Annotated in this window: 102 protein-coding genes, 3 tRNA genes and 2 pseudogenes (2 of these 107 only partly in view); 25 read left to right on the top strand and 82 right to left on the bottom strand. The window is 68.7% G+C overall.

Annotated features, from left to right (window positions below):
* Both ACT3UN_RS00780 and ACT3UN_RS00775 read right to left on the bottom strand, forming a co-directional pair.
* Positions 1-1,182: the 5' portion of a cholesterol oxidase substrate-binding domain-containing protein gene (locus tag ACT3UN_RS00780; protein ID WP_301444067.1), read on the bottom strand. 504 nt of this gene lie to the left of the window's left edge; 1,182 of the gene's 1,686 nt are visible here — the first part of the coding sequence; its start codon is at positions 1,180-1,182; the stop codon falls past the left edge of the window.
* Positions 1,183-1,288: 106 nt separating this feature from the next.
* Positions 1,289-1,708 (bottom strand): hypothetical protein, encoded by a 420-nt coding sequence (locus ACT3UN_RS00775; protein ID WP_441578707.1) that lies wholly within the window; start codon positions 1,706-1,708, stop codon positions 1,289-1,291.
* 435 nt (positions 1,709-2,143) lie between these two features.
* On the opposite strand from ACT3UN_RS00775, the gene ACT3UN_RS00770 reads away from it, so the two are divergent.
* Positions 2,144-3,085, top strand: coding sequence for an ornithine cyclodeaminase family protein (locus tag ACT3UN_RS00770; protein WP_441578706.1), 942 nt, complete (start codon positions 2,144-2,146; stop codon positions 3,083-3,085).
* A 63-nt stretch (positions 3,086-3,148) separates the two neighbouring features.
* On the opposite strand, the gene ACT3UN_RS00765 is transcribed toward ACT3UN_RS00770, so the two are convergent.
* From ACT3UN_RS00765 to ACT3UN_RS00745, 5 genes are all read right to left on the bottom strand, one after another.
* Positions 3,149-4,240 (bottom strand): YeiH family protein, encoded by a 1,092-nt coding sequence (locus ACT3UN_RS00765; RefSeq protein ID WP_441578756.1) that lies wholly within the window; start codon positions 4,238-4,240, stop codon positions 3,149-3,151.
* A 47-nt stretch (positions 4,241-4,287) separates the two neighbouring features.
* Complete coding sequence (locus tag ACT3UN_RS00760) at positions 4,288-4,473, bottom strand: hypothetical protein (RefSeq protein WP_301443604.1); 186 nt, start codon at positions 4,471-4,473, stop codon at positions 4,288-4,290.
* A 218-nt stretch (positions 4,474-4,691) separates the two neighbouring features.
* A complete protein-coding gene (locus ACT3UN_RS00755; protein ID WP_301443605.1) occupies positions 4,692-5,399 on the bottom strand; it encodes an aspartate/glutamate racemase family protein in 708 nt (235 codons plus the stop codon).
* Positions 5,396-6,877 (bottom strand): aminotransferase-like domain-containing protein, encoded by a 1,482-nt coding sequence (locus ACT3UN_RS00750; RefSeq protein WP_301443606.1) that lies wholly within the window; start codon positions 6,875-6,877, stop codon positions 5,396-5,398. The genes ACT3UN_RS00755 and ACT3UN_RS00750 overlap by 4 nt, the downstream gene beginning before the upstream one ends.
* Before the next feature lie 4 nt (positions 6,878-6,881).
* Positions 6,882-7,604, bottom strand: coding sequence for a sulfite exporter TauE/SafE family protein (locus tag ACT3UN_RS00745; protein WP_301443607.1), 723 nt, complete (start codon positions 7,602-7,604; stop codon positions 6,882-6,884).
* A gap of 348 nt (positions 7,605-7,952) precedes the next feature.
* On the opposite strand from ACT3UN_RS00745, the gene ACT3UN_RS00740 reads away from it, so the two are divergent.
* A complete protein-coding gene (locus tag ACT3UN_RS00740) occupies positions 7,953-8,948 on the top strand; it encodes an alpha/beta hydrolase family esterase (RefSeq protein WP_444655763.1) in 996 nt (331 codons plus the stop codon).
* Positions 8,949-9,104: 156 nt separating this feature from the next.
* On the opposite strand, the gene xylB is transcribed toward ACT3UN_RS00740, so the two are convergent.
* A complete protein-coding gene (xylB, locus tag ACT3UN_RS00735; RefSeq protein WP_301443786.1) occupies positions 9,105-10,526 on the bottom strand; it encodes a xylulokinase in 1,422 nt (473 codons plus the stop codon).
* Position 10,527: 1 nt separating this feature from the next.
* Complete coding sequence (locus ACT3UN_RS00730; RefSeq protein ID WP_301443785.1) at positions 10,528-11,373, bottom strand: DeoR/GlpR family DNA-binding transcription regulator; 846 nt, start codon at positions 11,371-11,373, stop codon at positions 10,528-10,530.
* Positions 11,374-11,530: 157 nt separating this feature from the next.
* Here ACT3UN_RS00730 and ACT3UN_RS00725 point away from each other — a divergent pair, with 157 nt between their 5' ends.
* The 3 genes from ACT3UN_RS00725 (at position 11,531) to ACT3UN_RS00715 (ending at position 15,712) form a co-directional block, all read left to right on the top strand.
* Positions 11,531-12,886, top strand: coding sequence for an MFS transporter (locus tag ACT3UN_RS00725; RefSeq protein WP_444655761.1), 1,356 nt, complete (start codon positions 11,531-11,533; stop codon positions 12,884-12,886).
* Positions 12,887-12,933: 47 nt separating this feature from the next.
* The gene (locus ACT3UN_RS00720) at positions 12,934-14,445 is read left to right on the top strand and encodes a mannitol dehydrogenase family protein (protein ID WP_301444028.1); all 1,512 of its coding nucleotides are present in this window, start codon (positions 12,934-12,936) and stop codon (positions 14,443-14,445) included.
* Between the two features lie 235 nt (positions 14,446-14,680).
* Positions 14,681-15,712 carry an ABC transporter substrate-binding protein gene (locus ACT3UN_RS00715; RefSeq protein WP_301444029.1) on the top strand — a complete coding sequence of 344 codons (1,032 nt, stop codon included), beginning with the start codon at positions 14,681-14,683 and terminating at the stop codon, positions 15,710-15,712.
* 120 nt (positions 15,713-15,832) lie between these two features.
* Here ACT3UN_RS00715 and ACT3UN_RS00710 read toward each other — a convergent pair whose 3' ends face one another.
* Complete coding sequence (locus ACT3UN_RS00710; RefSeq protein ID WP_441582270.1) at positions 15,833-16,900, bottom strand: hypothetical protein; 1,068 nt, start codon at positions 16,898-16,900, stop codon at positions 15,833-15,835.
* A gap of 61 nt (positions 16,901-16,961) precedes the next feature.
* Between ACT3UN_RS00710 and ACT3UN_RS00705 the strand changes: the two genes are divergently transcribed.
* The gene (locus tag ACT3UN_RS00705) at positions 16,962-17,165 is read left to right on the top strand and encodes a hypothetical protein (protein ID WP_441582271.1); all 204 of its coding nucleotides are present in this window, start codon (positions 16,962-16,964) and stop codon (positions 17,163-17,165) included.
* A gap of 369 nt (positions 17,166-17,534) precedes the next feature.
* Here ACT3UN_RS00705 and ACT3UN_RS00700 read toward each other — a convergent pair whose 3' ends face one another.
* The 7 genes from ACT3UN_RS00700 to dxr all read right to left on the bottom strand — a co-directional run bounded on the left by ACT3UN_RS00700 (position 17,535) and on the right by dxr (position 25,708).
* Positions 17,535-18,305 (bottom strand): hypothetical protein, encoded by a 771-nt coding sequence (locus ACT3UN_RS00700; protein ID WP_444655759.1) that lies wholly within the window; start codon positions 18,303-18,305, stop codon positions 17,535-17,537.
* Positions 18,306-18,494: 189 nt separating this feature from the next.
* Positions 18,495-19,094 carry a carboxymuconolactone decarboxylase family protein gene (locus ACT3UN_RS00695; RefSeq protein ID WP_444655757.1) on the bottom strand — a complete coding sequence of 200 codons (600 nt, stop codon included), beginning with the start codon at positions 19,092-19,094 and terminating at the stop codon, positions 18,495-18,497.
* A gap of 84 nt (positions 19,095-19,178) precedes the next feature.
* The gene (gene map, locus ACT3UN_RS00690; RefSeq protein WP_301443292.1) at positions 19,179-20,063 is read right to left on the bottom strand and encodes a type I methionyl aminopeptidase; all 885 of its coding nucleotides are present in this window, start codon (positions 20,061-20,063) and stop codon (positions 19,179-19,181) included.
* An 11-nt stretch (positions 20,064-20,074) separates the two neighbouring features.
* Entirely contained in the window at positions 20,075-21,979 is a 1,905-nt protein-coding gene (locus ACT3UN_RS00685; protein ID WP_444655755.1) for a penicillin-binding transpeptidase domain-containing protein, read from the bottom strand.
* A gap of 89 nt (positions 21,980-22,068) precedes the next feature.
* On the bottom strand, positions 22,069-23,241 hold the full coding sequence (ispG, locus tag ACT3UN_RS00680; protein WP_301443290.1) for a flavodoxin-dependent (E)-4-hydroxy-3-methylbut-2-enyl-diphosphate synthase: 1,173 nt from the start codon (positions 23,239-23,241) through the stop codon (positions 22,069-22,071).
* Between the two features lie 68 nt (positions 23,242-23,309).
* Positions 23,310-24,527: a M50 family metallopeptidase gene (locus ACT3UN_RS00675; RefSeq protein WP_301443289.1), complete on the bottom strand. Its 1,218-nt coding sequence runs from the start codon at positions 24,525-24,527 to the stop codon at positions 23,310-23,312.
* Positions 24,524-25,708 (bottom strand): 1-deoxy-D-xylulose-5-phosphate reductoisomerase, encoded by a 1,185-nt coding sequence (gene dxr / locus ACT3UN_RS00670; protein WP_301443288.1) that lies wholly within the window; start codon positions 25,706-25,708, stop codon positions 24,524-24,526. The genes ACT3UN_RS00675 and dxr overlap by 4 nt, the downstream gene beginning before the upstream one ends.
* A gap of 255 nt (positions 25,709-25,963) precedes the next feature.
* Here dxr and ACT3UN_RS00665 point away from each other — a divergent pair, with 255 nt between their 5' ends.
* Positions 25,964-26,428, top strand: a complete 465-nt coding sequence (locus ACT3UN_RS00665; RefSeq protein WP_444655753.1) for a DUF2631 domain-containing protein — start codon at positions 25,964-25,966, stop codon at positions 26,426-26,428.
* A gap of 116 nt (positions 26,429-26,544) precedes the next feature.
* On the opposite strand, the gene rlmN is transcribed toward ACT3UN_RS00665, so the two are convergent.
* A complete protein-coding gene (rlmN, locus tag ACT3UN_RS00660; RefSeq protein WP_301443540.1) occupies positions 26,545-27,657 on the bottom strand; it encodes a 23S rRNA (adenine(2503)-C(2))-methyltransferase RlmN in 1,113 nt (370 codons plus the stop codon).
* 68 nt (positions 27,658-27,725) lie between these two features.
* On the opposite strand from rlmN, the gene ACT3UN_RS00655 reads away from it, so the two are divergent.
* Positions 27,726-28,175, top strand: coding sequence for a LapA family protein (locus tag ACT3UN_RS00655; protein ID WP_301443539.1), 450 nt, complete (start codon positions 27,726-27,728; stop codon positions 28,173-28,175).
* Between the two features lie 27 nt (positions 28,176-28,202).
* Here the strand turns inward: ACT3UN_RS00655 and ACT3UN_RS00650 are convergent, their stop codons facing one another.
* The 5 genes from ACT3UN_RS00650 to rpsB all read right to left on the bottom strand — a co-directional run bounded on the left by ACT3UN_RS00650 (position 28,203) and on the right by rpsB (position 32,610).
* The gene (locus ACT3UN_RS00650) at positions 28,203-29,057 is read right to left on the bottom strand and encodes a phosphatidate cytidylyltransferase (protein WP_301443543.1); all 855 of its coding nucleotides are present in this window, start codon (positions 29,055-29,057) and stop codon (positions 28,203-28,205) included.
* 119 nt (positions 29,058-29,176) lie between these two features.
* On the bottom strand, positions 29,177-29,734 hold the full coding sequence (gene frr, locus ACT3UN_RS00645; RefSeq protein WP_301443538.1) for a ribosome recycling factor: 558 nt from the start codon (positions 29,732-29,734) through the stop codon (positions 29,177-29,179).
* Positions 29,735-29,915: 181 nt separating this feature from the next.
* Complete coding sequence (gene pyrH, locus ACT3UN_RS00640; protein WP_301443542.1) at positions 29,916-30,611, bottom strand: UMP kinase; 696 nt, start codon at positions 30,609-30,611, stop codon at positions 29,916-29,918.
* Positions 30,612-30,867: 256 nt separating this feature from the next.
* A complete protein-coding gene (tsf, locus tag ACT3UN_RS00635) occupies positions 30,868-31,686 on the bottom strand; it encodes a translation elongation factor Ts (protein ID WP_301443537.1) in 819 nt (272 codons plus the stop codon).
* 69 nt (positions 31,687-31,755) lie between these two features.
* Complete coding sequence (rpsB, locus tag ACT3UN_RS00630) at positions 31,756-32,610, bottom strand: 30S ribosomal protein S2 (RefSeq protein ID WP_444614763.1); 855 nt, start codon at positions 32,608-32,610, stop codon at positions 31,756-31,758.
* Positions 32,611-33,158: 548 nt separating this feature from the next.
* Here rpsB and ACT3UN_RS00625 point away from each other — a divergent pair.
* Positions 33,159-33,776: a M23 family metallopeptidase gene (locus ACT3UN_RS00625; protein WP_444655751.1), complete on the top strand. Its 618-nt coding sequence runs from the start codon at positions 33,159-33,161 to the stop codon at positions 33,774-33,776.
* A gap of 16 nt (positions 33,777-33,792) precedes the next feature.
* Here the strand turns inward: ACT3UN_RS00625 and ACT3UN_RS00620 are convergent, their stop codons facing one another.
* The 7 genes from ACT3UN_RS00620 to lepB all read right to left on the bottom strand — a co-directional run bounded on the left by ACT3UN_RS00620 (position 33,793) and on the right by lepB (position 40,262).
* Entirely contained in the window at positions 33,793-34,779 is a 987-nt protein-coding gene (locus ACT3UN_RS00620) for a tyrosine recombinase XerC (protein ID WP_301443768.1), read from the bottom strand.
* Positions 34,780-34,790: 11 nt separating this feature from the next.
* Positions 34,791-36,116 carry a DNA-processing protein DprA gene (gene dprA, locus ACT3UN_RS00615; protein WP_444655749.1) on the bottom strand — a complete coding sequence of 442 codons (1,326 nt, stop codon included), beginning with the start codon at positions 36,114-36,116 and terminating at the stop codon, positions 34,791-34,793.
* A 65-nt stretch (positions 36,117-36,181) separates the two neighbouring features.
* A complete protein-coding gene (locus tag ACT3UN_RS00610; protein WP_444655747.1) occupies positions 36,182-37,834 on the bottom strand; it encodes a YifB family Mg chelatase-like AAA ATPase in 1,653 nt (550 codons plus the stop codon).
* The gene (locus ACT3UN_RS00605) at positions 37,828-38,262 is read right to left on the bottom strand and encodes a YraN family protein (RefSeq protein WP_301444091.1); all 435 of its coding nucleotides are present in this window, start codon (positions 38,260-38,262) and stop codon (positions 37,828-37,830) included. Before ACT3UN_RS00605 ends, ACT3UN_RS00610 begins: the two co-directional genes overlap by 7 nt.
* Before the next feature lie 124 nt (positions 38,263-38,386).
* Positions 38,387-38,692: a DUF2469 domain-containing protein gene (locus ACT3UN_RS00600; RefSeq protein WP_038548047.1), complete on the bottom strand. Its 306-nt coding sequence runs from the start codon at positions 38,690-38,692 to the stop codon at positions 38,387-38,389.
* Complete coding sequence (locus ACT3UN_RS00595; protein WP_301444093.1) at positions 38,689-39,351, bottom strand: ribonuclease HII; 663 nt, start codon at positions 39,349-39,351, stop codon at positions 38,689-38,691. Before ACT3UN_RS00595 ends, ACT3UN_RS00600 begins: the two co-directional genes overlap by 4 nt.
* Before the next feature lie 20 nt (positions 39,352-39,371).
* Positions 39,372-40,262, bottom strand: coding sequence for a signal peptidase I (lepB, locus tag ACT3UN_RS00590; protein ID WP_301444092.1), 891 nt, complete (start codon positions 40,260-40,262; stop codon positions 39,372-39,374).
* Positions 40,263-40,654: 392 nt separating this feature from the next.
* On the opposite strand from lepB, the gene ACT3UN_RS00585 reads away from it, so the two are divergent.
* The gene (locus tag ACT3UN_RS00585; RefSeq protein WP_301443647.1) at positions 40,655-41,293 is read left to right on the top strand and encodes a DUF4352 domain-containing protein; all 639 of its coding nucleotides are present in this window, start codon (positions 40,655-40,657) and stop codon (positions 41,291-41,293) included.
* Between the two features lie 21 nt (positions 41,294-41,314).
* Here the strand turns inward: ACT3UN_RS00585 and ACT3UN_RS00580 are convergent, their stop codons facing one another.
* The gene (locus ACT3UN_RS00580) at positions 41,315-42,304 is read right to left on the bottom strand and encodes a LacI family DNA-binding transcriptional regulator (RefSeq protein WP_301443648.1); all 990 of its coding nucleotides are present in this window, start codon (positions 42,302-42,304) and stop codon (positions 41,315-41,317) included.
* Between the two features lie 6 nt (positions 42,305-42,310).
* Positions 42,311-43,807 carry an anion permease gene (locus tag ACT3UN_RS00575; protein WP_301443649.1) on the bottom strand — a complete coding sequence of 499 codons (1,497 nt, stop codon included), beginning with the start codon at positions 43,805-43,807 and terminating at the stop codon, positions 42,311-42,313.
* Between the two features lie 317 nt (positions 43,808-44,124).
* On the opposite strand from ACT3UN_RS00575, the gene ACT3UN_RS00570 reads away from it, so the two are divergent.
* Positions 44,125-45,213, top strand: a complete 1,089-nt coding sequence (locus ACT3UN_RS00570) for a type I restriction enzyme HsdR N-terminal domain-containing protein (RefSeq protein WP_444655745.1) — start codon at positions 44,125-44,127, stop codon at positions 45,211-45,213.
* An 18-nt stretch (positions 45,214-45,231) separates the two neighbouring features.
* A complete protein-coding gene (locus ACT3UN_RS00565; protein ID WP_301443651.1) occupies positions 45,232-45,540 on the top strand; it encodes a hypothetical protein in 309 nt (102 codons plus the stop codon).
* Positions 45,541-45,619: 79 nt separating this feature from the next.
* Here the strand turns inward: ACT3UN_RS00565 and ACT3UN_RS00560 are convergent, their stop codons facing one another.
* The 19 genes and pseudogenes from ACT3UN_RS00560 to ACT3UN_RS00470 form a co-directional block, all read right to left on the bottom strand.
* Positions 45,620-45,808, bottom strand: a complete 189-nt coding sequence (locus tag ACT3UN_RS00560) for a hypothetical protein (RefSeq protein WP_444626843.1) — start codon at positions 45,806-45,808, stop codon at positions 45,620-45,622.
* A 640-nt stretch (positions 45,809-46,448) separates the two neighbouring features.
* Positions 46,449-46,790, bottom strand: a complete 342-nt coding sequence (rplS, locus tag ACT3UN_RS00555; protein ID WP_301443798.1) for a 50S ribosomal protein L19 — start codon at positions 46,788-46,790, stop codon at positions 46,449-46,451.
* 156 nt (positions 46,791-46,946) lie between these two features.
* Positions 46,947-49,400, bottom strand: a complete 2,454-nt coding sequence (locus tag ACT3UN_RS00550) for a Tex family protein (protein ID WP_441579531.1) — start codon at positions 49,398-49,400, stop codon at positions 46,947-46,949.
* The gene (locus tag ACT3UN_RS00545) at positions 49,397-49,762 is read right to left on the bottom strand and encodes a hypothetical protein (RefSeq protein WP_301443800.1); all 366 of its coding nucleotides are present in this window, start codon (positions 49,760-49,762) and stop codon (positions 49,397-49,399) included. Before ACT3UN_RS00545 ends, ACT3UN_RS00550 begins: the two co-directional genes overlap by 4 nt.
* A gap of 24 nt (positions 49,763-49,786) precedes the next feature.
* Positions 49,787-50,506: a hypothetical protein gene (locus tag ACT3UN_RS00540; protein ID WP_444655743.1), complete on the bottom strand. Its 720-nt coding sequence runs from the start codon at positions 50,504-50,506 to the stop codon at positions 49,787-49,789.
* A gap of 135 nt (positions 50,507-50,641) precedes the next feature.
* Positions 50,642-51,508 carry a tRNA (guanosine(37)-N1)-methyltransferase TrmD gene (trmD, locus tag ACT3UN_RS00535; RefSeq protein WP_441579530.1) on the bottom strand — a complete coding sequence of 289 codons (867 nt, stop codon included), beginning with the start codon at positions 51,506-51,508 and terminating at the stop codon, positions 50,642-50,644.
* A gap of 11 nt (positions 51,509-51,519) precedes the next feature.
* Positions 51,520-52,113: a ribosome maturation factor RimM gene (locus ACT3UN_RS00530; RefSeq protein ID WP_301444166.1), complete on the bottom strand. Its 594-nt coding sequence runs from the start codon at positions 52,111-52,113 to the stop codon at positions 51,520-51,522.
* Positions 52,114-52,177: 64 nt separating this feature from the next.
* The gene (gene gdhA / locus ACT3UN_RS00525) at positions 52,178-53,521 is read right to left on the bottom strand and encodes an NADP-specific glutamate dehydrogenase (RefSeq protein WP_444655741.1); all 1,344 of its coding nucleotides are present in this window, start codon (positions 53,519-53,521) and stop codon (positions 52,178-52,180) included.
* A gap of 376 nt (positions 53,522-53,897) precedes the next feature.
* Positions 53,898-54,392, bottom strand: a complete 495-nt coding sequence (rpsP, locus tag ACT3UN_RS00520) for a 30S ribosomal protein S16 (RefSeq protein WP_441579528.1) — start codon at positions 54,390-54,392, stop codon at positions 53,898-53,900.
* 264 nt (positions 54,393-54,656) lie between these two features.
* On the bottom strand, positions 54,657-56,267 hold the full coding sequence (ffh, locus tag ACT3UN_RS00515; RefSeq protein WP_301441837.1) for a signal recognition particle protein: 1,611 nt from the start codon (positions 56,265-56,267) through the stop codon (positions 54,657-54,659).
* 159 nt (positions 56,268-56,426) lie between these two features.
* A complete protein-coding gene (locus ACT3UN_RS00510) occupies positions 56,427-57,836 on the bottom strand; it encodes an ammonium transporter (protein ID WP_301441838.1) in 1,410 nt (469 codons plus the stop codon).
* A 178-nt stretch (positions 57,837-58,014) separates the two neighbouring features.
* Positions 58,015-59,565 carry a signal recognition particle-docking protein FtsY gene (gene ftsY, locus ACT3UN_RS00505; RefSeq protein WP_444655739.1) on the bottom strand — a complete coding sequence of 517 codons (1,551 nt, stop codon included), beginning with the start codon at positions 59,563-59,565 and terminating at the stop codon, positions 58,015-58,017.
* A 196-nt stretch (positions 59,566-59,761) separates the two neighbouring features.
* Positions 59,762-63,391: a hypothetical protein gene (locus tag ACT3UN_RS00500; RefSeq protein WP_301441840.1), complete on the bottom strand. Its 3,630-nt coding sequence runs from the start codon at positions 63,389-63,391 to the stop codon at positions 59,762-59,764.
* Between the two features lie 11 nt (positions 63,392-63,402).
* Positions 63,403-66,945, bottom strand: coding sequence for a chromosome segregation protein SMC (smc, locus tag ACT3UN_RS00495; protein ID WP_301441841.1), 3,543 nt, complete (start codon positions 66,943-66,945; stop codon positions 63,403-63,405).
* Between the two features lie 16 nt (positions 66,946-66,961).
* Positions 66,962-67,255, bottom strand: coding sequence for an acylphosphatase (locus ACT3UN_RS00490; protein ID WP_301441842.1), 294 nt, complete (start codon positions 67,253-67,255; stop codon positions 66,962-66,964).
* 36 nt (positions 67,256-67,291) lie between these two features.
* Positions 67,292-68,770, bottom strand: a complete 1,479-nt coding sequence (locus ACT3UN_RS00485) for an alanine/glycine:cation symporter family protein (RefSeq protein WP_444655737.1) — start codon at positions 68,768-68,770, stop codon at positions 67,292-67,294.
* Between the two features lie 110 nt (positions 68,771-68,880).
* Positions 68,881-69,984 carry an SGNH/GDSL hydrolase family protein gene (locus tag ACT3UN_RS00480; protein ID WP_444655735.1) on the bottom strand — a complete coding sequence of 368 codons (1,104 nt, stop codon included), beginning with the start codon at positions 69,982-69,984 and terminating at the stop codon, positions 68,881-68,883.
* A 166-nt stretch (positions 69,985-70,150) separates the two neighbouring features.
* Entirely contained in the window at positions 70,151-70,861 is a 711-nt protein-coding gene (locus ACT3UN_RS00475) for an SGNH/GDSL hydrolase family protein (RefSeq protein ID WP_444655733.1), read from the bottom strand.
* 505 nt (positions 70,862-71,366) lie between these two features.
* Positions 71,367-71,456: pseudogene (locus ACT3UN_RS00470) on the bottom strand (GyrI-like domain-containing protein); the annotation flags it as partial.
* A gap of 236 nt (positions 71,457-71,692) precedes the next feature.
* Here ACT3UN_RS00470 and ACT3UN_RS00465 point away from each other — a divergent pair.
* Entirely contained in the window at positions 71,693-72,880 is a 1,188-nt protein-coding gene (locus ACT3UN_RS00465) for a winged helix DNA-binding domain-containing protein (RefSeq protein ID WP_444655731.1), read from the top strand.
* A 96-nt stretch (positions 72,881-72,976) separates the two neighbouring features.
* Here the strand turns inward: ACT3UN_RS00465 and ACT3UN_RS00460 are convergent.
* The 13 genes and pseudogenes from ACT3UN_RS00460 to ACT3UN_RS00400 form a co-directional block, all read right to left on the bottom strand.
* Positions 72,977-73,782: pseudogene (locus ACT3UN_RS00460) on the bottom strand (IS3 family transposase); the annotation flags it as partial.
* A gap of 158 nt (positions 73,783-73,940) precedes the next feature.
* A complete protein-coding gene (locus ACT3UN_RS00455) occupies positions 73,941-74,312 on the bottom strand; it encodes a VOC family protein (RefSeq protein ID WP_301441847.1) in 372 nt (123 codons plus the stop codon).
* Between the two features lie 271 nt (positions 74,313-74,583).
* On the bottom strand, positions 74,584-75,417 hold the full coding sequence (mutM, locus tag ACT3UN_RS00450; RefSeq protein ID WP_301441848.1) for a bifunctional DNA-formamidopyrimidine glycosylase/DNA-(apurinic or apyrimidinic site) lyase: 834 nt from the start codon (positions 75,415-75,417) through the stop codon (positions 74,584-74,586).
* Positions 75,418-75,431: 14 nt separating this feature from the next.
* Positions 75,432-76,163 (bottom strand): ribonuclease III, encoded by a 732-nt coding sequence (gene rnc / locus ACT3UN_RS00445; protein WP_301441849.1) that lies wholly within the window; start codon positions 76,161-76,163, stop codon positions 75,432-75,434.
* The gene (locus tag ACT3UN_RS00440; RefSeq protein WP_444655730.1) at positions 76,163-76,729 is read right to left on the bottom strand and encodes a YceD family protein; all 567 of its coding nucleotides are present in this window, start codon (positions 76,727-76,729) and stop codon (positions 76,163-76,165) included. Before ACT3UN_RS00440 ends, rnc begins: the two co-directional genes overlap by 1 nt.
* A 37-nt stretch (positions 76,730-76,766) precedes the next feature.
* A complete protein-coding gene (locus tag ACT3UN_RS00435) occupies positions 76,767-77,573 on the bottom strand; it encodes an ATP synthase F0 subunit B (RefSeq protein ID WP_301441851.1) in 807 nt (268 codons plus the stop codon).
* Between the two features lie 94 nt (positions 77,574-77,667).
* Positions 77,668-78,156 carry a pantetheine-phosphate adenylyltransferase gene (gene coaD, locus ACT3UN_RS00430; RefSeq protein WP_301441852.1) on the bottom strand — a complete coding sequence of 163 codons (489 nt, stop codon included), beginning with the start codon at positions 78,154-78,156 and terminating at the stop codon, positions 77,668-77,670.
* A 53-nt stretch (positions 78,157-78,209) separates the two neighbouring features.
* Positions 78,210-78,782, bottom strand: a complete 573-nt coding sequence (locus ACT3UN_RS00425; RefSeq protein ID WP_301441853.1) for an RsmD family RNA methyltransferase — start codon at positions 78,780-78,782, stop codon at positions 78,210-78,212.
* 6 nt (positions 78,783-78,788) lie between these two features.
* The gene (locus tag ACT3UN_RS00420; RefSeq protein WP_301441854.1) at positions 78,789-79,001 is read right to left on the bottom strand and encodes a biotin/lipoyl-containing protein; all 213 of its coding nucleotides are present in this window, start codon (positions 78,999-79,001) and stop codon (positions 78,789-78,791) included.
* A gap of 105 nt (positions 79,002-79,106) precedes the next feature.
* Positions 79,107-81,404, bottom strand: coding sequence for an ATP-dependent DNA helicase RecG (locus tag ACT3UN_RS00415; protein ID WP_444655728.1), 2,298 nt, complete (start codon positions 81,402-81,404; stop codon positions 79,107-79,109).
* Positions 81,405-83,033, bottom strand: a complete 1,629-nt coding sequence (locus tag ACT3UN_RS00410; protein ID WP_444655726.1) for a DAK2 domain-containing protein — start codon at positions 83,031-83,033, stop codon at positions 81,405-81,407.
* A complete protein-coding gene (locus tag ACT3UN_RS00405; protein ID WP_444655724.1) occupies positions 83,027-83,776 on the bottom strand; it encodes a uracil-DNA glycosylase in 750 nt (249 codons plus the stop codon). Before ACT3UN_RS00405 ends, ACT3UN_RS00410 begins: the two co-directional genes overlap by 7 nt.
* Positions 83,769-84,761, bottom strand: coding sequence for a thiamine-phosphate kinase (locus tag ACT3UN_RS00400; protein WP_444655722.1), 993 nt, complete (start codon positions 84,759-84,761; stop codon positions 83,769-83,771). Before ACT3UN_RS00400 ends, ACT3UN_RS00405 begins: the two co-directional genes overlap by 8 nt.
* Positions 84,762-84,865: 104 nt before the next feature.
* Here ACT3UN_RS00400 and ACT3UN_RS00395 point away from each other — a divergent pair, with 104 nt between their 5' ends.
* Positions 84,866-85,843 (top strand): DUF3515 domain-containing protein, encoded by a 978-nt coding sequence (locus ACT3UN_RS00395; protein ID WP_301441859.1) that lies wholly within the window; start codon positions 84,866-84,868, stop codon positions 85,841-85,843.
* Between the two features lie 176 nt (positions 85,844-86,019).
* On the opposite strand, the gene ACT3UN_RS00390 is transcribed toward ACT3UN_RS00395, so the two are convergent.
* On the bottom strand, positions 86,020-87,117 hold the full coding sequence (locus tag ACT3UN_RS00390) for a D-alanine--D-alanine ligase family protein (RefSeq protein ID WP_441582071.1): 1,098 nt from the start codon (positions 87,115-87,117) through the stop codon (positions 86,020-86,022).
* 36 nt (positions 87,118-87,153) lie between these two features.
* Positions 87,154-88,191: an NAD(P)H-dependent glycerol-3-phosphate dehydrogenase gene (locus ACT3UN_RS00385; RefSeq protein WP_301444183.1), complete on the bottom strand. Its 1,038-nt coding sequence runs from the start codon at positions 88,189-88,191 to the stop codon at positions 87,154-87,156.
* Between the two features lie 217 nt (positions 88,192-88,408).
* Between ACT3UN_RS00385 and ACT3UN_RS00380 the strand changes: the two genes are divergently transcribed.
* Positions 88,409-89,476 carry an NUDIX hydrolase gene (locus tag ACT3UN_RS00380; protein ID WP_441578848.1) on the top strand — a complete coding sequence of 356 codons (1,068 nt, stop codon included), beginning with the start codon at positions 88,409-88,411 and terminating at the stop codon, positions 89,474-89,476.
* A gap of 22 nt (positions 89,477-89,498) precedes the next feature.
* Here ACT3UN_RS00380 and ACT3UN_RS00375 read toward each other — a convergent pair whose 3' ends face one another.
* From ACT3UN_RS00375 to leuC, 3 genes are read right to left on the bottom strand one after another with little or no spacing between them, the layout of a single operon-like run.
* Positions 89,499-90,407 carry a VOC family protein gene (locus tag ACT3UN_RS00375; protein WP_301443717.1) on the bottom strand — a complete coding sequence of 303 codons (909 nt, stop codon included), beginning with the start codon at positions 90,405-90,407 and terminating at the stop codon, positions 89,499-89,501.
* Positions 90,408-90,428: 21 nt separating this feature from the next.
* On the bottom strand, positions 90,429-91,016 hold the full coding sequence (gene leuD, locus ACT3UN_RS00370; RefSeq protein ID WP_301443718.1) for a 3-isopropylmalate dehydratase small subunit: 588 nt from the start codon (positions 91,014-91,016) through the stop codon (positions 90,429-90,431).
* Between the two features lie 7 nt (positions 91,017-91,023).
* A complete protein-coding gene (gene leuC, locus ACT3UN_RS00365) occupies positions 91,024-92,526 on the bottom strand; it encodes a 3-isopropylmalate dehydratase large subunit (RefSeq protein WP_444655720.1) in 1,503 nt (500 codons plus the stop codon).
* A 113-nt stretch (positions 92,527-92,639) separates the two neighbouring features.
* Here leuC and ACT3UN_RS00360 point away from each other — a divergent pair, with 113 nt between their 5' ends.
* Together ACT3UN_RS00360 and ACT3UN_RS00355 are read left to right on the top strand one after the other, a co-directional pair.
* Positions 92,640-93,392 (top strand): IclR family transcriptional regulator, encoded by a 753-nt coding sequence (locus ACT3UN_RS00360; RefSeq protein ID WP_444655718.1) that lies wholly within the window; start codon positions 92,640-92,642, stop codon positions 93,390-93,392.
* Positions 93,393-93,511: 119 nt separating this feature from the next.
* A complete protein-coding gene (locus tag ACT3UN_RS00355; protein WP_301443720.1) occupies positions 93,512-93,655 on the top strand; it encodes a hypothetical protein in 144 nt (47 codons plus the stop codon).
* 141 nt (positions 93,656-93,796) lie between these two features.
* Here ACT3UN_RS00355 and ACT3UN_RS00350 read toward each other — a convergent pair.
* Positions 93,797-93,869: transfer RNA gene (locus tag ACT3UN_RS00350), tRNA-Glu, on the bottom strand.
* A 117-nt stretch (positions 93,870-93,986) separates the two neighbouring features.
* Here ACT3UN_RS00350 and ACT3UN_RS00345 point away from each other — a divergent pair.
* Positions 93,987-95,006 (top strand): winged helix DNA-binding domain-containing protein, encoded by a 1,020-nt coding sequence (locus ACT3UN_RS00345; protein ID WP_301444085.1) that lies wholly within the window; start codon positions 93,987-93,989, stop codon positions 95,004-95,006.
* A gap of 37 nt (positions 95,007-95,043) precedes the next feature.
* Here the strand turns inward: ACT3UN_RS00345 and ACT3UN_RS00340 are convergent, their stop codons facing one another.
* The 5 genes from ACT3UN_RS00340 to ACT3UN_RS00320 form a co-directional block, all read right to left on the bottom strand.
* Positions 95,044-95,856, bottom strand: a complete 813-nt coding sequence (locus ACT3UN_RS00340; RefSeq protein ID WP_301444086.1) for a histidine phosphatase family protein — start codon at positions 95,854-95,856, stop codon at positions 95,044-95,046.
* A 129-nt stretch (positions 95,857-95,985) separates the two neighbouring features.
* Positions 95,986-96,058: transfer RNA gene (locus tag ACT3UN_RS00335), tRNA-Glu, on the bottom strand.
* Between the two features lie 36 nt (positions 96,059-96,094).
* A tRNA-Gln gene (locus ACT3UN_RS00330) sits at positions 96,095-96,166 on the bottom strand.
* A gap of 151 nt (positions 96,167-96,317) precedes the next feature.
* A complete protein-coding gene (gltX, locus tag ACT3UN_RS00325) occupies positions 96,318-97,817 on the bottom strand; it encodes a glutamate--tRNA ligase (RefSeq protein ID WP_441582068.1) in 1,500 nt (499 codons plus the stop codon).
* Between the two features lie 11 nt (positions 97,818-97,828).
* Complete coding sequence (locus ACT3UN_RS00320) at positions 97,829-98,575, bottom strand: TIM barrel protein (RefSeq protein WP_301443923.1); 747 nt, start codon at positions 98,573-98,575, stop codon at positions 97,829-97,831.
* A gap of 75 nt (positions 98,576-98,650) precedes the next feature.
* Between ACT3UN_RS00320 and ACT3UN_RS00315 the strand changes: the two genes are divergently transcribed.
* Both ACT3UN_RS00315 and ACT3UN_RS00310 read left to right on the top strand, forming a co-directional pair.
* On the top strand, positions 98,651-99,424 hold the full coding sequence (locus tag ACT3UN_RS00315; protein WP_301443924.1) for an SDR family oxidoreductase: 774 nt from the start codon (positions 98,651-98,653) through the stop codon (positions 99,422-99,424).
* 56 nt (positions 99,425-99,480) lie between these two features.
* Positions 99,481-100,620: an isochorismate synthase gene (locus tag ACT3UN_RS00310; protein ID WP_301443926.1), complete on the top strand. Its 1,140-nt coding sequence runs from the start codon at positions 99,481-99,483 to the stop codon at positions 100,618-100,620.
* Positions 100,621-100,652: 32 nt separating this feature from the next.
* Here the strand turns inward: ACT3UN_RS00310 and ACT3UN_RS00305 are convergent, their stop codons facing one another.
* The 3 genes from ACT3UN_RS00305 to ACT3UN_RS00295 are packed head-to-tail and all read right to left on the bottom strand — an operon-like array spanning position 100,653 to position 104,191.
* Positions 100,653-101,459 carry a fumarylacetoacetate hydrolase family protein gene (locus ACT3UN_RS00305; RefSeq protein ID WP_441578844.1) on the bottom strand — a complete coding sequence of 269 codons (807 nt, stop codon included), beginning with the start codon at positions 101,457-101,459 and terminating at the stop codon, positions 100,653-100,655.
* A gap of 60 nt (positions 101,460-101,519) precedes the next feature.
* Positions 101,520-102,191: an exonuclease domain-containing protein gene (locus tag ACT3UN_RS00300; RefSeq protein ID WP_301443890.1), complete on the bottom strand. Its 672-nt coding sequence runs from the start codon at positions 102,189-102,191 to the stop codon at positions 101,520-101,522.
* Between the two features lie 2 nt (positions 102,192-102,193).
* Positions 102,194-104,191: a putative nucleotidyltransferase substrate binding domain-containing protein gene (locus tag ACT3UN_RS00295; protein WP_301443891.1), complete on the bottom strand. Its 1,998-nt coding sequence runs from the start codon at positions 104,189-104,191 to the stop codon at positions 102,194-102,196.
* 134 nt (positions 104,192-104,325) lie between these two features.
* Here ACT3UN_RS00295 and ACT3UN_RS00290 point away from each other — a divergent pair, with 134 nt between their 5' ends.
* The 3 genes from ACT3UN_RS00290 to ACT3UN_RS00280 all read left to right on the top strand — a co-directional run bounded on the left by ACT3UN_RS00290 (position 104,326) and on the right by ACT3UN_RS00280 (position 108,618).
* On the top strand, positions 104,326-104,952 hold the full coding sequence (locus tag ACT3UN_RS00290; protein ID WP_444655716.1) for a PadR family transcriptional regulator: 627 nt from the start codon (positions 104,326-104,328) through the stop codon (positions 104,950-104,952).
* Positions 104,949-107,012 (top strand): oxidoreductase, encoded by a 2,064-nt coding sequence (locus ACT3UN_RS00285; protein WP_444626419.1) that lies wholly within the window; start codon positions 104,949-104,951, stop codon positions 107,010-107,012. The genes ACT3UN_RS00290 and ACT3UN_RS00285 overlap by 4 nt, the downstream gene beginning before the upstream one ends.
* 64 nt (positions 107,013-107,076) lie before the next feature.
* Entirely contained in the window at positions 107,077-108,618 is a 1,542-nt protein-coding gene (locus ACT3UN_RS00280) for a hypothetical protein (protein ID WP_444655714.1), read from the top strand.
* A gap of 125 nt (positions 108,619-108,743) precedes the next feature.
* Here ACT3UN_RS00280 and ACT3UN_RS00275 read toward each other — a convergent pair whose 3' ends face one another.
* From ACT3UN_RS00275 to ACT3UN_RS00265, 3 genes are read right to left on the bottom strand one after another with little or no spacing between them, the layout of a single operon-like run.
* The gene (locus tag ACT3UN_RS00275; RefSeq protein WP_444655712.1) at positions 108,744-109,229 is read right to left on the bottom strand and encodes a hypothetical protein; all 486 of its coding nucleotides are present in this window, start codon (positions 109,227-109,229) and stop codon (positions 108,744-108,746) included.
* A gap of 7 nt (positions 109,230-109,236) precedes the next feature.
* Positions 109,237-110,580, bottom strand: a complete 1,344-nt coding sequence (locus ACT3UN_RS00270) for a hypothetical protein (RefSeq protein ID WP_444655710.1) — start codon at positions 110,578-110,580, stop codon at positions 109,237-109,239.
* Entirely contained in the window at positions 110,577-111,269 is a 693-nt protein-coding gene (locus ACT3UN_RS00265; RefSeq protein ID WP_444655708.1) for an ABC transporter ATP-binding protein, read from the bottom strand. Before ACT3UN_RS00265 ends, ACT3UN_RS00270 begins: the two co-directional genes overlap by 4 nt.
* Before the next feature lie 384 nt (positions 111,270-111,653).
* Here ACT3UN_RS00265 and ACT3UN_RS00260 point away from each other — a divergent pair, with 384 nt between their 5' ends.
* Entirely contained in the window at positions 111,654-112,655 is a 1,002-nt protein-coding gene (locus tag ACT3UN_RS00260; protein WP_441582066.1) for a sensor histidine kinase, read from the top strand.
* Positions 112,652-113,299 (top strand): response regulator transcription factor, encoded by a 648-nt coding sequence (locus tag ACT3UN_RS00255; RefSeq protein WP_301443844.1) that lies wholly within the window; start codon positions 112,652-112,654, stop codon positions 113,297-113,299. Before ACT3UN_RS00260 ends, ACT3UN_RS00255 begins: the two co-directional genes overlap by 4 nt.
* Positions 113,300-113,456: 157 nt before the next feature.
* Here the strand turns inward: ACT3UN_RS00255 and ACT3UN_RS00250 are convergent, their stop codons facing one another.
* Positions 113,457-113,980: the 3' portion of a 3-isopropylmalate dehydrogenase gene (locus ACT3UN_RS00250; RefSeq protein WP_301443863.1), read on the bottom strand. The gene runs 532 nt beyond the window's last position; the window shows 524 of its 1,056 coding nt (coding positions 533-1,056); its start codon lies beyond the right edge, outside the window — the gene reads right to left on this strand; it ends in the stop codon at positions 113,457-113,459.

The raw sequence follows: 113,980 nt of genomic DNA, 5'->3' as shown, positions 1-113,980 counted from the left end.
GACGGCACCGATGCTGCTGGCCGCGACCTTCAGCGTGGTCGGCCGCACGAAGTGGACGAAGCACTTGTTCGGCCCCCACATGTTGCGCGCCCCCGTCGCCGTCAGCCCGGCCTTGGTGGCGGACAACATGAAGCTCCCGAAGGCCGGTGCGAGCCGGTCCTGCCCGGAGACGATCTTCTCCAGGGTGTTCGCGGCGACGTCCGGGAGGGTGTCGGCGAAGGGGTAGTTGTACGGCCCGGTGACCCACCTGGCCCCGGCGGGGCGTTGGTCCGCCCGCCGCCAGATCTGCACCCAGGGTGTCCTGGTGAAGCAGTACCAGATGAACCCGACCCGTCCGTTGACCTCGAGCAGGGAGGTCAACGAGTTCTCCCCCGCGTCCTCCGGTGCTGCCAGGATGTCGTCGATGTCGATGTCGGTCCTGTTGATGCAGTGGACGTTGACGTCCGGGGTGGTCTGCAGCGTCACGCTGATGATGAAGCATGACCCCAGGCAGGTCAGTAGCGCCGCGCATCGGGGATCGTCCCTGTTCACCGTGGTCGCCCGGTAGGTCCCGGTGTCGTGGTCCCACTCGAGGAACCTCAGTTGCGTGATCAGGTTGCTCATGGTGGACAGCGTCCGGCCGTCGGTGTGGGGCTCGTCGACGGTGGAGAGTCCCGTGCCGTGGCCGTTGACCGCCACCGCACCCACCACGGTGATGTCCCCCGGGGCGGGGACGGAGAGCAGCGTCCTTCCGACCCCGTGGATCCGTTCCAGGAGGTCGTCCATCCTGGTCCCGCACCACGCGGTGACCGTGGAGTCCGTCGTCGCGGTGACGCCGGCGAGTTCGCGCACGTCGACGAGGACGGTCCGCGGGTGCGGACGTCCGACGGTCGCCACCGGCGACCAGCTGTGCTGGTACCCGAACGGACGCAGGTTCACGCCGCTCGCCGCGGCCCAGTTGGCCAGCGCGAGGACGTCGTCCTCACTCCCGGGCACCGCGGTCCACATCTTGCCGGTGACGATGGTGTTGTCCCAGTTGCTGAACACCGCCTGGGTGAGCTTGATCCCCTCGGGGAAGTTCGACATGAGTTCCGGGTCGCGGGTCACCGCCGCGGCACGGCCCATGGGCGAGAAGATGACTGTGGCGGCCGCGAGGGCCGAGAGCTTCCCGAAGTTCCTTCGTGTGACGTCGTAGTCTGACATGTCCTGTCCTTCTTCTGGAGGTTGAAACACCCCGAGACCCGGCCGTGCGGCCGTGCTCGGGGTGTCGACAACAGGTGGGTTGGTCCCGGGGGATCGTCCTACGGTCCTACGAACCGCTGATCGACCCGGAGGTGATGGGGCGGGCGGACGAGCAGTAGGACAGGATGTCCCCGATCGTGGTGGGCAGGTGGAACAGGGTGTCCTGGATCGCGTACACCGGGATCTGGACGAGGAGCCTGATCGGCAGGCCGATCAGCTCGGCGAGACTGTTCGGCGACAGCGACTCGCGGATGTCGGCACCGTGGTCACGGAAATTGGCCAGCAGCCATTCCCACGACGCTGCCGGACCGCTGCACACGTTCCAGTTCCGGAGGTCCTCGTCGTGGCTCGGGTTCCAGATGATTCCTTCGGCGGACCCGATGGTGGGTGTCGAGACGTCGTCGGCGGCCGCGGTCGCGACTCCGCCGGCCATGACGGTCATGGTCAGGCACGCCGAAACGGCGAACTTCTTGGTGGTGGTGCTCATGGTGGTGGTCATTGCCAGTCCCCTCAGCTTCCGATGATTCCGATGATTGCCGCCGGAATGACACCAATGACAATGGTGGCCAAGCCAAGGGCTAGATTGATTAGAACGACAGCCAGTTCCAGAATTGCGTCGAGCATTTCCTCTCCTTTCGGACCTCCCCAGTGTTGAGGAGTGGACCGAATATAGATCACCAGGTTCGCAATGTGGAGACTTATATGCATAGTGAATCAAACTAGCTACCAGGATAAACACCGTTCGAAAGTTAGCGATAAACGTTAATTGTTCCCCCATTTACGACCGCTCATTTATTGCAATTGTAGGTTCCGGATAATTGTTATGTTTGCCCCTCGACGTAAAACTCCCCCGCCAACCGCGCCGGCATTCTCCTGCGGCCGGCCGCCACGTGGACGGCGGGCGGATGGTTGACTGGGCGGCATGCCGCTACCGTTCATCACCGCCGACGAGGTCCGTCAGCGCGTCCCCATGCTCTCCGCCGTCGACGCGATCGAGCAGACCCTGCGCGACGGCCTCGACCCCGCGGGCACACCCGCCCGCAGCAGCGTCCCGCTCGACCACGGCAGCTTCCTGCTGATGCCCGCGCAGACCCGTGGTTCCGCCGGGGTGAAGGTCGCCAGCGTGGCACCCGACAACCCCGCGGCCGGACTGCCGAAGATCCAGGGCCTCTACCTGCTGTTCAACGCCACCACCCTGGAGCCGAGCGCGGTCCTGGAGGGCAGTTCACTGACCGAGATCCGCACCCCAGCGCTCTCCGCGGTCGGTGTGCGCCACCTCGCCCCCGGGCGTGGGCGCACCGGTGACGGGGTGGACGTCGTCCTGTTCGGCACGGGCCCGCAGGCCTACAACCACGTCCACGCCACCGCCGCGGTGCGACCGATCAACTCCGTCACGGTCCTGGGTCGCCGCCAGAGCAAGGTCGACGAGCTGGTCGCCCGACTCACGCAGGACGGTGTCAGCGCCGTCGCCGGCACCGATCCGGCCGACCATGTCCCGCAGGCCGACCTGGTGCTGTGCTGCACCAGTGCCAGGGCGCCGCTCTTCGACGGTTCCCTGGTGCGTGACGACGCCCTGGTGGTCGCGATGGGATCCCACGAGCCGGACGCCCGGGAGACCGACGACGTCCTGCTGTCACGGGCCACGGTGTACGTCGAGGACGTGGACACTGCGATGCGCGAGGCCGGTGATGTGCGCATCGCCGTCGACAACACCACGATCAGCACCGATGACCTGCACACGCTCAGCGAGCTGGTCAACGACGGACCCGTGGACGCCCCCGGCCCGGTGCTCCTCAAGACCGTGGGCATGGGTTGGCAGGACCTCGCCGTGGCCGAGGTCGCCTACAGCACCGAGGAACGCTGACACGGCGGAGGTCGAAGGTGCATAGGCGGGATCACGCCCCGTGGATCAACCGCGGACGCTCGCTCACACCTCGAAGCTGCCGAACAGCACCGTGGCCAGCAGCAGGCCGAGCACGAGGTTGAACACGGTGGCCAGTCCGAACACCGCCACCGGGCGGGCCCCCGCCTCCTTCAGGGTGCGTGCCTCGAACTCCAGGCCGATGGAGACGAACGCCAGGATCAGGAAGTAGTCGCGGAAGCCCTTCACGGTGGCGTCCACACCCTCCATCGTCGCCTCGTCGAGGAACTCCGCGGCCACCGTGACGATCACCGACGCCGCCACGAAGCCGATCACGAACTTGGGGAAACGGTGCCAGAAGTCGATGGCACGCAACCTCGGGGCGCCCTCTCCCCGATCAACCTTCACCGCGAACCACGCGGTCAGAGCCACGGCGACGAATCCGATGAGTGCGTTCTGGGTGAGCTTCACGATCGAGGCGATCTGCAGGGCGTCCTCCCCCGCCAACGCACCGGCCGCGCTCACCGCGGCGGTGGTGTCGATGTTGCCGCCGATCCAGGCACCCGCCACCGCGTCCGGCAACCCCAGTACCTGCGCCAACCAGGGGAGAAGAAAGATCGACGGCAGGGCGAACACGATGACCAGTGTCGCCGTGTACGCCAGGTGCTCCTTCTTCGCCTTCACCGCCCCGGCCGCGGCGATCGCCGCGCTGACCCCGCAGATCGACACCGCCGAAGCCAGCAGCGCACGAAGGTGATCGTCCACCCCCAGCCTGCCCGCGACCCACCAGGTGAAGAAGAACACCCCGGTGATCAGCACCAGTGCCTGGAGCACCGCCGGCCCTGCGGCCCGCAGGATCACCGACAGCACCACGGTGCCGCCGAGCAACACCAGCCCGGTCTTGATGAAGAACTCGGTGCGGAACCCCGCGGCGAGGCGCCCCCGCACCCCCAGGGCGGACAGCACCGCGTTGAGCGACAGCCCGATCAGGATCGCGTAGACGGGGAACTCGACCGCCCCGCCGAGCTTCGCCACCGCCGTGCCCTCGGACCATTCGGGGACGTTCTCGGTGAGGTAGCGGGTCAGCGCCCCGCCGCCGAGGACCACGACGAGCCCGGCGACGGCCCAGCGCCACTCGAGACGCCGACCGTCCTGCAGGTTTGCCCGCTCGATGCTGCCTTCACCGACGCCACCGACCGTGGCGGTCACAGGACCAGCCAACTCTCGGTGATCACGCCGGCCAGCACGAGGACCAGGATCCCCAGCCCAGCGACCACGGCAGCCCAGTCCTCCGACAGGGCGAACCTGGCGACCTGCCTGACGGCCTCGTTCGACTCGTCTGACTCGCCGGGTCCGCTGTTCGCCGTGTCCTCGCTGGTGTGTGTCGTCATGCACCGAAGATAGACAACTCAGTCTACCTGGTGGAAGCGTTCCATTCCCCCTGAATCAACCGCGCCGCCACGACGGTCAAGCCCTGGGAGGTGGTGGCTCCAACACCTCTGCTGCCCGGCGCAATCCCGGCATTTCGGTCCGGTCGCTGTCAGAGATCGGACCGAAATGCAGGGATTGCGCCGGTGGCGTGCGGACGTCGGAGACACATAGGCGGGGATCACGCCCCGCGGATCAACCGCGCCGCCGCGACGACCGGTTCCACGATCACTCCCGGGTAGGTCGACTCCAGCTCCGCGGCCACGTCGCTGAGCGGACCGCCGCCGATCACCACACGGTCGGCCCCCTTCGTCACCGCGCGCTCCACCGCCACCGCCAGCTCACACCGGCTGGCCTGTGGCGAGGTCGCCAGCACCAACGGGTCGGTGCGTGTGAGCTCCAGTCCCGTGTACGACTCCGCCACCCCCACCCGTGCCACCAGCTCTGCCAACGACCCCGCCAGCTCGCCGGTGGTCGTCGCGATGGCGAAACGTCCTCCCGCGGCCGTGGCGGCGAGCAGGGCGGCCTCGCCGATGCCGGTGACGAGCACCCCGTCCAACGCCGGCAGGTGGCGCAGCTCCCGCACACCCGGGTCGCCGAAGGCGCCGACCAGCACCGCGTCGAAACTCGATCCGTCCTGCGAACCGTCCTGTGCAGCATCCTGCAGCGCACCACGCACGGCGTCGACCACATGCCCCGCGGCGTCCTGCAGCGCGTCCGGCGTGGTGATCATCGCCGGGCCGCGCGCAGCGGTCACGGCGGTCACCACGCAGCCGGGAGCCTCGGCGAGCGCAGCGTCCGGCCCGAGGGCGGCGCGCAGCCGCCGCGCCATCATCGCGGTGGTGGATTGGTTGGTGTTCGGGTTGACCAGCAGGATGCGTCGGGTCACCGCAGACCCCCGCGCGCCGCGGCCAACTCGCGCACGCCCGTGGCGATGCGCACCTCCGAGATCGAGGCCAGGCCCACGCGCACCTCGTCGCGGCGCACCACCGCACCCGGCGCGTAGTACAGCTCACCGGGACTGACCAGCACTCCCCTGCCGCGGGCACGCACCGACCAGTCGGCCGTGTCCGCCCCCTGCGGGTCGTGCATCCACATGTTCATCTGCGGCACCACCAGCTGCCCGGCCATGTCCGGCAGGTAGGTGCCCACCGCCTCGCGGAACTGCTCGTACTTCGACCGCACCCGCAGCCGGTAGCTGCGCAGCTGGCGGGCGTAGTCACCGGAGCGCACGAACAACGCCAGGCTGCGCTGCAGCATCGGCGAGGGCGTCTTCGTGGAGAAGTGCCGGAAGCGTCGCAACGCGGCGATCAGCTCCGGGGCGGCGACCACGTAGCCCATGCGCAGCCCCGGCGCGAGGTACTTCGAGAACGTGCCCAGGTACACCACGCGCCCGGAACGGTCGATGGACTTCATCGGCGCCAGGGGTGGACCCTGCAGGCGGATCTCGGCGTCGTAGTCGTCCTCCACGACCACCGCGTCGGACGACTCGGCGAGCGCCAGGAACCTGCGGCGACGCTCCGGGCTCAGCGCCACGGACGTCGGGTGGTGGCTGCTGGGCGTGAGGTAGACCAGGTGCGCACCCGCGGCGTCGTGGGCCACCGCGCCCTCCCGGTCCACGCGCATGTGCTGCATGCGCGCCCCACTGGCGGCGAAGACCTGGTACGCGTCGACGTAGCCGGGGTTCTCGAAGGCGACACGCACGCCGGGGCCGACCAGCGCCAGCGACAACAACGACAGCGACTGCTGCGTGCCCGCGGTGATCATCACCTCGTCCGGGCCGGCACGCACCCCACGCGGGGCGAGCACCTCCTCGACCAGGGCGTTGACCAGCATCGGGTCGTCGCCCTCGCGGGGATCGCCGAGTGCCACGTGCAGGTTGCGTCCCGACATCGCCGCATTCACCGCCTTGAGCCACGAGCGGGTGGGGAACGTGTTCTCCTCCACCTGCCCGCTCATGAACGGGAACGGGTAGCGCCGCTGGTCCGGCACCACGATCCGGGTGACCGGCGGGGCGTCACGGTAGAACAGTTCGTCCCAGTCCACGCAGGACGCTGCGGGGGCGGTTGCGGGGTCGTCCGCGGCTGCGCGCCCCGGCGCGGGCGGTGGCAGGGTGGGCGCGGTGGCCGGGTACATGCCGCTGCGCGGCTTCGCCGTGATCAGCCGGTCGTCCACCAGGCGCTCCAACGCGGTCTGCACCGTGGTGCGCGAGACCCCCAGCTGCTCGGCGAGCTGACGCGACGACGGCAGGGCGCGGTTCAGCGGGTAGTCGCCCCGCGAGAGCCCCTGGCGCAGGAACGCGCCCACCCGCGCGTGCAGCGGGGTGACGTGGGCCAGGGCCGCCCAGTCGTCGGTGAAGCTGTGCACCGGGTCAGCATAACCCCGACACCAGAAGCAGACATGCCGCCACGAAGGCCACCACCCGCCCGAGCATCGTCACCAGCCCCATCGGCGCACGCCTGGCCAGCACCACGCCGAGCACCGAACCGATCACGATGCCGACGACGAACGTGCCGATACCGTCCCACCCGTCCGGGGCCAGTCCCGTCGTCGGGGCCAGCACCACCAGCCCACACACCGAGGCGACCAGGAACATCACCGCCAGACCCTCGCGGTACCTGCGGGCGTCCGGCGCCTGGTAGACCATCAGCAACGGCGGGCCGGGCAACGCCACCGTCGCCGTCATCGTGCCCGCCACGAACCCGCCCACACCCATGCGCGTGGGAGAGGTCGTGATCACCCTGCCGAGCAACGGCGGCAGCAACGCCACGATCACCCCCAGGGCCACCACCACGTTCACCGCCTTCTGGTGCTCCCCGATCCACGCCAGGAACGGCACACTGACCACCGTTCCCACGATGATGCCCACCCCGGCGGGGAGGAGCAGGCGGGCGTCCTTGCGCAGGTTCGCCCGCTTCGACGTGGCCACCGAGATGATCATCAGCACCGTGGTGATCGTGAGCAACGGCCCGGGCAGCAGGTTCGGCGCGACGAGCACGACCAGGGGCGCGGCGACCAGGGCGAACCCCGAGCCGGTGACGGCCTGGATCACCGCGGCCACGATGCCGACGGTGAGCAGCAGTGCGGTGCACATGCTCAGCACCCCCGGTCCGTGAGATGTGCGGGGTGTGCGCGGGAGGCGCGGGGTGCGCGCTGCTGGTGTGCCATGGGGATCCTGGCCTCTCGTCGTCGGGCGGCGGGGGCGCGGAGGGTCACTCCGGCGCGCCGCCCCAGTTGTGCGGGACTCCCCCAGCCTGCTGTGCCGACGACTGGACCTGAATATCCACGGGACGGGCAGTACGGGCGGTCCAGTTGAAACATGCCAGAAACATTGAGTCCGGCGGGTTACCCGGGGTGCTCCGGGTGCTCGGTGCGCCACCGCGTCCCCGCCAAGCTCGGCATACTGGGGCCCATGACCCGCCGACGAGTGACCCTTCGCGCCGTGACAGCGAGTGTCGGCACCGTTGTCGGCTCGTGCGCCCTGCTGCTCACGTCCTGCACGACACCGCAGGCCTCCTCCGACGGTGGCTACAGCTCCCACGCCGCCACGCTCGACGGGGTCAACCGCACCTGGGACGTCTACACGCCGGAGAGCGGTGGATCCGGTCGATCAGACGAGGCCCCGCTGCCGGTGGTGCTGGTCATCCACGGCACCGGCGACACCGGCGCGGGCATCCGTTCGGGGATCGGGCGGGACCTGGAGCGTCTCGCCGATCGCGACGGGTTCATCGTGGCCTACGTCGACGGGTATGCCAACAACTGGAACGAGTGCCGCGCGGCCGGCGACTGGCCCGCCAAGCAGCAGGATCTCGACGACGTAGGCCTGATGCGTCACGTGGTCGAGACGATCCACGGGGATTCAGGCGACTCCGGCGACTCCGATGCCTCCGATGTCGCTGCCCCCGTGTACGCCATCGGGTACTCCAGCGGCGCGCACATGGCCCAGCGCCTGGCCTACGAGGCGCCCGACCTGGTCAGCGCCGTGGCCTCAGTGAACGGCAACGTACCCACAGACGACAACTTCACCTGCAGCGATGAGCACCAGCCGGTGTCGATACTGTTCCTGCAGGGCCGCGAAGACCCGATCAACCCCTTCGACGGTGGCGAGGTGGTGCTCGGATCCGGTGCCAACGCCGTGAGCCGTGGGAACGTCCGCTCCGCCGAGGACAGTGCCGAATGGTTCGCCCAGCGCAACGGCATCGCGGACACCGGCTCACCCACCACCGTGCAGGACGGAGACGCCAAGGTAACGACCTGGGGCGACGCCTCAGGTATCACTCCCGGTGGCTCTCCCGACGACAGCACTGTCCGGCTGATCGCCGTGGACCACAGCGGGCACTCCTTCCCCACCTCCACCGGCAACTGGGGCAACTCCGGCGGTGCCCGCTACGACGGCCCCGGCGCGATCTGGGACTTCTTCAAGTCCGCAACCTCCTAGCAGCCGCTCCCCGACCGCGCCTGGACCACGCCACAGACTCACCCGTCGAAATTGTCGCCCTCCCAGGTAGGCAAAGGGCCCGAAACGCTACCTGGGAGGGTGATCGGGCTGCATCGCGCTGGAAAAGGTGGCGGTAGAGGTCACCAACCCCACCGCCTAGTCCAGCCCCCAGTTCCAGTCCTTCGTGGCGGTGCGCAGGTGCGCGTAGGAGCGCACGGTGCGTCCGTTGAAGGCGGCTGAGGCCGGCGAGGTGCCCGCCACCGTCCACTCCGGCGGGTTCTCGGCACCGGACAGGGCCCACGCTGCCTGGCGGGCCGCACCCAGGGCCACGTATTCCGCGGGGTCCGGGACCAGCACGTCCACCCCGAAGATGGACGGGGCGACCGCGCGCACCGCGGCCGAGCGTGCGCCGCCGCCGATGAGCAGCACGCGGGTGGCCTCCACACCGGTGGCGCCCACGAGCGCCTCCACGGCGTCCTTCATGGAGCACAGCAGTCCCTCCACGGTGGCGCGGGCGAAGTCCTCGCGGGTGGTGGCGGTGGTGATGCCCTGCAGGATGCCGGTGGCGTTGGGACGGTTGGGGGTGCGCTCGCCGTCGAGGTAGGGCTGCAGCACCAGGCCGCCGGCGCCGGGGTCGGACGCCAGGGCCAGGTTCTCGAACTCCTCCCAGTCCACGCCGAGCAGGCGGCGTCCCATGTCCAGCACGCGCGCGGCGTTGAGCGTGCAGACCAGCGGGAGGTAGCGTCCTGAGGCGTCGGCGAAGCCGGTGACCATGCCCGCGGAGTCGTGCACGCTGTCGGGGACCACGGCGGAGGCCACCCCGGAGGTGCCGATGGACACGCTCACGTCGCCGGGCTGCAGCGCCAGGCCCAAGGCCGCGCCCTGGTTGTCGCCGGTGCCCGCGCCGATGACGGTGCCACGCTCGGCCGCAGCGGCGTTCACCGATGCGGCGACGACCCCGACCCGCTCATTCGGCCCGGCCAGACGCGGCAGTTCGACGTCGTGGCCCAGGGCGCGCTCGGCGAGCTCGGGCAGCCAGCGTCGTTCGCGGGTGCTGTAGTAGCCGGTGCCGGACGCCTCGCCGTGGTCGGTGACCTTCTCGCCGCGTTCGGAGAGGTGCCAGGTGAGGTAGTCGTGCGGGAGCAGCACGCTGGCGGTGCGCGCGGCGTTCTCCGGCTCATGGTCGCGCATCCAGCGCAGCTTCGAGGCGGTGATCGAGGCGACGTAGCGGCTGCCGGTCAGGTCCACGCAGGCCGCGGGGCCGCCGAGTTCGTCGATGAGTTGCTCGGCGGCGCGTGCCGAGCGGGTGTCGTTCCACAGCAGGGCGTCGCGCACGACCTCCCCGTCGGCGTCGAGGGCGACCATGCCGTGCTGCTGGCCGGCGACGGACACCGCGTCGGCGCGGTCCAGCAACCCGGCGGTCGCCTGCTCCATGGCGTCCACCCAGGCCCGCGGGTCGACCTCGGTACCGTCGGGGTGCGTGGCGCGTCCCTCGTCGACGACCTCCCCGGTCGCCGCGTCCACCAGCAGTGCCTTGCAGGACTGGGTGGAACTGTCGATTCCCAGCACGAGTGCCATATCAGTTGTCTCCTTCGATCTCTCCGAGCACGTGGAGGGTCGCTCCCGTGTTCTCCAGCAGGGCGCGGTCGGCGTCACTGATCTCATTGTCCACGACGACGTGGTCGAACTCCGTAACGTCGGCGATCTTGAACACCCCGGGGGCACCGAACTTCGTGGAGTCCACGACCAGCACCTTCACCGGGGCGGTGTCGAGCAGGGCCCGTTTGGTCTCGGCGGCCTCGGTGTCCGGGTGGAAGATCGCCGGCCCGCCACCGGCGGAAGGACGCACCGCGGTGGTCGAGACGAAGACCACGTCCGCCGACAGCCGCCGCAGCTGCTCGGACGTGACCGCCCCCAGGAAGGAGTCGGTCTCCGGGATGTACTGGCCCCCGCAGCCGATCAGGCGGATGTTGCCCGCCCCCGTGCGCTGCCGGTGCAGGCTCATCGCCGCCAGCGAGTGGGTGATCAGCGCCGAGGGGCTGCGCTGCGGCAGCAGGGTGACCAGGGACTCCAGGGTGGTGGAGTCGTCGACGGAGACCACCGCCCCGTCCTCGACGAGTTCGGCGGCCAGGGCGCACAGTCCGCTCTTGACGTCGCGGTGCAGTTGGCGGCGCTGGCCAACCCCCAGCTCGCTCATCGAGGGGCTGACCGAGCGGGCGCCGCCACGGACCCGTTCCAGCAGGTTCTCGGCGGCGAGGTGGTCGAGGTCGCGGTGCACGGTCATCGGTGAGACCTCGAAGTGGCGGGCGAGGTCCTCGACGCGGGCGGTGCCGTGGCGGGTGACGTAGGCCACGATGTTCTCGCGGCGTTTGTCGGGGCGCTTGTCGGCTCCCGTCGCAGGTGCGGGCTGTGACGTTGGGGGCATGGGCGCAACATTAGCACGGGGGCGATGTGAAGTAACCCCCGTTTTCAACATTTTTTTGTTGTAAGTGGTGACTTTCTAACATAATGGCGGTAGGTTGATCGCATCGGGCCACCAGGTGTGACCCACATCCCTCCCGCCTGACGCTTCAGGAGCACAGATGACTTCCAGCACCACACAGCCGGACACACCCCGGCTGCTCGAACGCCTCGGCATCCCCCAGGCACTGATCTGGGGCTTCGTGGGCCTCACCATCTTCATGATCGGCGACGGCGTCGAGACCAACATCCTCGAGCCCTTCCTGCGCGACGACCACGGGTTCTCCACCTCGCGGGTGGGCACCCTGGTCACCGTCTACGGCATCTCCGTCGCCATCGCCGCCTTCTTCGCCGCCGCCCTGTCGGACCTCTGGGGCCCGCGCCGGGTGATGATCCTGGGCGTGAGCGTCTGGGTCACCCTGGAGCTGGTGTTCCTGTGCCTGGCACTGCCGACGTCCAACCCGTGGCTGATCTTCATCACCTACGGACTCAGAGGCTTCGGCTACCCGCTGTTCGCCTACGGGTTCCTGGTGTGGATCACCGCGGTGGCCCCCGCCGAGGACCGGGCCACCGGCGTGGGCTGGTTCTACGTGAGCTTCTCCGCCGGCCTGCCCACCCTCGGCGCACTGACCGCGACCGTCTCACTGTCCCTGCTGAACCTGGACTTCTACCAGACGCTCTGGCTGTCGCTCTCCCTGGTCATCGTCGGCGCGTGCATCGCCCTGTTCGGCGTGCGCGAGCAGGTCGGACGCAAGCCCCTGGTCGACAACCCCGAGGAGGTCAGCGCCACCCTCTCGCGTGGCTTCAAGCTGCTGGCCCGGGACAAGCGCGCCCGCCGGGTGACCTACATCCGTACGATCAACTCGGTGCCGACCTACGCCATGGCCGTGTACTTCCCCGCCTACTTCACCGACGAACTCGGCTGGAAGCTCGGCTGGTTCCTCATCCTCACCACGGTGATCTACGCGGTAAACCTCCCGTTCAACCCGCTCTACGGACGCATCGGCGACCGCTTCGGCTGGGCCACCACCATGTTCTGGGCCGGTGCGGTCGCCTGCGCCGTCACCCTGGCCGCGGTGTACTTCACCCCGCTGATCGGACGCTCCCTCGGCCTGCCCGACCCGCTCGTCTACGGCGTGACACTGGCCTTCGGCGCCCTGTTCGGCGTCTCCCTGGCCGGCTACGTCCCGCTCTCGGCGATCGCCGTGGCGATCGACCCGGAGCACCCGGGTGCGGCGATGTCGACCTACAACCTCGGCGTCGGCGCCGCGGTGGCCGTCGGCCCGCTGCTGGTCGCGGTGTTCCTCCCGCTGGTCGGCGCCACCGGCCTGACGCTGATCATGATCGGCCTCTACCTCTTCGCCGCCTACCTGTCGCTGACCCTGCGCGGCAACCAGCCCGGCTTCGACGGCGTGCCCGACAACGTCCCTGAACCCCTCGCGGAGAAGGCTGCCGAAGAAGCAGCCCGCCAGAACTGACCCACTCCACTCCACAGCACACACCCACAGCAAGGAGAACTCCCGTCATGCCCACCCTCAGCACCTCCCTCCTCCCCGACGTCCCTGAGATCACCGCGCACACCGGCAACCCCACCGCCGTGCCGTCCTACGACCGCTCGCAGGTCACCCCGGGCATCGTGCACATCGGCGTCGGCGGTTTCCACCGCGCCCACCAGGCCATGTACCTCGACCGTCTGATGAACCAGGGCGAGGCGCTGGACTGGGGCATCGTCGGACTCGGCGTGATGCCGTCCGACGTGCGCATGCGCGACGCCCTCGCCGGCCAGGACCACCTCTACACCCTCACCACCAAGGCGCCGGACGGTTCGGAGGACGCCCGCGTCATCGGCAGCATCGTCGACTACGTCTTCGCCCCGGACGACCCGGCGGCCGCCGTGGCGATGCTCGCCGACCCGCAGATCCGCATCGTGAGCCTCACCGTCACCGAGGGCGGCTACAACATCGACCACGTCACCGGGGAGTTCGTGGAGGACGCCGAGCTCATCGCCGCCGACCGCGCGGCCCTGCGCTCCGGCGACCACGCCTCGCTCAAGAGCTTCTTCGGTCTGGTCACCGCCGCACTCGACGAGCGCCGCCGCGCCGGCGTCGCGCCGTTCACGATCATGAGCTGCGACAACATCCAGGGCAACGGCGAGGTCGCCCACGCCACCTTCGTCGCCTTCGCCACCAGCGTGGACGCCGAGCTCGGCGCCTGGATGGACGCGTCCGTGGCCATCCCCAACTCCATGGTCGACCGCATCACCCCGGAGACCACCGACGCCGACCGCGAGGACGTCGCCGCGCGCGGCTACACCGACGCCTGGCCCGTCGTCGCCGAGGACTTCACCCAGTGGGTGCTGGAGGACAAGTTCACGGCCGGACGTCCGCCCTACCAGGACGCCGGGGTCCAGCTCGTCGACGACGTGGTCCCCTACGAGCTGATGAAGCTGCGCCTGCTCAACGCCTCCCACCAGGGCCTGTGCTACTTCGGCCACCTCGCCGGGCACCGCATGGTCCACGACGTGATGGCGGACCCGCGCTTCGGCGACTTCCTGCTGGCCTACATGACCGACGAGGCGACCCCCACCCTGCGACCGCTGCCGGGCGTGGACCTGGACGACTACCGTCGCACCCTGATCCAGCGCTTCGGCAACACCGCGGTCAAGGACACCGTGGCCCGGCTGTGCGCCGAGAGCTCCGACCGCATCCCCAAGTGGCTGCTGCCGGTGGTGCGCGAGAACCTCGCCGCCGGACGCCCCGTCCGCCTCTCCGCGGCGATCGTGGCGTCCTGGGCACGCTACGCCGAAGGCGTGGACGAGGACGGTGCACCGATCACCGTCGTCGACCGGATGGCCGACCGACTCAAGGAGTCCGCCTCGCACAACCGGGAGGACGCCCTGTCGTTCCTGCGTGACCGGGAGGTGTTCGGCGACCTGGTGGACTCCCCCGAGTTCACCGCCGATTACACCCGGGTGCTGGAGTCGCTGCACACGGTCGGCGCCGAGGCCACGCTGGACATGCTGCTCGCCGAGCGCTGATCCTCCTCCCACCCCGTCCCTCCGACGGGGGTGATCTGTATGGCAGGTGGGGCGGGGGTGGACCGGTACCCGCACGGGCTCTTGTCGCGGTTGTTTCCTCTGTAGTAAGTTCGGTACGGCCCGCTACAGTTAAACGTAGCCTACGGTTAGAGACGTTTCACCAACACCACCGCCCGGCGAACTGCTCTCCACGGCATTCCCACCCCGTCGCCGGGCCAGGAGAGGATCCCCCTTCATGCTGCACACCGCCCGCCGCTCCACCGGACGTACCGTCCGCCGGACCCTGACCGCCACCGTGCTCGCCGGTGGCCTCGTTCTCGCCGGCTGCTCCACCGATGACTCGGACAGCAGCTCGGACGACACCAACTCCTCCGACAGCGCCGAGGGTGGCGCCGAGGAGTCCGAGGTCACCATCGACAACATGTACGGTGAGGCGACCTACAACACGAACCCGGAGACCGTCGTCGCGATCGGTACCGCCGTGGACAACCTGCTCGCCCTCGGCATCACCCCGGACGTGATCGTGGAGCGTGGCGATGACGCCAACGCGGACTGGAAGAACCCGGACCTCGAGGGCGTCGAGCGCATTGCCGTCTCGGAGGACTTCCCGCTCGAGGAGGTCGCCGCCAAGGATCCCGACTTGGTCGTCGGCGACACCTACCGCATCGACGAGGACACCTACAACGAGCTGTCCAAGGTCACCGACGTGCTGCCCGGCATGGACGAGGACGCCAACTGGGAGCCGCAGCTGCAGGCCCTGGGCGAGATCTACGGCCTGGAGGACAAGGCCCAGGAGGTCATCGACGCCGACGAGGAGGCCTTCGCCTCCGCACGTGAGGAGTTCCCCGGCCTCGAGGGCAAGACCGCCCTGACGGTGCAGGACCGCGCCGGTCAGTTCGGCGTGATCGCCGACCCGGAGAACATCGCCAACAAGTTCTACTCCCGCCTGGGCATGACGCTGCCGGCCTCCTTCACGGACGGCTCCCTGAACGTCGACGCCGATCGCGCGCAGATCTCCTACGAGCGCGTGTCCGACCTGGCCGCGAACTTCATGGGCATGTACGCCACCGAGGGCATGGACAAGATCCGTGCCATCGCCGGCTACAGCCAGCTGCCGCAGGTCGAGTCCGGCGCCGTGGTCGAGGATGACAAGGCGGTCATGGCCGCGCTGAACATCCCGTCCTCGCTGTCCAACGCGTGGCTGCTCGAGCAGCTGCAGGACCAGCTGCAGATCGTCTCCGACGAGGACGCCGTCGACGCCGAGTAGTTGATTCGACAGTAAATGTAGTGGGGAGATACTCTCCCACTACAGAATGAGGGCCCGGGATCAGATTCTGATCCCGGGCCTTCTCATTGTCTGCAGGCCTTCACTGCCGTCCGTCGAGGGTCAGCGGATGACCTTTCGCACGGTGGTCTCCTTGTCGCCGAGGTACTCGCGGCGGAAGTAGCTGTCGAGCAGCGAGCTGCCGAGGGACTTCTTGCCGCGCTGACGTGACGTTCCCTGGCCCGTCTTCCCGAACAGGGCACCTGGGCTCTTGCCCTTGCCCGCCCGGCCGGCGGCGCCCTTCTGCCCTGCTGCACCGGCGGCTCCCGCCGCTCCTGCCCCGGCTGCCATTCCATTACCGCCGGCACGTTGTCCGGCGGCGTTGTTGCTACCGGACACAGGGGCCGCCCCGCCTGCCGCCGGGACTCCTCCCCTGGCACCAGCGCCTCCGTGTGCGGCGCCCGCCCCCGGACTGGACGAGCCACCGGCTCCGGCGAGAGGCATGGCACCGGGACTGCGGGGTGTTGCGGTGCTGACGCCTCTGGGGAGAAGGGGTTGGGCCACGGACCCTGGCACGCCTCCGCGCAAACCGGTGGTGGTCCCTGGGGCCGCCGTCCCCGGGGTGACGGTCGGTGTCCCGCGTCCGCCGACTGCTCCGAGGGCCTGGTTCTGCCCGGCGACCATGGATGTCGGCGAGCCTGCCTGCGCGCCACCGGGTGCGCCGTAGGCACCGCCTGTGGGCCCCATCGGCGATTGCCCGACGGGTGCTGCCTGGTTCGCCGCCGCTGGGGCCGCCCCGATCTGGCTGGCTTGCTGTGCGACGGCGTTGGGCTGCGCGGCGGCCTGGGTAGCAGCTGGTGTCGCTGCGCCACCGGCGACCTGGGTGATGGCTTCTTCAGCTGCCATGGTCGCTGCCCCCGCGGAGGTCAGCGCCCCACCACCGGTGTGACTGGTCACCGGTACCGAGAGGTTGGTGACGAGCGGCCGGGCGGTGTCGAGCGCGGGCTGGAGGTAGCCGGCGACGAATGCTGCGACCTGTGCCTGGGATTTCGCGGCGATGGCCGCGGCCCCGGCACCTCCGGTGGCTGCTCCGGCCGCGGTTGCCTCTGCAGCCAACTCGAGCTCCATGGCGACGAGTTGGGTGTGCGCGGCCGCCCGGATCGGCGGCAGCTGCAGCATGGAGGTCGCCATCGCCGTGGAGTTGGCCGAGACGACAGCGCACTGTTCCGCGATCGTCGATATCCCCGCGTAGATGTTCGTGAAGACTTCACCTTCCGTGGTGGAAGCAAGTGAGCTGGCGGCACTGCGAAGCAGTTCCGAAGCAACGATCATTTTTCCGGCCGACTTCGACCACGAATTTGCCGCCGACACGATCCCGCTATCGTCACCGGCGAACATGACTGTCAGTGCCTTCAGGGGTGTCACCGCCTCCACGGCCGCAATTGGGGGAACATAGCCGAGGTCCAGTATACGAGTCTCGACGCGCGAAGGGAGGATATAATTCTCAAACTCCTCCATGGACTCATCGAACTCCAACATCATCTTGAAGGCGCCCTCCGACGCGATCTCCTGAGCGCGCAAGGACTTCGCCAGCGGAACCAGAGAATCATACAGCCACCCAACATTCGAGATCGCAGCCGTCGTTGCAACCGCAAGGGAACCCGGATGACCGAGAAGATAGGATGCATACTGAGTGGATACGGCAGTCAGGGAAGGTGAAGTAGTAAACAAAGATGTCACAGCATCATGGAGTCCAATGCCATTCAACTCCCTATTAGCAAAGTCGACCCCCTGAGCAACTCGCCGTAGACTATCATAGTCATACTTAAACATAGAATCCCCCACCTAAGATATTCTTGAACAATTGAAGCACCGAAACCGAACGCTGACATTCCACATTTGCAGCACTATCTGCACTTCCCGAAAACGCGCTATACCTCCCCACCGCTACCTGATCAACAGCAATGCAGCCTACCGCCAACTCCGCCGACCCCGCCCCCAGCCTGAGATATCCATGTAGAGGATCAAGATCGTCCTGATCAATCTTGGAAAACGCACGATAGTCCTCGACGAATCCAATATCAAAAGTACGAATTCCGGAATTGATACTGTCGGCTGCAACCAAGCCACAAAAGGCTATTCCCAAGCCATCATCCGGAGAAACGTCGACATCGAGTCCGATTTGCCCAATTCTATTGTCAATTTCGGGATGACAGGGTTCAGGCATGTCCTCCCACTGCGGCATCATCGCCCTCTCCCCGAGCAGCTCCAGGACGACAGGTTGCCCCACGAATCGTTGGGACTTGTACACCAGGTTATCCATTGGATCCAACGGCCTGGTCTCGAACCAGAGGCCGGTGTGTCCCGCAGGCTGAATCATCCGGCCGTCGTCCGTCACCTCGGGTTCCGCGATCATGCCATCAAGCGCAGCTTCCCCCTCCCCCGCGCCGTCCCCGGAATGCTCGGCCGCGGCGACGTCCACCCCATCCCCGGCCTCACCGTCAGCAGGCGAGCACGCCGTCACCATCATCACCATCACCAGAACGACGACCACGCACGGCAGCCACAACAGCCGATGCGAACCGTCGTCTCCCACGCTCTCCCGATGGACCATAGGCCCCACCCCGCCTCTTCGACTCAATTATCGCCGTCCCACCAGGGACGACATCCAGACAGCCGCTGTTCCCCACGACCCCCACCCGAACCCCCGACGGGCCGGACCACCACAGGGTAACCCACATTCACGAGCGTGTCCAGGGGTAAAACTATCCTTCTGTAGACCGGCTCAGGACGTCCGTTTCCGGTCCACCGGCGTCCCCAGCACGGACAGTGCCGTCGCCAGGCCGGCGTAGTTCGTCACCAGCATCACCAACGCCACCAGCTCCCGGTCGGAGAGGTACGTCGCCAACGCCGACCACGTCGGCTCGTCCACCTCCCCGTGCGCCACGATCTGGTCCACGGCGTCCAGGATCACGCCCCAACGCCTCGTCTGACCATGCGACTCCCCTTCCATCGCCTGAATCTGCTCATTCTTCAGCCCCGCCGACGCCGCCAGCTTCCTGTGGTGCGCCGCCTCATACTCGGATCTCTGCAGATGTGCGACGCGCAGGATCACCAGCTCGGTCTCCCTGCGCGACAGATAACCGAACGGCATCATCATCGCCGAGTACACCAGCCACGGCTTGAACAGCCGACGGGCCCTACCGATCGTGGAGAACACCCCCATGGTCTCCGTCCCCTGCACCTTCGCGCCGATTCGCGCGATCAGGTGGTTGAGCACCCCCAGCTCGCGGACGCCGGGGACCTTCTCACCGGGGCGGGTGATCCGCGCCGAACCCTCGGGTGATGCCTGTGTGGACAGTGACTCCGGGCCAGATATGTTCATACCCCAACACGCTACCCGGCCCGAAGCCGCCACGGGGCCGGCCCGGCAAAAATCCGCCCACAAGACCGCGACGGCACCACCGGTCTACTTGACCGTCTGGTCCTTCTCGTCCTCACGCAGGGTCAGCACGTCCACACCGGTCTCGGTGACGACCATCGTGTGCTCGAACTGCGCGGACCACTTGCCGTCCCGGTTCTGCACCGTCCAGCCGTCGTCCCAGATGTCGTAGGGCAGCTCGCCCAGGTTCAGCATCGGCTCGATCGTCAGCGTCATGCCCGGCTCCAGCACCGTGTTGTACGCCGGCTCGTCGTGGTGCAGCACCACCAGACCGTTGTGGAACGTGGGCCCCACCCCGTGGCCGGTGAAGTCACGGACCACCGAGTAGCCGAAACGCTTGGCGTAGGCCTCGATGACCCGGCCGATCACGTTGATCTCCCGGCCCGGCTTCACAGCCTTGATGCCGCGCCACATGGCGGCGTACGTGCGCTCCACCAGCAGGCGGTGCTCCTCGGAGACATCGCCGGCCAGGTAGGTGGCGTTCGTGTCACCGTGCACACCGTTCTTGTAGGCGGTGACGTCGATGTTCACGATGTCCCCGTCCTGCACCACCGTGGAGTCCGGGATGCCGTGGCACACGATCTCGTTCAGGCTCACGCAGGCGGCCTTGGTGAAACCACGGTAGCCCAGGCAGGACGGGTAGGCGCCGTGGTCGCACATGTACTCGTGGGCGACCCGGTCGATCTCGTCGGTGGTCACGCCCGGAGCCACCACGGCACCGGCCGCGGCCAGGGCGCCGGCGGCGATCCAGGAGGACTCGCGCATCGCCTCGACGACCTCGGGTGTCTGCACCCAGGGCTCACCGACGTTCTCCTGCACCTCGTCCCGCCACGCGTACTCCGGACGTTCGATGGAGTCCGGAACCTTCCGGATCGGGGTGGGGTTACCGGGTGTCAGAAGCGCTCTACTCATGACGCCCCAGCCTACTCCCCGTCCAGGTTGTCGAAGAACTGCTGGGTCACCGCCACGGAGTGCTCCGACCCGCCGCCCAGCACGATCATCGTGGCGAACGCCAGGTCGCCGCGGTATCCCATGAACCAGGCGTGCGAGCCCTCGTTGATCTCCGCCTCACCGGTCTTGCCGTACACCTCGCCGGCACCGGAGATCGCCGAACCCGAACCGCTGGTCACCACCGCGCGCATCATGTCGCGCAGGTTGCCCAGCATGCCGGGGTCCAGGGGCTCGCCCTCCACCGCGTCATTGCCGTCGGTGTCCAGGGTGTGCACCCCGTCGGTGTTGATGAGGTTCGGCACCGGGGTACGTCCGTTCGCCGCGGTGGCTGCCACCAGCGCCATGCCGAAGGGGCTGGCCAGGTCCAGGCCCTGCCCGTAGCCGGCCTCCGTGCGGTCCAGCATCACCTCGCCCTCGGGCACCTGGCCGGTCATCGTGGTCAGCCCCGGGATGTCGTAGTCACGGCCCAGGCCGAACTTCGCTGCCTCCTCCTTCAACTCCCCCGGCTCCAGGTCCGTGGAGATCCGGGCGAACGTGGTGTTGCAGGACTGGGCGAAGGCGTTGCGCATCGAGGTGTTGCCCAACGAGAAGGAGTTGTAGTTCGTCACGATACGACCGCCGATGTCCTGCGTCGCCGGGCACGCCACCGAGGAGTCGGCGTTCAGCCCCTCCTTCTCCACCCCGGCCGAGGCGGTGATCACCTTGAACGTCGATCCCGGCGGGTACTGGCCGGACAGCGCCACGTCGCCCTGCTTGTCCGCCTCCTCGGTCTGCGCCACCGCCAGCACCTCACCGGTGGACGGGCGCATCACCACCATCATCGCCTCGTCGTTGGGACGGGTGTCCACCGCCTGCTGCGCGGCCTCCTGCACCGCGCGCGACAGGCTGACCTTCACCGCCGGCGCGGGGGCGGGTTCGGCGCGTTCCAGGGTGCGCACCACCGAGGCGTTCTGGTTGACCGCCACGACCTCCCAGCCGGCCTCGCCCTCGAGCTCGGGTTCCACCAAGTCGGTGACCCGGGACATGATGTCGGGGGCGAAACCCGGGTCAGGACGCACCATCGCCGGTTCCTCGTTGAGCCGGACCCCGTCGATCGCCTCCAGCTCCTCGCGTAGCTGGTCGCCGAACTGGCCGGGGATCATCGTCACCGAGTAGGTGCCCGAGGCGTCCGATGCGGCGGACCACACGGCCGCCTCGTCGATCGTCGGGATGGCTTCCTCACCGGCGTGCGCAGCGGTGAGCACACGTCCGATGCGTCCCACCGCGCCCTGCACCCCACCGGACGTACGTGCCTCGTCGAGGTCCAGCACCACCCGCCAGGTGGTGCCCGGGGTGGCGAGCACCGCACCGTCGGAGCCGACGATGTCGGCGACCTGCGCGTCCATCCGACGCAGCTCCAGGTGCTGGTCGGCGCCCAGGTCCGGGTGCAGCACCGAGGAACGCCACCGCACCGTCCACTCCCCGCCGGTACGCGTGGCGGTGAGGGTGGCGTCGTAGCTGAACTCGCGTTCGCCGGGCAGGTCCCAGGTCATGGTGTAGTCCGCGGTGGCGACGTTGTCGTCGGTGCGCACGCCCTCCACGTCGACCTGCAGGCCGTCGGCCTGCAGGGAGTCCCAGGACTGCTCCAGGGCGTCGGACGCCACGGCGTCGTCGTCGGTGAGCCGGGCGGCGGCCTCGACGTCGCGTGACGAGACCGCGTCGAGGAAGTCACCGACCACGTCGTCGGCGACGTCCGGACGCGGGGTGCAGGCGGAGACCGTGACCAGTACGACGCTGAGCACCAGGCTCAGTACGCCGGCTACGGACGACACACCGGCGCGTGTGGTGGTGGTGCGTCTCGGGGGCCGAGCGCCGGGCGCCCCCAGAATCTGGGTCATGCCGGTCACGCTAGCAGCGCAGCGCGCTGGTTCCCCGGACAAACACGAACCGCTTTCACCCGGCCCCCTGCCAGGTGTGGCCCCGCGGTCTAGGTGGTGACCTTGACCTGGGGGGAGCCGGTGACGCCGGCGGCGGCGAGCTCCTCGGGGTCCATCTCGTCGGCGATCTTCATCGCCTCCTCGATGAGCACCTCGACGATCTCGTCCTCCGGCACGGTGCGGATGACCTCACCCTTGACGAAGATCTGGCCCTTGCCGTTGCCCGAGGCCACGCCCAGGTCGGCGTCGCGTGCCTCACCCGGACCGTTGACCACGCAGCCCATCACGGCCACGCGCAGCGGAATCTCCATGCCGTCCAGCCCGGCGGTGACCCGCTCGGCGAGGCTGTACACGTCCACCTGCGCACGCCCGCAGGACGGGCAGGACACGATCTCCAGCTTGCGCGGACGCAGGTTCAGCGACTGCAGGATCTGGTCGCCGACCTTGATCTCCTCCACCGGGTCCGCCGACAGGGAGGTACGGATCGTGTCGCCGATCCCCTCCGCCAGCAGGGCGCCGAAGGCCACCGCGGACTTGATGGTGCCCTGGAAGGCCGGACCGGCCTCGGTGACACCGAGGTGCAGCGGGTAGTCGCTCTGCGCGGCGAGCTGACGGTAGGCCTCGACCATGATCACCGGGTCGTTGTGCTTCACCGAGATCTTCAGGTCGCCGAAACCGTGCTCCTCGAACAGGCTCGCCTCCCACAGCGCGGACTCCACGAGGGCCTCCGGGGTGGCCTTGCCGTACTTCTCCATGATCCGCTTGTCCAGCGAACCGGCGTTCACGCCGATACGGATCGGGATACCCGCCTCACCGGCGGCCTTGGCGACCTCCTTGACCCGGCCGTCGAACTCCTTGATGTTGCCCGGGTTCACGCGCACCGCGGCACAGCCGGCGTCGATGGCGGCGAAGATGTACTTGGGCTGGAAGTGGATGTCGGCGATCACCGGGATCGGCGACTTCTTCGCGATCGCCGGCAGCGCCTCGGCGTCGACGGTCTTCGGGCACGCGACCCGGACCATGTCGCAGCCGGTGGCGGTGAGCTGGGCGATCTGCTGGAGGGTGGCGTTGACGTCGTGCGTCTTCGTCGTCGTCATCGACTGGACGCTGACAGGGTAGTCACTTCCGACGCCGACGTTGCCGACCATGAGCTGGCGGGTCTTGCGACGGGGAGCCAGCACCGGCGGCGGAGCGTCGGGCAAACCGAGGGAAATTCCGGTCATCGTGTTGTCTAGTCCTTACTTTTCGTGTGGATCTACGGGCACAGTCTACGCCCGGGCGTCCTGACGGGCTAAAACAGTTGGAGTGGGTTGACGACGTCGGCGACGATCACGGTCAGACCGAACACCAGCAGGATCGCCGTGGCCACGTAGGTCACCGGCATCACCTTGACGTAGTCGACCGGGCCGCCGGGCTCGAGGCCGCGCATCCTGCGCAACCGGTCACGCAGCTTCTCGTAGATGACGATGACCGCATGGCCACCGTCCAGGGGCGGCAACGGCACGAGGTTGAACACCGCGAGGAAGAAGTTGAGGTTCGCCAGCAACAGCAGGAAGCTCATCCACTGGCTCTGCTCCACCATCTGCCCACCGATGTGGGAGGCGCCGACCACGCTGACCGGGCTGTCCATCTGACGCTCGGCGCCGAAGATGGACTGCACGACCGGCCAGTAGCGCTGCGGCAGGTCGACCAGCGCCTTCACGGTCTCCTTGCCCAGGTAGTAGGTGTAGTCGGCGGTACCGCCGACCGCGGTGACCGGGTTGTAGTCCACCATCTCCGCGCGCCCGTCGAACTGCACGCCGATCGCGCCGACGGTCTGACCCTCGCGCTCCACGAGCTGCACCTGCAGGTCCAGGTCCACGTCCCGCCCGTCGCGCTGGACCGTCGCCGGCACGGTGACGGTGTCGCCGACGGCCGAGCCGTCCTGCCCCGCGGTGCGTCCGACCTCCTGGACGCCCGAGATGACCTCGGGGATGCTCCCGACATCCTCGCCGTCGACACTCACGAAGGTGTCGCCGACGGCGACGCCGGACGCCGCGGCGGAACCCTCACCGGAACAGGTAACGTCCTGTGTGGCGTCGGTTTCCGGCGAGCACACCAGCTCGACGGCCTTCGGTGCAGGCGCCTCGGTGGACGGCAGTCCGAAGCTCACCGCCACGCTGAAGATGATCAGCGTGCCGAGCACGATGTTCACGATGATGCCCGCCATCATCACGAAGACCCGCTTCCACGCGGGCCTGTTGATCATCAGGTACGGCTCTTCCTCCTCCGTCCACGGGTCGTTGACGGTCATGCCGGCGATGTCGCAGAAACCGCCCAGCGGGACGGCCTTGAGGCCGTACTCCGTGTGGCCGCGCGTGGTCGACCACACCGTCGGCCCGAAGCCGATGAAGTAGCGGCGCACGCGCATGCCGCACACCCGGGCGGCGACCATGTGGCCGGCCTCGTGCAGGGCGATCGTCACCCCGATCCCCAGGGCGAAGAGGATCACGCCAAGAGCGAAACTCACCGGCCCATCCTCTCGTGGGCCCGCGCACGGGCCTCGCGCTCGGCGGCGAGGACGTCGTCGATGTCACGCGGACGCTGCACCAGCGACGCGCAGTCCCCCATCACCTCGGCGATGGTGTCGACGATGCGCGGGAACGCCAGGGTGCCGGCGAGGAACTCCACCGCGGCCTCCTCGTTCGCCGCGTTGTATACCGCGGGCATGCACCCGCCGGCCGTCACGGCCTCGCGTGCGAGCCGGACGGCGGGGAACACCTCGTCGTCCAGGGGCTCGAAGTCCCACGTGGACGCCGTGGCGAAGTCCAGCGACGTCTGGGCGCCGGGGACGCGCCCCGGCCAGCCCAGCGCCAGGCTGATCGGCAGCTTCATCGACGGCGGGGACGCCTGGGCGATCGTCGCGCCGTCGCGGAAGGTGACCATGGAGTGCACGATGGACTGCGGGTGCACCGTCACCGCGATCTGTTCCGCCGGGACGCCGAACAGTAGGGACGCCTCGATGAGCTCCAGCCCCTTGTTCACCATCGACGAGGAGTTCAGCGTGTTCATCTGCCCCATCGACCAGGTCGGGTGGTTCGCCGCCTGCAGCGGCGTGACGTCCTGCAGCGCCTCGCGCGTCCACCCGCGGAACGGCCCGCCGGACGCCGTGAGCACCAGCTCCGCGACGTCCTCGTGACGTCCCGACCACAGGCACTGCGCCATCGCCGAGTGCTCCGAGTCCACCGGGACCAGCTGGCCCTCGGACGCGGCGTCCAGCACCAGCCCGCCGCCGGCGACGAGCGACTCCTTGTTCGCCAACGCCAGACGCGCCTCGCCGGTCAACGTCGCCAGGGTGGCGTCCAGTCCCAACGACCCGACCAGGGCGTTGAGGACGACGTCCTCACTGCCCAGGCCCAGGTCCCCGGTGGTGCGCTCCACGAGCTGACGGGCCGAGTCCGCCCCGCGGACCACGTGGCCGTCCAGCTCCCGCTCGATCTCGTCGGCACTGCGGTCGCTGGCGACCGCCACCTGCCCGGCGCCCAGGCCGAAGGAGCGCACCTGCTGAAGCAGCAGCTCCGGTTTCGTCCCGTGCGCGGAGATGCCCACCAGCTCGAAACGCTCCGGGTTGTCCGCGATGATCTCGAGCGCCTGCGTACCGATTGAACCGGTACTACCCAGCACCACTACTCGTCTCTTCACCCGGCCCATTGTTCCACGGGCCCGCGGCGCCACGGTAGCCGGGACGCCACCTCCCCGCGCTCCCCCAGCAGACCTCCAGGCTGCCCCCAGCCGCCGGTCAGGTGAGGGGCCTGCCTGCAGGGTCTGTGTGCGGGGTGAGCGGCGGGGTCACTGGCGGGGGAACCCGCGGCGGGGCGGAAGTTCACCGCGCGCGGCGGATGTGCAAGAATGGAGGCGATAATTCGGCAGGTGACCACTGCCGTCCTAGTTCAGGAGGATATCGACGTGGCCGATCACGCAAATCATGGCACGAAGGTGGCAGTGTACAACGGCGTCTCCACCGAGGATGAGCCGTCCGCAGCCTGGGGCTGGCACCAGTTCCCCCGGAAGACGACGATCGTCGTCGGCTACCTCGGTGGCCTGTCCATGTTCGGCATGCTGTTCGGTAACCACCCCGGCCACGTCGAGAACATCTGGCTCGTCTGCATCGGCGTGCTGCTGATCGTGGGCACCACGCTCTACGCACGCCACTCCTCGCCGAACTGGAAGCCGAAGCCCGCGCGCGCCACGGTGACCTCGCACAACAAGCCGGCCGGCCACCAGGAGCCCGACTGGGCCGCCGACCAGCGCAACCTCACCGGCGTCTACGCCAACATGACGACCGCCGAGCTGCGTTCCTGGAACCTGCCGGGTGTCGGCTCCGACGGTGTCGAGAGCATCGAGACCCCGAAGCACGTGCTGCACCACTAGGGTCCGCACAGGGTCCGCACGGAGAAAGCCCCCTTCCCTCCCCAGTCACCTGGGTCGGGGCGGGGGCTTTTCTTTGTCCCCACCTGCCCTGGGGCAGGCGGACAACAGCAAGGAGCCTAGCGCTCCTCGGCGGCGAGCTGGCCGCAGGCTGCGGCGATCTCCTGGCCGCGGGTGTCGCGCACCGTGCAGGCCACGCCCTGGGCCGCGACCCGGCGGACGAACTCGTCCTGCACGGGCTTCGGCGAGGCGTCCCACTTCGAACCCGGGGTGGGGTTCAGCGGGATCAGGTTGACGTGCACCTGGTTGCCCAGCGCGCCGCGCAGCTTCTTGCCGAGCAGGTCGGCACGCCACGGGTGGTCGTTGATGTCGCGGATCAGCGCGTACTCGATGGACACGCGACGGCCGGACTTGTCGGCGTAGTAACGCGCGGCATCGAGGACCTCGTCCACCGACCACCGGTTGTTGACGGGCACGAGGGTGTCGCGCAGTTCATCGTCCGGGCAGTGCAGGCTCACGGCCAGGCGCATGTGCATGCCCTCGTCGGCGAGCTTGCGGATCGCCGGGGCCAGGCCCACGGTCGACACCGTCACGTTGCGCGCGGAGATGCCGAAGCCCTCCGGTGCCGGCGCGGTGATCCGACGGATCGCCTTGACCACGCGCTTGTAGTTGGCGAGCGGCTCGCCCATGCCCATGAAGACGATGTTGGACAGACGACCCTCGCCGCCCTCGACCTCACCGTCGCGCATGGACTTCGCCGCGGCGCGGACCTGCTCGACGATCTCGGCGGTCGACAGGTTGCGGTCCAGCCCGCCCTGGCCGGTGGCGCAGAACGGGCAGGCCATGCCGCAACCGGCCTGCGAGGAGATGCACAGCGTCGCGCGGTCGGGGTAGCGCATCAGGACGGACTCGAGCATGGTCGCGTCGTGCAACTTCCAGAGCGTCTTGCGCGTCTGGCCCTCGTCACAGGAGATGTTGCGGACCGACTCCATCAACGTGGGGAACAGGGCGTCCTTCACGGTGGTGCGCAGACCTTCGGGCAGGTCGGTCATCTGGGAGGGCTCGCCCTCGAGACGTCCGTAGTACTGCTTGGCGATCTGGTTGGCACGGAAGCCGGGAAGTCCGGCGTCGGTGACCGCGGCCTTGACCTCGTCGTCGGTGAGGTCGGCCAGGTGGGTGGGTGGCATGCCCCTGGTGGGGGCACGGAACTGCAGTTGAACCGGTGTAGTCATGGTGTCGGCAATTATTGCACGTCGTGGGAGGTGGGGGCACATCGTGCAATACCACTACACTTGGCGGCATGGCTAAGAGACCAGAGAATGAACGCTCAGACGACCTGACCGTCCCGACCACCGACACCGCCGAGCTGCCCGACGCCGGCGGCTTCGCCGACACGTCCGACGCCGCATCCACCGAGGTGGAGACGTCGGAGGCCCCCGCCCCGGAGGGCACCGCCGCCGACTCGTCGGCGAAGCCCTCCGTCGCCGGCTCGATCGCCGGGTCCACGTGGGTGGGCCTGAGCGTCGGCGCGGTGATCCTGATCCTGCTGCTGATCTTCATCCTGCAGAACCAGGACTCCGTGCAGCTGAAGATGTTCGTCTGGGAGTGGAACTTCCCCATCGGTGTGGGGATGCTCATCGCCGCCATCGCCGGCGCCCTGGTGATGTCGTGCGTGGGCGCGGTGCGCATCCTGCAGCTGCGCCGTCAAATCAACCACCCCGACAACGGCGGCAAGAAGAAGCGCAAATAGCGTGACCTGCGGGCTGGCCGACCGGGGTCAGCCCGCGACGGCGGTCATCACGATCCACGTGAGCATCGCCGCCGGCAGCATGCCGTCCAATCGGTCCATGATGCCGCCGTGGCCGGGGATCATCGCCGACATGTCCTTGATCTTCAGGTCGCGCTTGAACTGCGACTCGACCAGGTCGCCGACGGTGGCGCACACCGCCAGCCCGGCGCCCAGCGATATGCCGAGCACGTAGTGCATCGGCTCACGCAGGTCGAGCAGGAACAGCACCGACAGCATGCCGATGACGGCGGCGAACACCACCGAGCCGATGAAACCCTCCCAGGACTTCTTCGGGCTGATCGCCGGCACCATGGGGTGGCTGCCGAAGAACACGCCGGAGGCGTAACCGCCGACGTCCGAGGCGATGACGCACAGCATGAAGGTGAGCACCAGGCTCCACCACGGCACGTCACGGTAGGTCAGCTGCGAGAGCATGCCGGCGAAGGCACCGCACATCGGGATCCACACCAGCACGAACAGTGAGATGCCGATGTCGCGCAACCAGTTCGTCGGAGGCGACGTCCTGCCGTTGTGGAACAGGCGGGCGACCACGGCCGCGACGGCCGTCAACGCGAACGCGGAGACCAGCCCCGTGGTCCCGTAGGGCCACGACAACCAGATCATCGCCTGCCCGCCGATGAGCAGCACCGGCAGGTTCAGCGAGTACCCGTTCTCCTTGAGGCGCGAGTGCACTTCGTAGGTCGCCAGCCCCATCGCCGCGGCGACCAGGGGGTACCACACGTAAGGGATCGCGAGGCCGGCGACGACCAGCAGGCCGAGGACCAGCGCGCTGGTGATGGCGACCGGGAGGTTGCGTCCGGCGGAGTTCTTCGGCTGCGGCAGGCGGTAGCCGTCGCGTCCAGTGCTCTTACCTGCCCTATCTGCGCTATCTGCGCTGCCTGCGTTCGCAGGGTTCCCGGTGTTCACGGCGTCGCCTGTCCCTGATGGTTGTCCAGCAGTCACTAGACCTCCATCAACTCCTTCTCCTTGGACTCAACGACCGCATCGACCTGGCCGGTGTACTGGTGCGTGACCTTGTCCAGCTCCTTCTCCGCGGCCTTGACCTCGTCCTCGCCGGCGTCGCCGTCCTTCTGGATCTTCGCCAACGCGTCCATGCCCTTACGGCGGATGTTACGGATCGCGATCTTGGCGTCCTCCCCCTTGGACTTGGCGACCTTCACCAGCTGCTGACGACGCTCCTCGGTCAGCTGCGGGACGGTGACACGCAGGACGTGCCCGTCGTTGGTGGGGTTGACGCCCAGGTCCGAGTTGCGGATCGCGTTCTCGATCTCCTGCATGGCCGACTGCTCGTACGGCTTGATGATCAGCATGCGCGGTTCCGGCACGCTGATGGTGGCCATCTGGGTGATCGGGGTGCGAACACCGTAGTACTCGCCGAACACGCCGTTGAACATCGCGGGGTTCGCGCGGCCGGTCCGGATGGTCATCAGGTCCTCGCGGACGTGCTCCACCGAGCGGCTCATGTAGTCCTCGGACTCGAGCAGGGTGTCGTCAATCATTGCTGTCCTCTTGTCGCAGATAAATCAGTTGCGGGCAGGTCTTGCCGTTCCAGTGACGAATCTACCAGTCACCGGCACGGAGTTTCCCGGAAGTTCACCGACGGGGGCGTCCTGCGCCTCCCCGCCGGTGGCGGGTTTTCGGGTACGGCCGTGAAGGTACGACCGTTCAGGTACGGCCCGTTCAGGACGCCGGGGTGGCGACCAGGGTGCCGATCTGCTCCCCCGCCACGGCGCGTGCGATGTTGCCGTCCGTCAGGAGGTTGAACACGAGCATCGGCATGTTGTTGTCCATGCAGAGGCTGAAGGCGGTGGCGTCGGCGACCTTGAGGCCACGCTCGATGACCTCACGGTGGGTGATCTCGTCGAAGAGCTCGGCCTCCGGGTTGGTGCGCGGGTCGTCGCTGTAGACGCCGTCGACGCCCTTGGCCATCAGCAGCACCTCGCAGCCGATCTCCAGGGCACGCTGTGCGGCGGTGGTGTCGGTGGAGAAGTAGGGCATGCCCATGCCCGCACCGAAGATGACCACGCGGCCCTTCTCCAGGTGCCGGTCGGCGCGCAGCGGGAGGTAGGGCTCGGAGACCTGCGCCATGTTGATGGCGGTCTGCACACGCGAGTCGATGCCCTGCTGCTCCAGGAAGTCCTGCAGCGCCAGGCAGTTCATCACGGTGCCGAGCATGCCCATGTAGTCCGAGCGGGCGCGGTCCAGGCCGCGCTGCTGCAGCTCGGCGCCTCGGAAGAAGTTCCCGCCGCCGATGACCACGGCGACCTCGGCGCCCGTGGCGGCGACCTCGGCGATCTGGCGTGCCACGTTCTCCACGACGTCGGGGTCGATGCCGACCTTGCCGCCGCCGAACATCTCACCGCCGAGCTTCAGCATGACCCTCTTGTAACCGGACGGGGTGTTCGTGTCGCTTGCGGGGTTCGCTGTGCTTGCAGTGCTCTCGGCCACCGTGGGATCTCCTTGGGGGTGTTGGTGCGTGTGTGTCCGATTGATCATCCTAGCGTGCCGGCCGGTCCCCCACAGCACCGACAGCACCGAACCCGCCGTCCCCGGGCAGAGCCGGGGGCGGCGGGTTCAGGTGGTGCTGCAGTCCTGCGGCAGCTCGCGCTGCGCAAGCGGGTGACCGGGGGTACTAGCCCTGGCCGACCTCGAAGCGCACGAAACCGGTCAGCGTGACGCCGGCCTCGTCCATGACCTGCTTGACGGTCTTCTTGGACTCGGTGACGGACGGCTGGTCCAGCAGGCAGGCATCCTTGAAGTAGCCCTTGAGGCGACCCTCGATGATGTTCGGCAGGGCCTTCTCCGGCTTGCCTTCCTCGCGTGCGGTCGCCTCGGCGATCTCGCGCTCCTTGGCGACGGTCTCCTCCGGGACGTCGTCGCTGGAGAGGTAGGTGGCCTTCAGCGCGGCGACCTGCATGGCGGCGGCCTTGGCCGCACCCTCGTCGTCACCGGTGTAGGCGACGAGCACGCCGACTGCCGGGGGCAGGTCGGACGAACGGTGGTGCAGGTAGACGGCGACCTTGTCGCCCTCGATGGTGACGGCGCGACGCAGCTCGAGCTTCTCGCCGATCTTGGCGGAGAGCTCCTTGATCACGGTGTCGGCGGACTTGCCGTCGACGTCGACCTCGGCCAGGGTCTCCGGGCTGTTCGCCTTGGCTGCGGCAGCGGCCTCGGCGATGCGGTTGGAGATCTCGATGAACTCGGAGTTCTTCGCGACGAAGTCGGTCTCGGAGTTGATCTCGACCATGGTGTTGCCGGACACTGCGATCAGGCCCTCGGCCGCGGTGCGCTCGGCGCGCTTGCCCACGTCCTTGGCGCCCTTGATGCGCAGGATCTCGACTGCCTTGTCGAAGTTGCCTTCGGACTCCTCGAGGGCCTTCTTGCAGGCCATCATGCCGGAGCCGGTGAGCTCGCGGAGCTTCTTGACTTCAGCAGCGGTGTAGTTCGCCATGTGAGGCGATCCTCCTTCAGATGGTGGAAGTGAAAAGTACAGACGTAGAGAGAATTTCTCCGGTGAGAACTACTCTGCAGACTCGGCTGCGGGGGTCTCCGCGGCAGCGGCCTCGGGAGCCTCTGCGGCCTCCGGAGCCTCGGACTGTTCGGTCTTCTCGGTCTTCTCAGCCTTCTCGGCGGGGGCCTTCTCGGCGTCGCCTGCGGACTCCTTGGCGGCGGCGGCCTGGCGCTCGGCGCGGGCCGTGCGTCCTGCCTCGACGGCGGAGGAGATCACGGAGGTCAGCACCGTGGTGGCGCGGATGGCGTCGTCGTTGCCCGGGATCGGGAAGTTGACGTCGTCCGGGTCACAGTTGGTGTCGAGGATGGCGACGACCGGGATGTTGAGCTTCTTCGCCTCGGAGACGGCGATGTGCTCCTTGTTGGTGTCCACGATCCACAGTGCGGAGGGGATCTTGGACATGTCGGAGATGCCGCCCAGGACGCGCTCGAGCTTGTTCCGCTCGCGGGTCAGCATCAGCACCTCCTTCTTGGTGCGGCCCTTGTAGCCGTCCTCGGCAGCCTCCATTGCCTGGAGCTCCTTGAGACGGTGCAGACGCTTGGCGACGGTCTGGAAGTTCGTGAGCATGCCGCCGAGCCAACGGTGGTTGACGTAGGGCATGCCGACGCGCTCGGCCTCGGAGGCGATGGCCTCCTGGGCCTGCTTCTTGGTGCCGACGTAGAGGACGTTGCCGCCGTGGGCAACGGTCTCCTTGACGAACTCGTAGGCCTCGTCGATGAAGGTCAGAGTCTGCTGCAGGTCGATGATGTAGATGCCGTTACGGTCGGTGAAGATGAAACGCTTCATCTTCGGGTTCCAACGACGGGTCTGGTGACCGAAGTGGACGCCGGCGTCCAGCAGTTCGCGCATGGTGACAACAGCCATGATATTTCAGGGGAGTTCGCTGGTCAGGGACTTTTCCCTGACTGCCGCTCCCCTTCCTCGCTTTCAAAAGTTCAGGTTGACGGTTCTTGTACGGCCGACTTGCCGACGGGGTTTCTCCGTCGATTCACCGGTCGTCCTGGCAGGCATCCCCGGGTTGTCCCCGCCCAGATAACCCCGCTTGAGTCAGCGGGGACCGTTGGCGGACGGGCCACAATGTTCGGATCACGCGATACCTACGCGATGTCAGCACACCCACCCGACCAGGTGCTGATCGGACCGCTCCCGCCGCTCCCACCACAGATCGCGTGTGACTGTGGCCGTCGCGGGGACCGCATTCGGCAACCGGTGGAAGACCACCAGCTGAGCGCCGCACCAGACTGGCGGGCATACTGCAGTTGATGAATCTACCCTGAACCTGAGCTTCCCACAACTCCACGTGCCCGCCCTGTGCACCGGCTCCGCCGCCGGTCACCCGCGGTACCGGAGTTGTCCACATTTCCGGTTCGACCCGGCTTTTCACACCTCTCCCACCGGTAACATCAGCGCCCATGACGGGGACATCACGGCGGGGGCCGTACCGGACGATCGCAGCCACTCTCATCGCGGCGGTGCTGGCCACGGGCGTGAGTGCCGCCCAGCCACGGGGGCAGGGACAGGCACAGGTGCAGGGGCTGCAGTACGTGCAGGACGCTGCGGGCGCTGCGGGCGTTGCAGGCACGGGCGATGCCGACCGCGTGGGGACGCACCGGCGTCCGGTGCCCGGGGCCGTGCTGCGTGGCGCCGACATCCCGGAGCAGAACTGGTTGCCGGGTCACCGCGGGGTGGACCTGGCGGCCGCCCCGGGGGACGTGGTGTCGGCGAGTAGCGCGGGGACCGTGCACTTCGCCGGCGTCGTCGCCGGGACCCCGCTGGTCTCCGTGGACCACGGGGACGGACTGCGCACCACCTACGAGCCGGTCATCGCCTCGGTCTCCACCGGCGACACCGTGCACGCCGGCCAACGCATCGGGGTGCTGGCGGACGCCGCGTCCCTGCCCTCCACCGCCCGACGCGGGGAGGGACTGTCCTGGGGCGCGCGGGTGGAGGCGCCTGACGGAGGTTCCGCCGTGCGCTACATCGACCCGATGAGCCTGCTGGGTGTGGTCCACGTCCGGCTGTGGTCCTGACCCCGGCCCGGCCGACTCAGTCGTTGTAGCCGGAGCGTGGATGTGCCTGCCGGTACACCTGACGCAGCCGCTCGGTGCCGACGTGGGTGTAGATCTGCGTGGTCTGCATCGAGGCGTGTCCGAGAAACTCCTGGACGACCCTCAGGTCCGCGCCTCCCTCGAGCACTGCGGTGGCGCTGGAGTGGCGCAGTCCGTGCGGGGTGACCCCGGGCGTGCCGGCGGCCTCGGCCGCGGCGTGGACGACCTCGCGCACACGACGCTGGTCGATGCGTCCACCACGGCTGCCGAGGAACAGCGCCGAGGTCGCCGGACGCTTCGGCCCACGTCGGGCGGCGAGGTCCCCGCGCACCTCCAGCCAGGCGTCCAACGCCGTGCGTGCCGCGGTGCCGAAGGGCACCACACGGGTCTTAGCTCCCTTGCCGGTGACACGCAGATCACGGTCGCCGAGGTCGGCGAGGTCGGCCCCGCAGAGCTCGGCGACGCGGATGCCGCTGGCGTAGAGAAGTTCGAGCATCGCCCAGTCACGCACCCTCAGGGCGTGGGCGTGCGCGTCGGGGGCGTCCTGCGTGCCGTCTTGAATCTGTCCCTGTGCCAGTCGCTGGGCCCGTTCGAGCAGTGTGCCGGCCTGGTCGTTGGACAGCACCCGCGGCAGATGGCGTTGCGGCGGCGGGGCCTGCAGGGCCGAGACCGGGTTCCCGGGCAGCCGGCCGGTGTGGCTGAGCCACCCGCCGAAACCACGCATGGCGGAGACAAGCCGGGCCACCGTCGCCCGCGAAGCCCCGGCCTCCAAAGCCCAGTCCAGGACGTCGCGGCCACGTTCCAGGGTGAACTCCTCGACGCTCCCGAGCCCCTCGCACGCCGAGTAGAGGTCCCGGCCGTAGGCACGCACCGTGTTCGGCGAACGCCCCTTCACCAGCTCCAGGTACTCCAGGTACCCCCCGATGGCCTCCTCCACGGGGCCCGGGGTCCCGCCGACACCGTGGATGTGACCGTCACTGCTCATGGTTCACGATCCTAGCCCGGCGCGCTCCCATGGTGAGTCTCGTCCACCTTGTTCTCCTGCACCGCGTTCTTCTTCACAGGGCTCTCGTCGACCGTCTTGATCCACCGGTTGCCTGAACGCACCACGAGGCTCATCCTCTCCAGCTCGGTGATGGTGCGCACCACCGCCGCCATCAGCATCGACGTCTCGGCGCTGATGTGCTCGGTGTCGCCGAGGCCGTCGGAGGCGACCCCGCAGGAGTCGTACACCCGCAGCTGCTCCGCACTGAGCCGCTGGACCGGGCTGGCCCCGAACTCGAGGGCGAGCTGCAGTTCGGTGTCCACGCTGCCCACCGGTTCCACCACCTCGCGCACGTCCGCCGCCCGGGTGATCAGGATGCCCGCGCCGTCGCGGATGCGCTTGTGGCAGCCGATGTAGTCGGCGGAGTCCACCGGGCCGGGCAGCACCATCACCGGCCGGTACATGCTGTCCGCCCAGTTCGCCGTGTTCACCGCCCCGGAACGGTAGCCGGCGGCCAACAGGACGGTGCCCTGCGACATCGCGGCGACCAGCCGGTTGCGGGTGAGGAAGCGGTGGCGGGCGGCACGCTGGTGCGGCGGGTACTCAGAGACCACGAGGCCTCGTCGGGTCGCCGCGTGGAACAGTCCCTCGTTCGTGCGTGGGTACACCTCGCCGGGGCCGGTCGCGGTGACGACCACGGTCCGTCCTGCGGCACTGAGCGCCCCGGAGTGCGCGGCGGTGTCGATCCCCAACGCCCCACCGGAGACCACCGTGTACCCGGCGTTGGCCAGTTCACTGGCCATGGCGTGGGTGGTGCGGTTGCCGTAGGCCGTCGACGACCGCGTCCCCACCATCGCCACGCTGCGCTCCACCGCCTCGTCCAGCCGGGCGGTGCCGGTGGCCCACAGCGCGAAGGGCTGGGTCGCCTGCCCACGGATACCGTCGACGACGGTGTCTGGGCCGATGTTCATGAATGAGCTGGCGAAACGTTCCGCGGGCCACTCTGGTGAGTCCGGGGTGATCAGCCGCCAGCCCTGCTCACGGGCGAAGGACAGGTCGAGCGACTCGTCCACGTCCGCCCTGCGCCGGGTGCTCTGCAGCAGCGCCTCCGGCAACGCCGAGTCACGACGCCGGATCATGCCGGCCGCCCGCTCCACGTCCGCCGGCGCACCGGTGTCGACGCTGGCCGCCGCGCCGTCGTCGACGCCGTCCGGCCACAACAGTTCCAGCAGTTCCATCTGGGAGGCCTCCACCACCCGCCGCAGGTACATCCACGCCCGCATCCGTACGCTGCCGTGGTCCTCGGCCGTACTCCCCGTACGTCCTGCTCCGCTCATGCCAGTCCCCCTCGTTCCCGTCATGTCCCTCATGCCCGTCGTTTCCGTCATCTCAGTCCCACCGCTCATCCCTTGCTCCAGTTCCCGCCCCCGCTGCCGCCGTCCCCGGCGATGTCCACGCAACCGGTGAACAGCTCGAGCGCGTCCATGACCTCGCCCATCCCGGGCCGGCCACCACCGGCCAGGTCCGTCATCGTCCAGGCCACCCGCAACGTACGGTCCACCCCACGCTGGGAGACCACGCCGGTACGCAGCTTCTCCTGCAGCATCACCATGCCCGCGTCGTCCGCGGAGTGGTGACGCCGCAACGCCGGACCCGGTGCGGCGGCATTCGACCGCCACGTCCGCCAACGGTGCACCGCCCGGTCGCGCGCCTCGACCACCCGCTCGCGCACCTGCGCGCTGGACTCCGGGAGCTGAGTGCCCGCTGTTCCCGCGCCTGAGCCGATCAGCGACTCCCCCTGCCCGGCGCGGGTCCGCACCGCCAGGTCCACCCGGTCCAGCAACGGCCCCGACAGACGTTGCAGGTAGCGGTCACGCACACCACCGCGGCACCGGCAGTCCACCGGCTCGGCCGCCCCGCACGGGCACGGGTTCGACGCCAGCACCAGCTGGAAACGCGACGGGAAACGCACCGTACCGTGGTGACGCACGATGTCGATGTGCCCGGTCTCCATCGGGGTGCGCAGCAACTCCAGCGTCCCGGCGGACACCTCCGGCGCCTCGTCGATGAACAGCACCCCGTTGTGTGCGATGCTCACCGCCCCGGGACGGATCCGCCCGGCACCACCACCGGCCAACGCCGCACGCGTCACCGAATGGTGCGGGGCCACGAAAGGACGCTGCCCGAGCCACACCTGCTCGAGGCGCTGACGGGCCCCGGCGACCGAATGCACCGCGGCGGTCTCCAGCTGCTCGGACAGAGCCAGCGGAGGCAGGATGCCGGGCAGCCGCTCGGCCAGCATCGACTTTCCCGTCCCCGGCGGCCCGGCGAGCCACAGGTGGTGGCCGCCCGCCGCGGCGATCTCCAATCCCCGTCGGGCCTCGTCCTGCCCGCACACGTCGGCCAGGTCGGCCCCGCCCGCCGCCTCCGAACCCTGACCGGCACCGGGAACCACCGGTCCGCCGGCGTTGTCCGAGAGGCAGGACGCCAGGTCGTGGGCGGGCCCGCCGCGTATCCACGGCAGCAGCTCACCCAGGTGGGCCAGACCGACCACGTCCAGGCCGGTGGCCTGGGCAGCGCGGGCGGCCTCGGCGGCGTTGCCGACCGGTACCGCCGCGCGGCGGAAACCCGCCCCCTCGGCGGCGACGAGCATCGGCAGCACCCCGTCCACCGGACGGACCGAACCGTCCAGCCCCAGCTCACCCACCACCACCGTGGAGCGCAGCTCCTGTGACGGCACCGCGCCCTGGGCATCCAGGATCGCCAACACCATCGGCAGGTCGAAACCCGCCCCGCGTTTAGGCACCGAGGCCGGGGACAGGCTCATCACCACCCGGCTCTTCGGCCAGTCCAGGCCACTGTTGATCATCGCCGAACGCACCCGGTCACGCGCCTGGACCACCGCAGTGTCGCCCAGGCCCACGATGCTCATCCCCGGCAGCCCGCGGCTGATGTCACACTCCACGGTCACCGGGGTTCCGGTGACACCGTTGAGGGCGATGCCCTGCGCCTGGCCCACGCGCACCGGTGAGCGGTCGCTGAACGTGATCACCATCCCACGCCCTCGTAGTGGGTGATCTCGCCGGCGGTGATGTCCAGCACGTCGAAGCGCACATGCCGGGCACGGTGCTCGGGATGACGACGCAGCCACTCCGCCCCGGCGTGGCGCATCGCGGTGAGCTTGGCCGGGGTCACCGCCTCGGCACCGGTGCCGTAGCGTCCGTCCAGACGCCACTTGACCTCGACGAAGACGATCTCCGAGCCGTCACCCGAATCCGGGCCCGCGAGGATGATGTCCACCTCCCCACGGGCGGTGAAGAAGTTGCGTCCCAGCAGCCGGTAGCCGCGCTCCAGGAAGTAGGCGGCGGCAACGTCCTCCCCCGCCGCACCGACCTCGCGCAGGTTGCGTCCCGCCCGGCCGCTGCGACCTGCGGGCCCGCCCTGCTGCTTGCCTTGTCTCTGTGGCTTCGTCTCGTCCGACATACCCCAGCACTCTGGCAGGCCGCACAGACCGCGCCGGGCCCGCACGGGGCATCGTCGCAGGAACCTGTGGACAACCCGACCCCTGTGGAGGACACGTCCTCCCCGCCCCAGACTGCCAGCAGAACTAGTCGGGCATGCGCAGGTCAGGCTTGTCGAGCTCCTCGATGTTCACGTCCTTGTACGTGATCACCCGCACGTAGCGCACGAAACGGGCGGGGCGGTACATGTCCCACACCCAGGCGTCCGACATCCGTACCTCGTAGTAGACCTCACCGTTGGCGTTGCGCGGCAACAACTCCACGGCGTTGGCCAGGTAGAAACGTCGTTCGGTCTCCACCACGTAGCTGAACTGGCTGACCACGTCCCGGTACTCGCGGTACATGGACAGCTCCACGTTGGCCTCGTAGTCCTCAAGCTCCTCGGCGCTCACGGTTGCTGGTCATCTCCCTTGTCGATCGGCGGTCCTGCCTGCCACCGCCGATGTGCGGCGGCCACATTCGAATAAGTGTAACGGTGCTCGGGGGTCCCGCCGAGCAGACTCACCGAGGCCATGTGAGACGCGGTGCCGTAACCCTTGTGGCCGGCCAGCCCGTAGCCGGGGAACTCGGCGTCCATCTCGACCATCAGCCGGTCGCGCGAGACCTTCGCCAGCACACTCGCCGCCGAGATGCACCGGGCGATCAGGTCCCCCTTGACCACCGGCAGGTGCGGCCGCGGGAAGCCGTTGACCTTCATCGCGTCGGTGAGGATGTAGCCGGGGCGCACCTCCAGACACGCCACCGCCCGACGCATCCCACCCAGGTTCGCGTGCTGGATGCCCCAGGTGTCCACGTAGGACGCCGGGACATGCACAACCGCCCAGTCCTCGGCGACCTCGCGCACGATGTCGAAGTAGAGGTCGCGTTTCTTCGCCGTCAGCTTCTTGGAGTCGGTCAGCCCCTCCAGTTCCGGGAGGGGCCCCGGCGGCAGGACGCAGGCGGCGACGGTGACCGGCCCGCAGCACGCGCCGCGTCCTGCCTCGTCCACGCCGGCGACCGGCCCCAGGCCGGCCTTGTGCACGGCCCACTCCAACGTCCGGCCGTCCGGCATGGTTCGTACCGCGGACACGGTTACTGCTGGATGTCCGGCGCGTCGACGCCGCCGATGCGGTCCAGGGGCCAGATCTTCGCCGTGACCTTGCCGACGACGTCGTCGACCGGCACGGTGCCCTGGAGTTCGTCGCCGATGTGGAATCGGGAGTCACCGGAGTTCGTCCGGTTGTCGCCCATCACCCACAGGTTGCCCTCGGGCACGGTCACCGGGCCGAAGTAGGCACCCTGGCAGGCGTCCGACCCGGTCATCGGGTCAACCTTGTAGGTCATCGGCGAGCGGGTGTAGGAGTCGTCGACCTTCTTGCCGTCGACCATCACGCCGGGGTCGCCGGCCTGGCACTGCACCGTCTGGCCACCGGTGGCGATGACACGCTTGACCAGGGCGTTCTCGTCCGGGGCGAGGATGCCGATGTACGACAGCGCGGTCTGCACGCCACTGACCACGCTGTTGTCGGAGCGCTGGGAGACGTACTGGTCGTTCCAGGACTCCGGCCCGTTGAACACCACCACGTCGCCCGGCGTCGGCTCACCGCCGAAACTGTAGGACAACTTGTTGACGAATATGCGGTCGCCCACGCAGTCCTCACAACCGTGCAGCGTGGGCTCCATCGACTCCGAGGGGATCAGGTACGGACGCCCCACGAAGGAGTTGAACAGCGCCAGCAGCACCAGGGCGACGACGAGGATGATCGGGAACTCCACCCACCAGGGATAGGTCCGCTTCTTCTTCCGCTCGGACTCCTCACGGCGTGCCGCGACCTTCTCGCGCTCCGTGAGGGGACGCTCCTGCTCGTCCTGCTCGTCCCGTTCGTCCGGACGGTTCCCCCAGGTGTCGTCGGACTCCGGGGGCCGTGCGGCGTCCGGGGTCTCGAGTCCGTCGGCGTCGTCAGGGGTGTTCGGATCAGTCACGGCAACAGACGTTACCAGTTACAGTGCCCAACCCCTCCCCACCGATCGGGCCGGCCTCCGGGTCGAGCGCTACGCGCCGCCTCCCCCTCCCCAACTACCCCCGGGCGTATCGGGTTCGGCGGAGCCGCACCGCGCCGAGAATCGCCCCACGAACGTCGGCGACGAGGTCAGCCCCACCACATCCCCCGCACGGGATGCTGAAGTATCCCGAACTGTAGGCACTTTACTTAACTGTGTTTACCCATCGTTCCAAGATAAGTAGAGACATCACATATTCTTAATATCGGACCGGGGTCATCCCCGACCGTGACCGACGGCCGGATCGCGAGACCGGCGCATTGACGACCTCGCCCACACACGGGTGAGTCACCTTCTCGAGAGGACCAAGCATTATGACCGACCAGAACCAGTACGCCCAGCACCCCCAACAGCAGCCCTTCCAGCAGCCGACCCCCGAGAAGAAGCCCTTCTACAAGCGGGCGTGGTTCATCATCCTGGTGATCATCGTGGTGGTCATCGTGCTGGCCAATGCGCTCAGCGGAGGCGACGACGACGCCTCCAGCGACTCCAACGACTCGTCCACGAGCCAGGACGCCCAGGGCAACGGCGAGGGTAACGACGAGGGCACCGACGACAGCGGGGACGCTGACGGGGAGGCCGGCCCCGCCCAGGTCGGCGACACCGTCAGCACCGACAAGGCGGACATCACCGCCAGCAACCTGCGCGCGACCACCGATGCCCTGGGCAGCCAGTACCTGTGCGTCGACGTCAACTTCCAGGTCACCGGCGATGACTCGGTGAGCCTGAACGGGGCGATGGACTGGAAGCTGACCGACCCCAACGGTGTGACCCAGAGCCAGACCTTCTCCACCGAGGCGGACTACGACTCGGTCGAGGTCGGCCCCGGCGGCAGCTACGCCGGCGTCGTCTGCTTCGACGGGACCGGCGAGCCCGGCGACTACCGCCTGAACTTCGAGGAGGCCATGTCCTTCATGAACTCCGCCGAGGCGGAGTGGACCACCACCCTCTAGACGAGATACCGGGGCCCTGAGCTACAGCGAGCCCCGCTCGACCACCGTGCCGGTGACCACCTGCACCGGGTCGGCCGGCATCTCGCCCGACTCGATCATCTCCAGGAGCATCGACACCGCGATGCGTCCCATCTCACGCTGCGGCGCATCGAAGGTGGTGATCCCGGCACCGAGCAGCCGGTACCACTCCGGGTCGTCGAAGGCAGCGACGGCGACGTCACCGGGGATGCTGAGCCCGCGCTCCCCCAGCACCTGGGCGACGCCGGCCATCAGCCGGGGGGACGCCACGATCATCGCGTCCGGCGGCGGGTTGCCGTCCGCCCGGTCGAGGAGGTCCTGCATCATGAGACGTCCCGACTCGGCGGTGTAGGCACCGGAGAAGTAGCGCACGCGCGCGTCCGTGCCGTCCACCGCCTGCAGTACCCCGGCGGCGCGTGCCCGTGTCGTCGACATCGCCGGGTCGCCGAACAGCACCGCGATGTCGCGGTAGCCGCGGGCCACGACGAGCTCGGCGAGGCGCCGGAAACCGTCCTCGTCGTCACAGAGCACGCACGGCACCCCCTCGCCCAGCCCGGACCGGTTGAACTGCACCAACGGCAGGTCCGTCGTGGCGGACGCACCGACCACGGGAACCTGGATGATGCCCGCGACCTGCTGCTGTTCCAGGGACGTCACCAGGGCGTCCTGCCCGGCGGCGGTGGCGTCGGCGACGGTGATCATCTGGTAGCCGGCGTCCGCAAGGGCGTCGTGGATGGTGTCCAGTGCCTCGGTGTAGTACTCGTTGCCCAGGTCAGGAAGAACGAGGCCGACGAAGGTGGTGCGCTGGCGGCGCAACGCGCGCCCCAGCATGTTGGGCACGTAGCCCAGCTCTTCTGCGGCGGCCTGCACCCGCTGGCGGGTCTCCGGGGCGACCGACCCCTCACCCGACAGGCTGCGCGAGGCGGTGCCGTAACCCACGCCGGCGCGCTCGGCGACGGCCTTCAGGGACGGACGTGGTGTCTGCGACGTCATGACAGATCACCAGATCCCGACGAGGTTCATCCAGGCGCCACCGACCACGATCCAGATGGCCAGGGAGACCACACCGGCGATCAGGCCGACACGCCACCACTGGGCGACCGTGTTGTACTTCGTGCCGAAGAACGTCGGGGAGGCTCCGCCCGCGTAGTGCGTCAGCGACTGGAACAGGTTCGAGCAGTAGCCCAGGATCAGCGCGGCCAGCAGCGGCGGGGCGCCGAGGGACAGCGCCGCCCCCAGGAAGGCGATGTACATCGCGGAGATGTGCGCCGTCGCCGAGGCGAAGAAGTAGTGGGCGAAGAAGTAGATCACGATGAGCAGGACCAGGGCCGGCAGCCAGCCCATCGAGCCGAGGGAACCGGCGATGAGGTCGGAGATCCAGTCGATGAAGCCGTAGGCCGACAGGGTCGTCGCCATCATGTAGAGCACGGCGAACCAGGTCATCGTGTCCCACGCGGCCTTCTCGCGGATGATGTCCTCCCAGGTCAGAACCTGGAAGATCATGAGGATGATCACGCCGAGGAAGGCAGTGGTCGTAGCGGAGATGCCGAGCACCAGGTCGCCGACCGTCCACAGCAGCAGCAGGACGAGGAACGTACCGGCCAGCACCTTCTCGCCGTAGGACATCGGGCCGAGGGCGTCGAGCTCGTTGCGCGCCATCTCCTTGACCTTCGGGGTCTTCTTCAGCTCCGGCGGGTAGACCACGTAGATCACCAGCGGGATCACGATCAGGGCCGTGATGCCCGGGACGATCGCGCCGAGCGCCCAGGTCGCCCAGGAGATCTCCACGCCCTGCTGTGCCGCGAGCGAGGCGATCAGGGGGTTACCGGCCATGGCCGTGAGGAACATGGCGCAGGTGATCGAGTTCGCGTTCGAGGAGACCAGGGACAGGAAGGAACCTGCACGCCGGGCCGTGGGGCCGGGCTCGGAGTCGTAGGTCTTGGCCACCGAGGTCATGATCGGGGCCATGATTCCGCCGCCACGGGCCGTGGCAGACGGGATGGCCGGGGACATCACCAGGTCGGCGAGGCTGAGGCCGTAGCCGACACCGAGCATGCGCCCGCCGAACTTCGAGACGAAGAACAGGGCGATACGACGTCCGAACCCGGTCTTGATGAACCCGCGCGACAGCAGGAACGCCATGACGATCAGCCAGATCGTGGCGTTGCTGAAGCCCACCAGGGCGAAGGGCGCGGACGGGTCGTCGCTGTTCGGCGCCAGGGGCACCAATCCGAGCAGGACGGCGGCGACCATGCCGATGAGGGTGACGGCACCCATCGGCATCGGCGCCATGATGATGCAGACGATCGTGGCGACGAAGAGGCCGAACATGCGCCAGGCCTCGTCGGTGAGCTCAGCCGGGTGGGGGCTGAACCAGAAGATGGCCGTGATCAGGATCGGGATCCCGAAGCCGATGAGGATCGACTTCCAGTGGGACGCCGGCGGGGCGTCGACCCGTGGGTGTTCCTGTGTTGCTGCTGCTGTCGTGGTTGACATGTCGCAGAAATCCTTTGTGCGATGCGGTTCGGATGGTCCCGCTGTCCTCGTTGTCCACCGGTGTGTGGATTCGATTCCAACGCGTTAATGGAATCGTATCCATCCGGTCCCTGCGCGGGCAAGACATGGGCGTGTGATTTTTAGACGTTGCTCTTCGTATAGTGACCTGCATTACCCCGGGGGTGAGCGCGGAGGGGAACTCAGTCCAATACTCGCTCAATCTTCTTTTTATCTGTGTACTATCTTCTCAAGTCTCCACGCTCAGGGAGGGACTCTCCACCACCCCACGCATCCACTCACGAAGAAGAGAGTCAACCATGGCCATCGACCAGGCGATCAGCGCACTCGCGACAAAGGTCCGCGAGCTCAAGCCCATCATCGAGACCGAAGAGTCGACGAAGACCGCGTTCATCATCCCCTTCATCAGCAATGTCCTCGGATACGACGTCACCGACCCCCGCGAGGTCATCCCGGAGTACACCGCCGACATCGGCAAGAAGAAGGGCGAGAAGGTCGACTTCGCGATCAAGTCAGGCGACGACTTCCGGTTCCTCATCGAATGCAAGAAGATCGGTGAGCCACTCGACCTCAGCCATGCCACACAGCTCGTCCGGTACTTCAACGTCACCGACACCGAGTTCGCCATCCTCACCAACGGTGAGGTCTACCAGTTCTACGCCCAGCTCGACGCGGTGAACCGCATGGACGAGAAACCGTTCATGACCCTCGACCTCTCGTCGGTCGACGCGAGAATCTTCCCCCACCTCGAGATGTGCACCAAGACCCAGTTCGACTCTGAGACGATCGCCGCAAGCGCCGAGGAACTCAAGTACGTCTCCGAACTGCGCAAGACCATCGCCGCAGAACTCAGGGAACCGTCGACGGACTGGGTGAAGATTCTCGCCGCCCGAGTCACCTCGCGCCGCATGACCGCAGCGAACCTGGATCTCTTCACCCGTCTCGCGGCGACGGCCGCGGGCCAGTACCTTCGCGATGAAACCAACCGACGGCTACGATCCGCCCAGGACTTCGAGGATCCCCGTTCAGCGGTCGCCGTGCCCGTGGAAGGACCGGAAGACCAGCCGGAACCTGAACCCGTCTCGGAGGACGGCATCGTCACCACCGAAGAAGAACGCCACGCCCACAGCATCATCCGCGCCATCTGCTGCTCCGATGTCTCGGCCACCGACATCACCATGCGCGACGCCAAGTCCTACTACGCGATCCTCTTCCAGGACAACAACCGTAAGCCCATCGCCCGCCTCCTCTTTGACAGGAAGGTCCCCCGGATCGTCCTGTTCGACGAGAACAAGGCAGAGACCCCGCACGACCTGAACTCCATCGACGGAATCTACGAGCATGCAGATCACCTCCGTGCCCGGGTCCGATCGCTGATCGCCAGCTGACCGGAAGGAGACGACAGAGTGCCTGACCAACCCTGGAACCCCACGAATCGCCCGTCTCTGCCGCAGAAGGCCGTTCTGCAGAACAAGTCGGCGGCCACCGCCCCTCCCAGCTACAGGGCGCCCTTCGACGCCTTCCAGTTGTGGGGCGTTGTCTCCGCCATCATATTCGTGGTCGCTGGCCTCATCGCGGTGATTGCGGTCGCCGATGCGCGAACGTCCCAAGACCTGGCCATCGGAATCGTCGCAGCCATCTTCGCTACCGGCGGTTTTACCGGAATCATCCTGTCCCGCATCGGCACCCAGCTACGACGATGCGGAGCACGCTGATGCGGACGCGGACCAGGCAGAGCCTTCTCGGGGTACTGATGCTCGGGCCCCTCGCCCTTGCTGGCTGTGGGGACGGGAATCAGGCGTCTCCCGCCGACTCAACGTCAGCCACCGCCTCGGCCGCCTTCACCTCTGCCACGTCCACCTCGTCCTCATCGACGAGTGCCACCAGCACCTCGCAGGACACCAGCACGCCGGCGACCCCAGAAGTCCCCGCCCTCGTAGAACCACAGGCGGAGACACCCGTCGCCGAGGCAGAGGAGTTCACGCAACCTCAGGGGATCTGGGCTCCTCCCGGGCAAGGCACCCGCTGCCCCGGGACCGACGCCTACGTATGGGACTTCGCCGACTGCAATCCCTCCAACGGCGTCATCGACCCTGAGGAGTTCTACCGGCTCATGGAGGAGAGTGAGGATCCGGACCCGTCCACCATCCCGGCATGGCAGGGTGGCACCTGTTCATACGCGGAGTGCGGTTACCCGCCGGGCGAACCGGCACCCGGCACCATGCAGGCGGAGGTGGCGGAAGGTTGCCGCTCCGGTCAACTCGTCGGCACGGGATGCGAGCAGTACCTCTGAGCCCGAGGCTCTTGAGTACCAACGAGGGGCGAAGATCGAGCGTGGGATGTTTGAATCGGCCGGTTCAAACATCCCACGCTCGATTTTCGCCCCTCTCCCCGCGGGCTTCACCCACGGCGGGGTACCAAGTTGGACCTGGGGGTGTTGAGTGGGCCAACTCAACGCTTCCAGGTCCAACTTGGTACCCGCCTCCCCTCGTCCCGCCCGGGCCGGCCCCCGACCCACCGCCGAGCACCGGGCCATGACATGGGAAAAGCCCCGCCCCGCACTCCCCCGCAGACGGGGAGGTGCAGGCCGGGGCCAGTCACAGGCCGGTCAGGGCCTAGAAGCTCAGCGCTTCTCCTTGATCTTGGCGGCCTTGCCGCGCAGGTCACGGAGGTAGTACAGCTTCGCACGACGAACCTTACCGCGGGTCAGGATGTCGAGGTGATCGATGTTCGGGGAGTGGACCGGGAAGGTACGCTCCACGCCGACGCCGAAGGAAACCTTGCGGACCGTGAAGGTCTCGCGGATGCCGGAGTTCTGGCGACGGATGACCACGCCACGGAACACCTGGACACGGCTCTTGGCGCCCTCGATGACCTTGACGTGGACGTCGACGGTGTCGCCGGGACGGAAGTCGGGGATGTCGCTACGCAGCTGTGCGGCGTCGACCTTGTCGAGATAGTGCATGTTGTTTCCTTGCTTTGTCTTCGATCGGACAGAGGACCCACGACCTGCCCCGGGAGGCGGTACGCGTTCGTGCCCACACCATTGAATTTTGACGCGCGAGCACCCCGCATCACGGGGCGGATTCACGCAACCCGGCCATTATGCCAGCGTCAGGCCCTAGCGGCCAAACCCGGCCCGCTTGAGTGCGTCGGCCATGGAGCCCGAGGCGTTGGACGACTTCTGGTTGCCGCCTCCCTTGCCGCCACGGCCACCGTTGCCGCCGTTGTCCCGGCCGCCCTTGTGCGCCTGTCCGGGCTTCTTCCCGCCGCCGTTGCCGCGGCCACCGCCGTTGCCGCGCCCGCCACGGTCACCACGACCACCGTCACCGCGTCCACCGCCGTTGCCGCCGTTGCCTCCACCGCGTCGGGCCGGCTCACCCGGCTCGTCCTGCAGGCGCAGGCTCAGGCCGATGCGCTGGCGGTCGACGTCGACCTCCATGACCTTGACCTTCACGACCTGCCCGGAGCTGACCACGTCGTGCGGGTCGGAGACGAACTTGTCCGACATCGCCGACACGTGCACCAGCCCGTCCTGGTGCACGCCCAGGTCGACGAAGGCACCGAAGGCGGCGACGTTGGTCACCGTGCCCTCCAGCACCATGCCGGGGCTCAGGTCGGAGAGCTTCTCGATGCCCTCGGCCAGCGAGGCGGTGCGGAACTCCGGGCGCGGGTCGCGTCCCGGCTTGTCGAGCTCGGCGATCACGTCGGTGACCGTGGGCACGCCGAAGGTGTCGTCGGCGAAGTCGCGCGGGTTGAATTTGCCGAGCACCGCGGTGTTGCCGACCAGGTCGGTGACGGCCACGCCGGTGGCCTCGGTGATGCGTCGCACCAGCGGGTAGGCCTCGGGGTGCACCGCCGAGGCGTCCAGCGGGTCGGTGGCGCCGTGAATCCGCAGGAATCCGGCGCACTGCTCGAAGGCCTTCGGCCCGAGCCGTGAGACGTCCTTGAGCTGTCGGCGGGTGGCGAAGGCACCGTTGTCCTCGCGGTGGCGCACGATGTTGTCGGCGATGGTGGCGTTGACCCCGGCCACGCGGCGCAGCAGCGGCACGGAGGCGGTGTTGACGTCCACGCCCACCGAGTTCACCGCGTCCTCCACCACGGAGTCCAGGCCGGACGCCAGCAGCGCCTGGTTCACGTCGTGCTGGTACTGCCCCACCCCGATCGACTTCGGGTCGATCTTCACGAGCTCCGCCAGCGGGTCCTGCAGGCGACGCGCGATCGAGACCGCGCCGCGCAGCGCGACGTCCATGTCGGGGAACTCCTCGGCGGCGAGCTCGGAGGCGGAGTAGACCGAAGCACCGGACTCGCTGACCATCACCGGCGTCGGACGCGCCCCGGTGGCGTCCGCCACGGTGGCCGAGATCTCGCGGGCGAGCTTCTCGGTCTCGCGCGAGGCGGTGCCGTTGCCCACCGCCATGAGCTCCACGTTGTGCTTGGCGCACAGCGTGGCCAGGGAGGACGCCGCGGCGTCCCACCGGTTCTGCGGCTTGTGCGGGTAGACCACCGCGGTGTCGAGCACCTTGCCGGTCTGGTCGATGACCGCGCACTTCACGCCGTGGGCGTAGCCGGGGTCCAGGCCGATGGTGGCGCGCTGACCGGCGGGGGCGGCCAGAAGCAGGTCGCGCAGGTTGCGGGAGAACACGTCCACGGCAGCCTCGTCGGCGCGCTCCTTGAGGCGCATGCGCACGTCCACGCCGGACGAGACCTGCAGCTTGGTGCGCCACCCGAAGCGGGCGCACTCGGCGCGGAAGCCGTCCGCGGCGTCGCCACGGGGCTCCAGGCCACGGGCCAGGGCGATCATGCCCTGGTAGACCTCGTCGTCGCCGGCGTCGAGGTTGAGCTGCAGCACGCCCTCGGACTCCCCGCGCAGCAGTGCCAGGATGCGGTGGCTGGGCAGACTGGTGAAGGACTCGGAGAACTCGAAGTAGTCGCGGTACTTCTGCGCCTCGGTGGAGTTCTCCTTGCCCGCGGCGACCCCGGCGGTCATCGTCCCGGTGCTGAAGTAGCGTTCACGGACCTCACCGACCAGGTCGGCGTCGGTGGAGATCTCCTCGAGCACGATGGCACGCGCACCGGCGAGCACGGCCTTGGCGTCGGTGAAGCCCTCGGTGACGAAACCGGCGGCCAGCTCGGAGGGGTCGGTGGTGCAGTCGCCGAGCAGGGAGTCGACGAGCGGCTCGAGGCCGGCCTCGCGTGCGATCGTGGCCTTGGTACGGCGGGTGGACTTGAACGGGAGGTACAGGTCCTCCAGGCGGGCCTTGGTCTCGCAGCCGACGATCAGGTCGCGCAACTCGTCGGTCAGCTTGCCCTGTTCGTCGATGGCGGCGAGCACGGTCTGCTTGCGCTCCTCGAGTTCACGCAGGTAGCGCAGCCGGGACTCCAGGTCGCGCAGCTGGGTGTCGTCCAGCCCGCCGGTCACCTCCTTGCGGTAGCGGGCGATGAACGGGACGGTGTTGCCCTCGTCCAGCAGACCGACGGTGGCGACCACCTGGGACTCGTCGACCCCGAGTTCCCGGGCGAGGGTCGCGGTGATCGTGGAGGTGTGTGTTCCTGCGTTGTTTCGGACGCTCATTCGGACGATCGTAGCGTGGACGTCTGCCCGAACCAGAGTCCGGGCGTCCCGTCCGGTGCCGGCGGCAGACAACCGGCCACCGAGGCGGTGACGTCAGCGGTCCCCGGAGCCTCCCCCTGCCAGTTCGCCGACACGGTGAGGCGGTGAACCTGCTCGCTGATCGCGGGACTGTCGAAGCGTTGCTGGTACTCGGCGAGCAGCATGTTGTCCGGCTCGCAGGCGGACTCGATACCGGTCAACTCCACCTCCACCTGGCCCGCGCCACGCCGGGCGAGGACGCTGCGCACCGCCTCGCCGACCTCAGACCCCAGTTCAGGGCGCAGCAGGACGTTCATGTCGGTCCACGTGCCGTGTGCTGTCATGTCCGCCATCCTAACCACCCCCAATCAGAACGCGGGGAACTCCTGGGTCGCCACCCGCGGCGGCTGGCCGCGGTGCTGCTCATAGAGTTCGCGCTCCTTGAGGTCGTCGTCCACGGCACCGTCGACGACCTCCCGCAGCCGGTGGATGGTCACCGTGGAGCGCGGGATCAACGACCCCGAACCCGAGGAGGTGATCAGCCGGTGCGGGCTGGCGATGAGCCAGTCGGCGACCGAGACCTCCACCGCCCGGTCCGCCGACGGGCAGTAGGCCGACTCGACCTCCGGATAACGCCGACGCCACGGGTTGTCCTCCGTTACCGGCGGAACCGGGTCCCCGCACCCCTCCTCACCTGGATTCCCACCGTCGGCATCTTCCCCGTCATCCTCGCATCCGCGCAGGTCACGTTCGCGTTGCAGCTCGGCCTCCTGCTCCTCGATGTGGGCACGCAGCCCGGCGTGCCGGTCGAGTCGACGCCACACGGCGTCCATGTGGTCCAGCGTCATCCGCCCGTCCTCCATCGCCGCCCAGTACATCTCCGGCATCCGCCACGACAGTTCGGTGGCGTGCCGGAACCGCGCGGCGTAGGCGGCGCCGCGGGTGCGCACCATCTCCGAGATCGCCGCGCGCTCGGCCGCCGAGCGTCCCCGCATCCCGCTCTGTGCCATCCGGAGTTCCATCCGGTTGAACGGGTAGACGGTGAGTTCCTCGACCGACGGACTGTTCACCGGTTCGGTGACTGGCATGGTGTTCCTCCCCCTCGCACATGGCCGGCAGTTGTCCGGCCCTCGCCGCGAACACTAACCCCCGCCGCCGTCCCCGCCCGGCGCCCACCGCGCATCCGCCCAGGACGCTGTGGACAACCCCACCCCTGGGGAGAACTACTCCCCCAACACGCTGCGGTCGCGGGCGTCCAGGCCGCCGTCCTGCCCCAGGGCGTCGATCAGTTCGGGACGCACCGCCGCGGTCCTGCTCAACGCCTGGTCGCGGCGCCACCGGTCCACCTTCGCGTGGTCGCCGGACAGCAGCACGTCCGGCACCTCCAGGTCCCGCCACACCCGCGGTTTGGTGTAGCTCGGCCCCTCCAGCAGGCCGTCCTGGAAGGAGTCCTCCTCATGACTGCGCCGGTTGCCCAGCACCCCGGGGATCAGGCGCACCACGGCCTCGGCCATCACCAGCACGGCGACCTCGCCGCCGATGAGCACGTAGTCGCCGAGGGACACCTCCTCGACGCGGTAGCGGTTGGCCGCGTCGTCGAAGACGCGCTGGTCGATGCCCTCGTAGCGTCCGCAGGCGAAGACCAGCCGGTCCTCGGACGCCCAGCGCTCGGCGGTCTGCTGGGTGAACGGCGCACCCGCCGGGGTGGGCACCACCAGCACGGGACGGTCATCGGACGCCCCAGCGTCCGTCGCAGCGTCCGTCTCGCTTTCGGGGTCGTCGGACGCCGCGGCGTCCGGCGCCGTTCCGGGTACGTGGGCCTGCGCGCTGCGCAGGCTCTCACCGACGGCGGCGGGGCCGGTGAGGGCGGCGACGTCGTCCAACGCCGGGCCCCACACCGTGGGTTTCATGACCATGCCGGGGCCGCCGCCGTAGGGGGTGTCGTCGACGGCCTTGTGCACGTCGTGGGTCCAGGCGCGCAGGTCGTGGACGCCGACCTCGAGGATCCCACGCTCGATCGCCCGCCCCAGCAAGGCATGCCGCAGCGGGTCGAGGTACTCCGGGAAGATGGTGACGACGTCCAGGCGCATGGGGGTTGATCCTACCCGAGCTCCAGCAGGCCCTCCGGCGGGGTCAGCACCAGCGCCCCGTTGTCCAGGTCCACGATCGGCACGATGGCGTGCCGGAAGGGCACCAGGATCGTCGACCCCGCGGTCGACAGGGACGACTCGGCGTCGACGTCGACCTCCAGCAGTGTGCCGGCGGGCCCGTGGACGACACCGCTGACCTCGCCGATGTCGACGGGCTCGGGCTCCACGCCGTCGTAGGCGCGGGCGTTGGCGGTGTCCTCGTCGACCTGGCCGCAGTCGAGCACGCGCAGGCCCACGAGCTGGTGGTCGTAGTAGCCGTCGTCCCCCTCGTCGAGCACCGGATCGCCGAAGAAGCGCAGACCGCGCAGGGTCTCGGCCTCGGTGCGGTCGGCGACCTCGGCGACGGTGACCAGGAGCCGCCCCTGGTGCGGACGCGCCGCGGTGACGGTGAGCGTGCGCTCCACCCCGCGGTTGCGTCCGGTGAGGACGGCGCCGACGGCGAAGCGTCCCCCCGGGTCGTCCGTGGTCGCGTCGACCACGAGTTCCCCGCGCACGCCGTGCGGCTTGATGACCCGTCCGATCTGGAGCTGTTCAGTGCCTGACATGGAGGTCAGGATACCGTACCTGCCCCGCCTAACGGGTGCCGGCGGGTGCCGGCCAGATCATCGACTAGATGATCCCCTGTGCGGCCATCGCGTCGGCGACCTTGCGGAAGCCGGCGATGTTCGCGCCCACCACGTAGTCACCCTCCATGCCGTACTCCTCGGCGGTCTTCGCCGTGGTGCGGAAGATGTTGCCCATGATGTCGCGCAGACGCTTGTCCGTGTAGTCGAAGGACCAGGAGTCACGCGAGGCGTTCTGCTGCATCTCCAGGGCGGACGTCGCCACACCGCCGGCGTTGGCGGCCTTGCCCGGGGCGAAGTCGATCTTGCGCATGGAGAAGACCTGCACCGCATCGTGGGTGCAGGGCATGTTCGCACCCTCGGCGACGTACTTCACGCCGTTGTCGGCGAGCAGCTCGGCGGAGGCGCCGTCCAGCTCGTTCTGCGTGGCGCACGGCAGCGCCACGTCCGCCTCGACCTCCCAGACGTTGCCGCCCTTGTGGAAGGACGCGCCCTTGGCCTCCTTGGCGTAGTCGGCCACGCGCAGGCGACGGACCTCCTTGATGTCCTTGAGCAGCTCGACGTCCACGCCGTCCGGGGTGGAGACGTAGCCCGAGGAGTCGGAGAAGGCGACCACGTTGGCGCCGAGCTCCTGTGCCTTCTCGATGGCGTAGATCGCCACGTTGCCCGAGCCGGACACGATGACCTGGGCGTTGTGGAGACGCTCGCCGCGGGCGGCCATCATCTCCTGGGTGAAGTACACCGCGCCGTAGCCGGTGGCCTCGGTACGCACCAGCGAACCACCCCACTGCAGGCCCTTGCCGGTCAGGGTGCCGGACTCGTGGCGGCCGGCCATACGACGGTACTGGCCGAAGAGGTAGCCGATCTCGCGGCCACCGACTCCGATGTCGCCGGCGGGCACGTCGATCTTGTCGCCGATGTGGCGGCCGAGCTCGGTCATGAACGACTGGCAGAACCGCATGATCTCCAGGTCGCTGCGACCCTTGGGATCGAAGTCGGAGCCGCCCTTGCCGCCGCCGATGGGCAGGCCGGTCAGCGAGTTCTTGAAGATCTGCTCGAAGCCGAGGAACTTGATGATGCCCAGGTTCACCGACGGGTGGAAACGCAGCCCACCCTTGTACGGCCCGAGCACGGAGTTGAACTGCACGCGGAAGCCACGGTTGACGTGGACGTTGCCCTGGTCGTCGACCCACGGGACCCGGAAGATGATCTGGCGCTCCGGCTCGGTCAGCCGCTGGATCAGGCCCATGTCCGCGTAGTGGGGGTCCTTACGCAGAACGTGGGTCAGGCTGTCGAGAACCTCGGAGACCGCCTGGTGGAACTCCGGCTCACCTGCGTTGCGCTGGAGGATCTGCTCGTAATAGGTCTTGACTGTGGCATCGACGTCCATCGTGCTCCCTTCGGTGAAATCTTCTTTACCTGGGATATTTTACCTGCCGGACACAGTCGATTTAACAACCTCGCCACACAAGTGACCCATGACACACATTCTGACCTGGTTTGTTTCGTCCACGGCCAGCGCAGGAAATGGTGGCGAAACATTGGAGAAACCTGCTGCGGACGCTCCCCGGGCGCCCTGACCACCCCCGTGACCCACCCCTGTCGCTGATGCCGGCAGCACCATCGCACAGACCGGAGGTCGCACCAACGGTGCCCGGACCGCGCCCGGACACGAAAAAACGCCGCCTCCACCGTGTGCACGGTGGAGGCGGCGTCCGACTGGCCCGCCGAGGGCCTCTACGAGGCCCGGCGGGGAGACGGGAGTCCTACTCGGACTCGGCGGCCTCGGCGTCGTCAGCCTTCTCGGCTTCCTTCTCAGCGGCCTTGTCTGCAGCCTCAGCCTCGGCGGCAGCCTTGGCCTCGGCCTCTTCCTTGGCCTTGCGCTTCTTCTCGGTGATGGCCTCGGCGGTGGGTGCGTCGGCAGCCTCGGCGAGAGCGGCGTTGAAGAGGTCCAGCTTGGAGGTCTTCTCCGGCTGGGGCTTCAGGGTGCCCTCGGAGCCCGGGAGACCCTTGTGGGCCTGCCAGTCACCGGTGACCTTCAGCAGGGCGAGGACCGGCTCGGTCGGCTGGGCGCCGACGGACAGCCAGTGGCGGGCACGCTCGGAGTCGATCTTGATGACGGACGGCTCGGCCTTCGGCTCGTAGATGCCGATGTTCTCGATGACCTTGCCGGAGCGGGGGGTGCGGGCGTCGGCGATGACCACGCGGTAGTGCGGGGTACGGATCTTGCCGAGGCGCTGGAGCTTGATCTTGACGGACATGGTGGTCCTCTTTCCTGTTGACGGTCACCGGGCAGTACGGTCACCCGCTCCCCCACGCCTCCCACGACGGTGGGGACCTCTGGGGTCACGGGCCGGTTCAACCCTTGGATTTATCCTGCGCGTGACCACCGGACGACCGGGGTCGTGATCGGTGTTACGCAGACTGCTCGACACTACAGTGCGGTAGATCAGCCGGACAAATCCGCAGGACGCCCCTGCCGGCCCGGCCCGGCCAGCCGGCGCGCGCCTTACGGAAGGAGGCGCCTAGCGCCCCTTGCCGAAGTCGAGGTTGTCCATGTCGATGTTCTCGAAGCCCTCCGGCATCTGCTGCTGCATCTTCTTCAGGTCGGCCATCGACGGCATGCCGCCGCCACCGGGCATCCCCGGCATGCCACCCATGCCCGGCATCCCGGGCATCCCCTGCGGCATCTGCGGCTGCGACGGGCCCTTCTTCGCGGGCTTGCGCTTGCCGTTCTTGCCCTTTCGTCCCTTGGGCTTCTTCTTCGTCGCCGAGCGGCCCATGCCGCCACCGCCCATGCCGAACTGGCCGGCCATCTTGCCCATCATCTTCTTCGCCTCGTGGAAGCGGCTGACGAGCTGGTTGATGTCGGCGACGGTGACACCGGAACCGGCGGCGATGCGCTTACGGCGCGAGGCGTTGAGGATGTTCGGGTTCTCGCGCTCGGCCGGGGTCATGCCGCGGATGATGGCCTGGATCCGGTCGAGCTGCTTCTCGTCGACCATGTCGGCCATGTCGTTCATCTGCTTGCCGCCGGGCAGCATCTTGAGCACGTTGCCCAGCGGACCCATCCTGCGGATCATCAGCATCTGGTCGAGGAAGTCCTCGAGCGTGAGCTCCCCGGAAGCCATGCGGGCGGCGGAGTCCTCCGCCTTGCGCTGGTCCATGACCTGCTCGGCCTGCTCGATGAGGCTGAGCACGTCGCCCATGCCCAGAATGCGGTTGGCCATGCGGTCCGGGTGGAAGACGTCGAAGTCCTCGAGCTTCTCACCGGTGGAGGCGTACATGATCGGCTTGCCGGTGACCTCACGGATCGACAGTGCGGCACCACCACGGGCGTCGCCGTCGAGCTTGGTGAGTACCACGCCGGTAAAATCCACGCCGTCGCGGAAGGCCTCGGCGGTGGTGACGGCGTCCTGGCCGATCATCGAGTCGATGACGAACAGGACCTCGTCGGGGTTGACCGCGTCGCGGATGTTGCGCGCCTGGGTCATCAGGGTCTCGTCGATGCCGAGACGGCCGGCGGTATCGATGATGACCACGTCGTGCTTGGTGCGCCCGGCCTCCTCGATACCGGCCTGGGCCACGGCGACGGGGTCACCGTGGCTGGTGCCCATCTCGTGGTCCAGGGAGTCCAGGGAGGTGCCGGGGTCCGGTGCGAAGGTGGGGACCTCGGCGCGCTCGCCGACGATCTGCAGCTGTTGCACCGCACCGGGACGCTGCAGGTCACAGGCCACGAGCATGGGCGTGTGGCCCTGCTTGGCCAGGTGCTTGGCGAGTTTTCCGGCCAGGGTGGTCTTACCGGCACCCTGCAGGCCGGCGAGCATGATCACCGTGGGCGGGTTCTTGGCCAGGTTCAGGCGCCGGGTCTCCCCGCCGAGGATGTTCTGCAGTTCCTCGTTGACGATCTTGATGACCTGCTGCGCAGGGTTGAGCGCCTCGGAGACGACCACGCCGTTGGCGCGCTCCTTGACCCGCTTGATGAAGGCGCGCACGACGGGGAGGGAGACGTCGGCCTCCAGCAACGCCAGGCGGATCTCACGCGCGGTGGCGTTGATGTCCGCCTCGGTCAGCCTGCCTTTTCCGCGCAGGCCCTTGAGGGCGCCGGACAGGCGATCGGACAAGGACTCAAACACTGTGGAACTACTCCCTTACGCAATGGCTTCTGACCCCACCACCGTACCCGGTGTGTGCGGACCTTCCTACTCACCCCCGAAAACGACGCAGGACGCACCGGGTGCGCAGGACGCCCCGCGGCCGGCGGGCCGTGGGGCGTCCGGTGCGTCCGGTGCGTCCTAACTCTTCTGGTGCGCCTCGTCGGCGAGGTCGTTGGCCCGGTGGGCGTCGCCCTGGGCGGAGTCGAAGTCGTCGACCTCCTCGAAGTCCTCCTCGTCGGAGTAGGAGTAGGCGGACTCGGCGTGCTGGGTGGTGTCGATGCCGGCGGACTCGTCGTCGCCGGAGATCCTCCAGCCCATGGTGTACTTCAGCGCCAGGCCGATGACGGCGGTGACGACGGTGCAGAAGACCACGGCGACCAGGGCGATGACGATCTGGACGATGAACAGCTTGAAGCCGTCCGCGCCACCACCGGTGAGCAGGCCACGGTCGGTGGCCAGCAGGCCGATGCCCATCGTGCCCCAGATACCGGCGACCAGGTGGACGCCGACGACGTCCAGGGAGTCGTCGAACTTGAAGCGGAACTTCAGGCCCACGCCGACGGCGGCCAGGGCGCCGCCGATCGCGCCGAGGATGATGGCGGTGACCGGGGTCAGGTCACCGGCGGCCGGGGTGACCGACACCAGGCCGGCGACGACACCGGACGCGGCACCCAGCGAGGTGGTGTGGCCGTCGCGCAGACGCTCCACGAGCAGCCAGCCGAGCATCGCCGCACAGGTGGCGGCGGTGGTGTTGAGCCACGCCAGGCCGGCCTCGCCGTTGGCACCGAAGGCGGAGCCGCCGTTGAACCCGAACCAGCCGAACCACAACAGGGCCGCGCCGAGCATGACCAGCGGCAGGTTGTGGGGGCGCGAGCCCTCCTTCATGAAGGTGCGCGAGCGCCCGATGATCAGGGCAAGCACCAGGGCCGCCACACCGGCGTTGATGTGCACCACGGTGCCGCCGGCGAAGTCGATCGGGGCGATCGCGGCCACGTTTTCGCCGTCCTCGGTGACGGTGCCGAACATCATCGCGGCCAGGCCGTCCTCGCCGTCGGAGAGCAGTCCGCCGCCCCAGACCATGTGGGCCATCGGGAAGTAGGCCAGCGTGGCCCAGATCCCGGCGAAGACCATCCAGGTCGAGAACTTCACGCGGTTGGCCAGCGAGCCGGAGATGATCGCCACGGTGATCACCGCGAAGGTCAGCTGGAAGCCGATGTCGATCACGTTGGCGTACCCCTCGGCGCCGGCGATGTAGTTGCCGTTCGCGTCGGTGACCGAGTCCTTCAGACCGAAGAACTCGAAGGGGTTGGAGAACAGTCCCCCCACGGTCTCGGTGCCGTAGGACATCGACCAGCCCCACAGCACGTAGATCACGCCGATCAGCCCCAGCGTGCCGAAGGACATCATCATCATGTTCAGGGCGGACTTCTGACGCGACATTCCGCCGTAGAACAGTGCCAGTGCCGGCGTCATCAGCAGCACCAGTGCGGCGGACATCAGCATCCAGGCCGAGTCGCCTGTGGCTGCCGCCATTTCCTCGGGTGTCATTTCGGGGGACTCCTCAGGGTTGCGTGGGGGTTGTCTCCGGCCAGTAGCGCCGGTGTCTCACCCTGAGTAGTTAAGTGCCCCGATGTTTCGTCTGTTCATGCCGGATGATTTCGTGTGCATGAAAAACACCGCCGCAAGATTACGGCGGTGTTTCAGTGGTGCGGTTCCAGGCCTGGGTTTAGCCCAGCAGAGCGTCCACGAAGCCCTCGACCTCGAACGGGGCGAGGTCGTCGGCGCCCTCGCCCAGGCCGACGAGCTTGACCGGCACGCCAAGCTCCTCCTGCACCTGGAAGACGATGCCTCCCTTGGCGGTGCCGTCCAGCTTGGTCAGGGCGACACCGGAGATGTCGACGACGTCACGGAACATGCGTGCCTGGACCAGTCCGTTCTGGCCCACGGTGGCGTCGAGCACGAGGATGACCTCGTCGACCTTGGCCTTCTTCTCGACGACCCGCTTGACCTTGCCGAGCTGGTCCATCAGGCCCACGGAGGTGTGCAGACGTCCGGCGGTGTCGACCAGGACGACGTCGATGCCGTCGTCCACACCCTTGGCCACGGCGTCGAAGGCGACGGACGCCGGGTCCGCACCCTCCTTGCCGCGCACGGTCTTCGCCCCGACGCGGCGTCCCCAGGTCTCCAGCTGGTCGGCGGCGGCGGCACGGAAGGTGTCCGCCGCGCCCAGCAGGACGGAGTGGCCCATGCCAACGAGCACGCGGGAGAGCTTGCCGGTGGTGGTGGTCTTGCCGGTGCCGTTGACACCGACGACCATGATCACCGCGGGCTTGCCCTCGTAGGGCATGGCGTGGATCGAGCGGTCGAGACCGGGCTTGCAGGCGTCAATGAGGCAGGAGCGCAGCAGGGCGCGGGCCTCCTCCTCGCTGGAGACACCCTGGTTGGAGATCCGGCCCCGCAGATCCTCGACCACGGCGAGGGTGGTCTTGGTGCCGAGGTCCGCCATGATCAGCGTGTCCTCGATCTCCTCCCAGGCGTCCTCGTCGAGGTCACCGGCGGACAGGATGCCGAGGACACCACGTCCGATGACGTTCTGCGACTTGGAGAGGTTGCCGCGCAGACGACCGATACGTCCCTCGACCGGGGCGATCTCCTCCACGGGCTCCGGAGTCGGCTCAGGCTCGGGTTCCAGTTCGGGCTCGGGCTCCGGCTCCGGCTCGGGTTCCGGTTCAGGCTCCGGCGTGGGCTCCACGACGGGTGCGGGAGTCGGCTCCGGTTCGGGGACGGGCTCCTGCTCGACCTCCGGCTCCTCAGCAGGCTCAGCGTCGACCTCCGGCTCCGCTTCGGGCTCAGGCGTCGGCTCCGGCTCAGGGGTTGCCTCAGGCTCAGGCGCGGGTGCAGGCTCGGGTGTCGGCTCCGGCTCGGGTGCAGGCTCGGGCTCGGGTGCGGGCTCGGGCTCGGGTGCGGGCTCGGGCTCGGGTGCGGGCTGCGCGACCGGCGGCGTCGGGGCGGTCGGCGGCTCCTTGTCCCCGCCGAGTTCCTGACCCGGGAGAACCTCAGGCTCCTTCTCCGCCACCCCGGCGGCGCTACCGGCGCTGAAGTTGAATCCACCCTGCGCCTGGTAGTTGCCGGAGGTCGGCTTCTTCTCCTCGATCTCCGACTTCTTCTCGAAGGAGATCTCCTTCTGCTTGCCCCGACGGATGCCGAGGACGATCAGCAGGGCGACGATGACAATGACCGCGACGGCGGCTATGACTATCCAGATAATCGGGTCCATGTCACCAGTGAACCAAACGACCGCCGCCCCGTGTGCCGCAGGGCGTGGATTTCTTCCCCAGTGCCCTCTTCTCCCCGCCGCCGTCCACCAATTCAGGACGACACCTTGACCCCTCAGGTCGCCGAGGCCCCTCCTCAACGACCTGAGGGCTCAAGGTGCGGCACCTTGAGCCCTCAGGACGCCTCGGGCCCCGGTGCTACTCGCTGATGATGGAGTCGATCGCGGCGTCAGCGGCGTCAGCAGCACCATCCTCAGCCGAAGCCTCAACCTCATCCTCCACCTCGTCAGGCCCGAACACGCCGAGCACCATCGCGTCGGCCGCGACGAGGTCACCGGTCACGAGGTCAGGCACGATGCGCGCGATCTCCGCCCAGCCCGGGTACGCCGAGGACAGCTGCCCGGTCGAACCCAACCGTCCGTGGGCGTGCATGCGCGCGGCGATCGCCAGGATCATGCTGATCACCGGGGTCAGCGCCCACCGGTTGTCCGGGTTGTCGGTGTCCACGTTGTCGAGCTTGTCGAAGCGCACGCGCGCGGAGGTGTACAGCTGCCGGTTCGTCTGGCGGATCCGGCGCAGCAGCGCCAGCGCCACGCGCAGCAGACCCGGGTCGGCGAGCACCTGGCCGAGTTCCTCACGGTGGCGGAAGGTCTCGAACACGGCGATCAGCCGCGAGTTCTCCTCCGACAGCGCACCGGGCACGACCTGCGAGCCGGCGAAGAAGGTCGACAGCACGGCCTCCTGCTGCTCCGGGGACAGCTGCGCGATCTGCACGGTGGTGGCGTCGATGCAGGACGTCTCCAGCGTGGCGTCGCGTCCGGTCTCCACGGTCTGCGACAGCGGTGTGCCGCCGATGCCGGAGAGCCGGCGTCCGATCTCGCGGCGGGCCATGGTGTCGTCGTCGTCGGTGGCGGCGAGTTCGCCGAGGATCTCCAGCGCGGCGATCCAGGCCACGCCGGGCCGCGGGTCCGGGGAGGTGGAACGCAGTGAGGCGTGCACCAGCCCGGACAGGATGAACTGCGCCGGACGGTCGGAGGACGGCACCAGCGAGCGCGACATCGCGCGCAGGGCCTCGCGCGGGTGGCGCGCCAGGGCGGCGTGCATCGCGGCACTGGCGTCCGCGGTGGCCTCCCCGGTCAGCCAGCCGGCCAGCACGTCCCACAGCACGGTGAGCACGTCGGTGTCCTCGGGCAGTTCGTCGGACGCCCCGGCGAGGTAGGCGGCGAGCTGCGTCCAGGGGCCGCCGTCGTCCGGACGGGCGTGGCCGGGGACGTCGACGCGCAGGGCGCCGGGGCCGGGGGACGCCGCGGGGTGCAGCGGGCTGAAGCGGTCCCGGTTGTGGAACTGCACGCTCAGCGCACCGGCGTCGGTCAGCTCGGCGGGCAGTTCGGCGACACCGTCGGTGAAGCTCAGCACGCGGGCGGACATCCAGGGTGCGGTCAGCGACCACACCCACGCCGGGGAGTCGACCTTCGGCGACACGCTCAGGCTGCCGCGGGTGCCGTCGCCTTGCGGGGCGGTGTAGGTCAGGGTGCGGTCCTCGGCGGGACGCATCGTCACCAGGCGCACACTGTGGCTGCGTCCGTCGGCGACGAACTCCAGCTCGCAGGAGCCCTCGGTGAGCAGCGGCAGCGAGGCACGCACCGACGACAGCGACACCGACCAGGTCACCTGGTCCACCGTGCCCAGGCGCAGGGTGCGCACCGGGGCACCGTGACGGTCACGGATGACCAGTCGAGGGGACTCCACCGGCATGCCCGGACGGATCCGGAAGCGCGCGGCGGAGTTGATCTCCACGGCCGGGGCCACGAGCGACTCGGTGCGCCACATCGGGTCCTCACCGATCAGCGGCAGCTGGAAGCGCAGCCGCGGCGGCTCCACGACCAGCGGCAGGGCGTCGCCGGCATCGGTCTCGGCGATGACCTGGACGGACTTCTCCTCGGTCTTCACGTCCACGGTGCGCGGGATGAACAGCTGCTTGTCACCCTGGAACAGCGAGACGGTCACCGGGGTCAGCCCGGCGACCAGGCCCAGCCGCGGGCTGGCGGGGGCCTCGATGTCCAGGCCCTCGACGATGGCGAACTCGTGACGGAAGGACTCGTTGCGCGGGCCGCGCAGGCGCACCAGGTACTCCCCGACCCACGGGGTCTCGTAGGCCTCGGGGTCGAAGACGTCGAACATGCCGCCCTCGGCGGGCACCTCCAGCGGCTCCTCCTCGGTGACCTCCTCGCCGGTCTCGTCCGGGCCGGCCCAGGAGCTCACCGACAGGAACCAGATCTCCGGCGCACCGGAGACGGTGGCCGGGAACACGGCCTGCAGGCTCGACGAGTGCACGGGCAGTCCGCCGACGGTGCGGATCGCCGGCAGCACGTTCTCCGGCTCGCGGAACCACACGCGCTGGCGGGCGTCCACGCACCGTACCGTGCCCATCGCCGGACGTGCCACGCCCGGACGGTCGATGAGCAGTGCGGTGGCCTCGGACAGGTCAAGGTCGCGGATGACCCAGCCGTCCCACGCCTTGACCTGCCACTCGCCCAGCACCGGGATGGTGCGGTCGGCCACCGGGTCCACCGCGGTGGAGTCCTGGGGGCAGACCACGAGCACACGCGAGTGGTGCAGGGAGACACGGTCGGTGAGGTCCTTGCCGCGGCGGGTGAAGACCATGACCGGGTCGGCGTCGTCGACGACGGGCAGCACCCAGGACTCGCCGTGGGTCAGGTCGCGCACGCCGATCTCACGCACCGGACGGCGCACCGGCAGGTCCAGCGTCTCGGTGACCGGACGCCCCGGGGCGTCGGAGCGACGCGTGCGGAAACCGGCCGGCCGGCCGTCGACGTCCACGTGCCAGCGCACCTCGTCGACAGGGTCGACAGGGTCGACGGAGTCGACGGAATCGTCGGAGTCGCCGGGATCCTCCAGCGGCTGCTCGGGAAGACGCAGCACCACGCGCTGCCGGGCCAGGTCGATGGCCAGGCGCGGGCGGTCCTCACGGGTACCCACGCCCACGCGGTGGCGTCGGGCCGTGGTGCCGGAGGGACGCTCACGCAGTTCCTCGACGACGTCCTCGAGCACCAGCGGCGCGACCGCGGCGTCCTGCCCGGCCTCAGACCGGGCCTCCGTCACGGAGTTGACCCAGTGGTCGGGGTGCTCGGCGGCGAGCTGCACCACACGCACCACCGGGGCGATCAGCCGCTCGGCGAGCGCGGGCAGCGCGGCACACAACGGGCCGGCCTGCAATGACTCCTCGGCGAGCACGGCGACCACGGCGGCGGCCTCCTCGGCCGGGGTCGCCAGGGCCTCGCCGGCCAGCCGGCGGGTGTCGATGAGCTCGATGAGCTCGGGCACCCAGTCGGTGGCGATGCCCACGTGGGCGAACAGGCGCCCCAGGTCCCCGTCGGAGCCGGCGGCCGCGGCGTCCACCGGGTCCAGGCCCGCGCGGGTGAGGATCTCGGCGTAGTCGATCAGCGAGACCCGCTCCGGAGTCGGCTCGATCCCCAGGCCGGTCCAGAACTCCGACTCCAGCTCGCCGACCACGTTGAGCCTGGCGGCGCGGAAGATCAGGGTGGAGGCGGTCAGCGCGGGGCAGGTGCGCAGCAGCGCGTCCTCCCCCGCGCCGGCACGGATCTGGCGGGAGAGGAACTCCCCGTAGAAGATGGTGAGGCGTTCAAGCTCGTCACCGGTGATGTCCAGGTCGACGAACACGGCGGGGTCCCCGCTGAGTTCGCCGAGACGTCGGGCGAGTTCTATCTCCGTGCTGGACGCCCAGGCGAGGAGATTGTCGGAGAGATCGGCGATGGGGCTGTCTGCAGGAGTCGGGGTGTTGCTCACGTCGACCTATTCTAGGAGGAGCCGGAGGGTTCGGCAGGTTTGGGGTCCATGCGTTGGGAAATGACCCGCGTGACGCCGTCGCCGCGCATGGTCACCCCGTAGAGCACGTTGGCCACGTCCATGGTGGGCTTCTGGTGGGTGATCACGATGAGCTGCGAGTCTTCGCGCAGTTCCTCGAACAGGGCGATGAGCCGACGCAGGTTCACGTCGTCCAGCGCGGCCTCGACCTCGTCCATGACGTAGAAGGGGCTGGGGCGGGCGCGGAAGATGGCGACGAGCAGCGCCAGGGCGGTCAGCGACTTCTCCCCGCCGGAGAGCAGCGAGAGGCGTTTGACCTTCTTGCCGGGCGGGCGGGCCTCGACCTCGATGCCGGTGGTGAGCATGTCGTCGGGGTCGGTGAGCACCAGGCGTCCGGCGCCGCCGGGGAACAGCGTGTCGAAGACGCGGGGGAACTCGTCCTCCACGTCGTTCCACGCCTCGGTGAACAGGGTGAGGATGGTGTCGTCGACGTCCTTGATCACCCCGTCGAGGTCGTCGCGGGCCTTCTCCACGTCATCGAGCTGGGTGGCCAGGAAGCGGTGGCGCTCCTCGAGGGCGGCGTACTCCTCCAGCGCCAGGGGGTTGACCTTGCCCAGCGAACGCAGGGACTTCTCGGCCTGCTTGAGTTCACGGGCGGCGAGATCACGGTCGAAGTCCTCGCCCGGGGCCTCGGCGAGCAGCTGGGCTGAGCTCATGCCGAGCTGGTCCATGGCCTGTTCCAGGGCCTGCTCGATGCGCAGCTGCGCCTGGCTGCGGGCGATCTCGGCGGTGTGGGAGGTGTTGGTCAGGTGGTTCAACCGCAGGGTCAAGGTGTTGACCTTGTCCTTGCGTTCATTCAGTGCGCCCTGCCACTGCCGGTGCGCCTCGTCGGTGCGCGCCCGGGTGCCTTCGGCACGGTCCAGGGCGTCGCGGATGCGCAGGTCCACGCGCCTGGCCTGCTCGGCGACGACGGCGGCGCGCTCACGTGCTGCCCGACGACTCGCGGCCGCACGTTCGAACTGCTCGCGTGCCGCGGTCTCCTGGCGGGCCTGGCGGCGCAGCCCCTCGGCCCGTCCACGGTGGTTGCCGGCGCGTTCCTCGGCGGTGCGCAGCGACAGCCGGGCCTCCATCTCCATGGCGCGCGCCTGGGTCAGCGCCTGGGACGCCGCATCGCGTTCTGCGGTGGACGGTTCGGCGTCACCGCCGGGGCTCTCTCCTTCCTCATCCAATCGCGCCAGACGCTCGGCGACCTCGTCGGCCTCGGTGGCCAGCGCGTCGCGGCGGGCTTCGGCCTCGTCGCGTTGGGCGACGACCTTGTCCAGCAGTCGGCGAGCCTGGCCCGCACTGCGCTCGGCGGCCTCGGCCCGCTGGCGGGCGGCGGTGAGCCGGGTACGGTGGTCGCGCACCGCGGCGGTCGCCCCGGCTGCGGCGGTGCGCAGCTCCTCGGCGGCCTGTTCGGCGCCGGTGAGTGTGGCCTGCAGGTCGGCGAGTTCCGCCTGACGTTCGGCGATCTCCCCGGACGCCCGGTCGATGCGGGTGGACAGCTCCACCGGGGTCGTCCCGCCGGAGCCGGCGGCGACCCAGCCGGCGCCGAGGAGCACACCGTCGGCGGTGACGGCGCGCAGGCGCGGGTCGGCGGCGACCACGCGGCGTCCTTCCTCGACACCGGGGACGGCGACGACGTCGACGAGCAGGGCGGTGACGGCCGGTACCACGGCGTCGTCGACCTCCAGGTGGTCGAGCAGCCAGCCGGCCCGGGAGTCTGAGGTGGCGATCGCCGTGGAGTCCAGGCGCCAGGAGCCGCCCGCCCCCTCACCGGCAGCTGCACCGTCACCGGCGAGCAGGACGGCGCGTCCTTCCGCCGCCTCCACCAGGGCGTCCACCAGCGAGTCCACGGAGCCGGCGTCGCCGCCGGCGAGCCCGGCGGGCAGCACCGCGGCGACCGCGCGCTCCCAACCGTCGTGCACGCTCAGCAGGTCGGCGAGTGGACGCAACGCGTCCAGCCCACGCTCGGCGGCCGCACGCACCGCCACCGCCGCACCGTCGGTGGGACGCAATTGATCGCGCCAGGCGTCCACCGACGCCTCCAGCGAGGCGACGGCGCGTTCCAGGTCGCGTTCGGAGCCGCGCAACTCCCCCACCCGCCGGTCGGCGCCGGTGGACTCCTCGGCCGCGCGTGCCGCGGCGTCCTCCAGTCCGGCACCCTGGTTCTCCAGCTCGGCCAGCGCGTCGGCGGCGTCGGCCGCCTCGGAACCCGAGGTTGCCTCCAGGGCCTCGCGCTGCTCGTCGACGGACTGCTGGAGCCTCTCGATCTCCTCGGCCGCGGCGGTGCGCCGCTGGTCCACGGCGTCCTGCTGGGCGAGCAGCCGGACGATCCCCTCCCGCCGGTCGGCGATCGCGCGGACCTGTGCGAGGTGCTCGCGCTCGGCCTCACGGGCGGCCTCGTCACGGGCGGCGACGTCCTCCCGGATGTTCTCCAGCCGCTCCGCGGCGAGCTCGACCTCCTCGTCGAGCACCGACTGCTCCTCCTCCGCCTGCTCGGCGCGGGCGATGAGCTCGTCGGGGTCCTGGCCGGTCCAGGTGGTGTCGGCACCGGAGTCGTCGGCCCGGTCGGCGGCGATGCGCAGGGTGGCCGAGTTCTTCTCGGCGACCGTGGACAGCCGAAACCACAGGGACTTCGCCGCCTCGGCCTCCTCCAGGGCGGTGCGCAGCTCCTCCTCGGTGACCGCCAGCGCGGTGGTGTGCTCCTCGAGCTCGGCGTTGAGCTCGGCGATGTCGGCGTCGAGGACCTTGGTCTGTGCGTCGGCGTCGTTGAGTTCCTCGGAGAGCCGACGGACCTTGTCGGCGGTGAGCAGCAGCCGGTTAGAACGGATCGTGGCCTGCACCTGCTCGGCGCGTTGGGCGGCCTCGGCCTGGCGTGCCAACGGCTTGAGCTGCTTGGCCAGCTCGTCGGTCAGGTCGTGCAGACGATCCAGGTTGCCTTGCATCGACACCAGCTTGCGCTGGGCCTTCTCCTTGCGACGGCGGTGCTTGAGGACGCCCGCGGCCTCCTCGATGTAGGCGCGGCGTTCCTCCGGACGCGACTCCAGGATCTGGGCGAGACGCCCCTGCCCGACGATGACGTGCATCTCGCGGCCGATGCCGGAGTCCGACAGCAGCTCCTGGATGTCCATCAGACGGGCCTTGGAACCGTTGATCTCGTACTCGCTGGCCCCGTCGCGGAACATGCGCCGGGTCACGGAGACCTCGGAGTAGTCGATGGGCAGCGCGCCGTCGGCGTTGTCGATGGTCAGGGTGACCTCCGCGCGGCCCAGGGCCTTACGGTCGCCGGCGCCGGCGAAGATGACGTCCTCCATCTTGCCGCCGCGCAGGGTCTTCGCGCCCTGTTCGCCCATCACCCAGGCGAGTGCGTCGACGACATTGGACTTACCGGATCCGTTCGGCCCGACGACCGCGCAGATTCCGGGTTCCAGTTTCAGGGTCGTCGCCGACGCGAAGGACTTGAAACCCTTCAGGGTCAACGACTTGAGGTGCATGGCGGAGAATTTTACCTCAGCGGGTCTCGAACCCGGTGTACTCGCCACGCGGGCCAGTCACCGAGTCCACCACGTGGTCCACCCGCCCCGGGGTGTCACCGGAGCGTAGCCAGTTCAGCAAGTCACCCGTGGCGGTCTCGGAGCCTTCGGCGATGACGAGGACGCGGCCGTCCGGGTAGTTGGACGCGAATCCGGTGAGCCCGAACTCCAGGGCCTTCGTCCTGGTCTTCCATCGGAAGCCCACCCCCTGGACGTGGCCGTGCACCCATGCGGTGAGACGGGTGGTGGGTGCTTCCGGGTGCTCGCTCATGCGTCCAATCCTGCCATGGTGGCTGTGGTGGCCGCTCTAGCCGCGCAGCGTGCGTGCCGGCTGGGCGTCGAAGGTGTCGTCCTTGTCGTCCCAGCACTCCACGTTCTTCAGCTCGGGAAGCATGCTGCGCTTGAAGACGGGGTCGAGCCCCTGCTTGCGCTGTTCGTTGTAGTTGCGCAGCAGCTTGAGCACCACCGGGCACAGCGGGACGATCGCGCAGAGGTTGACGAGCACCATGATCGCGGTGAAGGTGTCGGCCAGGGCCCAGATGAGCGGGAGCTGGACGATGGCGCCGAGGAAGACGCAGATGACCACGAAGGTACGGAAGGCCAGCATGACCATCGGGTTCTTCGTGAAGTACTCCACGTTGGACTGTGCGAGGTAGTAGTTGCCGATCACCGAGGAGAAGGCCAGGAAGAACAGGATGAAGGTCACCGCGTGGATGCCCCAGTCGCCGACCTGGGCGGCCACGGAGTCCTGGGTCAGCGGCGAGCCCTGGATCTCCTCACCGAAGGGCGGGTTGGACAGCAGGATGATGAAGGCGGTGACGGAGCAGACCACCAGGGTGTCGAAGTACACGCCGAGGGTCTGAACCAGGCCCTGCTTGACGGGGTGGGACACCGCGGCGGTGCCGGCGGCGTTGGGCACGGAGCCCTGGCCTGCCTCGTTGGAGAACAGGCCGCGGCGCATGCCGTTGACGAACGCCGCACCGACGGTGGCGCCGGCGATCTCCTTGAACCCGAAGGCGTGCTCGATGATCTGGGCGAAGACACCGGGGATCTCGGAGAGGTTCATCAGGACGACGATGAGGCCGAGCCCGATGTAGGCCACGGCCATGAACGGCACGACCACCTGGGTGAAGGAGGCGATGCGATGCACGCCACCGAAGACGATGAGGGCGGTGAGTGCGGCGACGACCAGCCCGACGATGATCTTCAGGCCGGTGCCGTCGTTGTCGGCGGAGCGTCCGACGGATTCCACGATGGCGTTGGTCTGCAGGGCGTTGTTGACGAAACCGAAGGTGACGGTGATGATGACGCCGAAGATCACGGCGAGGACGGGCTTGTTCAGGCCTCGGGTGATGTAGTAGGCCGGACCGCCGCGGTAGGCGTTGTTGGCGTAGTCGCGGGTCTTGTAGAGCTGGGCCAGGGTGGACTCCACGAAGGAGGTCGCACCACCTACGATGGCGATGACCCACATCCAGAACACCGCCCCGGGTCCACCGAGGGTGATCGCCACGGCGACGCCGGCGACGTTGCCGGTGCCCACGCGCGAGGCCGCGGAGATCGTGAAGGCCTTGAACGGCGAGATCCCCTTCTTGCCCGCCCCCTCCGGGTCCTTGCCGACCATCTCATCGTCCTCGTACGGCGCCTCGGCGACCGCCCCGAACATCTGGGGGAAGAGCCGCAGCTGGACGACCGCAGTCCTGACTCCGAAGTACAGGCCGACCGTGACGAGAATGAAGGCGAGAACCAGCCAGATGTTGTCGTTCATGGATGAGATGAAGTCCGTCATGTTCGGGACGTTACTGCGCATCCAGTGAAAGCGACGTACCAACACCCGCTTAGGTGTCGCAGATCACTTTTGTTTACCTCATTAGGCCACCCCCTGGTCATTGCCGGGCGTTATCGCTGCTCCGAGTCGGTAGGAGCCTCACCGCCTATTGCCCCGTCGGACGCCCCGTCGGCCGCTCCCGCGTCGCCGAGCAGTTCGGCGACCTCGTCGGCGACGTCCGACAGGCCGGGCTCGCCGTCCAGGCCGGCCTCGCCGATGACGTCCAGCAGGACGGCGGCGCCGTCCTCACCGAAGGCCGCGATGATCTGCTCCGCGAGGAAGCGGCTGCCCGGGGTCGACGGGTGCGCGGTCATGTTGAATCCGCGGGTGGTCCAGTCACGCAGCCCGGAGACGAACCGGTCGGCGTCGCGCGCGCAGGTGGAGTTGACGTCCACGGTCATGTCCCGGATGTCGACGAAGCTGACACCCGCCGTCTTCGCCGCGGCCTTCTGGTTGGCCTGCGTGGCCCGCTCGTACTCCGCGGTGCGCGGGGCGGGAGCGCCGGACGGCAGGTTCGGGATGATGTTGCGGTCGCAGTAGACCTCGTCGGTGCCCGTGGTCGACAGGCGGCCGAGCATGAGGATCTCCGCCGCCGGCGCCGCCTCCCTGACCTTCTCCACCGCCTCGACGAGATTGGCCTGGATCTGTTCGTCCGAGGTTCCCCGGCGCTTGTCGTTCATGCCGGCGGCGAGGACCACCGTGGAGGTGTCGTTGACATGCCCGGCCTGGATCGCGAGGTCGACACGGTGGAGCATCTCGGTGGTGGTGTGGGCGTTGCACGCCCAGTTCTGGACGGGGCGTCCGGTCTCCTTGGCGACCATCGCGGGCCAGGCGTCCGGGGCGACGAAGCACCCCGCCTGCCTCGGGTAGGCGAAGCCGAGCTGGGGGTACTTGTTGATCAACCAGTGCGAGTTGGCCGTGAAGGCGTCCCCGAAAGCGACGAGGTTGTTCTCTGTCTCCTCGGAGTACGGGTTCACCCGGGGGAACAGTGTGCCCAGCGTGGGGATGCCCGCGGATCCGGCAACGGTCGCGGACGACCCGAGCGATCCTGAAGACCCTGAGGCCGGCAGGTCGTCGGCCGCGGCAGTCGGGGCGGCGGCGAAAACAATGGTCAGCGCCAGAATCGGGGCCGTGATCGCGGCAAAGGACGTCGGGCGGCGGCGAGGAGGTCGCACGGCAGAGTTCTCCTGAAGGTATGAAATGTCAGTGGCGGAGAGTGGTGGATCATTGCAGCGCAAACAGCACGGCAAGCGCCCAATGAATCCCGGGTAACCGAAGTCGGCTAAGCACTCTATTACATGCAAGCAAGAATATTCATCCCTACGTCTCCCCTACCCCTTCTCACCGAGCGCTGGCGGCTGCCACCTGAGAGGCGAGGAAGCGGGATCCCGGAGTCGAGGGATGGGAGGTCATGTTGAATCCGCGGGTGGTGATGTCCCAATTCCCGGAGATGTAGCGGGCGGCGTCCTTCGCGCAGCTGGAATGGCTGTCGATCGTCTTGGAACGGATGTCGATGAACGGCACGCCGGCAGACGCCGCCGCTGCCTTCTGGTTGGCCTGCGTGGCTCGTTCGTTGGACGCGGTACGCGGTGCAGGCTGGCCGGTGGGCATGTTCGGGATGATGTTGACGTCGCAGTAGACCTGGCTGGAGCCCGTGGTGGCAAGGCGCCCGAGGATGAGCACCTCAACCTTCGGGGCGACGGCGCGGACCTTGTCCACCGCCGCGACGAGATTCGCCCGGACGACCGCGTCGTCGACGCCCTGATTCTTGTCGTTCATGCCGGCGGCGAAGACGACCGTGGAGGTGTCGTTCACGTGGCCGGCCCTGATCGCCTGGTCGACCCGGCCGAGCATGTTCGCGGTGGTGTGCGTGTTGCACGCCCAGTTCTGGACGGGACGGCCCGTCTGGTTCGCGACGAACCCGGGCCATGCGTCAGCAGCTACGAAGCAATCTGACTGCTTCGGGTAGGAACTGCCGAGCCCAGGGTGCTTGTTGACCAACCGGTGCGAGTTGGCGGTGAAGGAGTCGCCGAAGGCCACGACGTTGCCCACCGTCCTCGAGGAGTACGGGGCCGAGGTCGACGATGACCCGCTTGAGCCACTCGATCCACTGGAGCCCGACGAGCCCGAAGAACTCGAGGATCCAGAGGATCCAGAGGAATCCGCTGAGCCACCTCCGGACGACGGCAGATCAGCCGCAACTGCCACGGGGGAGGCGGCGAGGGCCGAGAAGGCCAGGGCAAGGGCCACGAGCGGCGCCAGGGCGGTAGGACGGCGGCGAGACAGTCGCACGGCAGAGTTCTCCTGAAGGAATGAAGTGTCAGAGGTGGAGAGATGAAGAGAGGTGGAGGTCCGAGGAGGAAGCGAACACCCTCCCCAGATTCCCGGCGCCGCGCGAAGTGACTCGTGGCCCACAGAGAACACTATTCTAAGAACACACATTTGGTTCAGAAATCAACTATTCTCAGGGGTCTTTTCCGCCGGCCCCCCCGCCAACGTCCAGCCACGACCAACCGCGGATAGCCCCCTGCCAGCGCGCCGGTCACCCGTGTGCCCACTACGCAGAGCTAACGGGCTGCCTCAGAATGGTGCGGAGCTTCTCCGGGGCCACGCGGCGGACGTCACTGAGGTAGATCTCGTGGTGCATTCGCTCAGGAACTGGCCCTCGTCGTCGAAGGATCCGACGTCGAGAGCCGCCCGCTGACCCCGAAGGCCGACTTCCAGCCAGACAGAGCGGCCGAGTCTGCCAGCCGAAGCAAGCCGGAAGGTACCCATTCAGCCGTCTGCGAAGAAAGTACCGCTGCGATGTAGCTTGCGCGCTCTAGTGGCCAGATGCACGCAGAAAACTGTGCGCCCTCGGATAGCTACCGGTAGGCTCAGGGAGTGGATGTGAAGGTTTCCAGATCCGAGGTCAACGCTTTCCGGTTGCATGCCCATCACCTAACGGACCGAGTCGAGCAGCACCGCCTGCTCGATGTCGTTGGCGCAAGTGGCATCCAGAACAGCCCTCCTGGCTCGGCATTGCTCTCGTTGCATGCTCTGGCGCAGGGTGTCTCACAGGAACTGGTCGACAAACGCGTAGGCGATGACAAGAACCTGTTGCAGAGCTGGTGCATGCGCGGGTCGCCGTTCTTCTTCCCTACACGCGACGCACCGGTGTTCACCACTGGAGTGCTGCCGCCGACTGAAGAGACGATGCGCCAGTTCATCCGAGGGGCAAGCCCATCGGTAGACGAGCTCGAGCTCAGCCTCACTGAAGTAGTCGAGCTGACTAGAGCCGAGATCGGCACAGTACTGACCGGTCGCCGCCTGGCGATCGACGAGCTTGGAGCCGCTATCGCGGAACGGGTCGCCGACACTCTGCCGACGAAGAAGCGCCGCTTGTGGAACCAAGAAGGCCCCCATGCCGCTGGCCAGCCCCTCGGCGAGGCCATCGTGCACTTCTGCATCCGGATCCTCACCCTACAAGGCGTAGTCTGCCTTGCTCCACGGGAGGACAACGCGGCCCCGTTCGTGTTGGTCGAGGAATGGTTGGGCACGCCAATCCCGGACGTCGACCCGGAAACGGCCCGGGCGGAGCTTCTGCGCCGCTATCTGCACTGCTACGGCCCATCGACCAAAGCGGACTTCGCCAAGTGGTTGGGGGTCCGAGCCGGTGACGCTGAACCTTGGTGGGGTCTCGTCGAAGACGAGTTGACTCCGATCAATTTTGGTCGCAAGACATGGATGCTGACCGATGATGTCGACGCTCTCCAGACATCCCCTCCAATGCAAGGGCTGCGCCTGCTCCCGCCTCGCGATCCGTACACGCAGTTGCGTGACCGCGAGACCATCGTCGACAAGAAGTTCCACAAGACAGTGTGGAAGCCTGTCGGTGATCCCGGCACGGTACTCTCGGATGGTGCGATAATCGGCACTTGGCGTCCCCGTAAGAATGGGAATAAATTCAGGCTTGTAGTTGCGCCGTTTGACCGCCTCACAGCACGCGTCAAAGAAGATATTGAGCACGAAGCTAAGAAAATTACCGCTCTGCGTGGTGCTACCGACCTGACCCTCGATTTCGAACCTTGATACACCTATGGGCAGTGGCCGGCGGGAGAACGTGCAGATAGGCAGCCTTGGATTTTCAGTTTCATTGAGTCAAGGTGTCTTGGGACTGCTGCACGTTTAGGTAACAGGTTGTACCCACGCCGCCAGTGCGACGGTCGTGTTCATGATGTTCTCGAATTCGATGGGCGTCAAACGGCCCAGGCGGGCCTGTCGGCGACGTCGGTGGTAAGTTCGATTGATCCAGGTCACCATCGCGATCCGCAATTGCTCACGCGTGGTCCAGGCGCGGCGGTCAAGGACGTTCTTCTGCAGCAGGGCGAAGAAGCTCTCCATGGCGGCATTATCTCCGCTCGATCCGACTCTGCCCATCGATCCGACCATCCGGTGACGGGCCAGTGTGCGAAGCATCTTCCGACTACGAAATTGTCTGCCCCTATCGCTGTGCACGATGCAGCCGGCGACGTCGCCACGCATCGCCACCACGTTATCCAGGGCTCGGACGGCCAGACGCGACTCCATCCGCGAGCCGATCGAGTACCCCACGATCCAACCAGAGAACATGTCCTTGATCGCGCAGAGGTAGAGCTTGCCCTCGGCGGTGTTGTGCTCCGTGATGTCCGTCAGCCACAACTCATTCGGCACGTCCGCGGCGAATACATGACGAGATCGGCCGTGAAGTCCCGCTTCACCAGATCGTCGAGCACGGGCGGGCCGGGGAAGTTTCCCGTTCTCCCCCGCTTCTTACCAAGCACTGACCACCCCTGGTTGTTCCGGCAGATCCGCCACGCGGTCCGCTCACAGATCCCTTCGCCGGTGGCGCGGGCTTCTTCGGCGAGGAATCTCGACCCGAACTCCGGGTCATCCCGGTGAGCGTCGACCAAGGCGTTGGCTCGATAAGCCGAGGCCAACTCCGCAGCGGTGACCTCATCACGGGCGCGCAACGGGCGCTGAACGTGGACGGGAGCGTGTGGTTCGGGAACGGGCGCTGGCTCGTGGTCGCCGTGGGACTTTTCGGGGCCTGCTACGGGCTTTTCACATTCGTCCGCTGGATCGTCGGCCTCGTGGAGACCTGGAAGAACAGTTAGTTCTGGGGGCGCTCGTTGAACTGGAGCTTGTGGCCATCGGGAGCGTCGACCGTTGCGTAGGTACCCCAGGGCTCGCGAGTAACGTCGGAGGTCGTCGCACCCCGAGCACGCATTTCTTCAACGGTGGCCGCAACATCGTCGGCGGCGAACGTCAGGAATGCGCCTTCACCGGGCTGTTTTCCGAACGACTCAGCCGAGGCGAGGACGAGGGACGTTTGGGCGTCGGAAGGTTTGACCTCCAACCAACGCGACCCTTCGCCCATATCTGCATCCATGACGACATCGAAACCGAGAACGTCCCGGTAGAACTCCAGAGCGGAGTCCTGATCGCTAACGTAGAGCACGGCCGAGGCTACTGAAGTGATCATGCATCCGATGCTATCGAGGGCCGCTGTGATGCACCACGGGTCGCCAGCCCTGCCCGATAACCGGACTCGGTCAACTCATGCCGAGTCCATGCCGCGCGAACTCGACGACACGCGCCCGCATGACTTCGTGCCTGTGCTCGTCAGTAGCGTCGGGCAGGAGGAAATGCGCGAGCTGCGGCATGGTGTGCGGCCAGCACGCCATACCGATCAGAGTCATGAGCGTCACCGCACGGGCGGCGGCAGGAAGGCAAGACCACAAGTCCGCTCTCGCCTATGATCGTCGCTGACACACCGGACAGAAGTGCGAGGACCGGTTCATCCACTGCTCGCGCACCATCGGCGTCCCGCACCGGTGGCACGGCTCCCCCGTCCGCCCGTAGGCGTTCAACGACCGCGAGAAGTACCCGGACGCCCCGTTGACGTTCACGTACAGGTCGTCGAAGGTCGTCCCGCCGGCCGCCAGGGCGCGCTCCATGACCTCACGGGCGCACTGCAGGACGCGCAGGACGTCCTGCTGCCGCATCGCGCTGGCGCGCTTACGCGGGTGCACGCCGGCGTCCCACAATGCCTCGTCGGCGTAGATGTTCCCGATTCCGGAGACCACCGTCTGGTCCAGCAGCACCCGCTTGATCTCCGAGCGTTTCCGACGGATCGCCCGGGCGGTGTCCACCTCGTCGAAGGACGCGTCGAGCGGGTCCACCGCGATGTGTGGGACGGGGTCACCGTCGGCGAGTTCCCAGCGTCCGAACGTGCGCTGGTCGACGAAGGTCAGCTCCAACGCTCCTCCGTCGACCGTCGCCAGGCGCGAGCGGATCCGCACGTGCGGGGAGACGACCTGCCCCGGTTCCCCGAGCAGCATCTGCCCGGACATGCCCAGGTGCACCAACAGGTTGCCACGACTCCCCAGCTCCAGCCAGAGGTACTTGCCGCGGCGGCAGACCTGCGACACGACCGCCGCGTCCAATCCGGCGACCAGGGCGGACGCTCCCCCGTCCTGTCCGCGCACCGCACGCGGGTGCAGCACCTCGGTGTGCAGGAACGTCGCGTCGAGGATGTGCTCGGCCAGGCCGGCGCGCACGACCTCGACCTCGGGAAGCTCAGGCATGATGGCGGCTCAGGTCAGCTCAGGGCCTTGTAGGCCTCGCGGGCGGCGTGGTGCTCGGCCTCCTTCTTCGTGTGGCCGATACCCCGCCCACGTACCTGGTCACCGATGGTGACGGTGGCGTTGAAGGTCTGGTCGTGGGCGGGGCCGGACGCCTCGGAGGCGTACACGGGGTCGCCGCCGATGCGCAGGTCGCTGAGCTTCTCCAGCAGCACGGTCTTCCAGTCCATGGTCAGACCGGTGGACGGCGCCGTGGTGATGCGCTCGGCGAAGATGCGCAGCACGGCCTCGCGGGCGGTGGCGAAACCGTGGACCAGGTAGATCGCCCCGAGCATCGCCTCCACTGAGTCGGCGAGGATGGAGTGCTTGTCGTTGCCGCCGGTGAGCATCTCACCGCGGCCCAGCAGGATGTTGTCGCCCATGCCGAGTTCGCGCGCCACGTCCGCCAGGGCGTACATGTTGACCACACCGGCACGCATCTTGGAGATGTCGGCCTCCGAGCGCTCCGGGAACTGCACGTAGAGCTGCTCGGCGACGCTGAGACCCAGCACCGCGTCGCCGAGGAACTCCAGGCGCTCGTTGTTGGGGAGGTTGCCGTTCTCGTTGGCGAAGGAGCGGTGCGACAACGCCAGACACAGCATGTCGTCCGGCAGGTCGACCCCCCACGCCTCCTTCAGCGGGCCGTGGTCGGTCTTCGTGAAGGCCGCCTCCAAGGCGGCCTCACCGGTGAGACGACGCTTGCGTGCCATCAGGCGTCCTCCCCCGGCTTCTCGTCATCGTCGTCACTCACGTCGCCGAACTTCTCGGCCAGCGCCGCCCAGCGCGGGTCCACGACCTCTTCCTCGCCGGACACGCCGTCCGGCTCCGGGGTGGCGTCCGAGCAGGTCAGCCCGTAGTCGGCGCAGACCGGGTTGAACGGGAGGTTCAGGCCGGCCTCGTCGAGGAGCAGCTGGGTGACGTCCGCCCGGTCCTTCTCGACCAGGTTCGGCTCGTCGCCTTCCTCGGCGTCCTCCCCGGAGATGAAGTCCGGGGTCATACCGAAGACGTCGCTGACGTGCAGGGAGATCTCGCGTTCGATGGGGCCGAGGCAGCGGGAGCACTGGCCGGTGGCGTGAGCGTACGCGGTGGCGTCGACCAGCAGGGACTCCCCCAGGTTCGTGATGCCGGCGACGACCTCGACCTGCGCGCCCTCGGCGATGCCGAGCATCTCCCCGCCCAGCCGGACGGTCGCCGTACCGGTGGTGGTCACATGGTGGGGCACGCCGACGGACTGGAGCGGCTCACGGACATCGAGGAGGAAAGGATCGTTACTCACACCATGTTTCTACCCTCGCGACGGGGGGTAGTGCGAATCAGTCACGGTAGCCGTCCCGGTACTCCTCGCGCGGAGCCTCCCGGTAGTCGTCGCGGTACTCGCCGCGCGGCTCCCGACGGGCCGGCTCACGTCCCGCCGCGTCCCCGTGGCGTGTGCCGGACACCCCGGCACCCTTGCGCAGCGCCGAGCGGTCGCGCGAGACGGTGCGCAGCGTCCCGGTGAGCGACTCCTCGAACTGGGCCAGGGTGGAGTCCACGTAGTGGTCGCACTCGCGGCGCAGACGGTCGGAGTCGGAGTGGGCGGACTCCACGATGCGGCGGGACTCGTCCTCGGCGACGCGCACGACCTCGGACTCTCCGACCAGGCGCTGCTGCTCGGCGATGCCCTCGTTGACCGAGCGGTCGTAGGACTCGTTGCCGGCGGTGACCAGACGCTCGGCCTCCGCCTCGGCGCGGGTGGTGGTCTGCTCGTACTCGGCACGGGCGTCGGAGACCAGGCGGTCGGCCTCGGACTCGGCGCGGGCCACGGTGGAGTGGGCGCGCTCCTCGGCGTCGGTGACCATGTCCTCGGCCTGGCGGCGTGCCTCCTCGAGGATCCGGTCGCGCTGCGCCTCGGCGTCGCGCACCAGGGTGTCCGCCTCGTCCTCGGCGTTGGCGATGATGCCGTCGCGGTGGTCGAGGACGTCCTGCGCGTCGTCCATCTCCACGGGGATGGCGGTGCGCACCTCGTCGAGAAGGTCCTGGACCTCGCGGCGCGGGACCATGCAGTTGGAGGTCATCGGAACGCCGTACGCCTGGTCAACCATGTTCTGGAGGTCATCGAGGCCCTGGAAAGTCTTGTACATGCGTTCCAGCATGCCAGAAATGGGGCGGACGGTACGGGTGTGACACGCAGACGCCACACCCCCTCGGGTGTCGGCCGGGTGTCAGGCGGGCGTGTCAGGCCCCGTAACGGGCGGTCACCGCGGCGGCGACGTTCTCCGGCAGCAGGCCATTGACGTCCCCGCCGTACTTGGCGACCTCCTTGCAGATCGTCGAGGACACGTAGCCGAACTGAGGGTTGGTCAGCAGGAAGAAGGTCTCCGCCCCGGACAGCCGCTGGTTCATCTGTGCCATCGGCAGCTCGTACTCGTAGTCCAGGGAACTGCGCAGCCCCTTGACCATCGCCGGGATCTTGTTGTCGGTGAGATAGTCCACCAGCAGCCGGTCCCAGGTGTCCACGGTGATCCGCGACGCCTCCGGGGAACCACTGGCGTCCAGTGCCTCACGGATCAACGTCACGCGCTCCTCGGCGGTGAACAGGCCGGACTTGTTCGGGTTGTAGGTCACCAGCACGGTCACCTCGTCGAAGTTGCGCGCGGCGCGCGTGAAGATGTCGAGGTGACCGTTGGTGACGGGGTCGAAGGACCCGGGGCAGCAGACTCGCATGCCGCCGATCCTACCGCTCCGTGTTCTCCCCTACCGGCTGTCCCCTGCTGCGCTTACTCCCCGTCGCCGCGCCAAATGGCCATGTCCATGCGCGCGATGCCGTAGGTGCGCTTCTTGAGCTTCTGGTTGGTCTTCTCGAAACCTTCCGGCCAGCTCACCTCCGCCGAGGCCACGTGCCGCTCGATCACGACGACGGCGTCGCGCATCAGCGTGGGCACCAGGGCTGCGACCATCTCGTCGACGGCCTCGTCGGAGAGGTCGTAGGGCGGGTCGGCGAGCACCATGGTGAAACGGTTGTGCGGCGCGGTGCCCAGGAAGCTGGACGCCTTGGCCTCCACCACGTGCACGTTCGGGTGTCCGACGGTCGCGGCGTTGGCACGGATCGTCTCGCAGGCCTGGTGGTTGTCGTCGACCAGGGTGACCTCGGCGGCGCCGCGCGAACCGGCCTCCAGGCCCAGGGCACCGGAACCGGCGAACAGGTCGAGCACGACCTCGCCCTCGAAGCCGAAGCGGACCTGCAGCGAGGAGAACAGTCCCTCACGCGCCCGGTCGGCGGTGGGACGGGTGACGTCGGCGGGAACCTTGATCTTCCGGCCGCGTGCGGTGCCGGAGATGATGCGTGTCACGGCGGATCAGGCCTCCCCGAGGACGAGGATCAGGTCCCCGCCGTCGACGCGCGCGTAGTCCTCCACGGCCCCACGGCGGACCACGCCGGGCCCCGGGGCGTCCACGGCACTCTCGAGCTTGGTGGCCTCGACCACGGCGAGTCGGTCTCCCGTGGCGACGGTCTGGCCGTCCTCGACGGCGAATCTGACGATCCCGGCAAAGGGGGCGTGAATGTCCATGGTCGCTGATTCTATCGTGCCGGGGTTCGCACCCGCCGCCCAACTCCACTGCCGTCCAACTCCAGCCGACTCCAGCCAACTCCAGCCGACTCCAGCCAGCTCCGGTCAGCTGCGCTCGATGTACTCCTGGTCGCCTTCGGTGAAGTCTGCCGCCAGGGTGCGCGCCAGGGGCTCGTCGTAGGCGACGAGGTCCTCGGCGTAGCGGCGTGCCTCGGCGACGGTCTCGCCGTCCTCGGCGAGGTCGAGCAGCCGGGCCCGCCGGTCCCGGGCACCGGACTGGTGCTCGCCCAGGACGTCGCCCTCGGTGCGGGTACGCAGGTCGAGTTCTGCCAGTGCGAAGCCGTCGGTGGTTGCGGCGACGGCCTCCAGCCGCCGGTAGGACGCCGCGGCGACCGGGGTGGTCTCCTCCGCCTCCGGGTTCACCGTGGTCGTCAGGAAGCACAGGGATTCGGCCGTGCCTCGCCCGACCCGGCCGCGCAGCTGGTGGAGCTGGCTGACGCCGAAGTTCTCGGCGTCCATGATCACCATCACCGTGGCGTCGGGGATGTCGACACCGACCTCGACGACGGTGGTGGATACCAGCACGTCGACCGCGCCGCTGGCCAGCTCGTCCATCACCTCGGCCTTGTCGGTCATGCGTCCGTGCAGCCGGCCGATGCGCAGACCCTGCAGCGGGCCGGCCTCCAACCGGTCGGCCACGTCGTCGACCCCGCCGAACCCCTCGATCTTCGGCACCACCACAAACACTCGGTGCCCGTCGGCGACCTGTTCACGGATCACGGCGAACAGCCGCTCGACCCAGGAGCGTTTCCACATCGGCACCACGTGCGTGTGCACCACGCCACGCCCTGCCGGGGAGGTGTCGAGGGTGCACATCGACAGGTCGCCGAACATGGTCATCGCCACGGTGCGTGGGATCGGTGTGGCGGTCATCACCAGCAGGTGCGGGGTGCGCTCCACCGGGGACTCCTCGCGCAGCTTGTCACGCTGGCGCACGCCGAAGCGGTGCTGCTCGTCGACGACGACCATGCCCAGGTCGTAGAACTCCACGGCGTCCTGGATCACCGCGTGGGTGCCGACCACGATGTCGGTGGTGCCGGAGATGACGTCGAGCAGGGTGTCACGGCGTTCCGACACCGGCTGCGACCCGGTCAGCAACGAGACGGTCACACCCGTGCCCGCCAACAGTCCCGTCAGGGTGCGGTAGTGCTGGGCGGCGAGGACCTCGGTGGGCGCCAGGAAGGCGCACTGGGCGCCGGAGTCCACGACGCGCAGCATCGACAGCAGGGCGACGATCGTCTTGCCCGAGCCCACGTCGCCCTGCAGCAGCATGCTCATCGGCGACTCGGTGCCCATGGCCTGCCCGATGGTGTCCAGGGCCGCCTGCTGGGCCTCGGTGAGTTCGTAGGGCAGAGCGCGCACCAGCGTGGAGTAGCGCGACTCGTCCTCGATCGCCACCGCGGCACGCCCGTGGCGGGCGGTGGTGTCGGCCCGACGCAACGCCATGACCAGCTGCAACGCCAGAGCCTCGTTGAACTTCAGCCGGGTGCGGGCGTCCTGCGCGGGTACCTCCGACCCCAGGCCGGACGTCTCCTCCGGGGGACGGTGGATGTCGTGCAGGGCGGTGGCGAAGTCCACCAGCGCCCGGCCCTGCACCGCCGGCCAGCGCGGTGCGCCTGTCGCGTCGGACGGCGCGGGCAGCATGTCGGCGGGCCGTCCCATCGCGTCGAGGACGTGGGCGGTCACCGCCATGACCTCGGCACCGGTGGTCCCGGTGCGCCGCGGATACGTGGGCAGCCACGGCACGGAGAGGATCTCCTGCGCCGCGCGCATGCCCCCGGCGACCTCGACGATGGTCTCCAGCGGGCCGAAGGCGCCGAACGCCGCCTCGTAGGCCTCCCCCTCCAGGGGGCGCCCGTCCGGGCCGGGCCCGGGGTGCAGGGTGATGTAGCTGGGGTTGCGCAGCTGCCACTCCTCGCGGAAGAGCTTGAGTTTGCCCGACAGCATGAGTTTGGCGCCCACGGTGATGAACGGCTGGTGGCTGCGCGCGGCACCGAACAGGGCCGAGGAGAAGTCCTCCCCGTTGACCCGGACACGGAAGGCGAGGATCTCCCGCGGGCCCTTGCGCCCACGGTTGTCCTGCAGCTGCGACCAGGTGACCTCGCCGAGGCAGGTCAGCAGTTCGCCCTCGACGAGGGCGTCCGTCCACACCTCCCCGGCGCTCGCGCCTGGCCCGTCTGTCCCATCTGTCATGGCCCCGGTGCCGCTGGTGTGCACGTAGCTGACCGGGAAGTTCATCAACGCCTGTCCCAGGGTCGACAGCCCGGGTTTGCCCGCGAGTTTGCGGGCGCGCTCGGGCGAGACCACCAGGCTCAAGGGCCGCGGATCATCCCACCCGAGCATTCACTCCACCCCCACCTGCACGCCGGTCCCCAACCCGCGGACGCGGTAGGAGTGCAGTTCCACACCCGGGTGCTCGGCGCGCAGGGACTCGATGGCGGACGCGACGGGGTCGGCGCCCCCTGCGCCGTCCTCCCCCGTCCCGACCTCGCCGTCCTCTCCTGCGAGGTCGTACAGGACGGTGACCAGTTCGCCACCGTCGGCAAGCAGCCCGGTGACCATCGTGGCCACCAGGTCGGCGACGTCGGACCCGTCAGCCCCGTCAGCCCCGTCGGTCTGACGCCAGCGTTGGGCGGACACGGCGTCCGCCATCTCCTCTGCGTTCTCGTCGAGGTCCGCGGTGGGACTGTAGACGGCCATGGCCGCCAGCCCTCCGACGAAGGACTCGGTGTCCACCACGGTGGCCTCCCAGTCCGAGGACGCCAGGCGGCCGAAAAGCTCGGCGGTGTCCTGCCCGTTGGTCAGCACGATGCAGCCGGTGCCACGTCGTTCGAACTCGGCGATCACCGTGGCGGTGTCGCCGGCCGTCGCACCCGCGGTGGCGAACATGCCGCGCAGTCCGCCCTCCGGGACCAGGGCCAGCACCGGTGCGCTCGGACGCTCCTCCTCGGCGGGTTCGACGAGGGGCAGGGCCTCCAGGGACAGGTCGGTGACCTCCCCGGTGGCGAAGGCGAGTTCGATCAGCGGGCCACCGGCGGTGGTGTGCACGTGGACCCGCCAGGTGCCGTCGGACTCGCCGGGCACGATGACCACACTGTTGCCCCGGGTGTTCAGCTCGCCGCGCAGGGTGTCGAGGTGCTCCTCGTCGGCGCGCAGGGTGAACATCACCTCGATCTCGGCCCTGGCGGCGCCCTCCGGCGTCCGCTGCGACGACTGCGCACCACTCTCGTCGGCCTCGTCGGCCGGCCGGGAGCCGTCCTGCGGGGACGCGGTGGTCCGGCCGGCGTCGGCCGGGGTGTCGGCGAAAGCATCGGTGAGCGCGTCGACGAGAGCGTCGAGGATGACCACCAGTCCCCTGCCACCGGCGTCGACGACCCCGGCAGACGCCAGGGCGGGCAGCTGCGCGGTGGTCTCGGTGAGGGCCTCGGCCGCGGCGTCGCGCGCGGCGCAGGCGATGTCCACCGCACTGACCTCCAAGGCGTCCTGCCCGGTGCCCTCACGCTCGGCGACGATCGCCGAGGACGCCTCCGCCGCGGCGTGCAGCACCGAGATGATCGTGCCCTCCACCGGGGCGGACACCGCCCGACGCACGAGCTTCTCCGCCCGGTGCAGCATCCCGGGGATCGCACCGGCCGACAGGGCGTCCTTGCCCGAGGCGGCGGCGGAGTCCGCCAACGCCCGCAGGAACTGGCTCAGCACCAGCCCGGAGTTGCCGCGGGCACCGGTGACCGCACCGGCGGCCAGCGAGGCCGCGACGTCCGCCACACTCGTCGCGGCGACGGCCTGCGACCCGGCCCGACCATGGTCCTGGTGCATGCGGTCGACGGCCGAACCCATCGTGGCGGTCATGTTCGACCCGGTGTCGGAGTCCGGGATGGGGAACACGTTGAGTTCGTTGATCTCGTCCTTGTGCTCCGCCAGGCCCGCGGCGGCCTGCTCCGCCCAGCTGGCGACGTGTGCCCCGGTCAGCATGCCTGCTCCTGACCGGACAGGTCCCAGTCCACCGGGTCCGCACCCTGCTCGGCGAGCAGGTCGTTCGCGCGGGTGAACGGGCGCGAGCCGAAGAACCCGCGGTAGGCCGCCAGCGGCGACGGGTGCGGCGACAGGATGCAGCGATCGCGCCCCACGACGTCGGCCATGTCCTGGGCCTGACGACCCCACAGCACCGCCACGAGCGGACGGGACGCCAGACTGCGCACCACCGCCGCGGTGATCTCCTCCCAGCCCTGGCCGCGGTGACTGTTCGCCGACCCCGCGCGCACGGTCAGCACCCGGTTGAGCAGCATCACCCCGGCGTTCGTCCACGGCGACAGGTCCGCCGTACGCGGCCGCGGCAGCCCCAGGTCCGACTCGTACTCGGTGAAGATGTTCACCAGCGACTTCGGCACCGGTGAGGTGTCCGCCGTCGAGGAGAACGACAGGCCCACCGCGTGCCCCGGGGTGGGGTACGGGTCCTGGCCGAGGATCAGCACCCGTGTGCCGGTCGCCGGACCCGCCAGCGCGCGGAAGATGTTCTGCGGCGCCGGCTGGACGTCCTCGCCCTCGGCGATACGCCCGGCGGTCCACTGCGCCATCGACTCCAGCGCGCCGGCCCGCAGGCCGGACACGGCGAGCTCGTTGCGCCACGACGGGTGCACCGTCGCCAGGATGCGACCCGCCAGCTCGTCCTGCGGCTCGCCTGTACCTGTGCCTGTACCTGTACCCGTGTCAGCCAAGGGAGTCCCAGCCTCCCGTGTAGATCGGCGGCTGGCCGTCGACCGTCACCCGCGGCAGGTCGGACCCGCCGGACACCTCGTGCACCACACCCAGCCTGCGGTAGCCCGCCGGCACGTCCTTCGCCGTGGTGCCCACCAACGTGTGGTCCTCCCCACCGGTGAGCACCCACTGCCACGGGTCCACGCCGAGAACCTCACCGGCGTAGTAGAGCTGCGCGTCCGGCGTCAACGACGCCCCGTCCAGGTCCAGCTGCACGCCGGAACGCTCCGCCAGGGTCGTCAGGTCGCGCAGCAGCCCGTCGGAGTTGTCCGTCATCGACGACACCCCCGCCGCCCTGGCCACCGAACCACGGCCCACGACCAGCTCCGGGGCGCAGTGACGGCGCACCAGGTCCTGCAGCACGGCGTTGTCCGGCACCGCCTCACGCGAACCGAAGTACCGCAGGATCGCCTCACCGGCCGCAGAATGCCCGATGACCCCGCTGGCGATCACCTCGTGGCCGGGCTCCGCCCCCGTGATCGTCATCGCCGGGTCCGGGCCGGCCAGCACACCGACCGCCGTGACCGAGACCACCAGCTGTGTGGAGGACACCACGTCGCCACCGACAAGTTCCACCGCCCAGGGTGCGGCGGTCTCCCCGATACCGCGGGCGATCTCCGAGACCATCTCCAGCTCCAGGTCCGGCGGGGTGGCCAGCGACATCAGCACCGCCGTCGGACGTCCGCCCATCGCCTGGATGTCGGCGAAGTTCTGCGTCACCGCCTTGGCACCAACCTCGAAGGGGGTGGACCAGTCGAAACGGAAGTGCACGCCCTGCACCAGCACGTCCGTGGTCGCCAGGTGCCGGGAGTTCGGCGGGGCCGGGTCCAGCACGGCGGCGTCGTCACCGTTGATCTCGCTGGGCGCCGCCTCACGGATGGCGGCGATCGTCGCCGCCTCACCGGCCTGCGTCACGGTGAGCTTGCCGGAGGTGTCTGCCGTCATCGGTCTCCTCGAATCATCACACACCGTGGGTGACACGACTGCCGGAACGGTTCACCGGCCCCGGCGGTCGGGTCCTGCACCCGCGGGGCCGTAGAATCATCCGCATGTCTTCACGGTCTAAGGTCACCGATCAGGGTAGCAGCACCTCCGGACACGGAATGCCACGACGCAGCGGTGTCGCCCTCGCCCTGCTGATCGCGGTGGTGTTCGTGGTCTTCGTCCTCGTCGGAGCGAAGATCCTCGTGGACCGCAGCGTCTACACCCTCGTCGCCATGGGCCCGGTCGACGCGCCGGACGCCGACAGCTCCGCCTGCGCCGACATCACCGGCGACCTGCCCGACCGCATCGGCGACTACCGCGACGTCGGGGTCGCCGACCCCGCCCCCGAGGGGTCCGCCGGCTACCGCGACAGCGGCGGCACCGAGCTCTCCCTGCGCTGCGGGGTCGGCGCCCCCGCCCAGTACACCGAACTCAGCTCCACCGAGGAGTCCGGCGGCGAACAGTGGCTGCCCATCGCCGACGCCACCCCGGGATCCGGGCTGACCACCTGGTACGCCGTGGGGCACTCCCCCGTGGTCGCCGTGACCACCGACGGCCGGCTCACCGCCGCCGACCTCTCCGGTGTCGGCGAGTCGATCAGCGCCCACGGCGACGACACCGACGCCCCCACCCCCGGCGACGTACCGCTGGCCGGGCTCGCCGAGCAGGACGACGCCGACGCCGCGTCCTGCACCGCCCTCGAGGACGCCCTGCCCGATTCCCTCGGCGAGTACCGTCGCATGGGATCCGGGGAACCGGAGGGCTCGCTGGTGTGGGTCGCCGAGGCCCGCGAACCGGTGGTGCTGCGCTGTGGCGTGGAGCTGCCCGACAGCTACGAGGCCGGCGCACAGCTGACGCAGATCGACGAGGTGCCGTGGTTCCAGGACACCGCGCTGGCCGAGGGGTCCACCGCCGGAGTCTGGTACGCGCTGGGCTACGCCGAGACCGTGGCGGTCTCGCTGCCGCTGGACGCGGGCAACAGTGTGCTCACCGCGGTGTCCGAGGCCATCGACGGGCATCTGGAGCGCACCGCCGAGCGCTAGGCCGGGCGCTCCTCTCGACCACATGTCATCTCAGTCATGCCCCAGGCCAGATCCCGGCGGTTTTCTGCCCTGGGGCATGACTCAGATGACAGTGCCCCCCTCTGCCCCCTCTGCCCCCCTGCGACCCGGCGACCCGGCGACGACGCTAGTGGCGTGCCGCCCCGCGCTACCCGGGCCTACCCCGCCAGGGCGTGAGCGATGAGGATGTCCAGCAGGTCGGTGTACTCCACCCCGCTGGCGGCGAACATCTTCGGGTACATGCTGATCGGGGTGAACCCCGGCATGGTGTTGGGCTCGTTGAGCACCGGACCGTCCGGCGTGACGAAGAAGTCCACGCGCGCCAGGCCCGAGCAGCCCAGGGCGCGGAAGGTCTCCACCGCCAGACGGCGCACCTCGGCGACCTGCTCGTCGGGCAGCGGCGCGGGGATCTCGTAGGTGATGATGTCGTCGAGGTACTTGGTGTCGAAACCGTAGAAGCCCTCCGGCCCGTCACCGGTGCCCATCAGCATCGACGGGTAGGACGCCTGGATCGTGCCGTCCGGGTACTGCAGCACACCGCACTCCACCTCCGGTCCCTGCAGCATGGACTCCACGAGCACCTTGTCGTCGGCGGCCAGCGCGGTCTCCAGGGCAGCCGGGAAGTCGGCCCAGTCGTCGACCTTCGAGATGCCGATCGACGAGCCGCCGCGTGCCGGCTTCACGAACACCGGCAGCCCCAGGGCGTCCTGCTCCTCGGGCGTGAGGACGCGCCGCTCGGTGACGATGACCTCGTCGCCGACGGGCACGCCGGCGTGGCGGGCGACGGCCTTGGTGTACTGCTTGTCCATGCACGCCGCGGAGGCGAACACGCCGTTGCCCACGTAGGGCACGTGGGCGAGCTCGAACAGGCCCTGGACGGTGCCGTCCTCGCCGTTGACCCCGTGCAGGACGGGGAAGACCACGTCCACCTCAGCGTAGAGGGAACCGTCGCCGAAGCGCAGCTGCCCGCCGCGGCGTCCTCCCCGGCCTCCCCTGCCGCCGAGGTCGAAGTTCACCGAACGGCCGCCGGTGACCTCCGGCAGTTCCCGGTCGTGGACGCTCAGGGCGTCCAGGTCAGTGGTTCCCTTGACCCACACGCCGTCGCGCGTGATGCCGACCGGCACGATGTCGTAACGGTCGGGGTCGAGGTGGGCCATCACCGCACCGGCGGAGATGCAGGACACGCTGTGTTCGGTGTTCTGACCTCCGTAGACAACGGCAACGGTGGTTTTCGCCTGGTTCGTGGGGGTATTCACGGGGACCAAGTGTAGCGCCCGGGGCGGCCCCGGCGGTCACTCGGCTTTCTTCGTGCGTCCCATCAGGTCGCGGATGGCGGTCGGCACGTCCCCGCCGTGGTGGCAGACCCGCACGACCTGGCGGGTGATCGGCATCTCCACCCCGTGTGCCTCGGCGAGCTCGGCGACGGACATGCTGGAGATCACGCCCTCGGCGACCTGTCCCTTCGTCGCACCGGAGGCCTGGTCCAGGGACTCGCCCATGCCGAGGCGCTCGCCGAAGGTGCGGTTGCGCGACAGCGGGGAGTTGCAGGTGGCCACCAGGTCGCCCATGCCCGCCAGGCCGGCCATGGAGCGTTCCTGGCCGCCGAGGGCCACGGTCAGGCGGGTGATCTCGGCGAGCCCGCGGGTGATCACGGTGGCGATGGTGTTGTGCCCCATGCCCATGCCGGCGGCCATGCCGCAGGCCAGGGCGATGACGTTCTTGCACGTGCCGCCGACCTCGCAGCCGATGACGTCGTCGTTGGTGTAGGGGCGGAAGTAGGCGGTGGCCAGGGCGGACTGCACCAGCCGGGCGCGGCGGTCGTCGGTGCAGGCCACCACGCTGGCGGCGGGTTGCTGGCGGGCGACCTCCACGGCCAGGTTCGGCCCCGAGAGAACCGCCACGCGTGAGGCGTCGACCTCGGCGACCTCGGCGATGACCTCGCTCATCCGTCGTCCGGTGGAGTGCTCGATGCCCTTGGCGAGGCTGACCAGCGTCGCGTCGGACGGGATGAGGTCCCGCCACTGCTCCAGGTTGGCGCGCAGCGACTGCGAAGGGACGCCGAGGAAGACGACGTCGGCGCCGTCCAGCGCCTCGGCGGCGTCGGTGGTCGCGCCGATCGAGGACGGCAGGACGGTGTCCGGCAGGTAGGTACCGTTGGTGTGGTCCCGGTTGATCTCCTCGGCGATCTCCGGGCGACGGGCCCACAGCGTGACCGCCGGACGTGCCGCCGAGCCGGTCGGTGCCGAGCGCGCACCTGCCTCGGTGTCCGCGCAGACCTTGGCCACCGTCGTCCCCCAGGAGCCGGAGCCCATCACCGCTACGCGAACCATATCTGCCGTGCTCCTCTGTGTCGTGGGTGGCGGTCGCCGTCATCGGGTGGTGTCGCCTTATGCCGGGGACTTCCCGACTACGTGCCCCACACCGGTCACCGCTAATGTGGGTGAGAGGAAGAGATTCCGCCGTATCTGCTCCCCAACATTGAACCATGACGCACCCGGTCCGTGGTGACGGCACGACCGGACCGGTGCGCTCGGGAAGGCGTCACCCTTGATCAGCCACACCGGCACCGGAGACCTGTCCACCTCGCTGGCTTCGAGAAACCTCGAGGACGACTCCCCCGCCGCCCCCGTCACCGGTCACGTCGCCCGGATCGGCAGCACCCCCGCCGACGAGTTCGAGCGCCCCGTCTTCGCCGCCGGTGCGGTGCTGTGGCGGCGCACGGTGCCCCAGGGCCCGGGTGCCCCGGAGACCGCCGGCAGCGCGGAGGGGCAGGACGCGATCGAGATCGCGGTGATCCACCGTCCCCACTACGACGACTGGTCGCTGCCGAAGGGCAAGGTCGACCCCGGCGAGAACCTGGTGGAGACCGCCACCCGTGAGATCGCCGAGGAGACCGGCTACTCCCCCACCCTGGGCTGGCTGCTGGGCCATGTGCACTACCCGCTGGGCAACAAGACGAAGGTGGTCTACTACTGGACCGCCGAGGTCACCGGCGGCGACTTCAAGGACAACAACGAGGTCGACGAGCTGCACTGGCTCTCCCCGGAGGACGCGAAGGCGAAGGTCAGTTACGACGCCGACCGCGACGTGATCGGTGCTGCGCTGGAGGTCCTGGCGTTGGGCTGCACCCGACGGGTGCTCTACGTGCGCCACGCCAAGGCGATGTCGCGGGACAACTGGAAGCAGGACGACAACCTGCGACCGCTGACGAAGAAGGGCTACCTGCAGGCCACCTCCCTGCCGGCGGTGCTGGAGGGTTACCGTCCGCGCACGGTGTCCTCGGCCACCCCCGAGCGCTGCCGCGCCACGGTGGAGCCCACGGCCGCCTGGTTGAACCTGGACATCGAGACGGACGTGAACCTCGGCGACGCCGCCCTGGCGCACTCCCCTCGTACCGTGATGGAGGCCCTGGTCAGGGCGAGTTCCGCGCCGGTGAGCGTGGTGTGCGCCCAGGGTGAGATCATCCCGGCGGTCGTCTCCGGGCTGGCGCAGGACGCCGGCTTCGAGGTCGAGGACCTGCGTGCCAAGAAGGCCAGCGTGTGGGTGCTGCACTTCGGGCAGGGCGACACGCTGCTGGGCGCGGACTACCTGGCGTCCCCGCTGCCGGTGCGCTGAGGCTGCACCGCTTCAGTCCTGCTCAGCCCTGCAGCAGGATCTCCCAGCTCACGCCGAAGCGGTCCACCCCGCGGCGGGTGTGACCGTCCAGCCCCAGTTCACGGCCGAGCACCTCGGCCTGCACCGGGGTGTCGCAGTACACCCGGAAACTCACCGCGTCGGTGAAGGTGAAGGGCTGTTCGGTGGCCGAGTCCATCATCGAGAACCAGGTCCCGAGCAGTCGCACGTCGGCGAACATCACCGAGCCGGCGACCGCGGGGCCGTTGTCCTGCGGGTAGGTGACCATGGTGCCGGTTCCGGTGCCTCCGGCCCCGTCAGGACCGAAGACCTCGGCGAACACCCCGGTCCACAGCTCGCGCGCCTCACCGGCCCGGTTCTGTGCTTCCCCGCCGAAGAGGAAGGACGGGATCAACGCCGGGCGTGGGGCCCCGGCCGGATCGGTGAGCATGACCTGCCAGCTCATCCCGTACCTGTCGAGCACCCAGCCGTAGCGGGCGCTGAAGGGGTACTCGTCCAAGGGCATGAGTACGGCCTGGGCGTCCTCGGCGAGTCCCTCCCAGATGGTGTCGAGGACCGCGCGTGCGCGCGCCTGCGCCGCCTGCTGCGCCTCCGGGGTGGCGTCCGGTGACCAGCCGAAGAACGACGGGTCGACGTTGACCATCATGTTGGTCGCAGGAGAGATCCCCTCGGCGCCGGAGGTATCGGCGGCGTCGGCGGCGTCGGTGAGGTGCAGTCGCATGCCGGCGACGAAAAGGTCCACGCCCTCGTCGGTGGCCGTGCCCCCGGTCGCCCCGAGTTCCAGGCCCGCCTCCTCGAAGGGGCGGAAGACGTCGGTGTAGAACCGGGCCGCCCCGACGACCCCGTGGTCGCCGACCTGCAGGCGCAACCGCGGGACGATGCGCTGGTGGTTGCCGGTGGTGTGCTGGGTCATGCCCTCCGAGGGTACGACATCTCAGCCGATCAGCGGCTTGAATCCGGGGCGGGTGGCCTCGAAGTCGCTGATCGCCGCCTCGTCCTGCAGGGTGATGCCGATGTCGTCGAGGCCGTTGAGCAGCCGCCAGCGGGTGTCGTCGTCGACCTCGAAGGCGAAGACGTGCTCTCCCAGGCTGGCGGTGCGCGCCTGCAGGTCCACGGTGATCTCCACACCGGGGCGCTGCTCGATGAGCTTCCAGATCAGCTCGATGTCCTCGGCGGTCATCGTGGCGGCGAGCAGCCCGTTCTTGGCGGTGTTGCCGCGGAAGATGTCGCCGAAGCGTGGGGAGAACACCACGCGGAACCCGTAGTCGAGTAGCGCCCACACGGCGTGCTCGCGGGAGGAGCCGGTACCGAAGTCGGGTCCGGCGACGAGCACCGAGGAGGCCACGAACGGCTCCTGGTTGAGGACGAACTCCGGGTCACGGCGCCAGGACTTGAACAGCCCGGACTCGTAGCCGGTCTTGGTGACCAGCTTGAGGTACTCGGCGGGCACGATCTGGTCGGTGTCCACGTTCGAGCGGCGCAGCGGGCAGGCCACGCCGGTGTGGGTGCTGAACTTCTCCATGGTGCGCTTACGCTCCCTTCTCGAGGTTCTCGGACGCTCCGGACGCTTCAGGCAGGTCGGCGGGGCTGGCGAGGTGGCCGAGCACCGCCGTCGCCGCGGCGACGGGCGGGGAGACCAGGTGGGTACGTCCTCCCTTGCCCTGGCGTCCTTCGAAGTTGCGGTTGGAGGTGGACGCGGAGCGTTCGCCGGGGGCGAGCTGGTCGGGGTTCATGCCCAGGCACATCGAGCAGCCGGCGGTGCGCCACTCCGCCCCGGCGTCGAGGAAGACCTTGTCCAGTCCCTCCTGCTCGGCCTGGGTCTTCACCGCGGTGGAGGACGGCACGACCATCATCTGCACCGACGGGTCCACGCGGCGTCCGCGCAGCACGTCGGCGGCGGCGCGCAGGTCCTCGATGCGGCTGTTGGTGCAGGAGCCGAGGAAGACGGTGTCGATGCCGATCTCGCGCAGCGGGGTGCCCTGCTCCAGGCCCATGTACTCGATGGCGGACTCGGCGGCGATGCGCTCGGTCTCGTCGGTGATGTCCTCCAGGTACGGCACCGCGGCGTCCAGCGGCAGGCCTTGGCCAGGGTTGGTGCCCCAGGTGACGAACGGGGTCAGCGCGGCACCGTCGATCTCGACGACGGTGTCGTAGGACGCCCCGTCGTCGGTGGGCAGCGAGCGCCAGTAGGCGACGGCGTCGTCCCAATCCTGGCCGGTGGGCGCGTAGCGGCGTCCCTTGAGGTAGTCGAAGGTGACCTCGTCGGGGGCGATCATGCCGGCGCGGGCGCCGGCCTCGATGCTCATGTTGCACATCGTGAGCCGCCCCTCCATGGACAGCTTCCTGATGGCCTCGCCGCGGTACTCGATGATGTGGCCCTGGGCGCCGCCCGTGCCGATCTTGGCGATGATCGCCAGGATCAGGTCCTTGGCGGTGACCCCGGGACGCAGTTCCCCGGAGACCTCGATGGCCATGGTCTTGAACGGTGCCAGCGGGAGGGTCTGGGTGGCGAGCACGTGCTCGACCTCGCTGGTGCCGATGCCCATGCCGATGGAGCCGAAGGCACCGTGGGTGGAGGTGTGCGAGTCGCCGCAGACGATGGTCATGCCCGGCTGGCTGGCGCCGAGCTGCGGGCCGACAGTGTGCACGATGCCCTGCTCGCCGTCGCCCATGGAGTGCAGGACGACCCCGTACTCCTCGCAGTTCCTGCGCAACGTCTCGACCTGCAGGCGTGAGACCTTGTCCTCGATCTCGAGAAGGTTGCCGGAGTGCACGCCCAGGGTGGGCACGTTGTGGTCCTCGGTACCCAGGGTGAGGTCGGGCCGGCGCAGCGGCCGGTTGTTCTGCCGCAGTCCGTCGAAGGCCTGGGGGCTGGTGACCTCGTGGATGAGGTGCAGGTCGATGAACAGCAGGTCGCGCCCACCGTTCTCCCCCCTGGTCACGACGTGGGCGTCCCACACCTTCTGTGCGAGGGTGCGCGGGGCGTGCGTGGTGGTGTCGTCTGGGTGCGTCTGCCGGGTCACAGCACTCACAGTTCTCTCCTCGTGCTTGCTCGCTGCAGTCGTCCGGAGGTTCCGGTCGTCGCCCGCCCGTCACTGCGGGGCAACCTGGAAGTTCCACTGGTTGGAATGTATAGTATCAGATCATGGGAAACCCCTTCGTCACCGAGACGCCCTCACCCACGCCTACTGCGGCGACCGCGACCACCAGCGGTATCCAGGTCCTCGACCGTGCCCTGCTCATCCTGGGCATCGTCGCACGGCGCCCGCACAGCCTCTCCGAACTGTGCGAGACCACGGGCCTGCCCCGCGCCACGGCGCACCGCATCGCCGTCGCGTTGGAGAAGCACCGCATGGTCACGCGGCTGGAGGACGGCCAGTGGACCGCCGGACCGGCACTGGCCGAGCTGGCACCGAAGTCCTCGACCCGTCTGGACGAGGCGGCCGAGCACGTGCTGCCCGACCTGGTGGAGCGCACCGGCGAGGCCGTGCAGATCTACAAGCTCTCGGGCCACGAGCGCGTGTGCATCGCCACGACGGAACCGCGCCAGGGCCTGCGGGACACGGTACCAGTGGGCAACCGGCTGACCCTCACCGCAGGCTCCGCGGCGAAGGTGCTCGTCGCCTACTCCCCCAAGGTCTTCCAGGACGACGTGCTGACCTCGGCCCACTACACCGCCGAGGACCTGGAACTGGTGCGCGCCGGCCAGATCGCCGAGTCCGTGGGCGAGCGCGACGCCGCCCTGGCCAGCGTGTCTGTACCGGTGCGGGACGCCTCGGGCGTCATCGCCGCCCTGTCGATCTCCGGGCCGGCCGAGCGCATGGGCCCCTCGCCCGCCGCCCGCCACCGCGAGGCCCTGCAGCACAGCGCCGCCGAGCTGGAGCACTACCTGCGTTGATCGGGAGATGATGGCCTGGGGGTGATACGGGGCGGTCTGGGGCGGCTCCCATGCCCGTGTTTCCGATATAGCCTGCGCAATGCGCAGGGGTGTCCTACGCTGACACGGACAATACCGCCGTGCCTCACACCGGCACCAACGAATGGAGACCCATCATCCTCGGTAGCTTCGGAATCAACGAACTCGCCGTCATCGTCCTGGCCGTCGCGTTCATCGCGGTCGTCGTCTGGGCCGTGGTGAAGGTCATCAAGTACCTCTCCTGACGGTCCCACAACCCCGCGCTACGGGTGGCCTTCTGAAAGCAGACCAACAATAGCGTGAGGTATCAGCGACGGGCCGGGTACCCGACCCCGGACATACGAAAAGCCCGGTCACGAAGACCGGGCATTTCGACTACTACTTTGTACCCCGTACGGGATTTGAACCCGTGTTACCGGCGTGAGAGGCCAGCGTCCTAGGCCGCTAGACGAACGGGGCAGGAACTAACGTATGTCGTCCAGCAGGGCACCGTGGCCGCGCTGTGCAACGGGGAGAACTATATATGACGATCCACATCGGCACCTAATCACCGCCGTGACGTGCAATGATGGTGACATGAACCCGCTCACCACCACGCAGCTGCGGGGCCTGCGCCTCACCGCCCAGCTGCTCGCCCCCGCCGCGGCTCGTCCCCCACTGCCGGACTCCCCGCACGGGCAGGACGCCGCAGTCCACGCCGTCGCCGCGCACATGCTCGCCAGCCAGGCGCAGAACCTCCCCGCGGGCGTCCGCGCACTGGGACTGCGTGCCGGTGCCCCGATGCTCACCGAGGAGGATCTCACCGTCGCCCACGTGGTGCGCAGCTGGTCGCAGCGCGGCACCCACCACCTGCTCGCCGCCGAGGACGTCCGCTGGCTCACTCGCCTGTGCACCCCGCGGGTACAGAAGGCCTCGGCGAAGCGACGTGGACAACTGGGCCTGTCCGACGAGGACGTCGACGTATGCCGCACCGCTCTGCTGGACGCGCTGGCGGCGTCCTGCACTCCCCTGGCCCGCAGCGAGGCCTACCAGGTGTTCGCCCGCGCCGGCATCGACCCGGAGGGCGGCCGCGGGCCGCACATGCTGCGCCACTTCGGCGGGGAGGGCGACATCGTCCAGGGCCCGCGTTCCTCGGCCGCAGGACGCCCCGAGGACACCTTCGTGCTGCACGACAGCGTGGTGACCGACCCGCGGAACCTCGACGGGGAGGACGCACTGCGCGAGCTCGCCTGCCGCTACTACCGCTCGCGCGGCCCGGCCGGCGTCAAGGACCTGGCGTGGTGGTCGGGACTGACCGTGCGCGACGCCCGCGCCGCCACCGCCCTCGCGCTCGCCACAGGAACGGTCATGGAGGGCTCCACGCAGGACGGACGCAGCGTCCTACTGGCCGACTGGCAAGTCGACGTCACCGCCGCTGAGATCACCCAGGCTCTGGCTCTGACGTTGGAATTACCCGCGTTCGATGAGTACCTGCTCGGCTACGCCGAGCGCTCGGACGTGATCTCGGACGCGGTGGCCGGCGAGGTCGGCCCCACGAAGAACGGGCTGTTCCACCCCTGCCGCGTCGAGGCCGGGGCCGTCACCGGCCGGCTGTGACAACTGAGGACGGTCAAGGACAGTCAAGGACAGCCGCCTACTCGGAGAGCAGGCGCGACTGCTCCTCGGCGACGGCGGCCAGGTCCTCGTTGCTGAGGTAGTCGCGGTCGAAGCGCTGCCACGGCTGCTCCACCATGCGCCACACCCCGGTCGTCCGGTCGCAGAACGGGTGCGCGGCACGCACCCAGCGCATCCACGGGGCGATCTCCCCGGTGTCCGGGTCGATGCGCGTGTAGTGCAGGACCGTGCAGTTGAAGATGGTCATCTCCTTGTCCTTGTCGTAGCGCAGGAACTCCTCGTCGCTCCAACGCTCCAGGACCAGGCGGGTGGACCACATGAAGTCTCCGTGGGTCACCACAAGCACGTTGTCCTCGCTGCTCTCACGGTGCAGGGTGCTGAGCATGTTGCGCACCCGGTTCTCCGCGACGTTGGCGATCGACTCCCCCGCCGGCGGCGCCCAGTACAGCGGGTCCTTGCGGCGCAGCAGGGCGTTGTGGGCGTACTGCTCCTCGAAGACCTTGCGCGGCAAGGGCGAGATCTCACCCCAGGAGCGTTCACGCACCACCCGGTTCTCCTCCCACAGCGCACCGTCGAGCTGGAGGTTCGCCGCGGTCTCCCGGGTACGCACGTACGGGGAGGTGATGCAGCGGTCCAGCGGGTCGACGTTGTCGGTGATCCACCGTCCCGCCGCGTGCGCCTGGGCCACACCGGCGTCGGTCAGACGCCATGAGCGGTCGGCGACCAGCATCGTCTCCTCGCTGAAGAGTGCCTGGTCGCCGGCCTTGTCCGCGCGTTGGATCACGTTGGCCTCGCTCTGGCCGTGGCGGACGAGGATCAGGTTCTTCGGCATGGTCACCCCACCCACCCTAGACCTTTCGCCTAGGAACAGTTGCACCCCCTTCTGCTCCGGGGATACCCCGACCCCGGACATGCGGAAAGCCCGGTCCGAAGACCGGGCTTTGCCGTTTCACATACCTTGTACCCCGTACGGGATTTGAACCCGTGTTACCGGCGTGAGAGGCCAGCGTCCTAGGCCGCTAGACGAACGGGGCAAGAAAACGAACTGCACATCATGTTCAGCGTTTCCGCTGGCCTACCAGGACTCGAACCTAGAACGACGGTACCAGAAACCGCTGTGTTGCCAATTACACCATAGGCCAATCGTTGCTGTGCTCCGCGGTGTTCCCCGCGCTGCCTTGCAACGGTGGATACTATAACCAGAGCGCTCGCACACTCGCAAACTGCCAGGTCAGGACGCCGATCGCGGCGTCCTGCGCCCGCTGCGACCGGCGTACGCCGGCTACAACCCTGTTATTCGGCGGCGACGTACAGCGTGACCGCCCGTGCGGCACGCAGACGTGCCAGCGTGGACTCGCGTCCCAGCAGCTCCATCGACTCGAACAGCGGCGGGGACACCGCCGCGCCCGAGACCGCCACCCGCAGGGCCCCGTAGGCCTTGCGCGGCTTGAGTTCCATCGAGTCGATCAGACGCGCCGACAGGGCCGCCTCGATCTTCTCCGTGACGAACCCCGCGTCACCGAGAGACTCCAGCGCCTCGATCTCCTCGATCGCGGCGTCCAGGACCTCCACGGCTTCCTCCTTGAGGTTCTTCTTCGCCGCCTTCTCGTCCAGCTCCAGGTCCGCGTCGGCGGTGACCAGGAAGCGCAGCAGGCCGTCGGCGTCGCCGAGGGTCTTGATGCGGGTCTGCACCAGTTCCGCGGCGAAGGCGAACTTGTCGGCCGGGTAGTCGGCCGGGAAGCCCTTGTACTCCTCCAGGTAGCTGCGCAGGCGGGTGGTGAAGTCCGCCAGGTCGAGCAGGCGGATGTGGTCGGCGTTGAGCGCCTCGAGCTTCTTCTGGTCGAAACGGGCCGGGTTCGGCTTCACGTCGGCGACGTCGAAGTTCGCCACCAGCTCGTCCACGCCGAACACGTCCTGGTCGGCGGACAGGGACCAGCCCAGCAGCGACAGGTAGTTCAGCATGCCCTCGGGGATGATGCCGTTGTCGCGGTGGTTGAAGAGGTTGGACTCCGGGTCACGCTTGGAGAGCTTCTTGTTGCCCTCGCCCATCACGAACGGCAGGTGCCCGAAGGTCGGGGTCGCATCCGCCACGCCGATGCGCACCAGCGCCTCGTACAGGGCCAGCTGGCGGGGCGTGGACGGCAGCAGGTCCTCGCCGCGCAGCACGTGGGTGATCTTCATCAGCGCATCGTCCACGGGGTTGACCAGGGTGTACAGCGGCTGCCCGTTGGAACGGGCGACCACGAAGTCCGGCACGGTGGACCCGTCGACGTTCATCTCGCCACGGACCAGGTCGTTCCACGTCCAGGTCTTCTCCGGCATGCGCAGACGCCACACCGGCGAACGGCCCTCGGCCTCGAAGGCGGCGACCTGCTCGGAGGTCAGGTCCCGGTCGAAGTTGTCGTAGCCCAGCTTGGGGTCACGGCCGGCGGCGCGGTGACGCTCCTCGACCTCCTCGGCGGTGGAGTACGCCGGGTACACGTCGCCGGACGCCTTGAGCTTCTCCAGCACCTCGACGTAGATCTCCATGCGCTGCGACTGGCGGTACGGGCCGTGCGGGCCGCCGGGCTCGCCGACCCCCTCGTCCCAGTCCAGTCCGAGCCAGGTCAGGGACTCGACGATGGCCTCGTAGGACTCCTCGGAGTCCCGGGCGGCGTCGGTGTCCTCGATCCGGAACACCAGCTTTCCGCCGGTGTGCCGGGCGTAGGCCCAGTTGAACAGTGCGGTGCGGACCATGCCGACGTGCGGGGTCCCGGTCGGCGAGGGGCAGAAACGAACGCGAACATCACTCATGGTGCACTATTTCACCACATCCACTCCCCCGCCACGTCCCCGGAGTACCCGGCGGCCCGCAGCGCACCCACCCAATCGTCCAGCGGGAGGCCGCCGCTGCCCGGTGCGCCGCGTCCGGGGTCGTCGGCGATCTGGACGTGGGCGGGGAAGGTGAACGGGTCGCCGGACCCTTCTGCGCCGTCCAGACCGTCCAACCACGCCGCCACGTCGTCGGTCCGGCTGAGGTGCCACAGGTCGGCCAGCAGCCCGGTCCCGGGGAAGCTGCTGGTAACCGCGCGGGCGTCGACGACGGTCTGCACGGGGTAGTCCTCGACCCCGGAGCTGGGTTCGATCAGCACGGTGCCGTGGCCTCGCCCCTGCACCAGGTTGGCAAGGGCGGCGGTGTTGTCGAGCTGCATGGGGCTCAACCGGCGTCCTCCCCGCCCGAGCAGAAGGTTGAAGCGGCCGGCGCCGGTGGCGTCGGCCAGCCGGGACATCGCGTCGACGTGGCGCCGGCTCAGAGGTTCCTCGTGCAGGACGCCGCGGTCGCCGGCGGCGAGGTCACCCGCCCAGAAGTTCACGGCGACGAGCGTGAGCCCGCGGCGCGCGAGTTCCGCGACGAGGTCGTCGACCTCCGTGTCGTCCGGCTCCGGGGTGGTCCACGGCCACCACAGTTCGATCCTGTCGACCCCCAGGGCGCCCGCCCTGTCGAGGTCGGGGTGCCCGGCGGGCCTGCCGATCGAGCAGTTCACCGCCGTCGTGCCTGCTGTACCTGTCATGCCTGCCGTCCCTCACGTCGGAATTGTCCCCAATCTACGCGACCCGCCGGAGGCGCATCGGCCATAATGAGCCCCATGGTTGAATCCCCACACTCCCCCAGGGTCGCCCCCAGGGTCGCAGTCGTCACCGGTGCCGGCGGCGGGCTGGGCCGTGCCTTCGCCACCGCCTTGGCGCAGGAGGGCTGGAGCGTCGCCGCGTTGGGACGCAGCGTCGGCACGCTGGAGGCCACCGTCGAGGCGTGCCGCACGGCAGGCGACACGGCGGGCGGTTCTGCCGACCATCTCGCCGTCGTCTGCGACGTCACCGACGAGTCCTCCGTTTCCGCCGCATTCGACCAGGTCACCAGCACCCTGGGAGGCCTCGACCTGCTGGTCAACAACGCCGGCGTCCCCGGAGCCACCGGGCGGATCGACACCGTCGACGCCGCCGCCTTCGAGGCCACCATCGCGACGAACCTCACCGGCACCTTCCTGTGCACCCGGGCGGCCTTCTCCTGGATGGCCGCCCATGGCGGAGGACGCGTCGTCAACAACGGCTCCATCGCCGCGCACGCCCCGCGTGCCGGCGCGGCGGCCTACGCCGCGTCCAAGGCCGCCGTCGCGTCCCTCACGGTCTCCACCGCGCTGGACGGACGGGGCCGGGGTATCACCGCCACCGAACTCGACATCGGCAACGCCGCCACCGAGCTGCTGGGCACCTTCACGGCTGCCGACCCTGCCGCCGAACCCACCTTCGACGCCGCCGAGGCCGCCCGTCTGCTGGTCAGCGTGGCCGACATGCCGACCGGCGTGTCCGTGGACCGGGTCACCGTCACCGCCGCAGGCATGCCGTACCTCGGGAGAGGATAGGGACGACCGGCGATAATTTCAGTTTGTTTCCCACCCCTGAGTACGGTGACGGTGTGATCAACAACGATCGCCCGTCAACTGCGCCGGACTTCCTGCTCTCCCGCGCGTCGGGCAGCATCCGCACCCAGGGGACACGCGCGTCCTTCCCCGACCCGTTCGAGGCCGCCACGGCCCTGCGCGACGGCAGTGCGCGGCTCGTCGTCGGCGCCGTCCCCTTCGACACCGCCAACCGGGCCGCACTGACCGTGCCAGGCAGTGTGGTCGAGACCGAGGGGCCGCTGGAGCCGCCGGCCTACTACCGCGGCCGTGAGTTGGGCGAGCTGCTCGAGGTGCTCAACGTGCACCCCACCAGCAGTTCCGAGGAGCACCAGTCCACGGTGGCCGCCGCCATCGAGACGATGCGCACCACCACCCTGCGCAAGGTGGTGCTCGCCCGCGCGGTGGACATCGAGTTCGCCGAGGAGGTCGACCCGCTGCTCATCGCCGCCCGGCTGATCGACCTGTCCGCCCACCGCGACGGTTTCGCCGTGGACCTCTCGGCGACCGGACGCTCCGACGACCGTGGCACGATGCTCGTCGGCTCCTCCCCCGAGGTGCTCATCCGCCGACGCGGCACGACCGTGGAGGCCCGTCCGCTGGCCGGCTCCGCCGCCCGGCTGGCCGACCGCGGTGCCGACGAGGCCGTGGGACGCACGCTGCGCGACTCCACCAAGGACCTCACCGAGCACCAGCTGGTCGTGGACCACTACCGGCAGGTGCTCGGCGGGGTGTGCTCGGAACTGTCCATCCCCCGGACCCCCGAGCTGATCAAGACCAACGAGATGTGGCACCTGGCCACCCCGGTGCGCGGCACACTGCCGGACCTGCACTTCTCCGCACTGGACCTGGCGTTGATGCTGCACCCCACACCCGCCGTCGGGGGGACCCCCACCGACGACGCCATCGGGATCATCAACGAGGTCGAGGAACCACGCTGCTTCTACGCCGGCTTCGTGGGCTGGTGCAACGAGGACGGCGACGGCGAGTACATGGTCAGCATCCGCTGCGCCGAGATCGCCGGTGCCACCGCCAGGGCGTGGGCCGGCGGCGGGATCATCGCGACGTCCTCCCCCTCGGCCGAGGCCGCCGAGACGACCGCCAAACTGCAGACCGCACTGCGGGCACTCAACGTGCCCGCCGCGATGCGGGCGGTCTGACATCCCCCTGTAAGAGGCTCCAGGTAGAGGCTCTAGTAGGCCTCGATGGGGTTGACCAGGTGGCCCAGGCCGGGGATCTCGATGTCGATCCGGTCGCCGGGGACCATCTCGGCGGTGCCGGCCGGGGAGCCGGTGCAGATCACGTCGCCGGGCAGCAGGGTGAACGCCTGGGAGACCCACTCCACGATCTCGGGGATGGCCTTGATCATCTGGTCGGAGTTGGAGTCCTGCTTGGTCTCGGTCACCCCGTCGTGGGTGAGGTGCGCCTTGATGGGCAGGTCGGTCAGGTCGGCGAAGTCCAGGTCCGTCTCGATCCACGGGCCCAGCGGGCAGAAACTGTCCAGACCCTTGGCGCGCGACCACTGGCCGTCGGCGAACTGCAGGTCGCGCGAGGAGACGTCGTTGACGATGGTGAAGCCCAGGACGACGTTCTTCCAGTCGTCGCGCTTGACGTCCTTGCAGGGCTTGCCGATGACGATGGCGAGCTCACCCTCGAACTCCACGCGGGTGGCCCACTCCGGCTTGCGGATCGGCGCGCCGGTGCCGACCACGGCTGTCGGCGGCTTCAGGAACAGTGTCGGCGGCAGGTGCTCGGCGGACTTGTTGAACACCTCCTTGACGTGGTCGGCGTAGTTGCGGCCCACGGCCACGACCTTCGACGGCAGGATCGGTGCAAGCAGGCGGACGTCCTCGAAGGCCCAGCTGCGCCCGGTGAACTCGGGTTCCCCGAAGGGGTGCCCGGCGATCTCACGGCAGGTCGCGCCGGTTCCGTCGGCCTCCCCGCCCTCCAATGCCACGAAGGCCATGCCTTCCGGATGTGCGATTCGCGAAATTCTCATGGTCGGTTAGCTTACAGTGGAAAACTGGACTAGCTGTGGGCGCCCCCGGATTCCAGGCAGTTACACCTGTGCCGACCGTAGGGTCGAGTAGGGTGACCGGCCGTTGGAGGGGGAGGTCATCGCCAGGAACAGCTCCGCACACGACAGCGCGTCGGTCACCGCCCGGTGCGGCGGGTAGGTCGGCAGTCCGTAGCGTTCGCGGATGCGCGGCAGGCGCAGGTCCTCCCCCCGGGGGTGCACGGACCTGCGCTGCATGCGCCGGCGCTCCAGTGCGTAGGTGTCCAGGGTCGGCACCGTGAGCCCGGTGCCGAAGGCCGTCCGGCACGCCGCGGAGAGGAAGTCCTGCTCGATCATCGCGAAGTGGGCGAGCATCGCCCGGCCCTGCAGGGCCTCCAGGAGCTCGCCCAGCGCGTCCTCCAACGGCATGCCGGCGTCGACTACGTCGTCCGTGAGCCCGTGCACGGTCGCCGACTGGCCCACGCCCTCGTCGTCGTCCTGCGGTCCGGCGATCACCACCTCGCGTGCCCCGGACAGCACGATGCGCCGTCCCTCCATCGGCACCCAGCCGATCGACAACAGCCGGTCGGACGACAGGTCCAGCCCGGTGGCCTCGACGTCGACGGCGAGGACCGGCAGGTCCTCCAGGCGCGTCGAGCCGGCCGGGGGACGCTCGGCGTAGAAGTCCGCCAACGCCCCGGTCGCCCGACGCCTGTTCCACGTCCTGCGCAGCATGCTCACGTGTTCCTCACCGGGTACTTCACGGCCAGGGAGGTCTGGATGCTCTTGATGATGCCGAAGGCGTCGCGCAGGTTCTCCCGGTCGAGCTTGCCCAGGTTGTCCGGGTCGATGCGGTAGTCGGCGACCTCCCCGCTGCGCAGCTGGCCGGCCTGGTGGCGCAGCGAGAGCGCCTTGAGGAAGTTGAAGGCCTCCGTCAGGTCGCGGGCGGCCTTGTGCGTCAACGCCCCGGTGGACGCCGCCTGCGCCAGGCGCTGGTGGGTGCCCACCGCCTTCACCCCGCCCATCAGGGCGTACAACCGGGCGATCTGCACGATCGGCGCGGTGCCGCCGGCCTTGACGTCCAGGGTGTTGCGGTAGTCGCCGCCACGCTGGACGACCAGGCCGCGGAAGATGCCCAGCGGCGTCTCCTTGCGTGCGACCAGGGCGGCGAGCCGGGCGTGGAAGCGCGAGGAGCTGCGTGCCAGGGCCACCGAGTAGCGGTGCACCCGGTCGGCGAGTTCGCGCGCACCGTAGACCGGGCGCATGTCGAAGAAGGTCTGGGCGTGCAGCAGCGCGTCCGGGTTCGGCGCGGTGACCCAGGTGTGGAAGGAGTCCTTCCACTGGTCCACGGTCATCCGCCACTTCGGGTTCATCGCCATCATGTCGCCGGGGCACAGCCGCTGGCCTGCCTCGTCCAACCCGGTGCACACCAGCCGGCCCAACTCGGCGAAGTACTCCCCGTGCAGTTCCTCGTCATAGGAGTTGTGCAGCACCAGGCCGTTGTCCTGGTCGGAGGAGAAGCCCACCGCCCGGCGCGCCTGGGAGCCGATGACGATGAAGGCGTAGGGCACCGGCGGGGGCCCGAGCTCCTCCTCGGCGAGCACCAGCAGCCGGCGGGCCAGGGAGTCCAGTGCCACGGTGAGGATCTCGCTGGCCTCCTCGGCCGAGGCACCGCGGGTGATGAACCCGCTGGTCATCTCGGCGGTGTCGTTGATGATGCTGCGCATCTGCTCGGTGTCGGTGGCCTTGGCCAGGTCCGCGGTGAGGTAGATCGGGTCGTTGCGCAGCGCACGCATGATGTCGGAGGCCGAGATCACCCCGATGACACCGTCGCCGCCGCCGTCGAGCCCGCCGACGACGGGCAGGTGGTGCACGCCCTGCTCACTCATCATCAGCATGGCCTCGAAGGCGGTGGTGTCCGAGGAGGTGGAGAACGGGTTCTGCGTCATGATCCCGGACACGGCGGTCTCGGTGTCCAGGCCCGCGGCGAGCACGCGGGTGCGCAGGTCGCGGTCGGTGATGATGCCGACCAGCTCATTGCCGGAGACGTCCGGGAGCTCGGGGCCTGCGGTGTCGGCGGGGTCGGCGGCTCCTCCCGTGTCCCCGGAGTCCCCGGTGTCGGCGGTGTCCCCCGTATCGGCGGTGTCGGCGAGGACCGGCAGGCAGGAGATGCTGTTCTCGCTCATCAGCTGGGCGGCCTCGCGCACACTCGCCTCACAGCTCACCGACACCAGGTCACGGTCCACCAGCTCGGCGACGTGGGTGCGCAGTGCGTCCGACCCGGAGCGCACGCTGAGCCGCTCGGCAGCGGCGCGGATGCGTTCGGACACCCCGGCGAAGTAGCGGGCGACCTCGGGGTTGCGCTCGATCAGGCCGCGGACCTCCTCGCGGTCCATGGTGAGAAGGAGGCTGTCCTCGACGGCGATCATGGTGTAGTGCGACGGACCCGGGTCCACCCCGAATCCGCCCTTCGTGACGATGGTGGAGTGGCCGAAGAAGCGGCCGGCGCCGCGGCGGTCGAGCAGCACGTCCTGGGAGTCCAGGACGTCGACGGCGCCGGAGCGGATCACGTAGAGGACGTCGTTGGGCTGCCCGGCGGTGATCACCGTCTCCCCGCGGCGGACGTAGATGATCTCCATCTTGGCCGGCAGGTCGTCGAGTTCCTCGTCCGGCAGGTGGCTGAACGGCTCGTGGCCGCTGAGGAACCGCCGGACCTCGTCAAGTTCCACGCTCATGGTCGGCAAGTGTATGGGGTGGGCGCGGGGCACCGGACACCCCCAACCCCGAAGTGGGGGTATAGGCAACGAGTTTCACATCAATTCGTGGCATAGTGCTGTATTCCACTGTGACGTGGATTACCCTGACGGGCATGGCACTGGAACACGCGATCATGATCTCCCTGGCGGAACGCCCGGGGACCGGTTATGACCTGGGACGACAGTTCGCCACATCCCTGGGCCACTTCTGGCCCGCCACCCGCCAGCAGATCTACCGGACGCTCGGACGCCTGCACGACGACGGACTGGTGACGTGTCGCGACGTCGCCCAGGACGGCAGGCCGGACAAGAAGATCTACACCCTCGCCCCCGCCGGGCGCACCGCCTTGCACGACTGGATCGCCGACCCGTCCGAGGTCATGAAGATCCGCGACGACCTGTCGGTCAAGATCCGCGGCGCCGAACACGGCGACCTGCGCGACCTGCTCGCCGACGTCGCCGCGCACCGCGACGCCCACACCGAGACGCTGCGGCTCTACCGCAGCTACGAGGCGCGCCAGTTCCCCGAGCTCGCCGGGAACGGCGGGAACGCCACAGACGGCGGCAGGACCGCGCTGACCGGACGCCGCCTGCACCAGCACCTCGTCCTGCGCCTGGGCATCCGCCTGGAGACCAGCTTCGTGGACTGGTGCGCCGAGGTGATCGACGCCCTCGGCAGTACCGGCACAGAACCGACCACAACTGCGACCACACACGAGAAGGAAGACGACGGATCATGACGAGTTCCCCGTTCCCCCACCTCTTCAGCCCCCTCACCATCGGTGGCCTCACCCTGCCGAACAGGTCGGTGATGGGGTCGATGCACACCGGCCTGGAGGACCGCATCTGGCACGCCGACGAACTCGGCGAGTTCTACGCCGAACGCGCCCGCGGCGGTGTCGGCCTCATCGTCACCGGCGGCATCGCCCCGCTGCGCAGCGGTGACCTCATGCCCTTCGGCGGACGGATGGCCACCCCCCTGGCGGTGCTGCACCACCGCCGTGTCACCGACGCCGTCCACCGCGAGGGCGGGCGCATCGCCATGCAGATCCTGCACGCCGGACGCTACGGGGTCACCCCCTTCAAGGCCGCCCCCGGTTCCGAGCCCTCCCCGATCCACCCGTTCAAGCACATGCGCATGACCGAGCGGATGATCCGTCGGGCGATCCGCTCCTTCGGACGCGCCGCCCGCCTGGCCCGCAAGGCCGGCTACGACGCCGTGGAGATCATGGGTGGCGAGGGCTACCTGGTCAACCAGTTCCTGTGCCCGCACACCAACGACCGCACCGACCGCTGGGGCGGCTCGACGGCCAACCGCCAGCGCTTCCTCATCGAGGTCATCGACGAGATCCGCCGGCAGGTCCCCCGCGACTTCCCGGTCATCCTGCGCCAGTCCATCGCCGACTTCGTCAAGAACGGCCAGACCTTCGACGAGATCGCCCTGCTCTCCCGGCGCGCCGAGCGCCACGGGGTCGACGCCATCAACACCGACATCGGCTGGCACGAGGCCCGCGTGCCCACCATCGTCACCTCCGTGCCGCGCGGTGCGTTCGTGAAGTTCACCGAACGGCTGCGCGACGAGGTGTCCATCCCCCTGATCGCCTCGAACCGCATCAACACCCCCGAGGTCGCCGAGGGGATCCTGGCCAACGGCAAGGTCGACGCCGTGTCCATGGCCCGCCCGCTTCTCGCCGACCCCCACTTCATGGCCAAGGCACAGCAGGACCGCGCCGACGAGATCAACACCTGCATCGGCTGCAACCAGGCCTGCCTGGACCACATCTTCGTGGGCAAGAGCGTCTCGTGCCTGGTCAACCCGCGTGCCGGGCGTGAGACGAAGCTGGTGCTCTCCCCCACGCGCCATGCGCAGAAGATCGCCGTGGTCGGTGCCGGACCGGCGGGTCTGTCCGCCGCGGTCTCCGCCGCCGAGCGTGGTCACCACGTGGAGCTATTCGAGTCCCGCGACGCCATCGGCGGACAGTTCTCCATCGCCGCGAGGATCCCGGGCAAGGAGGAGTTCCACGAGACCATCCGCTACTTCTCCACGCGGCTGGACACCCTGGGTGTGGACGTCCACCTCAACACCCGCGCCAGCGCGCAGGACCTCGTCGACGGCGGCTTCGACCACGTCATCGTCTCGTCCGGCGTGGCCCCGCGCATCCCCGACATCGAGGGCGTGGACCACCCCAGCGTGATGACCTACGCCGACGCCGTCCTGGGCGACCGCGAGATCGGCGACCGCGTCGCCGTGCTCGGCGCCGGTGGCATCGGCTTCGACGTCTCCGAGTTCCTCACCACCCCCACCGGGCCCGACTCCCCCACCCTGAACCTCAAGGAGTGGGAGCAGGAGTGGGGTGTCGACAGCGACCCGGCCGCCGTCGGCTCACTGACGAAGCCGCGTCCCTCCGCGCCGCTGCGCAAGGTGTACATGGTGCAGCGCAAGAGTTCCCGGCAGGGCAAGTCGCTGGGCAAGACCACCGGCTGGGTGCACCGTGCGGCGGTGAAGATGAAGGAGGTCGAGCAGATCAGCGGGGCGACCTACGAGAAGATCGACGACGACGGCCTGCACCTCGCCTTCTACGAGGACAAGGACGGCACCCGCACCCTCACCGACCGTCGCGTGCTGGAGGTCGACTCCATCGTGTTGTGCACCGGCCAGGAGTCCGTCACCGAACTCGTCGCACCGCTGCGGGAGGCGGGGGTGACCTTCGACGTCGTCGGGGGCGCCGATCTCGCCGCCGAGCTGGACGCCAAGCGCGCCATCCGGCAGGGAACCGAGGCCGCCGCCGCGATCGCCTGAGTTCCGCGATAGGGTCGGGACGGTCCCCTCCCCCCGCCTGACATCGTCCGAAAGGCCAGACAACGTGTCCCTGTCCCGCCGCAAGTTCCTGCTGAGCGCCGGAGCGTTCTCCCTGGCCGCCGTCGTCCCGCTCGCCGCCTGCTCGCGCGACGGTTCCGGTAGAGCGCAGGACGCCACGTCCGGCGACAGCCAGGCCACCGCCGAAGACGGCGTCGGCGTGGCCGTCGTTCCCGACGACCCGTCCGGCGTCGCCACGAGCGCGGCTCTCTTCGCCTCCGCGAGCACCGCGGTGCTCGTGGCGTCCGACCCCACCCCGGAACAGGTGGGCACCGCCTGCACCCTGGCCCGGGACAACGGCGTGCCCGTCCTGCTCGACGGTGCCGGTGGCGATTCCGGTCCCGTCATCCAGGAGCTGTCGCGGCTCGGTGCCACCGACGTCGTGCTCGTCGGCGGCAGTGCCGACGACGTCGACGGCCTCGGGGACCTCAACGACATCACGGTTCACACCGTCGACACCGGCGATGCAGACAACTGGCCCGAGGACCTGGACCCCGGCGTCGCTGGCGAGGACCTGGAGTCCGCGGGAGTGGCACTCGCCGCCAGCACGTCCTCCCCCGTCAGCGTCGCCACCACGGTCGCCGCCGGATACTCGCTGACCCGCGTCATCGCCCCCGACCCACGCTCCACCGACGAGTCCGTGGCCGCCAGCGTCGAGGCGATCACCGGCGACGGCAACCTCATCGCCCTCGGCGACCACTTCGGCACCGCCGACGACCTGCGCCGACGCGCCGAACTCGCCGCCACCGTGGAAGGCAACCTTCCCGGCGGCGGACAGGTCATGTTCCCCGGGCGCAAGATCATCGCCCTCTACGGCCACGCCGCCGAACCCCTGCTCGGCGTGATGGGCGAACAACCCCCGAAGGACGCCGTGGAACGCGCCCGCCACCTCGCCGCCGAGTACGACGCCACCAGCGACGTCCCGGTGATCCCCTCCTTCGAGATCATCGTCACCGTCGCCGCCGCGGAACCCGGCCCCTCCGGGAACTTCAGCAACTACAGCGACCCCGCGGAGGTCGTGCCCTGGATCGACGCCATCGTCGACGCCGGCGGCTACGCCATCATCGACATCCAGCCCGGACGCGAGACCCTGCTGCAGCAGGCCCAGCACTACGCCGACCTGCTGAAGAACCCCTCGGTCGGCCTCGCCCTGGACCCGGAGTGGCGGCTCGGCCCCGACGACCAGCCGATGGTCGAGGTCGGCCACGTCGACGCCTCCGAGATCAACGAGGTCGCCGACTGGCTCGAGGGGCTCGTGGTCGCCGAGAAGCTGCCGCAGAAACTGCTGATGATCCACCAGTTCCAGCTCCAGATGATCCGCAACCGCGAGAACATGACCACCGGCACCGACAACGTGAGCGTCGCCGTGCACTGCGACGGGCACGGACCGCAGGGTGTGAAGATGGAGACCTGGAACGTGGTGCGCCAGGACCTCGACCCCGCGATCGCCCTGGGCTGGAAGAACTTCATCGACGAGGACGAGCCGATGCTCGACCCCGCCCAGACCGCCGCGATCTCGCCGACCCCGGACATCGTCAGCTACCAGTAGGTGGCGTGCAGGTGGTGGTCGGGTGGCGGGGGCTACGCTGCTCCCCTGGCCCCTACCCCGCCCCGATGTAGCCAGATCACCCTCCCAGGTAGCCAAATCGCCCGAATCCCTTCCTGGGCGGGCGACTATTTCGCCGTCTTACCCCGGGGAGCAAGCATGCCGGCGACCGCGGCCAGGACGACCACGCCCCACAATCCCAGCAGCAACGACCACGGCACATCCAATGCTGTCGTGACCCCCGTGCCGACCAACATCTCAGACAGGGCGAACTGCGCTGCCCAGAGCGACACCGCAGACATCACACCCGCAGCCAGGCCGATTACTAGGCCGATGCCGCCGAGAACACCGCTGACCCGGGCGCGGGAGAAGCTGAGACGACGCATCCCGGTGCGCGTCCCCTGCAGGTCCCCGGCGAACCCGACCACCGCATGCACCAGGGCGACGACGGCGATCAGCCCGATTCCGCCGACCATGCCGGCCAACGAGTCCATCTGCCCCTGCTGCTCCGAGTCGATCTGCTCTTCGACGACCTCCTGCGGGGCCAGCCAACGCACGTCCGGGACCACCTCATTCACGTCTGCTGCGCCGGCGACGAAGGTGCGCTCACTCATCTCCCCCTCAACCGCTGACACGCTGAGAGGGAAGGACGTCCCGTCCACCGTGAGCCCTCCACCAAGGGCGGAGTCGCGGTCGACGACGGCGGACACCGTCATCGTCCCTGACCAGTATCTTCTCACCGAGTTCCCAGCGCTCGTCTGCAGCGACGTCGTCGCCTCCGATCTCGGCGAGGGATCCGGCGAGAACCGTCCCCTCCACCGACAACTGGCCGATCGAGACGGGATCGACCCGGTGCACGGGAAGCTGGTCGACGGAGTTCACACCCTCCAACCACCCGGGGTCCGTGTCCAACGGAGACACGGTGAAACCAGCCTCACGCGCCGCGGTTGACTGCGCTTCAGTCAGGTCTCGAGCGGTTACCGCCGTGGCCTGCAGCGAGGCCGCGCTCCGGTTCGCGTCCCCGATCGTGCTGGTCAGTGCAGCAAGGGCCGCCGTGCCCCCGAGCACCACCAGGAGGGAGGCGACCAGTGACATCCCTGCGACGCGACGGGCCCGGTCGTTGACGACGCCGCCGATAAGCATGCGTCCGGTCCCTCCGCGCCGCAGCAGCCAACTGACCACACGCAGCACCGGCACGGCGAGTCCCCACATGAGAAGGAGGGTGCACAGAGCGATTCCGAAGGACATCTCATTGAAGTTGTCCATGGTCGTCGTGGCGTCGTGGAGTGCCCACAGGGCCATCGCCGCGCCAACGCCCACGGCGTAGCGGAGCGGCGTAGCCAGTACCCGCAGGATGCGACGGCCTCTGCCCGGGCGCCGTGCGTCCGCCTCAATTCCTGCGAGGTGGCGCCCCTGCCACCACACGGTCACGATGCCCCATGCGGCCAGGCAGATTCCGGCCAGAACCGTGGGGCCGGGCATCCACAACGAGCCGAGCTCGGTTGTCACCAGCCCGATCCGGCCCAGCAACCACCTGTAGGCCAACCCTGCCACCGGCGACAGCAGGAGTCCGAGGACAACCGCCACCACAGCGAGGGCAAAGGTGGCCCCGGCAATCCGTAGCCGGACCAACCTCCGCGAAACCCCCAGCAGTCGCAGTGTCCTCGAGGTCGGTGCCAGGCTGGACACGAGGAACTGCGCGACCGAGGGGAGGAGAATGACCCCGACCACACAGGCAATCGCGGAAACCATGAACGCGAACGTCGCGGTCCCCTGGTAGTTCGCCCACGTCGCGGACACCTCGGTGGTCACGACGTCCGACGCTCGGTAGCCGTCGGCCACCTGGGTGGCACGAACCGCGGTGCCGATGACACCGCCGGCCAGGCCGGTGAGCAGGGTAACGACAGTGAGAAAGCCAAGGCAGACGGTGCGGTGACCGGCCAGCATCAGTCGGAACATCGTCACGCCGGATCACCCGCAGACATCGCGTTGACGATCGTTCCGTCCCGGAGTTCCAGCGTCCTGTCCGTCACCGCGGCAACGTCGGCATCATGGGTGACCATGAGGATGCTCGTACCGTCCGCCGCGAGCTCACGCAACAGCGCCACGACGACACGGCCGTTCGCCTCGTCAAGTGCACCCGTGGGTTCGTCAGCGAAGATGACCTGCGGGGACACGGCCACCGCGCGGGCGATCGCGATCCGCTGACGTTGCCCGCCGGACAACTCATCCGGCCGTGACCTCAGATAGTCCTGCATCCCGACCCTCGACAGCGCTTCAGCGATGCGGTCACGGCTCGCGTGACCGCCTGCCATGCGTATCCCCAGCGCAATGTTCTCCTGGACGGAGAGGAAGTCGAAGAGGTTGTACTCCTGGAACACGGTCGCTGTGGTGGTGGCCCGGAGACGCGACCGCCTCCCGTCCGAGAGATCCCGGAGGCCGGTGTCACCGTAGTTGACGACTCCTGAATCCGGTCGGACGATACCGGCGAGAAGGTTCAGGAGCGTCGACTTCCCAGACCCCGACCGGCCCATCAGAGCGAGGAAGGAACCCGCCGGGATGCTGACGTCCACACCTGCGCCGGCCACGCCGCCGATGACCGGTCCGTCTTGCTCCCGGTAGGTCTTGGTCAATGCATGCGCGGTGATGTCCATGTCCCCACCCTGCGGTAGTGAGGGCTCAGGATCGAGAGGAACCCGGAACGTCGGGAGCTGGCTCCACCCCCGGAAGAACGGTGGAGGTGAGTCCACCGACACGCGTGCCCCTGACCACTACACTTACTGACCGTGGAGTTTTCAGCGAACGATCCATCGAACGCCCCTCAGGCACCCAGGTACTGGCCGGCGGGGTTCGACGTCCGACCGTGGAGATTCCTCGCTGACCGAGGTCCGTGGCGGGCCCTGCCCTGGACCCTCCTCCTTGCAACCCTCTTCCTCCCAGCCCTTGTCACGGCGCTCATCCTGTTGCCGTGGCTGCCGTTGAGCGCCCGAGCATCGGATTCAGTCGGTCGTCTCGGTTCCCGGTGGATGAGGGTCTCCGTGCCCGACCGCCCGGTCAACCGGTGGTTCGACTGGCGGCAGACAGCTGAGCTCTGCGCCCAGCTACTACTGTCCTTCGCCGCTTTCCTGCTGTCGCTGAGCCTCGGTCTCCTCACCTGTGTACTTGCCGCAACCCCCTTCATGTGGGCCAGCCGCGGCTTCCCGGGAGGCACCGGAATCGACCTGGGGGTCCTGGAGATCCACGACACCGGGGCTCTCGTCGCCATCGTCGGGGCCGGAGCTGCAGTCTGCGCCCTCGCTTTCCTGTACGCCAGCTGGGTCATCACCGGCTGCTCGGTCGCTGTTACCGTCGCCTCGAACTCGACGGTTTCCCCCGACGTCGCCGAGATCACCCGGTCACGGGCCGTCCTGGCAGATGCCTTCACAGGCGAACGTCGCCGCATCGAACGCGAGCTCCACGACGGTGCCCAGCAATACCTCACGGCGCTGCAGCTCAATGTGGCCGCGCTGGAAATGACTGCGCGGACGGGACAAGAGCTGACTGAGCCCATGGACAAGGTGAAGGTCAATGCACGGCAAGCTCTCGAATCGCTACGGGCCACCGTCCGCGGCATTTACCCTCAGGTGCTGGCCGACAAGGGTTTGGTGGCCGCGGTGGACGAACTTGTCTCCCATTCCGGGCTCGATCACCGCTTCGTCCTCGACGGAGCCGAGGATGACTTCCGCCTCACCGACACCCCCGCCCTCCTGCTGTACCACTGCACCGCAGAGGCTCTGACGAATGCCGTGAAACACGGGGATGCCGACGCCGTACGGGTCACCCTGTCCGACGACAACGGGCACACCGTCCTCGCGGTCGACAACAACGGCACTGGCACCGGCACGGGCTCTGCGAAGGTAGCCGCCGCCTCCGACGGAGGAGGCACAGGCATCGCCGGACTCACCGAGCGCGCCGCCGCGCTGGGAGGGACCGTGCAGTTGTCAGATCTTGGTACGTCACAAGGACGATGGACCACACGACTGGAAACGAGGCTTCCATGAAGATACTGCTTGCCGAGGACACCACACTGCTTCGCGAAGGCCTCGTCGGACTTCTGGAGTCCGCCGGGCACGAGGTCACCGCGGTCGTCGACGCCGACTCACTGCTGGCTGCTGCTCAGTCGGCATCCCCCGATCTCATCGTCAGCGATGTCCGGATGCCACCAACAATGACGGATGACGGGCTCGCGATGGTGCACCGGCTTCGTCAGGACGCGGACGAGCACCGACTGTCCGTCCCCGCGCTGATGCTGTCCCAATATGTGGCGGCCGCCTACCTCGACGACCTCCTGGAGCACGACGGCTTCGGATACCTGCTCAAGGAACGTGTCGCCGATGTCGATAACTTCCTCACCGCCATAGCGAGCGTCGCAGACGGTGGGACAGTCGTTGATCCGGAGGTGGTGCGCGCCCTGGTGAGTTCCCGGCGCAGCGGCATTGGCGATCTGACGGCGCGCGAACGCGAGGTCCTGGAGCACATGGCGGCCGGCGACTCGAACTCTCAGATCGGCGAGAAGCTCTTCCTCTCCCCTGGTGCCGTGAGCAAACACGTGGCCAACGTGTTCATGAAACTCGGGATGCTGCCTTCGGACGAGAACCGTCGGGTACGGGCGGTGCTGACCTGGCTACGTCACGCAGGTCGGTAACCGGCGCCTCCCCCACCCCTCGCTGCACCGGCCCACCCCGATGTAGCCAGATCACCCTCCCAGGTAGCCGAATCGCCCGATCGCCTTCCTGGGCGGGCGACTATTCCGCAATGGTGCGGCAACGCGGAGGTTCAGCCAGACTGCAGCCAGACCACAGCTAGACCGCGGCGGCGATCCGGTCGCCGACCTCCACGGTGCGCACCGGGGACCCGTCACGCGAGCCGGCCTCGGCGAGCACCGCGGCCTCGATCCGCTCCGCCTGCGACACGCGCAGGGCCGCGTCCTCCCCGGTGGCCCCCTCGTCGTCGGCGAGGTGGCGCAGCAGCAGCGCGGCGGACAGGATCGCCGCACACGGGTCGGCGATCCCCTGCCCGGCGATGTCCGGCGCCGAGCCGTGGACGGGTTCGAACATCGAGGGGTTGCGGCGCGACGGGTCGATGTTGCCGGAGGCCGCCAGACCGATCCCGCCGGTCACGGCGCCGGCCAGGTCGGTGAGGATGTCGCCGAAGAGGTTGTCGGTGACGATCACGTCGAAACGTCCCGGGTCGGTGACCATGTAGATCGTCGCGGCGTCGATGTGGCAGTAGTCCACGATGACGTCCGGGAAGTCCGCGCCCACGGTCTCCACCGCGCGTGACCACAGCCCACCGGCGTTGACCAGCACGTTGGTCTTGTGCACGA

It is taken from the genome of Corynebacterium sp. AOP12-C2-36, from assembly GCF_052379185.1.
Classification (GTDB): domain Bacteria; phylum Actinomycetota; class Actinomycetes; order Mycobacteriales; family Mycobacteriaceae; genus Corynebacterium.
The sequence above is the reverse complement of the archived record's forward strand: the minus strand, read 5'-3'. Positions and strand labels throughout refer to the sequence as shown.

What these genes read in the sequence shown, in the direction of transcription:
- ACT3UN_RS00435 (WP_301441851.1), bottom strand. Translation starts at nt 77,573, where the DNA reads ATGTACAAGACTTTCCAGGGCCTCGATGACCTCCAGAACATGGTTGAC.
- ftsY (WP_444655739.1), bottom strand. Translation starts at nt 59,565, where the DNA reads ATGGACCCGATTATCTGGATAGTCATAGCCGCCGTCGCGGTCATTGTC.
- ACT3UN_RS00695 (WP_444655757.1), bottom strand. Translation starts at nt 19,094, where the DNA reads ATGAACATATCTGGCCCGGAGTCACTGTCCACACAGGCATCACCCGAG.
- dxr (WP_301443288.1), bottom strand. Translation starts at nt 25,708, where the DNA reads ATGGGCCGGGTGAAGAGACGAGTAGTGGTGCTGGGTAGTACCGGTTCA.
- ACT3UN_RS00655 (WP_301443539.1), top strand. Translation starts at nt 27,726, where the DNA reads ATGGCTAAGAGACCAGAGAATGAACGCTCAGACGACCTGACCGTCCCG.
- ACT3UN_RS00730 (WP_301443785.1), bottom strand. Translation starts at nt 11,373, where the DNA reads ATGCCCCCAACGTCACAGCCCGCACCTGCGACGGGAGCCGACAAGCGC.
- ACT3UN_RS00685 (WP_444655755.1), bottom strand. Translation starts at nt 21,979, where the DNA reads ATGACCCAGATTCTGGGGGCGCCCGGCGCTCGGCCCCCGAGACGCACC.
- ACT3UN_RS00455 (WP_301441847.1), bottom strand. Translation starts at nt 74,312, where the DNA reads ATGATCACTTCAGTAGCCTCGGCCGTGCTCTACGTTAGCGATCAGGAC.
- ACT3UN_RS00345 (WP_301444085.1), top strand. Translation starts at nt 93,987, where the DNA reads ATGAACCCGCTCACCACCACGCAGCTGCGGGGCCTGCGCCTCACCGCC.
- ACT3UN_RS00395 (WP_301441859.1), top strand. Translation starts at nt 84,866, where the DNA reads ATGTCTTCACGGTCTAAGGTCACCGATCAGGGTAGCAGCACCTCCGGA.
- ACT3UN_RS00775 (WP_441578707.1), bottom strand. Translation starts at nt 1,708, where the DNA reads ATGAGCACCACCACCAAGAAGTTCGCCGTTTCGGCGTGCCTGACCATG.
- ACT3UN_RS00300 (WP_301443890.1), bottom strand. Translation starts at nt 102,191, where the DNA reads ATGCTGCGCAGGACGTGGAACAGGCGTCGGGCGACCGGGGCGTTGGCG.
- ACT3UN_RS00540 (WP_444655743.1), bottom strand. Translation starts at nt 50,506, where the DNA reads ATGCCAGTCACCGAACCGGTGAACAGTCCGTCGGTCGAGGAACTCACC.
- rpsB (WP_444614763.1), bottom strand. Translation starts at nt 32,610, where the DNA reads ATGGCTGTTGTCACCATGCGCGAACTGCTGGACGCCGGCGTCCACTTC.
- ACT3UN_RS00490 (WP_301441842.1), bottom strand. Translation starts at nt 67,255, where the DNA reads ATGAGCGAGCACCCGGAAGCACCCACCACCCGTCTCACCGCATGGGTG.
- ACT3UN_RS00295 (WP_301443891.1), bottom strand. Translation starts at nt 104,191, where the DNA reads ATGAGCGTGGAACTTGACGAGGTCCGGCGGTTCCTCAGCGGCCACGAG.
- gltX (WP_441582068.1), bottom strand. Translation starts at nt 97,817, where the DNA reads ATGAGTGATGTTCGCGTTCGTTTCTGCCCCTCGCCGACCGGGACCCCG.
- rpsP (WP_441579528.1), bottom strand. Translation starts at nt 54,392, where the DNA reads ATGTCCGTCAAGATCAAGCTCCAGCGCCTCGGCAAGATCCGTACCCCG.
- ACT3UN_RS00315 (WP_301443924.1), top strand. Translation starts at nt 98,651, where the DNA reads ATGGTTGAATCCCCACACTCCCCCAGGGTCGCCCCCAGGGTCGCAGTC.
- ACT3UN_RS00385 (WP_301444183.1), bottom strand. Translation starts at nt 88,191, where the DNA reads ATGGTTCGCGTAGCGGTGATGGGCTCCGGCTCCTGGGGGACGACGGTG.
- rlmN (WP_301443540.1), bottom strand. Translation starts at nt 27,657, where the DNA reads ATGACTACACCGGTTCAACTGCAGTTCCGTGCCCCCACCAGGGGCATG.
- ACT3UN_RS00410 (WP_444655726.1), bottom strand. Translation starts at nt 83,033, where the DNA reads ATGCTGACCGGGGCACACGTCGCCAGCTGGGCGGAGCAGGCCGCCGCG.
- ACT3UN_RS00705 (WP_441582271.1), top strand. Translation starts at nt 16,962, where the DNA reads ATGTTCGTGAAGACTTCACCTTCCGTGGTGGAAGCAAGTGAGCTGGCG.
- ACT3UN_RS00620 (WP_301443768.1), bottom strand. Translation starts at nt 34,779, where the DNA reads ATGAGCAGTGACGGTCACATCCACGGTGTCGGCGGGACCCCGGGCCCC.
- ACT3UN_RS00770 (WP_441578706.1), top strand. Translation starts at nt 2,144, where the DNA reads ATGCCGCTACCGTTCATCACCGCCGACGAGGTCCGTCAGCGCGTCCCC.
- ACT3UN_RS00570 (WP_444655745.1), top strand. Translation starts at nt 44,125, where the DNA reads ATGGCCATCGACCAGGCGATCAGCGCACTCGCGACAAAGGTCCGCGAG.
- ACT3UN_RS00360 (WP_444655718.1), top strand. Translation starts at nt 92,640, where the DNA reads ATGGGAAACCCCTTCGTCACCGAGACGCCCTCACCCACGCCTACTGCG.
- ACT3UN_RS00320 (WP_301443923.1), bottom strand. Translation starts at nt 98,575, where the DNA reads ATGACAGGTACAGCAGGCACGACGGCGGTGAACTGCTCGATCGGCAGG.
- ACT3UN_RS00265 (WP_444655708.1), bottom strand. Translation starts at nt 111,269, where the DNA reads ATGGACATCACCGCGCATGCATTGACCAAGACCTACCGGGAGCAAGAC.
- ACT3UN_RS00420 (WP_301441854.1), bottom strand. Translation starts at nt 79,001, where the DNA reads ATGGACATTCACGCCCCCTTTGCCGGGATCGTCAGATTCGCCGTCGAG.
- ACT3UN_RS00375 (WP_301443717.1), bottom strand. Translation starts at nt 90,407, where the DNA reads ATGACCCAGCACACCACCGGCAACCACCAGCGCATCGTCCCGCGGTTG.
- rnc (WP_301441849.1), bottom strand. Translation starts at nt 76,163, where the DNA reads ATGGCACGCAAGCGTCGTCTCACCGGTGAGGCCGCCTTGGAGGCGGCC.
- ACT3UN_RS00585 (WP_301443647.1), top strand. Translation starts at nt 40,655, where the DNA reads ATGACCGACCAGAACCAGTACGCCCAGCACCCCCAACAGCAGCCCTTC.
- ACT3UN_RS00605 (WP_301444091.1), bottom strand. Translation starts at nt 38,262, where the DNA reads ATGTCGGACGAGACGAAGCCACAGAGACAAGGCAAGCAGCAGGGCGGG.
- xylB (WP_301443786.1), bottom strand. Translation starts at nt 10,526, where the DNA reads ATGGCACTCGTGCTGGGAATCGACAGTTCCACCCAGTCCTGCAAGGCA.
- ACT3UN_RS00530 (WP_301444166.1), bottom strand. Translation starts at nt 52,113, where the DNA reads ATGTCAGGCACTGAACAGCTCCAGATCGGACGGGTCATCAAGCCGCAC.
- ACT3UN_RS00760 (WP_301443604.1), bottom strand. Translation starts at nt 4,473, where the DNA reads ATGACGACACACACCAGCGAGGACACGGCGAACAGCGGACCCGGCGAG.
- ACT3UN_RS00575 (WP_301443649.1), bottom strand. Translation starts at nt 43,807, where the DNA reads ATGTCAACCACGACAGCAGCAGCAACACAGGAACACCCACGGGTCGAC.
- ACT3UN_RS00715 (WP_301444029.1), top strand. Translation starts at nt 14,681, where the DNA reads ATGCTGCACACCGCCCGCCGCTCCACCGGACGTACCGTCCGCCGGACC.
- ACT3UN_RS00720 (WP_301444028.1), top strand. Translation starts at nt 12,934, where the DNA reads ATGCCCACCCTCAGCACCTCCCTCCTCCCCGACGTCCCTGAGATCACC.
- frr (WP_301443538.1), bottom strand. Translation starts at nt 29,734, where the DNA reads ATGATTGACGACACCCTGCTCGAGTCCGAGGACTACATGAGCCGCTCG.
- ACT3UN_RS00485 (WP_444655737.1), bottom strand. Translation starts at nt 68,770, where the DNA reads ATGACGGACTTCATCTCATCCATGAACGACAACATCTGGCTGGTTCTC.
- ACT3UN_RS00545 (WP_301443800.1), bottom strand. Translation starts at nt 49,762, where the DNA reads ATGACAGCACACGGCACGTGGACCGACATGAACGTCCTGCTGCGCCCT.
- trmD (WP_441579530.1), bottom strand. Translation starts at nt 51,508, where the DNA reads ATGCGCCTGGACGTCGTCACCATCTTCCCGGAGTACCTCGACCCGCTG.
- ispG (WP_301443290.1), bottom strand. Translation starts at nt 23,241, where the DNA reads ATGACCGGAATTTCCCTCGGTTTGCCCGACGCTCCGCCGCCGGTGCTG.
- dprA (WP_444655749.1), bottom strand. Translation starts at nt 36,116, where the DNA reads ATGAGCGGAGCAGGACGTACGGGGAGTACGGCCGAGGACCACGGCAGC.
- ACT3UN_RS00610 (WP_444655747.1), bottom strand. Translation starts at nt 37,834, where the DNA reads ATGGTGATCACGTTCAGCGACCGCTCACCGGTGCGCGTGGGCCAGGCG.
- coaD (WP_301441852.1), bottom strand. Translation starts at nt 78,156, where the DNA reads ATGCGAGTCTGCTGCCCCGGGTCCTTCGACCCCGTCACCAACGGTCAC.
- rplS (WP_301443798.1), bottom strand. Translation starts at nt 46,790, where the DNA reads ATGCACTATCTCGACAAGGTCGACGCCGCACAGCTGCGTAGCGACATC.
- ACT3UN_RS00340 (WP_301444086.1), bottom strand. Translation starts at nt 95,856, where the DNA reads ATGCCGAAGAACCTGATCCTCGTCCGCCACGGCCAGAGCGAGGCCAAC.
- ACT3UN_RS00710 (WP_441582270.1), bottom strand. Translation starts at nt 16,900, where the DNA reads ATGGCGACCTCCATGCTGCAGCTGCCGCCGATCCGGGCGGCCGCGCAC.
- ACT3UN_RS00305 (WP_441578844.1), bottom strand. Translation starts at nt 101,459, where the DNA reads ATGAGAATTTCGCGAATCGCACATCCGGAAGGCATGGCCTTCGTGGCA.
- ACT3UN_RS00415 (WP_444655728.1), bottom strand. Translation starts at nt 81,404, where the DNA reads ATGCTCGGGTGGGATGATCCGCGGCCCTTGAGCCTGGTGGTCTCGCCC.
- ACT3UN_RS00595 (WP_301444093.1), bottom strand. Translation starts at nt 39,351, where the DNA reads ATGCCGGACGGCCGGACGTTGGAGTGGGCCGTGCACAAGGCCGGCCTG.
- ACT3UN_RS00550 (WP_441579531.1), bottom strand. Translation starts at nt 49,400, where the DNA reads ATGAGCGTCCGAAACAACGCAGGAACACACACCTCCACGATCACCGCG.
- tsf (WP_301443537.1), bottom strand. Translation starts at nt 31,686, where the DNA reads ATGGCGAACTACACCGCTGCTGAAGTCAAGAAGCTCCGCGAGCTCACC.
- ACT3UN_RS00255 (WP_301443844.1), top strand. Translation starts at nt 112,652, where the DNA reads ATGAAGATACTGCTTGCCGAGGACACCACACTGCTTCGCGAAGGCCTC.
- smc (WP_301441841.1), bottom strand. Translation starts at nt 66,945, where the DNA reads ATGCACCTCAAGTCGTTGACCCTGAAGGGTTTCAAGTCCTTCGCGTCG.
- ACT3UN_RS00275 (WP_444655712.1), bottom strand. Translation starts at nt 109,229, where the DNA reads ATGAGTGAGCGCACCTTCGTCGCCGGCGCAGCAGACGTGAATGAGGTG.
- map (WP_301443292.1), bottom strand. Translation starts at nt 20,063, where the DNA reads ATGAGTAGAGCGCTTCTGACACCCGGTAACCCCACCCCGATCCGGAAG.
- ACT3UN_RS00625 (WP_444655751.1), top strand. Translation starts at nt 33,159, where the DNA reads ATGACGGGGACATCACGGCGGGGGCCGTACCGGACGATCGCAGCCACT.
- ACT3UN_RS00285 (WP_444626419.1), top strand. Translation starts at nt 104,949, where the DNA reads ATGACGAGTTCCCCGTTCCCCCACCTCTTCAGCCCCCTCACCATCGGT.
- ACT3UN_RS00400 (WP_444655722.1), bottom strand. Translation starts at nt 84,761, where the DNA reads ATGACGGCAGACACCTCCGGCAAGCTCACCGTGACGCAGGCCGGTGAG.
- ACT3UN_RS00745 (WP_301443607.1), bottom strand. Translation starts at nt 7,604, where the DNA reads ATGTGCACCGCACTGCTGCTCACCGTCGGCATCGTGGCCGCGGTGATC.
- ACT3UN_RS00510 (WP_301441838.1), bottom strand. Translation starts at nt 57,836, where the DNA reads ATGACACCCGAGGAAATGGCGGCAGCCACAGGCGACTCGGCCTGGATG.
- pyrH (WP_301443542.1), bottom strand. Translation starts at nt 30,611, where the DNA reads ATGCTGAAGCTCGGCGGTGAGATGTTCGGCGGCGGCAAGGTCGGCATC.
- ACT3UN_RS00725 (WP_444655761.1), top strand. Translation starts at nt 11,531, where the DNA reads ATGACTTCCAGCACCACACAGCCGGACACACCCCGGCTGCTCGAACGC.
- leuD (WP_301443718.1), bottom strand. Translation starts at nt 91,016, where the DNA reads ATGGAGAAGTTCAGCACCCACACCGGCGTGGCCTGCCCGCTGCGCCGC.
- mutM (WP_301441848.1), bottom strand. Translation starts at nt 75,417, where the DNA reads ATGCCTGAGCTTCCCGAGGTCGAGGTCGTGCGCGCCGGCCTGGCCGAG.
- ACT3UN_RS00290 (WP_444655716.1), top strand. Translation starts at nt 104,326, where the DNA reads ATGGCACTGGAACACGCGATCATGATCTCCCTGGCGGAACGCCCGGGG.
- ACT3UN_RS00580 (WP_301443648.1), bottom strand. Translation starts at nt 42,304, where the DNA reads ATGACGTCGCAGACACCACGTCCGTCCCTGAAGGCCGTCGCCGAGCGC.
- gdhA (WP_444655741.1), bottom strand. Translation starts at nt 53,521, where the DNA reads ATGGACGTCGATGCCACAGTCAAGACCTATTACGAGCAGATCCTCCAG.